This window comes from Hyalangium gracile (assembly GCF_020103725.1).
In the GTDB taxonomy this organism is placed as follows: domain Bacteria; phylum Myxococcota; class Myxococcia; order Myxococcales; family Myxococcaceae; genus Hyalangium; species Hyalangium gracile.
Genome location: NZ_JAHXBG010000028.1, coordinates 1 through 115,343 on the forward strand (window position 1 = coordinate 1; position 115,343 = coordinate 115,343).

Consider the following 115,343-nt stretch of genomic DNA (forward strand, 5'->3'; position numbering starts at 1 on the left):
GAGAACCAGCTGCGCTTCGCCGTCCGTGAGGGCGGTCGCACGGTGGGTTCTGGCGTCGTGGCCGAGGTCATCGAGTAGTCAGGCTTTCAGGTTCCACACAGGCACTTCGGTGCCGGGGGGAGGGTCGTTGGACGACCTTCCCCTCTTGCCGTATGAAGAGTCCAGGTCATGCCGAAGGGTAACCGCAGCATCATCTCGCTCGAGTGCACCACGTGCAAGGAGCGGAACTACACGACGACGAAGAACAAGCGGAAGAGCCAGGACAAGCTCGAGCTGAGCAAGTTCTGCCCTCGGTGCCGCAAGCACACGGACCACAAGGAAGGTAAGGTCTAGTCGCAGGGTTTTAGGCCAGTAGCTCCAACGGTAGAGCAGCGGTCTCCAAAACCGCGTGTTGGGGGTTCGAATCCCTCCTGGCCTGCCAGTTCATTCGAGAGCGGGGCCCCCGGTGCCGAGTGGTACCGGGGGTCCCTGCCTTTTCCGCAGTACCTCGTGAGGCATCATGGCAACCGCATCTGAGGCCAGCCAGCAGGCGAACCGCTCGGCGATGGACCCCAAGCGGCTGGTAGTCATCTTCCTGCTGCTGGCAGGTATCGTCACCGCCCTCTTCTTAGAGCACGTCCTCGGCCTGCTCTGGGCTCGCTTCGGTTGGGGCGACCCGAGCCTCGTCGAAGGTGTCGATTGGCAGGTCTCCTCGCTGGTGGGCTACCTGCTGGCCGTGGGGCTGGCCGCCTTCGTCTGGTTCAACCCGAAGGCCCATGCGGTCTCCATCGACATCGCCAGCGAGCTGATGAAGGTGACCTGGCCCTCCTGGCCGGAGACCCGGACTTCGACCGTGGCGGTGATCGTTGCCTCGGTGGTGGCCGCCGTCATCCTCTTCTGCATCGACAGCATCGCCTACAAGTTGATGGTCGAGTGGCTGCCGGCCGTGTGGGGGAAGCTGTAATGGCGATGAAATGGTACGTCGTCCACACCTACTCGAACTTCGAGAACCAGGCGAAGAAGAGCCTGGAGGAGAAGATCCGCCTCGAGGGCCTGCAGGACCAGTTCGGGGAGATCCTCATCCCGATGGAGCAGGTCGTCGAGATGGTGAAGGGCGAGAAGAAGACGTCCAAGCGCAAGTTCTTCCCGGGCTACATCTTCGTCCAGATGGAGCTCAATGACCGCACCTGGCACCTGGTGAAGAACACGCCCAAGATCACCGGGTTCCCGGGCGCCGCGCAGAACCAGCAGCCGACTCCCATCTCGGACGCCGAGGTGGCGCGTCTCACCTCGCAGATCTCCGAGGGCACCCTCAAGCCGAAGCCCAAGGTGCAGTTCGAGGATGGTGACACCGTCCGCGTCATCGACGGGCCGTTCGCCAACTTCAACGGCACGGTGGAAGAGGTCAACCCGGAGAAGGGCCGCGTGAAGGTGCTCGTGAGCATCTTCGGCCGCGCCACTCCCGTCGAGCTCGATTTCATGCAGGTGGAGAAGACCACCGGCTAAACCCCTTCCGCGGCTCCACGTCGCGGAACCCCAGGTGGGAGGGCCTTCGTCAAAAGGCCCGCTCGGACCACCGTCTCGAAAGGCAGCAGTCAGCCCATGAAGAAGGTCACAGGACAGGTCAAGCTGCAGATTCCCGCCGGCAAGGCGAACCCCGCTCCGCCGATCGGCCCCGCGCTCGGTCAGCAGGGCGTGAACATCATGGAGTTCTGCAAGCAGTTCAATGCCAAGACCCAGGCGGAGGCCAAGGAGGGCCTGATCATCCCGGTGATCATCACCGTGTACCAGGATCGCTCCTTCACCTTCATCCTCAAGACGCCGCCGGCCGCCATCCTCATCAAGAAGGCCGCCGGGCTGCACACCGAGAAGAAGAAGGGCTCGGGCGCCAAGAAGCCGGGCAAGGAGAAGGTGGGGCAGATCACCCGCAAGCAGCTCGAGGAGATCGCCAAGAAGAAGATTCAGGACACCACCGCGGCGTCGCTCGAGGCGGCGATGAACACCATCGCCGGCACCGCGCGCTCCATGGGCATCGACGTCGTCGGCTAGCCCTCCGCACTCTCTTCTAAAAGGATTTCTGCCATGCCGAAGATTGCCAAGAAGTTCGCTGCGGCCTCCGCTCTCGTGGACCGCAACAAGCGCTACGCCATTGCCGAGGGCTTCCAGCTCCTCAAGAAGACCGTCGACGCCCGCGCCACCAAGTTCGACCAGACGGTGGACGTCGCCATCAACCTGGGTGTGGACCCCAAGCACGCGGACCAGATGGTCCGTGGCGCCGTGGTGCTCCCGCACGGAACGGGCGCCACCGTGCGCGTCGCCGTGTTCGCCAAGGGCGAGAAGGCCACCGAGGCCGAGGGCGCCGGCGCGGACGTGGTGGGCGGCGATGATCTCGCCAAGCGCATCGAGGGCGGCTTCCTCGACTTCGACACCGTCATCGCCACCCCGGACATGATGGGCGTGGTCGGCCGGCTCGGTAAGGTGCTCGGTCCCCGCGGCCTCATGCCCAACCCCAAGGTCGGCACCGTCACCATGGACGTGAAGAAGGCCGTCTCCGACGCCAAGGGCGGTAAGGTGGAGTTCCGCGCCGAGAAGGCCGGCATCGTCCACGTGAAGATGGGCAAGTCCTCCTTCCCCGCCGAGAAGCTGGAGGCCAACTTCAACACCCTGGTGGACCTGGTCATGAAGCTCAAGCCGGCCACCGCCAAGGGCGTCTACCTGAAGGGCATCGCCGTCTCCACCACCATGGGGCCCGGCATCAAGCTCGACACCACCGAGATCCTCGCCCGGCACCGCTAGCCGGCGCTCTCTCGGCTTCCAGGCAGGCGGCCTCTCCAGGCCGTCTGTCTGGCGTCGGACATTTTTTCGTCAGAAAAGACTGGATCTTTGCAGAAGCCGGGGATATAGGCCCCCGGCTTTTGCAATTCGGACGCCACGTCGTTAGACGGGGCTTCCAACCCTGGTCCCAGACAGCAGGGACCGAGGAGATGGCGCACCACCCGTTGGGAACCGGGCGACCGGTCGGGTGGGGTGGCTCTCTCTCTCGGTTCAAACGACCGCGAGGTCAGCCCTGCCGAGACTTGGAGGTGCGGTGTGGTGCCTCTCGAAGGCTCCTCTCGCTCTGCCGCTTTGGCCCAGGCATCAAGCCCACCGAACAGGTGGGCACAGTGAGGAGGTGAGTCAAGGTGCAGAAGAGCGAGAAGGAAGAAATGATCAAGGAGCTCAGCGAGAAGTTCCAGCGAGCTCAGACTGCGATCGTCGCCGAGTTTTCCAAGCTGAACGTGGAGACCGTGACCAAGCTCCGTAAGAAGTTCCGCGAGGGCCAGGTCGAGTACAAGGTCATCAAGAACACGCTTGCAAGGCGCGCGGCCAAGGGTACGTCGCTGGAGGTCATCTCCGACGACTTCACCGGGCCGGTGGCTCTGGCCATCAGCTACGAGGACGTGGCTGCTCCCGCGAAGATCCTCACCGAGTTCATCAAGGACTTGGAGACGATCAAGATCCGGAGCGCCGTCGTCCAGGGCCGCAAGGTCGACGTCGAGGGCGTGAAGGCCCTGGCGAAGATGCCGGGTCTGCCGGAGCTGCGTGGTCAGCTGCTGGGGATGCTGACCCAGCCGGCGGGCAACCTGGTCCGGATGCTGGCGGCCCCCGGGCAGCAGCTGGCGCGAGTCCTCCAGGCCAACGCCGACAAGGGCGAGGCCAAGTAACCGTATCGAGAAGCATTTCCACTACCAACCCTCCGGCCTTTCGTCCCCTCGGGGCCCCTGGCCGGTTAGATGAAATCAGAAGGAAGAATCCACAATGGCTGCAGACATCAACGCGCTGATTGACCAGCTCTCCCAGCTCACCGTCATGGAGGCGGCGAACCTGGTGAAGGAGCTCGAGAAGAAGTGGGGCGTCTCCGCCGCCGCCGTCGCCGTGGCCCCTGGCCCCGGTGGTGGTGGTGCTACCACCGCGGCTCCCGCCGAGGAGAAGACGGAGTTCACGGTCGTTCTGGCCAACGCCGGCGCGAACAAGATCAACGTCATCAAGGAGATCCGCGCGATCACCGGCCTGGGCCTGAAGGAGGCCAAGGACCTGGTCGAGGGCGCGCCCAAGACGGTCAAGGAGGGCGTCAACAAGGACGACGCCAAGAAGATCAAGGACCAGCTCACCGCGGCTGGCGCCACCGTCGAAGTGAAGTAGTTCCCCTCAGGACAGGGGGCGCCTGGTTTGGGAAGTTTCCAGGCGCCTACCTGACCGGATGAGCAGGCCGGCGCTCCCCTGGAGGGGGTGCCGGCTTTGCCCATTTGAAGATTCCAAATTTCCCGACGCCACCGCGCGTTACTGAAGTTTGCCCGCCCGAGCAGTGCCCGTCCCCGGAGAACGAATGCCGACGCAGATCCAGAACAACTTCCGCGTGCGGAAGACCTTCGCGAAGATCGCGAAGATCATCGACATTCCCAATCTCATCAACATCCAGAAGCAGTCCTACGAAAAGTTCCTCCAGGCCGATATCGCCCCGGAGAAGCGCGAGGACATCGGACTTCAGGGTGTCTTCAAGTCGGTGTTTCCGATCCGTGACTTCAACGAGACGTCTTCGCTGGAGTTCGTCAGCTACCACCTGGAGAAGCCCAAGTACGACGTTGATGAGTGCCACCAGCGCGGCATGACGTACTCCGCGCCCATCAAGGTCGTCGTCCGCCTGGTTGTCTGGGACAAGGACGAGGAGACCGGTGCCCAGTCGATTCGCGACGTGAAGGAGCAGGAGGTCTACTTCGGCGAAATCCCGCTGATGACCCAGAACGGTACCTTCATCATCAACGGTACCGAGCGCGTGGTGGTCAGCCAGCTGCACCGCAGCCCGGGCGCCTTCTTCGACCACGACAAGGGCAAGAGCCACTCGTCTGGCAAGCTGCTCTACAACGCCCGCATCATCCCGTACCGCGGCTCGTGGATCGACTTCGAGTTCGACCACAAGGACCTGCTGTACGTGCGCATCGACCGGCGCCGCAAGCTGCCGGCCACGGTGCTCATCCGCGCGCTGGGCGCGGTGGCGGACACCGCCAAGAAGAACCCGCTCGAGTTCAAGGGCTCCACCGAGGAGATCCTGAACTACTACTACGCCACCGAGACGATCTACCTGCACAGCGGCACCGAGTTCGAGAAGTCCGTGGAGCTCGAGCTGCTGCCCGGTCAGCGCGCCACCCGCGACATCAAGACCAAGACGGGCGACCTCATCGTCAAGAAGAACCGCAAGTTCACCCGCGCCGCCATCAAGAAGCTCGAGGCGGCGAAGATGAAGACGCTGCCCATCGACGCGGACGAGCTCTTCACCAAGGTGTCCGCCTACGACGTGGTGGACGAGAACACCGGCGTGGTCGTCCTCGAGTGCAACGAGGAGGTCAGCCAGGAGAAGGTGGAGGATCTCCTCAAGGCCGGCATCAAGGAGTTCAAGGTCCTGTTCATCGACAACCTCAACGTGGGTCCGTACCTGCGTGAGACGCTGATGATGGACAAGATCGAGACCCCCGAGCAGGCGATCATGGAGATCTACCGCCGCCTGCGCCCGGGCGATCCTCCGACGCCCGAGACGGCCACCAACCTCTTCAGCAACCTGTTCTTCAACCCCGAGCGCTACGACCTGTCCAAGGTCGGCCGCCTCAAGCTGAACTTCAAGTTCGGCCTCGAGGAGCCGCTCGACGGTCAGATCCTCACCAAGCGCGACATCCTCGAGGTCATCCGCTACCTGGTGGACCTCAAGAACGGGAAGGGCGCGATCGACGACATCGATCACCTGGGCAACCGGCGCGTGCGCGCGGTGGGCGAGCTGCTCGAGAACCAGTACCGCATCGGTCTGGTCCGCATGGAGCGCGCGATCAAGGAGCGCATGAGCCTCCAGGAGATCGAGACGCTCATGCCCCATGACTTGATCAACGCCAAGCCCGTCACGGCGGTGATCAAGGAGTTCTTCGGGTCCAGCCAGCTGTCCCAGTTCATGGACCAGACGAACCCGCTGTCCGAGGTGACGCACAAGCGGCGCCTGTCCGCCCTCGGGCCCGGCGGCCTCACCCGCGAGCGCGCGGGCTTCGAGGTGCGCGACGTGCACCCGACGCACTACGGCCGCATCTGCCCCATCGAGACGCCGGAAGGTCCGAACATCGGCCTCATCGCGTCGCTGTCCACCTACGCCCGCGTCAACGAGTTCGGCTTCGTCGAGACGCCGTACCGCAAGGTCGAGGGTGGCTCCGTCACCGGTGAGGTGGCCTTCTACTCCGCGCTCGAGGAGGAGAAGCACACCATCGCCCAGGCCAACGCGGAGATGGACAAGAAGGGCAAGTTCGTCAACCCGACCGTGTCCTCCCGTCGCGCTGGTGACTTCATCCAGCCGAAGGCCGAGGACGTGGACCTGATGGACGTGTCGCCCAACCAGCTCGTGTCGGTGGCGGCCTCGCTCATCCCGTTCCTCGAGAACGACGACGCAAACCGCGCCCTCATGGGCTCGAACATGCAGCGCCAGGCCGTGCCGCTGCTGCGCACCGCCGCTCCGCTCGTGGGCACCGGCATCGAGGCCATCGTGGCCCGCGACTCCGGCGTCACCTGCGTGGCTCGCCGCGACGGCATCGTCGAGTCCGTGGACGCCAGCCGCATCGTCGTCAAGGCCGACAGCAACGCGGCCCTCAACGACGTGTCGTCCGAGGTCGACATCTACAACCTGCTCAAGTACCAGCGCTCCAACCAGAACACGTGCCTCAACCAGAAGCCCATCGTCCGCAAGGGCGACCGGGTGAAGAAGGGTGACGTGATCGCGGACGGCCCGGCGACGGAGACCGGTGAGCTGGCGCTCGGCCAGAACGTGGTCGTCGCGTTCATGCCGTGGCAGGGCTACAACTTCGAGGACTCCATCCTCATCAGCGAGCGCATCCTCAAGGACGACGTCTTCACGTCGATCCACATCGAGGAGTTCGAGTGCATCGCGCGCGACACCAAGCTGGGCAAGGAGGAGATCACCCGCGACATCCCGAACGTGGGTGAGGAGGCCCTCAAGGACCTGGACGAGAGCGGCATCATCCGCATCGGCGCCGAGGTGAAGCCCGGCGACGTGCTGGTCGGCAAGATCACTCCGAAGGGCGAGACGCAGCTGTCTCCGGAAGAGAAGCTGCTGCGCGCCATCTTCGGTGAGAAGGCCGGCGACGTGCGTGACAGCTCGCTGCGCGTGCCCCCCGGCGTGGTCGGCACCGTCATCAACGCCAAGGTGTTCAGCCGCAAGGGCGTGGAGAAGGACGAGCGCGCCAAGCAGATCGAGTCGGCCGAGGAGGCCAAGCTCCTCAAGGACCAGAACGACGAGATCAAGGTCCTCCAGGACAGCGCCTTCAACCGCATCCGCGCGCTGCTCCGCGGCAAGGAGGCCCAGGGCAAGCTCGTGGACGACAAGGGCAAGATCCTCCTGAAGAAGGGGGACATCCTCAACGACGAGCTCCTCGCCACGGTGCCGTACAAGTACTGGGCGGAGATCTCCGTCGGTGACCCGCTCGATGGCCGCATCCGCGACATCCTCAAGAACCTCGAGGAGACCAAGGAGGCCGTGAAGCTGGCCTTCGGCGAGAAGATCGCTCGCATCAAGAAGGGCGATGAGCTCCCGCCGGGCGTCATCAAGATGGTGAAGGTGTACGTCGCCATCAAGCGCAAGCTGGCCGTGGGCGACAAGATGGCCGGCCGCCACGGGAACAAGGGTGTGGTGTCCCGCATCCACCCCGAGGAGGACATGCCGTACCTGGACGACGGCCGTCCGGTGGACATCGTGCTCAACCCGCTGGGCGTGCCCAGCCGCATGAACATCGGGCAGATCCTCGAGACGCACCTGGGCTGGGCGGCCAAGGGCGTGGGCGAGCAGCTCCAGCGCTACATCGAGGAGAACTACTCCGGCGAGCAGCTCAAGAAGCAGCTGAAGGTCGTCTACGACGACAAGGCCTTCGGCGACTTCGTGGACACGCTGCCCGACGACGAGGTGAAGCTCCTCTGCCAGCGCCTGAAGAAGGGCATCCACGTCGCCACGCCGGTGTTCGACGGCGCGCGCGAGTCGGAGATCCACTCCCTGTTCGACGAGGCGCGCCTGCCTCGCACCGGCCAGATGGTGCTCTTCGACGGCCGCACCGGTGAGCCGTTCGACCAGAACGTCACCGTGGGCGTCATGTACATGCTCAAGCTGCACCACCTGGTGGACGAGAAGATCCACGCGCGGTCCATCGGGCCCTACTCGCTCGTCACGCAGCAGCCCCTGGGCGGCAAGGCCCAGTTCGGCGGCCAGCGTCTGGGAGAGATGGAAGTCTGGGCGATGGAGGCCTACGGCGCCGCGTACACGCTGCAGGAGTTCCTCACCGTCAAGTCGGACGACGTGGTGGGCCGCACGCGCATGTACGAGGCCATCGTCAAGGGCGACAACGTGCTGGAGTCCGGTCTGCCCGAGTCGTTCAACGTGCTCCTCAAGGAGCTCCAGTCGCTGGCCCTGGACGTGGAGCTGCTCGAGAGCGCGCCCCCCGAGCGGCAGCGCTCGTTCGGCGGGGACTTCGGTGGTGGTGACGGCGAGGACCGGAAGACCGGCACCGAGGCGTAACGGAGGGCCGCCCCACTGGATGCCCGCTCCCATGGAGGGCGGGCGTCCAGGTTGAGTGGCGGCACGGGCCCGCAACGCAAGGGCGCCTCAGGCGCTCTCAAAAAGAGATTTTCGGAGGCAACGTGAAGGACATTTTCAACTTCTTCGAGAAGCCGAAGGACCCGCTTTCGTTCAACGCCATTCGTATCGCGTTGGCGTCGCCGGACAAGATCCGGCAGTGGTCTCACGGTGAGGTGAAGAAGCCGGAGACCATCAACTACCGTACCTTCAAGCCGGAGCGGGACGGCCTGTTCTGCGCCCGCATCTTCGGGCCGGTGAAGGACTACGAGTGCAACTGCGGCAAGTACAAGCGCATGAAGCACCGTGGCGTGGTGTGCGAGAAGTGCGGCGTGGAGGTGATCCAGTCCAAGGTGCGCCGTGAGCGCCTGGGCCACATCACCCTGGCCACGCCCGTGGCCCACATCTGGTTCCTCAAGTCGCTGCCGAGCCGCATCGGCAACCTGCTCGACATCACCCTGAAGGAGCTGGAGAAGGTCCTCTACTGCGAGAGCTACATCGTCCTCGATCCGAAGGCGACGCCGCTGACCAAGGGCGAGCTCGTCAGCGAGGAGAAGATGCACCGGCTCTTCCAGGAGCACGGTGAGGACTCGTTCACCGCCGGCATGGGCGGCGAGGCCGTCCGCGAGCTGCTCAAGTCCATCGACGTGGACAAGCTCTCCGAGGACCTCCGCAAGGACATGCGGGAGACCAACAGCGAGGCCAAGCGGAAGAAGTACGCCAAGCGCCTCAAGGTCGCCGAGGCCTTCCGCGCCTCCGGCAACAAGCCCGAGTGGATGATGCTGGACGTGATCCCGGTCATCCCGCCGGATCTGCGCCCGCTGGTTCCCCTCGACGGTGGCCGCTTCGCCACGTCCGACCTGAACGACCTGTACCGCCGCGTCATCAACCGCAACAACCGCCTCAAGCGGCTGCAGGAGCTGAACGCGCCGGACATCATCATCCGTAACGAGAAGCGCATGCTCCAGGAGGCCGTCGACGCGCTGTTCGACAACGGCCGCCGCGGCAAGACGATCACCGGCCCCAACAAGCGGCCGCTGAAGTCCCTGTCCGACATGCTCAAGGGCAAGCAGGGCCGGTTCCGCCAGAACCTGCTCGGCAAGCGCGTGGACTACTCCGGCCGCTCCGTCATCGTGGTCGGCCCGGAGCTCAAGCTCCACCAGTGCGGCCTGCCCAAGATCATGGCGCTCGAGCTGTTCAAGCCGTTCATCTACAACAAGCTCGAGGAGAAGGGGTACGTCACCACCATCAAGAGCGCCAAGAAGATGGTGGAGAAGGAGCGCCCCGAGGTGTGGGACATCCTCGAGGACGTGATCCGCGAGCACCCGGTGCTCCTCAACCGCGCCCCCACGCTGCACCGTCTGGGCATGCAGGCCTTCGAGCCCGTCCTCATCGAGGGCAAGGCCATCCAGCTGCACCCGCTGGTGTGCGCCGCGTTCAACGCGGACTTCGACGGTGACCAGATGGCCGTCCACGTGCCGCTCTCCATCGAGGCTCAGATGGAGGCCCGCGTGCTGATGATGTCCACCAACAACATCCTCAGCCCCGCGCACGGCAAGCCCATCATCGTCCCGACGCAGGACATGGTGCTCGGCATCTACTACATGACGCGCGCCCGCGAGTTCGCCAACGGCGAGGGCCGCGTGTTCTCCTCGCCCGAGGAGGTCCGCGCCGCGTACGACCACGGCGAGGTCCACCTGCAGGCGAAGATCGTCTGCCGCATCAACGGCAAGCGCAAGGAGACCACGGTGGGCCGCGTCCTGCTGTGGGACATCGTCCCGCGCAAGGTCGGCTTCGACGCCATCAACAAGGTGCTCGACAAGAAGGCGCTCGGCTCGCTCATCGACCAGTGCTACCGCCTCACCGGTGAGAAGGAGACGGTGCTCCTGGCCGACCGCGTGCGCAGCCTCGGCTACACCAACGCGACCAGGGCCGGCATCTCCATCGCGCTCAAGGACATGGTCATCCCTGCCAAGAAGCAGGAGTTCCTGGACTTCGCGCGCAAGGAAGTGGCGGAGATCGAGAACCAGTACCTCGAGGGCCTCATCACCGACGGTGAGCGCTACAACAAGGTCATCGATATCTGGGCGGAGATCACCGAGAAGGTGGCCGCCGAGATGATGCAGCAGATCTCCCAGGAAGAGGCCACGGGAGAGGGCAAGGACGGCAAGCGCGAGACGCGCAAGCAGCCGTCGTTCAACCCCATCTACATCATGGCCGACTCCGGCGCCCGCGGCTCCGCCCAGCAGATCCGTCAGCTGGCCGGTATGCGTGGCCTCATGGCCAAGCCCTCCGGCGAGATCATCGAGACGCCCATCACGGCCAACTTCCGTGAAGGCCTCTCCGTGCTCCAGTACTTCATCTCGACGCACGGCGCTCGTAAGGGTCTGGCGGACACGGCGCTCAAGACGGCCAACTCCGGCTACCTCACCCGCCGTCTCGTGGACGTGGCGCAGGACGCCATCATCAACGAGTACGACTGCGGCACCATGGACGGCCTCTTCATCGGCGCCCTGGTGGAGGGCGGCGAGATCATCGAGCCGCTCGGCGAGCGCATCCTGGGCCGCGTGGCCCTGGACGACATCCTCGATCCCGTCACCGGCGAGGCGCTGGTCCGCGCCAACGAGGAGATCGACGAGGATCGCGTCCGCCGCATCGAGAACAGCGGCCTCGACCGCGTGAAGATCCGCTCGGTGCTCACCTGCCAGGCCAAGCGCGGCATCTGCGTGGAGTGCTACGGCCGTGATCTGGCCCGTGGCCGCAAGGTGTCCATCGGCGAGGCCGTGGGCGTCATCGCGGCGCAGTCCATCGGCGAGCCGGGTACCCAGCTCACGATGCGCACCTTCCACATCGGTGGCGCGGCGACCCGGCGCGCGGAGCAGTCCAGCCTCGAGAACCGGTACGCCGGTACGGTGAAGTTCTCCGGCCTCATCACGGTGCAGAAGAACGACGGCACCCTGGTGGCCATGAACCGCAACGGCGAGCTCGTCGTCGTCGACGACAGCGGCCGCGAGCGCGAGCGCTACCAGGTCATCTACGGCGCCCGCATCCTCGTGAAGGAGACCCAGCGCATCGAGGCTGGCACGCTCCTGGCCGAGTGGGATCCGTTCGCCATCCCGCTGCTCACCGAGGTGGGCGGTGTCGTGCGCTACGATGACATCATCGAAGGCGTCACGATGAGCGAGGCCCTGGACGAGGTGACGGGCCTGAGCCGCCGCACCGTCATCGAGTCCAAGGACCCCGAGGCCCGCCCGCGCATCACCATCCGCGACGCGCAGGGCAACGTGAAGGATCTGCCCAGCTCCAAGAACCCGGCGAGCTACTTCCTGCCGCAGGGCTCCATCATCACCGTGAACGACGGCGACGAGATCCACCCGGGCGAGGTCATCGCCAAGGTGCCTCGCGAGACCACGAAGACCAAGGACATCACGGGCGGTCTGCCCCGCGTGGCCGAGCTCTTCGAGGCGCGCAAGCCGAAGGACGCGGCGGCGATCGCGGAGATCGACGGCGTGGTGTCGTTCGGCAAGGACACCAAGGGCAAGCGCAAGCTCATCATCACCCCCGAGGTGAACAACGAGCAGCGCACCGACCTGGCCAAGGAGTACCTGATCTCCAAGGGCAAGAACATCAGCGTCCATTCCGGCGACCGCGTGAAGGCCGGCGAGGCGCTGATGGACGGCGCCGCCAACCCGCACGACATCCTCAAGGTGCTGGGCGAGAAGGAACTCGCGCGCTACCTGGTGGACGAGGTGCAGGAGGTCTACCGACTGCAGGGCGTGAAGATCAACGACAAGCACATCGAGACGATCGTCCGGCAGATGCTGCGCCGGGTGCGCGTCACCGAGGTGGGCGACACCAACTTCCTGGTCGACGAGCAGGTCGAGAAGTGGGTGTTCGAGGAGGAGAACGAGAAGGTCATGGCCGAGGGCAAGCGCCCGGCCGTGGGCGAGCCGCTGCTGCTCGGCATCACCAAGGCCTCGCTCTCCACCGAGTCGTTCATCTCGGCGTCCTCCTTCCAGGAGACCACCAAGGTGCTCACCGAGGCCGCCATCAACGGCAAGGTGGACTACCTGCGCGGCCTCAAGGAGAACGTCATCATGGGCCGCCTCATCCCCGCCGGTACGGGCCTGCCGAACTACCGCCACCTCGACATCGAGGTGGAGAGCCCCACCGACGAGGTCAACGAGATGGAGGCCGCCCTGGCCGCCACTCACGGAGACTCCGCTCCCATGCAGCCCCCGGCCGCTCGCGCCGAGGGCACCCAGACTTCGGGTGCCGCCTAGCGGCTCCCCGGGCCTGAGCCCCTGATGTTCCGCCGCCGCCCTGGCATGCTGCTGGGGCGGCGGTTGCTTTTTCGTCTGCCCTCCAACGTTCGTCGCTTGACGCTGATGATGCGTTGCGTTATTCGTGACGCGGCACGTCAACTTCGATGAACACCTTCACTGTCAATCCTGGAGAGAAGACGATGGCGACCAACGGCAAGGCGCGGAACCTGGAGACGTTCGTGAAGCAGCAGCTTGAGGGCGCGCAGAAGCGCTTCGAGGGTCTGGAGACCGAGGCTGGCAAGGTGCTCCGTACCCTGAAGGCCCGCAGCAAGGGCCCCGCGCGTGAGGTGGAGAAGATCCTGGGGCAGATCAACCCGGACACGCTGCTCGAGAACCCCAAGGTGAAGGAGCTGGGCCGCAAGGCGACGCAGGTCAGCTCGGATCTCCGCAAGCGCCTGGATGGCTTCCAGACGCGCGCCGTCGAGGCGGTAGGTGTGGCCAGCCAGGCGCAGGTGAAGGAGCTCAACAAGGAGCTGTCCCGCCTGTCCAAGAAGCTCGACCAGCTGATTCCTCCCTCTGTGAAGAAGGTCGCCTCCCGGGGCTCCTCGCGTCCGTCCGCTTCGTGACGCACTGAGTCTTCCGTCAGTCAACGAAGGGAAGGGTAGGCAGGAAACGTCCGTTCCCTTCGCAACCGGGGTGTGCTTACTTCAGGCCATGTTTTCCACAGTCCCGGGCTTTTCCAGCCTGGGCACACTCCCGGATCGACCGCATGGACAAGCCTGAGGCCCCCCGAGAGAAGCACACGGTGACCGAAGCTTTCGAGCGTATCTGGAGTCAGGCCCTGCTGGCCGTCTCCACCGCGGAGGAAGAGGTGAACCGCACCTTCCAGAAGGTGGCGGCCACCGCGGGTTGGAGCCAGGAAGAGGTGAAGCGCCACGCCCGGGAGTTCACCGAGCGGCTCGTGGGCCACCGCAAGGGCTTGGAGCACTCCGTCGAGGAGGCCGTCCGTGGGGCCGTCTCCCGGCTGAAGGTGCCCCGGCGAGAGGAGCTACAGGAGTTCGAGGCGCGGCTGGCGAAGCTGGCCGAGCGCATCGACTCGCTGGGGCAGCAGAAGTGACGGCCCCGCCTCCGGCGGGGCGGGGCGGCAAGTGGCTCGCCCGGCTCCACAGCCTGAGCTCCGGGTGCGCCAAGCTCCCGCTGCTGGCGGGCATGGCGCTCGTGCTGTCCGCGCGCATCATCCCCGTGCTCAGCGAGCCGGCGCCTCCGCTCGTGGCGCCGTCCCTGGCCGTGGCCGAGCCCACCTCGCATGACGCCACCCTGATCGACGCGGTGCTGGCCAAGCGGGCCCCGGATCTCGGCCTCACCCTGCGCCGCCAGCTCGGCCAGGCCATCGCCGAGGAGGCGGGCAAGTCGGGGTATGATCCGCTGCTGATCCTGGCCCTCATCGACGTGGAGTCCGACTTCGAGGAGGAGGCCATCTCCATGAAGGGGGCTCGCGGGCTGATGCAGATCAAGCCCAGCACGCTTCACTTCCTCGCCGAGAAGGAGGGCCTGCGGCTGTCCCGCGAGGAGGTGGCCGCTGATCCCGCGCTCTGTGTCCGCCTGGGTATCCGCTACCTGCGCAACCTGCAGGAGCGCTTCGGAGGGGACCTGGACTTCGCCCTCATGGCCTACAACGCCGGCCCCACCCGCATCCGCAAGGCCATCAAGGAGGGCGATCTGGAGGCCTTCCGCCGCTACCCTCGCCTGGTGAGGCGTGATTTCAAGCGCTTCCGAGAGGGACAGGGGCTGGGCGGGGACTGGGCCCTGGCTCAACGGGCGGGGGGCGAGGAAATCCCCAATCCCTGATCTCCTCGTGAATGACCGCCCGCCACGCGCGTTCACATTCGTGTACGCGCGCCTTGTCCGGTCCCTCTGGGTGCGCTAAGGGGATTGCAAGTTCCTGGGACCTTTGAGGATTTCCAGGAGTGACGTGCATGTATCGCTCGATTCTTTCCGCCGCCCTCGTCGCGCTCGCGGCCCTGATGGTGCCCGCCTCGGCCCTTGCTTCCTCGGTGTACCTCAACGGGGTCCGCATCAACGGGGTCACCAACCAGAAGTTCGAGAAGGCCACCGTCCGCATCGACGAGAAGGGCGACGTCTATATCGATGCGCCCGGCTACGCGGTCCGGGTGGAGACGGTTGCGGCTCCGGCTCCCGCTCCCGCTCTCGTGGCCACGGCTCCCGCCGCACCTCCCGCCGCGCCTCCTACGGCCGCGGCCCCGCCTCCCGCTCCAGCCCCTGCGGCCGCCGCTCCTGCCCAGGAGGGGCCTCCGACGCTCACCCGGCGCTACTGGCTGGTGACGGAACAGGCCGTGCCGGGCATGGCCGAGTACGAGTTCGACCTCTACATCAACTCCAAGTGGATCCGGAAACTCCGGAATAACGAGGAGCAGGTCATCACGGAGATCACCCGCCAGCTGCAGCCGGGGAAGAACTCCATCCTGTTCAGTGCTCGCAAGGTGGCTGTGGGAGACAGGAAGAGTTATTCGCCTCAGCACTACTTCAAGGTCATCATTGGTGAGGGCAATGTGGGTGGGGGCAACGTGATGATCGACAACCCGATCATTCGCTTCCAGCGCACGGCCGCGGACACGAAGGACGATTCCGAGGAGTTCTTCCTCACCACAAAATAGCGCCCGAGGAGGCGGCTGGTTCCTTGTTCAATATCGATGAGAGATATCGCGGGTTGCCCGCGAGCCGCGAACAGGTGATCGCGCTGCACACGTCGCTCAACTCGCCGCACCTGTTCATTCCAGGCAAGCCGGCGGGGCCGGCGCAGGCGTTCATCCTGGGCCTGCGCGGCTCGACGGGCTTCGCGACGTTCATCTACCTGTACCTGTCCGAGGCCGCCGAGTGCGCCGTCTATGTCTCCGGCAAGCGCAACACGAGCTTCGAGGAGTACCTGGGCGAGGAGGGCGAGGCGCTCGCCTTCGTCGAGTCCATGGGCTTCATGATGGACAACTCGAACTGGCGCTCGCTGCCGCAGCCGACCCAGGAGGAACTGCTGCGGACGCTGCCCGTCTTCTTCCGCGATCCCAAGCAGGTGCCGGCCGCCGCGAAGAAGGTCGAGGAGAAGCGCAGCGCCGCTGCTACCCTGGGCCGGTTCCTCGCCGCCTTCTGAACTCCCAGCCCCGAGTCTTCTCCATGCTCCGCGTCTCCCTCTCCTGGCCTCTGGCGCTCGCGCTCGTCCTCTCCGCTTGCAAGCACGTCCCCACGGAGAAGGAGCGGCAGAGCTCGGAAATCCACTACAACCTGGGCGTGCAGGCGCAGCAGAGCGGCAACATCCAGGAGGCGCTCAGCGAGTTCCAGCGCGCCGTGGAGCTGGATCCGGACAACGCCGACGCGCAGAACGCGCTGGGCATCCTGCTGCACCTGTCCTTCCGGCGGCACGCGGAGGCCATCGAGCACTACCGCAAGGCCATCGAGGTGCGCCCGAACTTCTCCGAGGCTCGCACCAACCTGGGCAACGTCCACCTGGATCAGGGCCAGTACGACGAGGCCATCAAGCTCTACGAGCAGGTGCTCAACGACATGCTGTACCCCACGCCGTACATCGCCCAGGGCAACCTGGGGTGGGCCTACTACAAGAAGGGCGACACGGCGAAGGCGCTGGAGAACATCAAGGCCGCCGTGACGCTCAACCCGAGCTTCTGCCTGGGCTTCAAGAACATGGGCCTCATCTACGAGCAGACGGGGAAGACCGAGGAGGCCTGCACCCAGTTCGGCCACTACCGCGAGCAGTGCCCCGACGTGGCCGATGCGTACCTGCGCGAGGGCGTGTGTCTGGCCAAGAAGGGTGAGTCGGACACCGCGAAGCAGCGCCTGGAGACGTGCGAGAGCAAGGCCACGCAGCCCGCGCTGAAGGAAGAGTGCCGCCGTCTGCGGGAGCAGCTGTAGGCCAGGAGCGGACGTGGACCACGTCGACTTCGGCAAATACCTCTCCCAGCAGCGCGAGCTCCGGGGCATGTCGCGCGATGACATCTCCCGGGCGACGAAGATCCCTCCGAGCCTCGTGGCGGCGCTCGAGGAGGGGCAGGTGGAGCGCCTGCCCGCTCGCATCTTCGTGCTGAACTACATCCGGGCCTACGCGCACGTCATCGGCATGGCGCCCGAGGATGCCGTGCTGCGCTACGAGGAGGTGGACAAGGCCACTCCGGCGCCCACCCCGGCGGCGCTCGAGAAGGAGCGGCGGCGGCGCGCGTGGATGGGGCTGGCGATGATGCTCGTCGTCCTGGCGCTCGGCGTGTACGCGTTCCTGGTGGCCACCGGGAAGCTTCCACGCCCCTTCGCGGGTTGAGAGAGACCATGGAGCGGTTCGTCGACGAGGCGCTCGTGCTGTCCACCATGGACTACGGTGAGGCGGATCGGCTCGTGACGCTCCTCACCCGCGAGCATGGAAAGCTCACCGCCTTCGCCGCGGGGGCTCGCAAGAGCAAGCGCCGCTTCGCGGGGGCGCTGGAGCCCTTCATGCGCCTGCGCGTCCAGATCGTGGAGACGCGCGGCAGCACCGTGCGGCTTGACTCGGCCGACATCGAGGCCGGCTACTACACGGCCCGGCAGGACCTGGCGCTGATTGCCCGCGCCCTGTACTCCGTGGAGCTGTGCCGGGAGCTGACGCGCGACCACGAGCCCCACCCGGAGCTGTTCGCCCTGCTCGAGGAGTACCTCGCCCGGCTGGATGCCAAGGAGGCGGGCCCCACCTCGCTGCTCGCCTTCGAGCTGTCCGCCCTGGCCCACGCGGGCCTCATGCCCCGCTTCGACTGCTGCGCGCTGTGCGGCGGAGTTCCTGGCGAGCGGCCGCGCTTCGATCAGTCCCACGGCGGCGCGGTGTGCGAGCCGTGCAGCGGACGGGCCCGGGACGCGGTGGCCATTCCGCCGGCGCTCCTGTCGGGCCTGCGCGCCCTGCAGGAGGGACAGCGCACGCCGCTGCCCGCCGAGCTGAGAGCCCGGGCGCGCGGCCTGCTCAACGTCTTCATCGCGCATCACCTGGGCCGGCGCCTCAAGAGCGTGGACTTCATGGCCCAGGTCGGACTGGACTGACCTGGCACTGGGAGGGGAGTCATGACCGACGCGGCGCCGCGGCTCGACGTGGTGTGCATGGGCGAGACGCTGGTGGACTTCCTCCCCGCCGAGTCCGGGCGCCGGGTGCGAGAGGTGTCTTCCTGGTCCCCAGGCATCGGGGGCTCGCTCGCCAATGTCTCCGTGGGGCTGGCCCGGCTGGGCGCGCGCTCGGGGCTGGTGTCCGTGCTGGGCTCGGACGAGTTCGGCCACTTCCTGCGCGACCACCTGGCCGCCGAGGGCGTGGACGTCAGCCACGTGCGCCAGACGAACGAGGCCCGCACGGGGCTCGTCTTCATCTCCCTGGATGCGCGCGGGGAGCGCAGCTTCACCTATTTCCGGACGCGCTCGGCGGAGTTCCTCCTCGGCGAGCAGGACGTGGATCCGGACTTCCTCGGGCGGACACGGGTGCTGCACTGGGGCTCCAACTCGCTGCACCTGTCCGAGGCGCGCGTCGCCATGCAGCGGGCCGTGGAGCAGGTGCGCGAGGCCGGGCGCATCGTGAGCTGTGATCCCAACCTGCGCCTCCACGCGTGGGCCGATCCTCGCGAGCCCAAGGGCATCCTCGCGCGCATGCTGCCCCTGTGCACCGTGGTGAAGCTGTCCGAGGAGGAGATGCCCGTCGTCACCGACACCGCGGATCCGCGCGGGGCCCTGGAGGCCTTGAGCCGCTTGGGAATCCTGCTGCCCGTGGTGACGCTGGGAGAGAAGGGCGCCGCGTTCCTCTGGCGCGGCGAGGTGGTGCACGTGCCGGCCCCCGCCGTCCGCGTCGTGGACACCACCGGCGCCGGAGACGGCTTCGTGGCGGGCCTCCTCTACGGGCTGACGCGCCGATATGCGGATGCACGAGCGCTGCGCGAGGCCACCCGTGAGTCGCTCACGGAGCTGGTGACCTTCGCCTGCGTGATGGGCTCTCGCGTCGTCGAGCGGCTGGGGGCGGTGGCCGGACTGTCTCGCGCGGCCGAAGTCACCCAGCACATGCCCGCGGATCTGCGTCCGCGTTGAGAGGGCAGGGGACTCAGCCTCGCAGCGCGGCTCTCCCGAGCAGCGTGAAGGGGTGCTCCGCCACCGCCGCCACGCGACGGGCCTCCTGCAGCGCGGCGCTGGCCTGGGCGGCCCGCTCCACGCGCGCCGTGTCCTGGCCAGCTCCGACCGCCTGGAACTCCGGCACCGTCAGCCCGCGGCCCTTCCACGCGGTCTCCGCGGGGGCCTCGTAGCGCGGCGGCTCGGGCACGGTCAGGGACGGACCCTTGCTCACCGAGAAGTCCTGCGAGTCCTTCCAGAAGGCCTTGTACGTGGACTCGACCTGCTTGGCCTGCTGGGCGCGCGAAGAGGTGCCCTCCACCGCTTCCTTGAAGCGCTCCTGGAACTCCTTGCTGGTCAGCAGCCTCTCGAGCGTGCCGAGCGACTCCGGGCTCTTCCGGCTCGGCGCGTCGAACCCGTCCTGGAACCGCTGGCCCAGCTCCTCGAACCGGTCCTGGAACCGGTTCTGGAGCTGGGGCAGCGGCTCGATCGGGAGGCGCTCCCTCGGCTGCCCGCGGACCCCGTCGATGCCCTGCGCGAGCTCACTGGCTCGTTGGAACTGCGGACCTCGATTCCAGCGCTGGATGGAGTTCACACAGGTATTTACGGAGAATGCGGGAGAAAGTTACGCGTTCCCCGCGTTTCGCTTCCCATGTTCCCAGATCCAGGGAATTGACGAATCGCGTCATCCACCGTCCCGGCATTAATCCAGGAGGATCAAGCGGCCGGCCAAGAGGCGCCGTTCTCCAGTCGAGGGCGTGACCGGAGCCAGTGGCGCCGCTAGCATGCACGGCCGTTCATGCCCAGACAGGCGGCTTCCCCCGGGGTTGATCCCTACCGCGGCCGGAGAATCGGAAAGTACGAGATCATCACCCGTCTGTCCGTCGGGGGCATGGCGGAGCTCTTCCTCGCGTTCACCTCGGGGCCGGGAGGCTTCCGCAAGTTCGTCGCGCTCAAGCAGATCCTCCCGGACGTCAAGACGGACGAGTTCGTGAAGATGTTCCTGGATGAGGCCCGCATCACCGCGGCCTTCTCCCATCCGAACATCGGTCAGGTGTTCGATCTCGGCCTGGAAGAGGACGAGCTGTACCTGGCCATGGAGTTCCTGCCCGGCCAGAACCTCGAGCAGGTCATGATGGCGGCCAGCTACGTGCGCCCGCTGCCCATCGGCTTCGCGGCTCGGGTGGCCCGCGACGTCTGCCTGGGCCTGCACTACGCCCACCACTTCACCGCGCCCTCCGGCCGCAAGGTCGCCGTCGTCCACCGCGACATGGCCCCGCGCAACGTCATGATCACCTACGACGGCGTGGTGAAGGTGATCGACTTCGGCATCGCCAAGGCCAAGGGCCGCATCGCCCGCACCCACGTGGGCATGGTGAAGGGCACCAGCGGCTACATGTCCCCCGAGCAGGTCCGAGGCCAGGAGCTCGACGGGCGCAGTGACTTGTTCACCGCCGGCGTGCTGCTGCACGAGATGCTGTGCGGCCAGCGGCTGTTCGACACCACCGACGAAGACGCGATGATGCGGCAGATCGCCAACGCGGACATCGCCCCGCCGCGCGCCAGCAACCCTGACGTGCCCGAGGCGCTCGATGCGGTGGTGATGAAGGCGCTCGCGAAGGAGCCGGCGAAGCGCTTCGCCACCGGGCGCGAGTTCGCCAAGGCCATCGAGACGGCGATGGGGCCCCAGGTCTTCGACGAGGAGTCCGTCGCCGAGCTCATGCAGGCGCTCTTCGCCGAAAAGCGCCTGAAGACGCTCGCGCTGCTGGACTACGCCAGCCACGACGACGAGCGCGTCAGCAAGGTCGTCGAGGCGCTCCGGGACGAGAAGACGCTCGACGGCACCAGCTCCGAGACCGACGAGATCAGCGACGTCGTCCCCACGGCGCCCATGAAGGCGTTTCCCTTCGCGGAGTCGCCTCGCCCCGCCGCCCCGCGCCCCGCGACGCCCGCCCCGCGTCCTCCGCCGCCTCGCAAGTCGGTCTCCGGAAGCGAGCCGTCCTCGGGCCCTCCCAAGGCCCGGCCGTTTCCAGCCCCGGCCCGGCCGCTCCCGGACTCCTCGGCCCGCAAGGCGGTCCTCTTCGAGGAGGACGCGCCCACCCAGATCGGCCCCGTCCCCGGGATGCAGGCCGAGCGCCCCTCCACCCCCGAGCCGGAGGTGCGCGAGAGCCGGCGCAATCCGAGGATGGGCGTGTTCACGCTCGGCCCCGCCGAGCCCCCGGTGCCCGCGGCCCCCAAACCTCGCGAGGAGGAGCCGGAGATCTCGGAGCTGTCGGAGGTCTCCCGCGTGTCGCGCGTCTCCCGCGCGCTGCAGGGCCTCAACCGCCCCTCGAGGCGTGGGCTCTGGCTCGTCGCCGCCATCGTGCTGGTGGGCCTCGCGGTGCTCTTCATGCCCGAGGCCTTGAGGAGCCGCATCGGCTCCTTGTTCTCGTCCGCGGGGCAGTGGGCCGCCGAGCGATCCTCGGAGCCCAAGGCGGTGCCCGGTCCCCCGGAGACCGCGCCCACGCCCACCCCCACGCCGCCGTCACCGGATGCCTATGAGCCGCCGCCTCCCGCGGAGGAGAGCGCACCGGCTGAGCCCGCGGAGAAGGCCGCGAATGCCGCCCCCGAGACGGTGACCCCCGAGAAGTCGGAGCCCTCCGCGGCGCCTTCCCGGACGGCCCCCCCCGGAAGGCGGCGGCGGCGAAGCCCAAGGTGACCGCGACGCAGGAGCCTTCGGAGACCGCTTCGGACGCCTCGGAGGAGGCGGGTACACCTCAGGACCCGCCGGCAGCCCAGCCCGGGAAGAGTCCCGCGATCCGGGGGAAACCCGAGGGGCGCGAAACGCCGGAGCCCGCCGAGGAGACAGCCGAGCCTTCGGACACCTCCGTTGGCCCGGCGGAGGTGGATCCGTCCATCCAGCCGCTGGAGATTTCTCCTCCGTCCACAACGGAGGAGCCGCGGTAGTCACCGGCTGGCGGGGACGGGACGACCAACCCCGTGACGCGATGCGGAGACGCGGTTAGCATGGGGGCCTCGCATGGCGATTCAGGGAGCCCCCGCGGACGATCCCGACCGTGGGCGTCGCATCAGCAAGTATCAGATCCTCACACGGCTCTCCGTGGGGGGCATGGCGGAGTTGTTCCTGGCCTTCACCTCGGGGCCGGGCGGCTTCCGCAAGTTCGTCGCGCTCAAGCAGATCCTGCCGGACGTCAAGACCGACGAGTTCGTGAAGATGTTCCTCGACGAGGCCCGCATCACCGCGGCCTTCTCGCACGCGAACATCGGCCAGGTGTTCGATCTCGGGGAAGAGGACGGCGAGCTGTACCTCGCCATGGAGTTCCTCGCCGGCCAGAACCTCGAGCAGCTCATGAAGGCCGCGGACAAGCGCGATCAGCCGGTGCCCCCCGGCTTCGCGGCCCGCGTGATCCGTGATGTCTGCCTGGGCCTGCACTACGCCCACCACTTCGTCGACCCCACGGGTCGCTCCGTCGCGGTGGTGCACCGCGACATGTCCCCGCGCAACGTCATGGTCACCTATGACGGCGGGGTGAAGGTGATCGACTTCGGCATCGCCAAGGCCAAGGGTCGCCTGGGCCGCACGGCGGTGGGCATGGTGAAGGGGACGGGCGGGTACATGTCCCCCGAGCAGGTGCGCGGCCACGAGCTCGACGGGCGCAGCGACTTGTTCTCCGCCGGCGTGCTGCTGCACGAGATGCTGTGCGGTCAGCGGCTGTTCAACGCCCCCGGCGACGCCGCGATGATGATGCAGATCGCCGAGGGGGAGATTCCGCCCCCGCGCTCGATCAACCCGGCGGTGCCCGCGGCGCTCGAGGCCGTGGTGATGAAGGCGCTCACTCGGGACAAGGCGAAGCGCTTCGCCACCGGGCGCGAGTTCGCCAAGGCCATCGAGGCCGCGATGGGCTCCGAGCTCTTCGACGAGGAGCGGATGGCCGGGCTCATGGAGGAGTACTTCGCGGAGAAGCGCCAGAAGACGCGCGCGCTCCTGGAGTACGCCAGCCGCGATGACGCCCGCATCAGCGAGGCCGCCGGCGCCCTCCAGGACGAGCCCAGCGACCACGTGCCCACCGCGCAGGTGAAGCGGACCCCCAAGCCTCGCTCGGTGCCCACTCCGGCGCCGATTCCCCGCCCCAGCGCGGCCGGCGCTCGTCCGCGCAAGCCCGCGAGCAACCCCTCGCAGTCCGTCGTGCCTTCCACGCCCCGAGGCTCCCGGCCGCGGATCTCCGCCCGCACGGAGACGCCGGAGCCGCCTCCTCAGGAAGTCGAGGCGGACGAGGGCGTGGACACCATCTCGACGCAGCCTTCGCACAAGGCGATGCGTCCACCTCCTCGCCCGGCACCGCGCGCGGGAGGCTCCCTGCCGGGCCGGCCCTCTCGGACCAGTACGCCCCGTGAGACTCCGGTCGCCACCCAGGACGAGGAGAGCGGCAAGTCGAGCTGGGGCAGCCGGCTCTTCCTCCTGGCCTTCTTCGGCGCCATCGGCGGGCTGCTCTACCTCGAGCCCGTCCGCGCCATGCTCAGGCCCGGCTATGAGTCCGCCGTGGCGTGGGTGAAGACCGAGCTGGAGCTCGAGCCGCCTCCGCCCCCGCCGGACACGCAGACGTGGCCGCCTCCGCAGAAGCCGCGACCGCCGAACCCGCTGGAGCAGCCTCCTCCTCAGGAGGCTCCCACCGAGACGGTCAAGGCCGAGCCCACGCCCACCGAGCCCACGCCCACCGAGCCCACGCCGCCGGAGCCCGCTCCGCCGGAGCCCGCTTCGGAGGACACCAAGGCCGCGGACTCCAAGGGCACCGCGAAGCAGGGGAGCGCGATCGCCAAGGCCGGGCAGACCCCGCCCAGGACGGGCACCTCCAAGACGAAGGCGACGCAGAAGCCCGAGGAGACGACGCCCACGGCGGCCGCGAACCCGGCGGGCACCTCGTCGCCGCACCCCCAGGATCTCCAGGCCCAGCTGGCGCAGGAGCCCAACACCACGCTGGAGGTGGATCCCGACGGCGAGGCCGTGGTGGTGGACACCAAGGATCCCCGCAAGATGAAGAAGGCCGGGATCGGTCTGCTCACCCTCTACACCGTGCCTCGGGCGGCGGTGTTCGACGGCAACACGCTGCTGGGCACCACCCCGCTGATGAAGGTCCCTCTCCAGGCTGGCACGTACCGGCTGCGCATCCTGGATTCAGATGGCAACAGTCGGCTCTTCTCCGCTCCTGTCGTCGTCGCCAAGGACAACAAGTACACGATTACGGTTTCGGACCTCCCGATGTACACCCAGTGACTGTCGTCCTTGACGGTCCTGGACCCCCTCACTAGGGTCCGCGCGTCTTTGCCTTCGCCTTCGCGAAGGCCTCGCAGGGCGCTCAGACCATGTACTTCCAGGACCTGATCCTCACGCTCCAGAACCACTGGGCCCGCCAAGGGTGCATCATCGCCCAGCCGTACGATCTCGAAGTAGGCGCCGGTACCATGGCCCCCACCACCTTTCTTCGCGCGCTCGGTCCCGAGCCCTGGAACGTGGCCTACGTCCAGCCGTCGCGTCGCCCGGCGGATGGTCGCTTCGGCGAGAACCCCAACCGCCTGTTCCAGCACCACCAGTTCCAGGTCATCCTCAAGCCCGCGCCCAAGAACGTGCAGGAGCTCTACCTGGAGTCCATCCGCGCCGTGGGCATCGATCCGCGCGAGCACGACATCCGCTTCGTCGAGGACGACTGGGAGTCTCCCACGCTGGGCGCCTGGGGCCTGGGCTGGGAGGTGTGGTGCGACGGGATGGAGGTGACGCAGTTCACCTACTTCCAGCAGTGCGGCGGCTTCGAGTGCCGCCCCGTCTCCGCGGAGCTCACCTACGGGCTCGAGCGGCTCTGCATGTACCTGCAGAACGTGGAGAACGTGTTCGATCTCGAGTGGGTCAAGGGCGTGAAGTACCGCGAGGTGTTCCACCCCAACGAGGTGGAGATGAGCAAGTACTCCCTCCACGAGTCGGATCCGCAGATGCTCTTCGCGCTCTTCGACTCGTACGAGAAGGAGTGCAAGCGCCTCATCGAGCGCCAGCTGCCGCTGCCCGCGTATGACTACGCGCTCAAGTGCTCGCACTCCTTCAACCTGCTGGACGCGCGCGGCGCCATCTCGGTGACCGAGCGCGCCAACTTCATCAAGCGCGTGCGCGACAACGCCCGCCTGTGCGCGGAAGGGTACCTCCAGATGCGCGAGCGCCTGGGCTTCCCGATGCTGAAGACGGCGTGGACGGTGGGCGAGCAGCCCCCGGTGCTCGAGGGCAAGCCCGCCAGCGACTACTGGAACCACGTGAAGCTCAACAAGCCGGTGGAGAAGGCGGAGAAGGCGGAGGTGGCCCGTGGCGCGTGATCTGCTGCTCGAGGTGGGCGCCGAGGAGATCCCCGCGTCCTTCATCATCCCCGCGCTGGAGGATCTGCAGCGCGTGCTCACCGAGCGCATGGCCGCAGCCCGCCTCAAGCACGGCGAGGTGCGCCTCTTCGGTACGCCGCGGCGCCTGGCCGTCCTGGTGAGGGACGTGGCGGACTCCGGCGAGGACATCACCACCGAGAAGCTGGGCCCCAGCGCCAAGGCCGCCTTCGACAAGGAGGGCAAGCCCACGGTGGCCGCGACGAAGTTCGCCGAGTCGCTGAAGCTGCCGGTGAGCGAGCTGGGCCGCACCCAGACGCCCAAGGGCGAGTACCTGTCCGCCAAGGTGCAGGAGAAGGGCCGCCCGGCCCCCGAGATCCTCGCGGAGGCGGCGCACGCGGCGGTCCACGGCATCAACTTCCGCAAGTCCATGCGCTGGGGTGACGTGGACATGGCGTTCGCCCGCCCGGTGCAGTGGATGGTGGTGCTGCTGGGCTCGGACGTGCTGCCCGTGGTGTTCGGCGACGTGAAGAGCGGCCGCACCACGCACGGCCACCGCTTCCTGGCTCCGGGCGCCATCGAGCTGACCCGCCCGGCGGACTACGAGGCGGCGCTGGAGAAGGCGCACGTGGTGGCGGACATCTCCAAGCGCAAGGCCCTGCTGGTGGAGAAGATCCGCGCGGCGGCCAGGGCCACCGGCGGCCAGCTCCTGGAGGACGAGTCCCTGGTGGATCAGGTGACCAACCTGGTGGAGCTGCCCAACCCCGTGGTGGGCACCTTCGAGGAGCGGCACCTGGACCTGCCGCCCGAGGTGCTCGTGCAGGAGATGAAGAGCCACCAGCGCTACTTCTCCCTCACGGACGCCAAGGGCAAGCTGCTGCCGAAGTTCATCGCCGTGTCCAACACCCCGGTGCGCGACGAGAAGCTGTCCCTGCGCGGCTACGAGCGCGTGCTGCGCTCCCGCCTGTCGGACGGTCGCTTCTTCTTCGACGAGGACCGCCGCACGCCCCTCATCGAGCGCGTGCCGAAGCTGGCCCGCGTGGTGTGGCAGGGGCAGCTCGGCAGCTACGCCGAGAAGGTGGACCGGTTCCGGGCGCTCGCCGTGTTCCTGGCGGAGCGGACGGGCAAGGCCGAGCACCGCTCCACCATCGAGCAGGCGGCCACGCTGGCCAAGGCGGACCTCGTCACCGGCATGGTGGGCGAGTTCCCCGAGCTGCAGGGGGTGATGGGCCGCGAGTACGCCCGCGCCGCCGGCGAGCCCGAGGCCGTGGCCCTGGCCATCTTCGAGCACTACCTGCCGCGCAACGCGAACGACTCGCTGCCCACGCAGGATCCGGGCGCGCTCATCGGCCTGGCGGACCGCCTGGACACGCTGTGCGGCATCTTCGCCATCGGCAAGGCGCCCACCGGCGCGGCGGACCCGTTCGGCCTGCGCCGCGCGTGCCTGGCCGTCATCAACCTGGTGCTCGGGCGCGGCTACCGCTTCTCGCTGTCCGCGGCCGTGGACGAGGCGCTCAAGCTGCTGGAGCCGAAGATCCGCGACCTCAAGCGCAAGGCCGGCGAGCCCGCTCCGCGCGAGCAGGTGCTGGAGTTCTTCCGCGGCCGCCTCAAGGCGCTCTGGTCGGAGGGCTACCGGACGGACGTGGTGGAGGCGGTGCTCGCGGTGGGCTTCGACGACCTGGTGGCCGCGCGCAAGCGGCTGGAGGCGCTCAGCGGGCTGGTGGGCCGCGCGGACTTCACCCCGCTGGCCGTGGCCTTCAAGCGCGTGGTCAACATCGTCGAGAAGCAGGGCAAGGACGTGGCCAAGGGCCAGGCCAACCCCGACAAGTTCCGCGACGATCCCGAGCGCAACCTGCACGCCGCCTTCACCCAGGCGCGCGGCAAGGTGGCCGACTACCTCAAGGTGGATGACTTCTCCGGCGCCCTCAAGGAGATCACCAGCCTGAAGCCCGCGGTGGACACCTTCTTCGACAAGGTGACGGTGATGGCGGACGACAAGGAATTGCGCGAGAACCGCGTCCGCTTCCTCGTCGAGATCGGCGCCCTGTTCAACCAGGTGGCCGACTTCTCGAAGATCCAGGCCGAGGCCGCCGCCTGAGGAGGGCGGGCGGGCTGACGGCTGCGGAATAGGGGGGTTGCTTTGTAGTTGCTCGGGGAAGGGGTGGTTCCTACACTCCGCCCCCCTCGAATGCGCCCCCTCATTCTCATCTCCGCACTGGTCTGGGCGGGGTGTGCCGCGGAAACCACGCCGCAGCCCCCGCCCATCGACCGTTTCGTCTACCCCAGCGGCATCGTCCACCGGCAGGTGGATGGCTCCCCGAACGGCGCGCTGTACGTGGCGAGCGCCAACTTCGACAAGTGCTTCGACACGGGCGCGGTGCTGGCGCTCGACCTGGATGACCTGGGGCTGCCCGAGATCGGCGCTCCCGTGGGCCAGGCCGGGCCGGTGGAGGTCACCGACCTCCAGGTGACGCCCGAGGACACCGTGCAGATCGAGAGCTTCGCGGGGCAGCTGGCCCTGTGGAACCCGCCCGGTGGCACGCCGCGTCTCTTCGTGCCCACACGCGCCGAGGAGAACTTCCTGCACGCCATCAACATCCAGGGCAAGACGACCCTGGAGTGCGTCAACGGCCTGGGGAAGAACTGCGTCATCGGAGCGCTGTCGCTGACGCGGAACATCCCCGGCTCGGTGGAGGACCTGCCGCGCGCCCCGGCGCCCATCGGGGTGACCGTGAACGAGACGGGCGGCCAGCCCGAGCTGTGGGTGACGCACATCGAGGCCGCGGACTCGCCCGCTCGCACGGCGCAGAACTTCGAGACCTATCTGGTCCGCGTCCCCAACGCCGGCGCGGAGGAGCTGAGCGTCACGTCGGAGGACTTCATCCCGCTGGGCGCGGGAGGGCTCGCGGTGGGCGGCGCGCACGCGACGGCCATCGGGGACCGCTACGTGTACGCCACGGGCCGCTCCTTCGTGGCGGGCCAGGCCACGCAGTTCGCCTCCTTCTTGCTGCGCCTGATCGACCGCACCGACACCAGCCGCATCCTGGATACGGGCCTGAGCGACGTCTACCGGACGCTCGAGGCGCGCGACCTGGTGCGCGTCCCGCTCGGCGGGGACCGGGATCGCCTCTACATCCTGGCCCGGGCGCCGGACACGCTGCTCATCGTGGACGTCGAGAACGCCAGCGCGGCCCGCCCGCGGTTCCTGGTGGTGAACGCCGTGCCGCTGCCGGACGGGGCCAGCGCCATCCAGGTGCTTCGCCGCGGCCCCCCGGGCGACGAGCTCATCGCCGTCACCTGCACCGCCACCACCCGGACGCAGGGCGTGCTGGTGCTCTACGACACGAAGCTGGGCCAGATCGTCCGGCAGGTGGGCGACGTCGGCCGCCAGCCCTACGGCCTCGCCCTGGATCAGCGCGCCACGGGCGCCGCCCGCCTCTATGTGACGAACTTCGGCGACGGGCGGGTCGCCGTGATCGACATCCCCAACATCACACGGCCGCAGGAGGCGCGCCTGGTGGCCTACCTCGGTAAGCGCCAGGGACGCGACGTGAAGCAGGGGACCTCCACGTGCCAGCAGGAGACCGAGCCTTGAAGCGTCTACTCCTCCGCCTCGCGCTCGGCGTGGGGCTCCTCAGCGGGTGCTCCGAGTCGCAGACGACCCAGACGGCCGCGGGCCTGTCCGGGACGTATGATCTCACCTCCGTCGGCAGCTACGTCTTCGTCACCTCGGCGGACCGCAACGAGCTGCGCGTCCTGGACCTCGCGGCCAGCCCGCGTGACTGGGTCCGGGCGCCCAACCCGCTGGAGCCGCTCTCCATCCCGGTGCTCCGTCGGCCGCTCTACCTGGCGCGAGACGTCCGCTACGACGCGGAGGGCAAGCTGGCCACCGGCCCCTATGTCTACGCGCGCAGCGCCGGCACCGAGGACCTCTCCGTCGTCGCGGCGGACCCGGCGTGGTTCAAGGAGGTGATGCGCCTGGATGGGCTCGGGTTCGTCACGGCCTTCGCGGCCCGCGGCCCGCGGCAGGAGGGTGGCAACAGCGTCCTCTACTACGCCACGCAGTCCGAGACGGGCTCCAGGCTCTTCCGGCTGGAGCTGCCGGGACCCGAGCTGCTCCAGGGCATGGACAGCGCGTCGCTCCGGGGCACGGAGATGCCGCTCGCGGCGGCGCTGACCGATGAGGCGGTGACCGCGCTGCTCGTGCTGCCGTCCACCGCCGCCGAGGAGCACATCGTCGTGGCCACGCGGAAGACGTCACCCACCGCGGCCCGGGGAGACCGGACGTTCCGGCTGGACGTGACGACCGGCGCGGAGATTGCCGAGTACCAGTTCGGCGGGCCCGTGCGCCTGCTGGCCACGCACCCGGTGGTGTCGGATCTGCGCCTCGACCTGCTGAATCCAGACAATCCGGAGGACGAGACGCGGTTCTGCGACCTCGACGACACGCTGCCTCCCCGGGCCCAGCCGGACTCGAGGCAGAAGAGTCCGCTCCTCGCCGGGACGTACGTCTTCGGTGCGCTGGACGAGAGCGTCTGCCAGCAGGCCGATCAGGAGGCCTGCTCGGGCATCCTCGCGGTGGATGCCGCCACGGGGGCGCGGGCCGTGGACTTCTCGGGCCAGCCCATGCTCCCCATCCGCGTGGGGCAGGCGCTGCCCACCGGCTTGACGCTCGCGGCCGATGCCGATGTGCGCATCCGCTGCGGCACCACGGTGCAGATCCAGCGCCGTCCGCTGGTTGGCATCGTCCCGGCCTCGGATGGGCGGATCAACATCTTCGATGGGGCGAAGCTGCGCTCGTTCGATCTCAACATCTACACCGAGTCCGGCGGCAACGTGCTGACCAACGGCGCCGCCGGGCAGTCCAACAACGCGGTCGTGGACATCACCGGGGCGAGCAAGGACGAGGCGCTCGCCGGGCGCTCCGCCTCGCTGTTCATCAACCTCACCGTGAAGGAGGGGGCCACCCGCGACGACACCTTCCGCGTCCTCTACGAGGGCGGCCTCCAGGGCCTCTCGGGGCGGATCTTCTCGGAGAGCACGGCGCAGTGCTCGGAGAGCGGCTGCTCCTTCTTCGTGGACCCCGAGGCCGTGCTGACCGGCAGTGGGGGAGAGCTGCCCATGGTGCGCCCGGGCGACATCCTCTCGCTGACCACCGGGGAGGAGGCCTGCGCCACCGAGCTCTCCGTGGCCGCCACCCGCGTCGATCCCCTGCCTGACGGCCGCCAGCGAGGCGTTCTCACGACGGGCCCCCTGCCGGCCGACTGTGCCAGCCCGACCCGGTTCACTGTTCGAGGAGGCGCACAATATCCGCTGGTGGTGTACAGCGACGCCAGGGGCTACCTGGGGCGCATGCCGCTGACGGATTCCTCCTTCCCCATTCCCGGCGGCTACTACTTCCGCCCGGCGGGCCAGACGGAGGACCCGGCCTTCAGCACCGTCAGCGCCTACCTGAACGTGGCCAATGCGGGCGAGCTCGCTCTGACGCGAGGGGATCAGCTCATCGTGTCGAGCGAGTCGGGGCTGCTGTCCTACTCCGCGGACGTGGACACCTCTTCGGTGACGTCCGGGCTGGCGGCCTACCGGCTCCCCGGGCCCGTGGTGCATACACGGGTAGGAGACGTGGATTTCGCCTATATTGCCTATCCCTCGGCGGATGGCATTCTCCAGGTCTCCCTTGAAGGCCTGGTAGACAACACTGCAAACATCAGAGGTCTGGTGCCCTTCGAGTAACTGGGCGGGACAGGGGGCCTCTGCTATCGTTTCCCACCTCTCAGACTTTCCGAGTCGACAACGATGATTGACCAGAACTCCCGCCCCGCTCGCAAGGTTGGAATCGCCGACCACCTGTGGGAGACGTTTGAAGAGATGGCCCAGCAGATGGGCTCGGACCGCGACGCGCTCATCAACCAGGCGCTCTTCATGTTCGCGCGGCTCAACGGGTTCATCGAGGTGGGCAAGCCCGCCCGCGCCGAGGCCCCGGCGCCGCTCAACGTGGTGCCCGCCGCCTCGCCGCCGGCGCCCGTGCGCCCCTCGTCGGCCTCGCCCTCGGTGGGCAAGTCCGGCCCGCCGGTGCTCTCGGCCGCTCCTGGTCCCTCCCGCCCCGCGCCGGTCCGCGACGAGCCGCCCTCGCGGCAGCCGCCGCGCCCGGTGGATGATCGCCCCTCCGCCAACGCCCTGGACAATGATCCGGTGCGCCGCGAGGTGGCCGAGCGCGTGCTGGAGACGGCCGCCGAGCTCGAGCGCCTCATCAAGGGCAAGAACGAGCCGCCCCAGCCGGTGGACGACGACTCCGTCGAGGACGACTCGGTGCCGCCCGACGTGCCCGAGGACTCCGGCCTGCAGGACATGCAGGACGAGGAGCCGCCTCCGGACGAGGACGAGCACATGGAGGACGAGGCCCCGCCCGAGGAGGAGGAGGGCACCTCGCTCTTCCTCATCACCGAGGGTGGCGATCAGCAGAAGATCGTCAACGAGCGCTTCGTCATCGGCCGCGGCAAGCACTGCGACTTCGTGATCAACTCCGGCAAGGTCTCCCGTGAGCACGCGGTGATCCTCCGCGAGGGCAACGAGTTCTTCATCGAGGACCTGGGCTCGTCCAACGGCACCTGGTTCAACAAGCAGCGCATCAAGCGCCGCAAGGTGGAGGACGGGGACGAGTACTTCATCTGCAGCGAGAAGATCCGCCTCGTCCTGCGCTGAACGGATCGGGGCCTTCCGGGCCCTCGGGATGTTCGCCAATTGACGGACTGAGGGGCTCCCTGCTTTATTCCGGGAGCCCGGTCGCGAGTCGGCCGGGCTTCGGATGACCCCTGTTCAGACCGTGCTGTGGACAGTCCTGGGAGTGGCCCTGGTGATCTCGGTGGTGACGGATGTCCTTCGCCAGCGGATCCTCGATGTCATCACATACCCCTTGATGGGTATCGCGCTCGGGGTGCGCCTGTGGAGTGATGGGGTGGGGGATCTGGAGAAGGGGCTGATCAGCGGGCTGGTGTCGGGGGTGGGGCTGGCGGCGCTGCTGTTGCCCGGGGCGCTGCGGGGGAAGATGGGGTGGGGTGACGTGAAGTTGATGGGCGGGGTGGGGGCGGTGCTCGGCTTCCCCGCGGTGATGGCGGCTGGGGCCTTCATCTCCCTGGCGGGCGCCTTCCAGGCCGTGGTGACGATCATCTGGAAGGGTGAAGTCTGGGACACGCTCGCCGCCGCGGGGAGACGGTGGGCGGTACGGGCCCGACTGCTGCGCGCGGACACCGCGCCCGTGACGCAGCGGCACATTCCCTATGGGGTGGCCATCGCCCTGGGGACGTTCTGGGCCATGTGGTGGCAGCAATCCAACTCGAGTTAGCTCGGCTTCGACGCGCAGAGGGGATCCGCACGATGTTCACACGCTTCACGCACCACGCCGCCGCGCTTGGCGTCTTCCTGGCGCTCTCCGTAGGCGGCTCCGCCCTGGCCCAGGAGGGCAGCACCATCGCCCTGGGCGTGGGCACCCAGAAGGTGATCACCGTCCCAGGCATCACCAAGATCGCCCTGGGCGATGCGAGCGTCGCCGAGGTGAAGAACCTCTCGAACAGCCAGATTCTGATCACCGGTCAGAACGAGGGCAAGACGACGCTCCTCATCTGGAAGAGCAACGGCCAGCGCGTCAGCTACCTGATCGCCGTGCGCCGCCAGGACCCCAGCGAGATCATCACCGAGATCAAGAAGCTGCTCGGCGAGATCGAAGGCGTGTCCGTGCGCATGGTGGGTGACCGCATCTACCTGGACGGTCAGGCCTACACCACGCAGGACGCGGACCGCATCGACCAGGTGGTGTCGCTCTACCCGAACGTGAAGAGCTTCGTGAAGATCGCGCCCAACGCCAAGAAGCTGGTGGCGCAGAACCTCAACGCGGCCTTCCAGAAGGCGGGCCTGCGCAACGTGCAGGCCAACGTGGTGGGCGCCACCATCTTCCTGGAGGGCTCTGTGGAGAGCCAGCAGGACCTGCAGAAGGCGGAGCTCATCACCAAGGCCATCGGCGAGAAGGTGGAGAACCTGCTGGTGGTGGGCATCAAGCGGATGATCCTCTCCGAGGTGCAGTTCGTGGAGATCCGCCGCAACAGCCGGGACCGGTACGGCATCCGCTACCCCACGGACATCTCCGGCAACGTGACGGCCGGCGCCAACTTCGCGCAGGACCTGTACCCGGGCACCTTCGGCTCGGCCTCGGGCAACGCGACGGTCAGCGCGAGCTCGGAGCTGTCCGTGGGCTTCCAGGCCAACGACGGCTACGGCCGACTGCTGGCCCAGCCGAAGCTGGTGTGCGCCAGCGGTGAGAAGGCGGAGTTCCTCGCCGGCGGCCAGGTGCCCATCCCGCTCATCACCAACAACCAGTTCTCGGTGGAGTTCAAGCCCTACGGCGTCATCCTCAACCTGCGCCCCACCGCGGACCGCAACGGCAACATCCAGACGGAGATCGAGGCGGAGGCCTCGGAGATCGACACCTCGGTGGCGGTGTCCTTCGGCGGTTCGGCCTCCATCCCCGGCTTCCGCACCCGCAAGGTGAAGACGAACGTCACCGTGCGCCACGGCGAGACGATCGTCCTGTCCGGCGTGTTCAGCCACGACGAGCAGAAGGCCGTGTCCAAGCTGCCCGGCCTGGGCCACATCCCCATCGTGGGCGAGCTCTTCAAGAACCGCGCGTTCGACTCGACCAAGCGCGAGCTGGTCATCTTCGTCACCCCGCGCATCGTCAACCCGGACTCGGACAAGATCCGGACGATCATCGAGGACGTGAAGAGCCGCTACAAGCAGGCACGCAGCGAGGTGAATTTCAACATCTTCGACTGAGCGCGCACGCGGCTGCCTGCTCGGCCTGGGGCCGGCCTCGTCTCCACTCGGAGGCGGGCGCCGGCCTCGCCATTTCCACCCCTTGCGAAACCCGAGCCACCCTCTTTGAGCCTGGGAGGGTGCTTGGTACCATCCGCCCCCATGTTTCTAGTCACGCTTGCCGAGAAGGGTGGCGGCACGGAGCAGATCGAGTTCGAGAAGAACGAGATCACCATCGGCCGCCTCGCCGGGAACGACATCGTCCTCGCCAAGGGCAACGTCTCCAAGTACCACTCGAAGATCGTTGAGAAGGACGGCAAGTTCATTGTCCTGGACATGAAGTCCACCAACGGCACCTTCGTGAACGGCAAGAAGATTGCCGGGCCGCAGGTGCTCAAGCCCACGGACAAGGTCTTCATCGGCGACTACATCATCAACGTGGAGCCGCTGGAGGACGCTGGCGGTGACGCGGGGGCCGAGGAGGAGCCGCCTCCCGAGGAGGGCTACGACGAGGGCTACGAGGGCGAGGAGCCCTACGAGGAGGAGCCCTACGAGGAGGAGCCGCCCCCGCCCGCGCCCATGCCGGTGCGCGCCCAGCAGGCGCCCGCGGAGGTGGAGAACTCCAAGAAGAACATGCCGGCGTCGCTCGCCGCCGCCCTGCGCCGCAACAAGCGCAAGGTGGATCCGCGCATCGAGCGCTACACCCGGCTGCAGAAGGAGATCCATGACCGGCTGATCGAGTACCTCGACCTGCGCCGCATGGACATGGACCGGCTCGGCGACGAGGAGCTGTGGCGCAGGACCGAGAAGGCCATCCGCGACATCATCGACCAGATGGACGCGGACCAGGAGCTCCCGGAGGACGTGGACCGGGAGGAGCTGCTCACCGACGTCATCAACGAGGCGCTGGGGCTGGGGCCCCTCGAGGCGTTCCTCGCGTCGGAGGAGATCAGCGAGATCATGGTGAACCACGCCAACCAGATCTACATCGAGCAGCGTGGCCAGCTGACGCTGTCGGAGAAGACGTTCTCCTCCAACCAGGCGGTGCTCGGCGTCATCGAGCGCATCGTGGCGCCCATCGGCCGGCGCATCGACGAGTCCAGCCCGCTGGTGGACGCGCGCCTCAAGGACGGCAGCCGCGTCAACGCCATCATCCCGCCGCTGGCGCTCAAGGGCCCGTGCATCACCATCCGCAAGTTCAAGAAGGACGCGCTGAAGATCCAGGACTTGATCAAGTTCAAGACCATCACCGCGCAGATGGCCGAGTTCCTGGAGATGTGCGTTCGGGCGCGCAAGAACATCGTCATCTCCGGCGGCACGGGCTCCGGGAAGACGACGACGCTGAACATCATCAGCTCGTTCATCCCCGAGGGTGAGCGCATCATCACCGTGGAGGACGCCGCCGAGCTGCAGCTGCCCCAGGAGCACTGGGTGCAGCTGGAGAGCCGCCCGCCCAACCTGGAGGGCAAGGGCGCCATCACCATCCGCGATCTGGTGAAGAACTGCCTGCGCATGCGGCCCGACCGCATCGTCGTGGGCGAGTGCCGCTCCGGCGAGACGCTGGACATGCTCCAGGCGATGAACACGGGCCACGACGGCTCGCTCACCACGCTGCACGCCAACACGCCGCGCGACGCCATCGCCCGGCTGGAGACGATGGTGCTCATGTCCGGCATGGAGCTGCCGGTGAAGGCCATCCGCGAGCAGATCGCCAGCGCCGTTCACATGATCGTGCAGCAGACGCGCTTCTCGGACGGCACGCGGAAGATCTGCTTCATCACCGAGGTGTCCGGCATGGAGGTCGACATCGTGACCCTGCAGGACATCTTCTATTACAAGCAGGACGGCTTCACGGAAGACAACAAGGTGCGCGGGCGCTTCGTGGCCTCCGGCTTCGTGCCCAAGTTCTACGATGACCTGCAGCGCAAGGGCATCCCCGTGAACATGAGCATCTTCCGCGAGGACTAGCGCCGCCATGCCTACCCTGGTCGTCCGTCATCCCGACGGCAGCGAAACCGAGCACGAGCTCACTGGCGAGCTGAAGATTGGCCGCCAGGATGGCAACGATCTGATCCTCAGCGAGGGCGGCGTCTCTCGCCAGCACGCCAGGCTCTACGTCGAGGGCGGCAAGGTGGTGCTGGAGGATCTCGGCAGCGCCAACGGCACCTACGTGGACGAGGAGCGCATCGAGGGGCCCACCGTCCTCACGCCCCAGTCCCAGGTGGTGCTGGGCGACTACGCGCTGAAGCTCAAGGGCAGCGCGCGTGCGAACACCTCCATGGCCGGGGCTCGCGGCAGGCCCCCGCGCTCCGGTGCCTCGGCGCCCGGGCTGGGCTCCGAGGAGGGGGCTCCCAGGGCCACCCGCGCGCTGCCCAGCGTCAAGCCGGCGCGGCCTCCGGGCTCGTCGCTGGCCAGGCGCGAGCGCCCGGCCCCGGCGGAGGCTCCGGCCGCGGGCGCGGGGCCGGTGCTCCGCGGCCTGACGGGCCCCTGGGCGAACAAGACATATCCCCTCAAGGGCAAGGTGATGGTGGGCCGCGCGCCGCCGGCCGCCGTGCTGCTGGAGGACGACTCGATCAGCCGCAAGCACGCGGAGCTGGAGCGCAACGCGCGCGGGACGGTGCTCCTGCGCGATCTGGGCAGCGCCAACGGCACGCTCCTCAACGGCGAGCGGCTCGGCCAGGAGCCGGTGGAGATCTCCCCGGGCGACATCATCCAGTTCGGCATGGTGGAGGTGGTGTTCGAGTCGGGTGACGAGGCCAGCAGCGCTCCGTCGCGCCGGGGCGAGAAGGGCGCGGCGCCGGCTCGGGGCAAGGGCGGCGATCCGAGCGACGCTCCGCCCGCCGACAAGCGCAAGAAGCTGCTCGTGGTGGCGGCCGCGGCGGTCGGCGTCCTGCTGGTGGCGGGCGTCGTCAAGCAGCTCACCGCCTCGCCGGCGCCACCGCCGGAGCTCGTCGGCGCGCAGGGGCCGCAGGTGGATCCCCAGGCGCAGCTCCAGGAGTTCCTCAACGAGTGCCGCTCCTTCGCATCCATGGAGCTGGGCAACGAGCCCCAGTGGGGCAAGGCCGAGGCCGCCTGCGACAAGGCGCTCAACATCGATCCCATCAACAGCGAGGCCAACACCCTCATCAAGCGCATCAAGCTGGAGAAGGAGGCCTCCGAGTACTTCACGCAGGGCTCCAAGCTGCTCCAGCGCCTCAAGGAGGATGAAGCGCTGGATCTGCTGCGGAAGATTCCCAAGGAGAGCCAGTACTTCCGCCGCGCCAAGATCAAGGTCGACGAGGCGATGGAGCAGGTGAAGAAGAAGGCGCTGGATGACTGCAAGCGCTACCTGAACGACAACCAGTGGGCCGCGGCGGTGCCACGCTGCGATCGCTACATGGGCTTCTGGTGCCAGGGCGTGGAGCGCGAGGAGCTGGAGCCGCCGCTGGGCTTCACCCTCTCGCTGGAAGGGCGGATCGGCAAGAAGCAGTGGCGCCCGAAGGACAAGCTCTTCGTCCAGTTCCTCCAGGCGCGCAAGCGGCTGGATCCGCAGATGGAGCCCTGGAAGTGCCCGGTGACGGACTTCGGCGCCAAGGAGGTGGTCGAGGGCCCCGAGGGGATGGTGAAGAAGATGTTCAAGGAGCGCTACCCCAACGCCTACATGGCCGCGGCCATGGTCGACTACTGGGCCGGGCGCGGCAACGAGGCCTTCGCCAAGCTGCAGAAGGTGCGCTCCAACTACGAGCTGGCCTCGCTGCACGGGCAGGTGGACCTGCTGCTCCAGGACGTGGGCGCCGTGGACAACCTCTTCAAGACGGGCTCCTCGCTGCTGGCGACGAACGACGTGGAGAAGGCCGCCGAGCCGTTCGACGAGGCGCTGGAGGTGGACAAGCGCGTCATGGGCGAGCTGTGGGAGCGCGCCCCGTCCTTCTACCGGCGCAGCATCCAGCAGGACATCGCCGACAAGGCCTACAACCACGGCCGCGACTGGGCCAAGCGCGAGGATCAGCGCCGGGCGTGCCGGATCTGGAAGGTCGGCTTCCGCTTCTACAAGGGCAACACGGACCTCATCCGCGTGCTGAGCAACGTGTGCTCCACGCAGGGCACCCGGCTGTTCTCCTCCGCGGGCCGCTGCGAGGATCTGGCCGAGGTGCTCGAGTGGGCGGTGCCGGGCGACGGGCTCGAGGAGAAGGTGGCCAAGAAGCGCGAGGAGGGCGGCTGCAAGTAGCTGCCCGGGCAGGGCCCCAGGCGCCCGCCGCGGCGCCTGTGAGGGGCGTGGACAGGGCCGGACAGGCGCGCTAAGGCCGGGGCATGGTCCCGAGCTCCACGGGCTCCGCGCCCCGTCTCACCCTGATCGACGCCTCGAGCTTCATCTTCCGCGCCTACCACGCCATTCCTCCGCTCTCCACGAGCAAGGGGGTGCCCACCAACGCCGTGCTGGGCTTCACGCGGATGCTGCTCAAGGCCATCAAGGATCTGCAGCCCACGCACCTGGCGCTGGCCTTCGACAAGGAGAGCCGCACCGAGCGCCAGAAGATCGATCCCAACTACAAGGCCAACCGCGAGGGCCCGCCCGAGGATCTGGTGCCCCAGTTCGAGCTCATCCGCAAGGTGGTGGAGGCGCTCAACGTGCCCGTGCTCGAGGTGGCCGGCTGGGAGGCGGATGACGTCATCGGCACCCTGGCCAGGCGCGCCAAGGAGGAGGGCTTCTGCGTCGAGGTGGTGACGGGCGACAAGGACTTCATCCAGATCGTCGACGAGGACGTGCGCCTCTTCGATCCGATGAAGGACGTGCACACCGGCCCGGCGGAGGTGAAGGCGAAGCTGGGCATCGAGCCCAGGCAGATGCGCGACTACCTGGCGCTGGTGGGCGACGCGGTGGACAACGTGCCCAAGGTGCCCGGCATCGGCCCCAAGACGGCCACCGAGCTCATCCAGCAGTTCGGCGACGTGGACACGCTGCTGGCCCGGCTGGACGAGGTGAAGAAGCCGAAGATCCGCGAGGCGCTGGCCTCGCACCGGGACTCGCTGCTGATGGCCCGGCAGCTCGTCACGTTCAAGACGGACCTGGATCTGAAGATCACCATCCCGGAGCTGGCCCGGCGCCCCATCCACACGGACAAGGCCAAGCAGCTCTTCACGGAGCTGGAGTTCTACCGGCTGGTGGCCGACCTGCCCACGGACACCGCCGCCGCGCCCAAGCCCGCCGAGGCGCCCGTGCCCGCGGCCTCCGCCACACCCGCCGCGCTCCTCACCACCGAGGAGGAGCTGAAGGCCTTCGCGGACGCCGCGCGCGCGGCGGGCTCGCTCTTCCTGGTGCCGGCCTACGAGGGGGCTCCCTTCACCGCGCCGCTGGTGGGCCTGGGGCTGGCGCTGCCGGACGGGCGCACGGCCTACGTGCCCCTGCGCCACCAGCAGCTCGGCGCCCGCCAGGTGCCTCCGGCCACCTTCACCACCGTGATGCGCTCGCTCATCGAGGACGCGGCGGTGAAGAAGGGCGGGCACGATCTCAAGGCGGCCGCGCTGGTGCTCGCCGGCGGCGGGATGACGCTGCGCGGGGCTCATGACGACGTGGAGCTGCTCAGCTACCTGCTCAACCCCTCGCGCCGGGAGCACGCGCTGGCGGACCTGTCCCGCGAGCGGCTGAGCACGGAGCTGCCCGAGCTGCCAGCCTCCACGGCGGGCAAGAAGGGCAGGGCGCTGGCGGACCATGTGCCGGAGGAGGTGGCGCAGGCGTACGCGTCCCGCGCGGACGCGGCCCGGCGGCTGGCCCCCACGCTCTGGAAGGAGCTGGAGGAGGCGGGCATGGCGAAGCTGGCGCGCGAGCTGGAGCTGCCGCTGCTGCCGGTGATCGCGCGGATGGAGCAGCGGGGCGTGAAGCTGGACACCTCCGTGTTCCAGACGATCTCCGCCAAGGTGGACGCCGAGTGCGAGTCCCGGGTGAAGAACATCCACCAGCTGGCCGGCGAGGAGTTCAACGTCGGCTCCAACCCGCAGCTGGCGCAGGTGCTCTACGAGAAGCTCAAGCTGCCCGTGCTCAAGAAGGGCAAGACGGGGCCCTCCACCGATCAGGAGGTGCTGGAGAAGCTGTCCGAGCAGCACCCGCTGCCCGGCGCCATCCTCGAGTACCGCTCGCTGTCCAAGCTCAAGAGCACGTACCTGGACACGCTGCCGGGCCTGGTGGCGAAGGACGGGCGCATCCACACCACCTACCACCAGGCGGCCACCGCCACCGGGCGGCTGTCCTCGTCGGATCCGAACCTGCAGAACATCCCCGTGCGCACGGACCTGGGCCGGGAGATCCGCCGCGCCTTCGTGGCCGAGCCGGGCCACCAGCTCGTCTCCGCGGACTACAGCCAGGTGGAGCTGCGGCTGCTGGCCCACATCGCCGAGGATCCCGTCCTCATCGACGCCTTCCAGCATGACGAGGACATCCACAGCCGCACCGCGGCGGAGATCTTCGGCACCACGCCGGACAAGGTGGATCGCGATCAGCGCCGGGTGGCGAAGACGGTGAACTTCGGCATCGCCTACGGCCTGTCGCCGCACGGCCTGTCCACGCGCCTGGGCATCCATGTGGAGGAGGCGCGTGACATCATCGAGCGCTACTTCACCCGCTACGCCGGCATCCGCCGCTACCTGGAGGACACCGTCGCCCAGGCGCGGCGCACCGGCTACGTGGAGACGATGTTCGGCCGGCGCCGGCTGATGGCGGATCTGCTCTCGCGCAACCGCCAGGTGGCCCAGGCCGCCGAGCGCGCCGCGATCAACATGCCCATCCAGGGCACCGCGGCGGACCTCATCAAGAAGGCCATGCTGGCGGTGGACGAGGCGCTCACGAAGGAGCAGCTGCGCACGGTGATGCTGCTCCAGGTGCACGACGAGTTGCTCTTCGAGGCGCCGGACGCCGAGGTGGAGCAGGTGAAGGAGCTGGCGCGCCGCTGCATGTCGCAGGTGGCCACGCTCAAGGTGCCGCTCAAGGTGGACGTGGGCGCGGGGAAGACGTGGGCGGACGCCCACTGAGCGACCAAAAAAATACGCGGGAGAAGCGCCGACCCCCGACGGCGCTCCCCCCGCGTCCCCCTCCCCAAAAACACGGCCGACCCGTCCGACCGACGAGGCGCGCGGACCCCCATCCACGCGTCCCAAGCGGCCCTCTGGCTAGCTCACCGGCCCCCATTGCCGGGAACACGCCCCCCGTTTCGTGTCACGAAGACCCCCAAGCCCCGTGACACGCCCCCATCCACCGCCGGCCCTCGGACGCTCCCTTTGGGGAAGCATCAAGCCGGACGGGTCGGCACTCCCTCAGTGAAGCGCGGCGCGAGCAGACTCGGTGCCGGGCTGTTGCACCCGGGGCTCCGAGGGACGCTCGAACCACTCCACCACCAACCCTCCGAACGGCACGCGAGGCTCCTCGGCCCCGGTGTCCTTGAGGCGCTGCAGCAGCGCCACCGCTGAATCCACGGCCTCGTCCAGGCTGCGGTTGATCACCGCGCGCTCCGGGTCTCCGCCGCCGAGCACCTCCACGGCGTCCACCAGGCAGCGCCGCAGGACGGCGAACTCGTCATAGAGGCCTCGGGCGCCGCGATCCGGCGACAGGCGCAGCACCGCGCGGGTGCGGCTCCAGGGGCTCGACTTCTCCCCGGCGAGGCTCAGGCCCAGCTCGCGGATGAAAGGCTCTACCAGTCCATCCAGCAGGCTCTGCGGCGGGTGGAGCTGATTGCCCCCGGTGCACCGAACCCGCCGCCACGCCGCGGCGAGCCTGTCCGGCTGGTGGGTGAAGACCCGAGCCACTCCGGCAGCTCGCTTCGCACGCTCTGTCATCTCTGGTGTCCTCCGCGTCACGCCGGGGGACAAAGCAAAGCGCTGGCCAGCGCTCGCAAACGGCTCGGGCTCAAGGAAATCAGCCCTTTGGACAGCACCCTCGCGCGGAGGGGAGGGGGTGGAGCCGTAATTTCTCCGGTTGGGGTTCCGAAAGGATGGGCGTGGGCACGCCCATTCCTACTGCCCGGCCCGTGTCATCTGAGGTAGGCACTGCCACTGTGGGGCTGTGAGCGGATCCGGGGCACATGGGTTGCTGCCCTGGGTGCCCTTCGTCCAGCGCCCCTCAGTGCAGCGTGGGCTTGGGCGGAGGCGTGCGGGGGCCGTGCTCGCCGTCATCCTCCACGAAGTCTCGCGGCTCCTCCGGCGGGGGCGGCTGCTCGGCCCACTCCGGGAGGGCGGGCTCGGCGGGAGGCGGGGGCAAGCCCTGCTGCGCGGCCTCGGCGGCCAGCACGCGAAGCGCGGCGTCCTCGGCGGCCTCCTCCGCGGACATGGCCTCCAGGCGTGCGGCCTGCTGCCGGCGGCGGCGGACATAGGCCACCACGCAGAGCGCCGGGGCCAGCAGCCACACCAGCTGCATGCTCGTGGTCAGCGGCAGCCAGCCGAAGCGCGTGGACAGCCCCTCGCGCCAGTGGGCCTCCTCCACGTCCAGCGAGGAGCGGAAGGCCTTGCCGAAGGCCATCTGGAACGGCTCGCCCCTGGCCATGCCGTCGATGAGCTGGTTCATCGCCCCCGGCCCGTGCCGGCCGGCCAGGTACGCCACGAAGTCCGCGCTCTGGGCATAGGCCACCTCCACGTCCGCGGGCATGTCCGGCCAGCTGTCGGACAGATCCTCGAAGTGGAGCACGTTCTGCTGCGTCACCGCGCGGAAGAGCGCGGCGTAGTGCGTGACGACGAGGCGCTCGCCCGCGAGGTGCTGGGCCAGGCCCTCCTGGAACCAGCGCGGCCAGCCCTTGGCGAACTGCCCCAGCGCCACGTGCGCCAGCTCGTGCCGCAGCGTGGTGGCGCCCTCGGGCTCGAACAGGGTCCGTGCGTCCAGGAGGATGATGTTGTGCGTGGGGTATGCCAGCGCCACCGCCCACCTGGGCGGCGCGCCACCCGGCAGTGCCAGGGCCTCGTACTCCTTGCGATCGCGGCCGATGCGGATCTCCGTCCGGCCCTGCCAGTCGCGGCCGAGCACCTTCACGAAGGAGTCCCGCACCGCCTCGATCCGCTCCGCCAGCGCCTGGGCCGAGCCCTTGGAGCCGTGCGTGTAGAGGATGCGGAAGCGCGGGGTGACGAGCTCGTCCTCGACGATGTCAGGGCGCGGGGTGGGGACCAGCGCGGGCTCCGCCAGTCCGTGGGCGCTCGGAGGAGGCTCCACGGCCTCCGCCAGGGGCGAGACCAGGAGCAGGAAGAGGAGCAGCAGCAGGCGCCGGAGGGGGTTCACGTTCCCCCAGAGATAACAGCCTCCACCACGGTGGCATCAACTCCGTGAATGACGATTCGCTTGCGACGCGACGCGTCACCCGCGAGGAGCTCCACCTGCCTCCGTGGAACCCCGAGGAGCTTGCCCAGGAACTCCACCAGGGCGGCATTGGCCTCGCCATCGACGGGAGGCGCCGCGAGCTGGACCTTGAGCAGGCCGTCGTGCTCGCCCACCACGCGGGTGCGCGAGGCGCGAGGCTGGACGAGCACCGCCAGCTCCACGCCATCCGGCACGGCCTTGAGCCAGGGAGGTGCCACGGACTACTCGCCGCTGTTGGCCTTCTTCTGGGACAGGTAGGCCACGTTGTCCTCGATGCGGGCGTAGTCGCGGTCGGCGAAGGAGGGGGCGGCGAACGTCTCGAGCAGCTTGCGGTGGGCCTCCACCACGGAGCGCACCTGGGACTCGAACTGGGTGCGCTGGCGCTTGAGCTCGTTGATGTCCTCGACGACCTGCACCAGCTTCTGGTGGGCGCCGTGGACGATCTTCTCGGCCTGGTGCTCGGCGTCCGCGATGATGATCTCGGCCTCCTTCTTGGCGGCGGCCTTGAGGTCCTCGCTGATCTTCTGGGCGGTGACCATCGTCTCCTGGAGGGTGCGCTCGCGCTCCTGGTACTGCTCGATCCGGAGCTGGGCGCGCTTGGACTCCTCCTTGAGGGCGATGTTCTCCTTCACCACCTCTTCGAACTCGCCGGCGAGCAACTCCAGGTAGGCCTCTACCTCGCGGCGGGAGAACCCGCGGAGGGCGGTGTCGAACCGCTTCTGCCGGATGTCGAGCGGGGTGATCTTCATGGCCCCGAGTATAGGTCAGCGCAGGGACTTCTCCAGGAAGTGCTCACCTGGTCGCCCGCCCGCGGATCCGCGCGCGGGCGTTCGAGCCTGGCTGGCTGCCTGGGTGGTTGTCACAGGTTACCGCCGAAGTGGAATTCCCAAGCCGGGAGCGCGACGACCTGGTGATGCCATCCTGTACGAACTGCGCATCGCTGAGGCCAGGCGCCCTGTGCGCGGACCGTTCGCGAACTGGTATGACAAGCAGACCAGTTCGGACAAAGTGCGCCCGGCGCGAGGGCGGACCGGACGCGGGGGATGTGGCCGTTCGTTGCCTCCCGAAAGGGATGAGCGCGGCTCACCGCTCCGACTTCTCGAGGAACTGCTCACCCAGTTCCTTGGCGCGGCGCGTGGCGGCCTCCACGGCGTTGATCAACGTCGTCCTCAGTCCGCCTGCCTCCAGGGTATGAAGACCCGCGATCGCCGTGCCGCCGGGGCTCGTCACCTGGTCCTTGAGCTGGCCGGGGTGGGCATTCGTCTCGATGAGGAGCTGGGCACTGCCGAGCACCGTCTGGGCGGCGAGCTTGAGCGCGGTGTAGCGCGGCAAGCCCACCTTCACGCCCGCGTCCGAGAGCGCCTCGATGACCAGGAACACATAGGCCGGGCCGCTGCCGGACAGGCCGGTGACGGCGTCCAGCAGGTTCTCCTCCACCACCGTGGTGGTGCCCACCGCCTGGAAGATGCGGCTGGCCACGGCCAGGTCCTCCTCGCTGGCGTGCTCGCCCCGAGCCAGGGCGCAGGCCCCCGCGCCCACCAGGGACGGCGTGTTGGGCATGGTGCGGATGATGCGCGCCCCGGCGCCCAGCCGCCGCTCCAGCGCCGCGATGGGCACGCCCGCGGCCACGGAGATGATGAGCTTGCGGTGGTCCAGCGCGGGCGCCACCTGGACGACCAGCTTGTCCATGGCCTGCGGCTTCACCGAGAGGATGATGATGTCCGCCTCGCGCGCGGCGGCCACGTTGTCCTGGGTGGTGCGCACGCCGTAGAGGCGCTTGAGCTCCTCCAGGCGCTCGGTCCGGCGGCCGGTGGCGATGATGCCCTCCGGACGCGCGGTGCCGGCGCGAAGCAGACCCTTGAGGATGGCCTCGGCCATGTTGCCGGTGCCGAGGAAGGCGATGGTGCGTTCGAGCATGTTCGGATTCCTGGACTCAGGGCTTCACTTCGCCGCGCCCCAGCGCGCCGCGACGTTCAGCGCGGCGGACTGGATGGCGTAGGGCAGGCGGGGATCGCGCGAGGCGCCCTCGATGGCGGCGCGGGCAGTGGGCGTGCGCTGGTAGAGCAGCCCATCCAGCGCCTGGAGCTTCACCGCATCCGGCAGGCGCGTGCTGCGCACCACGCCGATGAGGATCTCCTCGGCGCGAGGGTGCTGGAAGAGGGCCACGGCGCGCACGGCGGCCGACTGGATGCGCGGGTTGGGATCCCACAGCAGCGCGGACAGCGGGCCCAGGGCGCGCGGGTCTCCCAGCAGCGCCAGGTCCTCGATGGCGATGGCGCGGATCTCCTCGGGCGCCGGCTCCGTCGTCCACAGGATGCCGCGCAGCAGCGCCACGTCCGGGCTCACGGGGGCCGCGGCGGGCTCGGTCGAACCCGGCGCCGACGCCGCACCCTGGGCCAGGGCGGCGGGGGCGGTCAGCAGAAGGCCGGCGAGCAGCAGGGGACGCATGGCATGCCTCGGGGAAGGGGAGGCCCGGTTCTTACCGGAAAACCGCTGGATTGGGGCGCCGCCCGTGCAGAGTGGCGGCAGTTTTCTTGACGGGATCTCCGATCGTGGGACTGTGTCGGTGCTACAGGCATGTGGCGCCTACAGGAGCGACGAGCAGCCATGAGTTCGGTGGCAGTGAACTGGCAGACGCTGGACAACGTCGAGGTCGAGTGCACCCACTGCGGCGTGAGGATGACGCTGCACGAGGGGAGCGGCCGGCGGGTGAAGTACTTCCGCTGCGGCTCCTGCCACCGGTGGGTGTCGAGCACCTACACGGACATCTTCAAGTCGGACGCCAAGCTGCGCACGCACCCGGTGAAGGACACCTCCGCCGAGGACGCGAACTTCATCCAGGTGAAGGATCGGCTGGAGCGGTGGCTGGCGGCGCTGGAGGAGCAGGACCCGTACCACGTGCTGGGCGTGTCGCCGCTGGACTCCCCGGAGGTGGTGCGCACGCGCTACCGCGAGCTGGCGATGGAGCGGCACCCGGACCGGGGCGGCTCGGTGGAGAAGATGCGCGAGCTCAATGAGGCCTACGAGCGAATCCTGCGCCACCGTCAGCGCAAGCGCGAGGAGGCCATGGCCCAGCGCAAGCTGGTGGAGGACAGCGAGGCGTCCCTGCCGGCCCGCAGCAGGTAGGCCCAGAACAGCCCCCCCAGCGTCAGGCCCAGCAGGGCCTTGAGCGCGGTGGGGAAGAGGCTGCCCGGAGAGATGAAGCCCTCCACCATGGCGATGGCGGCCAGGAAGGGCGCGCAGCCCAGCACCAGCTTCACGGCCACCTTGCCGCGCAGCGCCAGCGCCTGAGCGCGCGGCAGCTCGCCCGGATCGATCAAGGCCTGACCGACGATGAGCCCCGCGCCCCCGGCGATGGTGATGATGGACAGCTCCACCGGGCCGTGCGCGGAGACGAAGTCCAGCAGCTTGAGCCCCAGGCCCTCGCGCGCGCACAGCGCGGAGATGGCGCCGATCTGCACCCCGTTGTTTACCAGGGTGAACACCGTGCCCAGGCCCAGGAGGATGCCCGAGGCGAAGGTGAAGATGACGACGGTGAGGTTGTTGGTGGCGATGCCCGAGGACACCGCGTTGGGCGGGGCCACGGAGAGGATGTCGTCGGTCCACATCCTCCCGGCCGCCACGTGGTCCCGCACGCCCTGAGGCACGAGCAGCTCCGCGCCGCGCGGCTCCAGCAGCACCACGAGCGCCCCCAGCAGCAGCCCCAGGATGAAGAGGCTGGCGCTCACGGCGACGAAGCGCCCCTCCGCGCGCAGGGTGGCGGGGAACTCGCGGCGGAAGAAGTCCCGCACGGCGAGCCAGCGATCTCGGGGGGGCTGGTAGATGGCGGCGTAGCCCTGGCCGCACAGCTGGTTGAGGAAGCGGTGCGCGTCCGTGCCCGGGTAGAACGTCTGCGCATGGGCCAGGTCCGCGGCGGCGCGGCGGTAGAGCGTGTCCAGCCGGCGCAGCTCCTCCAGGCGCACGGTGCCCGCGCGCTGACGGGCGAGCAGCTCCTGCAGCGCCTCCCAGTCCGGGCGCCGCCGGCCGACGAAGGCGGGGAGGGACTCGGCCATGTCAGCGCACCGCCTGGGCGCGGGCCCGGAGGAACTCCTCGGTGGCCTGGGTCGAGGCGAGCACGGCGGCGCGCTCCTCCTCGGCCAGCCCGCCCAGGCGCTCCACCATGCGGGTGCCCAGCTGCCGCCGCGCGTCCGGCTCCAGCCACTTCGCGCGCTCCAGGAAGGCGAGGATCAGCTCCACCTCCTCGGACGCCAGCGGCCCCGCGCCGGCGGGGAGCACCGTCGGGAGGGCCTGCGCCGAGGCCTGGGCGGCAGCCGTGTACTTGCCCAGATCGAAGCGCTCCTCTCGCACCAGCACCGTGCCGGCCAGCAGATCCCCCAGCCGGCGGTGCTGCCGGGTGAAGAGCATGCTCAGCGTGCCCACCGCATAGAACGCGGGGAGGAAGTCCACGGCGCGCAGCAGGTTGCGCACGGCGCTCTCGTAGACGCCGATGGGCGAGCCATCCACCCGCACCACGCGGATGCGCAGCAGCCGCTTGCCCGGTGTCTGCCCATGGAAGAAGACCTCGGCGAGCGTCCAGTACAGCCACTGCGTGGCGAAGAATCCCACCGCCAGCACTGTCTGCGCAAACCCAGACAGCCCCTGGAAGACGCCCAGCACGTCCGACACGAGCAGCGAGAAGATGAAGTAGGCGGTGACCCAGAAGAAGAAGAGCAGCGTGGCGTCGACGAGCCAGGCCAGGCAGCGGTAGCCAATTCCTGCCACCGGCAGGGTGAGGGCAACGCGCTCGGGGGTGGCGACATCCAGGCTGGGCGAGGAGGCGGAGGCCATGGGCTCCTCAGCATACGCTGGCCCGGACCGCTGTCCTTCGGACAGAAGGACCTGTCCCTCCCTGGACAAAAATCAAGCCCCAACGTCCGAAACCCCTGGACTCCGGTTGCAGACGTGCCCACTTGACACTCCGCCCCGGGGCGGTTCGCGAAGGAGGGGCGTTTGGTGGTAATTTTCCTTGCAAGCTGGTCGTAGTAGGGGCCAGTGAAGCAGCCGTACAAAAAACCAGGCAGCACGCCATGACAGCTGGGGGGCTTCGCATGGCAACCAATCAGATCGCTGTACGTGTGTCCGTTCTCGAGGGGCCGTGGTCCGCCTACAAGGGGCTGGCTGATGGACTTCGAGGAGAGGGTTTGCAAGTCATGTCCGTGGCGCGGGATGTCCGAGCGCTCCTGGACAGCTTGGGGACAGATCCACCGCAGGTGGCCATCCTGGACGTGGAGCCGGACGGAGATACCGCGGAAGGGTGCTCGGTGACAGAGGGGCTCGGCCTGTTGCGCGAGGCCCGGAAGCGCAGGCTGGAGGTCCGCATGTTGATGCTGTCCTCGGTCAACGCGCCGGAGATCATCTCCCAGTGCTTCGACGAGGGCGCCTCGGGGTATCTCTTCCGGGTCGGCCTGGGCGTGCCCTCGGTGGCCAATGCCATCCAGGGGCTCGTGAAGGGCGAGCGCCTGTTCCCCGTCCAGCTCCTGCGCAACGACTTCGAGCAGCCGCCCGCCGTGACGCAGCCCTCGAGCGTGCTGCACACGCTCACGCAGCGGGAGCGCGAGGTGCTCTCGTACGTGGCGGGAGGCGCGGACAACCTGAAGATCTCCGCGCACCTGCAGATCGCCGAGCGCACGGTGAAGTCCCACGTGACGCAGCTCTACCGGAAGCTGGGCGCGGAGAACCGGACGCAGCTGGCGCTGCGCGCCTGTCACCTGGGGGTACGCCCACCGGCGGACCTCTGAGGTACCGCCCCCTCCTGCCTGATGGAGGGGGCGCTGCCCAGGCCCGCCGCCACTTGAATCCCGGGTGGCGGCCTGGCTGGCGCGTGGGACGGGAGGAGTCCAGGCACATATGCTCGGGCTCTCTCCATGGAAAGGCGTCGCGTCTTGCTCCGCTCCCTCGTGCTCATCGGCTGCGTCCTCGGTATCGGCTGTGCCTCGGCGCCCAAGCGTGCTCCCACGGGCTCCACGGAGTCGGCCTCGGAGGCCCCGCGCCCGGGTTCCACCGGGCATCCCGACTTCCTCTCTCCCGCGGACGTGATGAAGCGGCTGGAGGAGTCGAAGGTGCAGTACCGCCTGGAGCCGAAGGACTCACCGCCGGGAGGCTGGGCGGACCAGCTCTGGCCCCAGCGCGTCGAGCCGGTGACGGCTCCCCGCGTGGTGGTCGAGGGCGGACAGCGCGTCATCCAGGAGTGGCCGGAGAACCCGAAGGCGCAGGAGCTGGTCAACCAGGGCGAGGTGCACTTCCGGGACCGCCGCTACGCGGAGGCGGCGAAGCTCTATGCGCAGGCGGTCGAGGCGTGCCCCGACTGCTACCTGGCGCGGGCCTACCTGGGGGACGCGAGGCTCTTTGGCGGCGACCCGGAGGCGGCGCTGGTCGACTATCGGAAGGCCACGGAGCTCAACCCGTATGACTATCGGCTCTACTACTTCCAGGGCAGCGCGCTCGCGAGGCTGGGACGGCTGGCGGAAGCCCGGGACGCCTTCGCCTCGTCGCTGGTGCTGAACCCTCGCAACCCGGTGCTCCGACAGTTCTTCCGGGAGAACCGGGGGCTGGGCATGGCGCTGCAGGGCGACATCCTGGTGCCGCGAGGCTTCGCGCACGAGGAGGGCAACGATGTGATGATCGAGTTCGATCCGGACTACGGCGCCGCGTGGCTGGCCTTCGCCAACTGCAAGGCGCTGTGGATCGGAGAGCCCTCGCACCGGGAGGAGATGACGGGGACCACCGAGCGCCACTTCTCCTCGATCGAGGAGACCGAGTGCCTGGTGTCGACGGCCATGGTCCACGTGACGCAGAGCGAGAACGCGGACGCGACGCAGAACATGGATCCCTCCCTGGATCGGCTGATGGCCGTCATCGAGGACGGGATGGTGACGGAGCTGGTCCTCTTCGAGCTGGCCACCCGCGTCCACCCCCAGTACACGCTCACGCTGGATGACGCCGATCGGGAGCGGCTGAAGGCCTACGTCCTCGAGCACGTGCTGCTGCCCGTGCGCTCGCTGAGCCTCTGAGGGCTGGGAGGGAGGCTACAGGCCCAGCTTCTGGCGCAGCACCGCATACGCCTGGCGCAGGCGCTGATCCACGGGCGACTCCAGGGCGATGCGCTGGAAGAACGAGCTCTCCGTGAGGACGATGGTGTCCGGCCGGGCCATCGGCCCTCCAGAAGGGGACGTGTGGACGGCAATGGAGGCGGGGCGTTCAGAGACGGGCGAGCAGGGCGCCGAGCACCGACTTGGAGACCTCGGGGGCCCGCGGCAGCAACTCCGTGGGCATCCAGTAGTGGAGGACCCGATTGTCCGTCTCGACCTTCGAGCGGATGAACTCCATGCCTCCCGCGCTGGCGCGCTCGGGAGCCTGAGGGAAGCAGCGCTTGCACAGGCACGGTAGCTTCGACTCGGGCTCGTGGGCGGTGAGGTTGACGGGGCCAGCCTGGGCCGGAGCCTGGGGGGCCGCGCCCGCCGCAGCGCCGCTGGCCTGGAGCAGCAGGGTGACGTCCTCGGCGGACAGGGCTCGGGGCGTCTGGAGCGACATGCCCAGGGCGCCCTTCGCCGCGCTGATGCCCTTGCCCGACTCGAAGCGGATGCGCGGGATGAGCGCGGTGATGTCGGTGATGGGGACGCGGTTGGCATTGGCGCGCCACTCGTCCTCCTGGAACTTCAACCCCTCGAGCACCGCCACCAGCCAGAGCGCCTCCTTGGGTGGACGCACGGTGACCAGGAAGAGGCGGCCCCCGGACTTGAGCGGATCGAGGTTGCGACTGGCGCTGCGGTACCGGTCGAGCGGAAGGACGTCGCCGGGCTTGCGGCCAGTCGCCTCCTTCTCGAAGACCGCCTTGCTGATGATGGCCAGCATGTCGGGCATGGGCGGAGTGTATCAGGGCCGGTAGAGTTTGCGTGTCATGACTCCCCTGGATCCGGCCGCCGTTCGGCTGTTCGACGAGGCCGCCGAGGTGCGGCGCGAGGCGGTGGACGCCGTGGACGCGGCGGCGCTCGCGGGCCGGTATGCGCTGCGACAGGCCCTGCTGGGTGATGAGGACGCCGAGGTTCGGGCCTCCGCGGCACGTCGGCTCGGGGATGCGCGGGACCGCCGCTTCACGCCGGCCCTGCTCGAGGCCCTGCGGGATCCTTTGCCCGCGGTTCGCGATCGCGCCTGGCGCGCGCTGGCCCGGCTCGGCGCTCGCGAGGTGCTGCGCGAGGCGGAGCGCGCCATCCGGGAGGAGCCGGTCTGGTGGGTGCGGCGGGCCGCGGTCCGGGCGGTGGCCTCGGTCGCCGGGGCCGAGGCGCTGCCCCTGCTCCTGCGAACCCTGGAGGATCCGTTCTGGCGGGTGCGGAACGCGGCGGTGCAGGCCCTGATCTGGTTGGGGGAGGGTGACGCCCAGGCGCGGCAACGCGTCCGCGCGGTGGGGGAGGAGGCCAGGCCTGGGCCCGTGAAGGCGGCGGTCGCGTATATCGAAGGGGTCTGGAGCGGTTCGCCCGTGTCTGGCGGAGGCCTGGTCTCGGCGGGGCCGGGCCCGGTGGCTCCGGCGGCCGGGTTGGACGATGAGGATCCGGCCGTGGTGACGGCGAGGCTGGAGCGAACGCCCGCGTCGGAGGTGACACCGGTCAAGCTGGTGGAGTGGCTGGGTGATCCGCACGAGCCGCTCCGGATGCTGGCGCGGCGGCGGTTGATCGAGCGGAGGGATCCGGAGGCGCTCCGGCTCGCGATGCGCTGGCTGGATGAGCCGCGCGTCCCTCATGCCGCGGAGGAGGTCCGCACCCTGCTCGAGCGGATCGACGTGGACGAGCTCTCCCTGGCATCGCGCATCCTGGGCGAGCCCCCGAGGCCCGGTGCCGTGGCCTGGGCGGCGCGGGTCGCGGTGCGGAGGGATGACTCCGGGCTGATGGAGCGTGTCCAGGCGCTGGCCCGGCACGAGGAGCCAGATGTTCGTCGCGCGGCGCTCTCGGGGCTGGTCTTCGATCCGGCGAGCCGGGAGACGGTGCTGGCGGCGCTGGGGGATCCGGACGCATCGGTGCGCGAGGAGGTCATCGCCGCGTGGGAGCGTCGGCCTCCGGCCCCCTCGGCCATCCAGGCCTTCGGTCGTGCGCTCGTGGCCTTCGCGCCTCGGGCCAGCACCGCGCGGGAGCGCCGTGCCGTGGCGGAGGGCGCCGGGTGCGTGGGAGACGAGGCCCTGCTCGCGCGGCTCTCGAAGGATGCCGACGCGTCGGTTCGAGCCGTGGCGCTGGGAGAGCGCGCGGTGCGAGGCAGCCTCACGGCGGAGGAGCGACGCGAGGCCCTCTCGCACGAGGACCCCTGGATTCGCACGGCGGTGCTGGATGTGGCCTCGGCGCCCGGTGTCTGCGAGGACGATCCGGACCTCTCCGCCCGACGCGCCGCCCTGTCACTGCTGGCCTCGCGGGACACGCCGCTCTCGCCCGAGGAGCGGCGGAGCATCGGCCTCGCCAGTGCGCGCTCTCAGGACCCTTGGATGCGAGCCCGCGCGACCGAGCTGCTCCGAGCGGAGGGAACCCGAGAGGAGCTGGAGGCTCTGCTGCGCCTGTCGCTCGATGCCTCGCCGATGGCCCGCTCCGCAGCCGCCTCGGTGCTGGAGGCGTGCGGGACGCTCGATGCGCACCTTACCGGCCTGCTGCGAGGCGCCGAGCGCACCCAGGATGCCGACGTTCGTGTCTCCGCCTACACCTGGCTGCTGCGCCGGGCGGACACTCCGGCCTTCGAGCAGCTCTGCACCGCGCTCCGGGACAGCTCCGAGCCGGCGCGCGTCGTAGCCCACCTGGAGGCGATGACGCTCGTCTTCCCGGACGAGGCCTTCACGGTGGCTCCGGACATCGAGAGGCGACGGCCCTCGCGGCCTCGCCGGGAGAAGACGGGCCTGAAGCGGACCGCTCCGGATGGCTCCCTGAGGGCCTCCTGGCGTCCGCTCGGCAGCACGGGCCTGAGCGTCTCTCCGCTGGTGCTCTCGGGCGCGAACGGCCTGTCGCCCGCGTCGCTGGCGGAGGCCCACGAGGCTGGCGTGAACGCCTTCTTCTGGGAGCCGGACTACACCCAGCTCACGCGCTTCCTGAAGATGACGCGGGGGCAGCGGGAGGAGCTCGTGCTGGTGGCGGGCACGTACCACTCGGGGCCCGCGGCGCTCCGGAGGGACGTGGAGTCCGCGCTGCGCCAGCTCCGCACCGACCGGTTGGACGTCTTCCTCCTGTTCTGGGTGCGCTCTCCCGAGCGACTGAACGCCGAGGACTTCGAGGCCCTGGAGAAGCTGCGCGCGGAAGGGAAGCTCCGCGCCTTCGGCTTCTCCACCCACCTGCGAGACCTGGCGGTGGAGGCGCTCCGGCGCAACCCGTGGCCCGTGGTGATGACCCGCCACAGCGCCGCGCACCCGGGGGCGGAGGCCGCCTTCTTCCCGGAGGCGCTCTCCCGGGGCACGGGCGTGCTCACCTTCACCGCTACGTGCTACGGCCGGCTCCTCCAGCCGATGCCGGGGATGCCCGCGGACGCGGCGCTCCCGAGCGCGGTGGACTGCTACCGCTACAGCCTCAGCCAGCCGGGTGTCAGCGCGTGCCTCTCCGCGCCGCGCAGCCACCGCGAGCTGCTGCAGAACCTGGAGGTGCTCTCCCGGCCGAGGATGATGCCCGAGGCCCTGGAGGCGATGCGCGCGCACGGCGCACGGGTCCGCGCGCGCAACCAGCAGTTCAACGCGCTCGTCCGCCAGGCGCCGGGCGGCACGCGCGATACGTTCCTCGCACTCCTGGAGGAGGACGAGCCTCCCCCGACCTGAGGAAGTCTTCACACCGCGTGCGGAATGTGCTGGAGTCGACAGTGCTCCTGGGGTCGCGTGCAGCCAGCCTTTCGTCCGCGATGTCACGTCGCGGCTGCTAGCGATACCCATTGAAGAATGACGCAGTACGGGGTCCGCCTTGCGGGCTTCCCTGACCCCGTCCGCATCTGCAGTGCAGGTGGCGGCGGCTCCAGGAGCACAGTTTCTTCCGCCGCATGGGGGGATGGACCCCAGGAGAACACGGGAATGGATCTGGTCGGGCTCCTGCTCGAGCTGAAGCCGCTGATGGCGGATCCGGAAGCGAACTTCGAGCGCATCACCGAGCTGCTCGAGCAGCACCAGGGGCTGGCCGAGTACGAGGTGGCTCGCTTCTACGTGAGCCGCCACTGGCTGGAGCCGGTGGGGCGCATGCTGCGCAGCGTCGATCCCCGGGAGCGGCTCCAGGGCACGAAGCAGGTGCCGCTGATCTTCTCGCGCGGCACGGCCTCGGGGCAGCTGCGCCGGCTGGTGAAGGATCCGGACGAGCGGGTGTCCCGCGCCGCGCGGGCGGCGGTGCACAAGCTGGGGCTGGCGGACGTCGCGCCGCCGGATCGCCGCTTCAAGCCGCCGCGCACGCCGCGCCCCATGGCGCTGGGCGGGTGGAACCCGACGGGTTGGAACTTCGGCATCCGCACCGGCCGGTGGGCCAGCCCCAAGAAGGCGCCTCCGCTCAAGGGCAAGCTGCCGAAGCTGGCCAGCCGCCAGGATGTAGCGAAGCTGGTGGGGCTCGAGGAGAAGGAGCTCGACGCGCTGATGCGTCCGGGCACGGAGGCGGGCTCGGGCTATGTGGAGTTCGAGATCGCCAAGCGCTCCGGAGGGGTGCGTCGCATCTCGGCGCCGCGAGCGCGGCTCAAGCAGGTCCAGCGCACGATCCTGGAGCAGATCCTGTCGCACATGCCCACGCACGAGGCGGCGCATGGCTTCGTGAAGGGGCGCTCCACGGTGAGCAACGCGGCGCCGCACACGGGCGCCACGGTGGTGGTGCGAGTGGACCTGGAGGACTTCTTCCCCACGGTGCACTACCGGCGCGTGAAGGGGCTGTTCCAGTCGCACGGCTACGGGGACGAGGTGGCCAGCACGCTGGCGGGGCTCACCACGCACCGCCCGAAGCTGGCGGACGGGACGGTGGTGTGGCCCGGCGCGCTGCCGCAGGGAGCGCCCACGTCGCCGGCCATCGCCAACCTGGTGTGCCGCCGGATGGACGCGCGCCTCACGGCGCTGGCGAAGAAGTACGGGGCCACCTACACGCGCTACGCGGATGACCTGTCCTTCTCCTTCCAGGCGCCGCCCGAGAAGATGGGGCGCTTCATGTGGTGGGTGAACGCGATCCTCCAGCAGGAGGGCTTCGCGGAGAACAACCCGAAGCGCCGGGTGATGCGCCGGGCCCACCGCCAGCGGGTGACGGGCCTGACAGTGAACCAGCAGGTGTCCATCCCGCGCGAGGATCGCCGCCGCTTCAAGGCCATCCTGGCCAACTGCCGCAAGCACGGAGTGGCGTCGCAGGCCCGAGGCCGCAAGGACTTCGAGAGCTGGCTGCGAGGCTACGCGGCGTATGTGCGGATGGTGCACCCGGAGCTGGGCGCGCGCTGGCAGCAAGAGGTGAAGGAGCTGCTCGGCGGATGAGGCCCGATCCTGCGCTGCTCGAGGCCGTCCTCGACAACCCGGGCGAGCCCGCGCCTCGCCTGGCCCTCGCCGACTGGTTCGAGCGGCACGGGGCGGGGCCTCGCGCCGAGCTCATCCGCTCGGAGATGGCGCTGCGCACGCGGCTGAATCCGGCGAAGCGGCGGGCGCTCACGAAGCGGGTGCGGACGTTGATGGCGGAGCTCTCGAAGTCGTGGGCGGCGGACTTCGTGGGGCTGAAGGACGCGGTGCCGACCATCCATCGAGGCGTCACCGAGAAGCTGGTGATCTCCGAGAAGGGCCTCGCCGAGCACGGAGAGGCGATCTTCTCCCGCGAGCCGGTGCTCCGGCTGCACCTCGATGTCCAGGACGGCAAGGCTCTGGCCCAGGCGGCCGCGCAGCCCTGGTTCGAGCGGGTCCGCTGGCTGAAGGTGAGACAGAAGGGGGACGCGGCGGCGCGAGCGCTGGCGGCGGCTCCCCATGCGCGACGTCTGCACTCGCTGATGCTTCGGGATGTGACCGTGAAGGCGCTCCCGGAGCTGCTGGTGAGCCAGAGTCTGGGAGGCCTGCGGGCGCTCAGCCTGACGGGCAATGGGACCCTGAGCACCGAGGACCTCGAGGTGTTCTCCCAGGGGCGGCTCCAGCTCGAGCGGCTCTTCATGCCTGGATTCCTGGAGCCCGATGAGAACATCGGTCCGCTGGTGGAGGCGGAGTGGTTGAGCTCGCTGAAGGTGCTCGCCCTGAACCGGAACATGCTGGTGGACGAGGACGCCCAGCTGCTGGCCAGGAGCAAGGTGCTGCAGGGGCTGGAGTGGCTCGAGCTGGCCGGCAATGAGATCTCGGCCGAGGGCGCGCTCGTGTTCAAGTCAGCGAAGGTGATGCCCCGGCTCGAGCGGCTCGATCTGCGCGACATGTGGTACGACCGGGAGGAGCTGGCGCCGCTGCGCAAGCGGTTCGGGCGGGGCCTGCTGGCCTGAGCCTCGGGGGGGCAGCCGCCTCGACTCCTGCCGTCGCCCATGCCCCGGGCCTCGGGGCCTACCGCCAGCAGCCTGAACCCAGAGGCGTTCTTCTCCCGCGTCGCCGTGCCTCCAGAGCCGTACTGAGCCATGTCGGAGTAGTAGACCACTCCCCCCAGGAGCCTGCTGCCGACCACGGCCACCAGGAGCTTCGTGTCAGGCCTGGCCGCCAGCCGGCCGATGTGGGCCAGCATGTCGTAGTACCGGGGCTGTTCGTCCTGCTTGGGGAACCCCTCGAGGCCCGAGTAGACAGACACCATCAGCTGGCCGAGCGCTTCGAACTCCTCCTCCTTGGCTTCGCGGACGATGAACGCTTCCTGCTGGGCAGATCGCATGACCCTTCTCCTGGGCAATCGGTTCGAGATGCCCGGGTTGTACTGGCCACGGCGCCGCTCCAGCAGAGGCGGATGTGCCAAAAGGGAGGGCCGTTCCTGCCAGGGCCTTGTCGCGCGGCACTACCCGGCGGCCGAGAACGTCTTCCGGTAATCGGAAGGGGTGACCTTGGCCAGACTCCGGAAGACCTTGCGGAAGGCCGTCACGTCCCCGTATCCGACCGTCAGGGCCACCTGCTCCACGGGCTCGGGGGTGGTGACCAGCAGCTCCTTGGCGCGCTCGATGCGTACGCGCTGCACGTAGCCGTGGACGGTGTCGCCGGTGGCTCGCTTGAAGCGGCGCGCGAGCGTCCTCGGGCTCATCGCGCAGGCCCTGGCCACGCCTTCGACATCGGGCGGATCCTGGAAGTTCTTCTCCAGCAGCTCCTGCACGGCCGCGATGGCCTTGTCCCCGTGGCGAGAGGTGGGCGTCAGGGCGGCGTACGGCATCTGCGAGCGCCGGCCCATGTCGAGCAGGAGCGAGCGCGCCGTCTCGGTCGCCACGGCGTGGCCCTGGAAGCGCTCCACCAGGAACGTGCAGAGATCGAAGTAGGAGTGGACGCCGCCGCCCGTGACGAGGCGCCCTTCATCCACGATCAGCTTCTCGACAGTGAGGTGGACGTGGGGATGGGCGGCGCGGAAGGCCTCGGCGAAGCCCCAGTGGGTGGTGGCTCGCAGGCCGTCGAGCAGGCCGCTCGCCGCGAGCGCGAAGGCACCGGTGCACACGCTCGCCAGGGTGGCGCCCGCCGCGTGGAGCCGCCGCAGCCACGGCGTGAGAACCGCCGCCGCCCGCGGCACGGTGGCCACATCGGCCGCCGAGAGCACGACGAGATCGGCGGCCGCCACCTCTGCCACGGCGCAGTCAGGCATGATCCGCGTGCCGTTGAGGCAGGTGACGGGCGCACCATCGAGGCTCGCGATGCGCACCCGGAACGCCGGGGCGGCCGGGCGGCCATGGATCATGGGCCACAAGACGCCCGACAGAGAGAAGATGTCCGCGGGCCCAGTCACGGTGGAGGCCACCGTTCGTGGCAGGGCGACGATGACCACCTCGGCCGGGGCTGGAACGCGCGCTTCCTTCTTCCTCGCCATGCTCTCCCTCGCCATGCGTGGCGATCGCCAGGGTATCCCAGCTCCCGCATGGGCCGAAAAACGTCGCAGGTTTGGCGGGCTCGCCGCGGCTACTGCCTGCTCGATGCGAATGATCCTTCTGATCGTCGGGGCTCTGCTGGCAAGCGATGCCGTTGCAGCACCGGTACGGCTGAGAACGCGGATCGAGTGATTGGCCGAGCAAGACGAGTGCAAGGCGGTCGAGGCCGCGATGGCTGTGGGGGTAAAGGCCGAGCACCTGGGTTCCGCCGCGGCGGATGCCAAGGTCGCTTTCACCCGTCATTGGAAGTGCACGGGAACGCGGCACTCGCGCGCACGCTACCGAGGTCGAGCAAGCTCGTTCCACCGCGCACTCGCGCCATCAGCCTACCCGGCGCCACACGCATCCTGGTGCCGGTGACGCTGCGCCGGCGGTGAGCGCATCACGGTCCGGTGGCGTGCTGCGCCGTGCCGCATTCGCTGGCGAACATGGCGAGGGCGGTGAGGATGCGAAGGCTCATGGCTCCCCCGAGGTGGGCTGGCGCGCAGTGGGGTACGAGGCCACGTAGCACTTGCCGTCATAGTCATACATCCGGTCTCCGCATGGGGGCTTCTCTTCGCCCACGAGGATCCAGCAGGCTCCGTGGATCTCCCGCTCCACCCGGGGTTCGCATGGAGGCTTGCGCTGGCCTCCTGGGGCTTCGTCGGCATCGGCCTCCCCAGCGCAAGGACTGGCGGCAGACCGGCCCGCGCCGCCTCCACGCTGGCGAGCGCCTCCTCCCCCACGCCACCGTCGGGCACCTCGCGTGAGGGCCCGCGGGACTCCACCAGTCCGCTCCAGTTACTGGCGCGGAGAGCCCGGCCTGCCACCACCAGCAGCACCACCAAGGTCCAGCCACCGAGCAGGCCCAGGCCCCAGGCGAGGGATGGGCGCCGCAGTGGTGGGCCCGGCCTGCTGGCCCTCTCTGTGTCCGCGGCGGACGGCGTCGGGTCGATGGGGGCGCTGGCCTCCGGCTGCTGCGCGGCATGCCCCAGAGCAGCAGCCAGCGACGAGGCGCGAGGCCGACGCAGCGGCTCCTCGGCCAGGCACGCGAGCAGCAGCGCGTCGAGGCCCGAGCTCACTGTCGCGAAGTCCTTGGGCGGCAAGAGCCTGCGCGACGGGCCGGACACCTCCTCCACAGGCGGTGGGTAGGTGCCCGTGACGAGCCGGTAAGCGGTGACGCCCAAGGCGTACACGTCATCCCCGCCCTGGGGCTCGTACCGCTCCCCGGTGCGCCGGTGAGCCCAGTGCCAGCGGAGGCTTTCCGGGGAGCGATAGGAGGGGGTGCCAGGCCCGAGCGAGCTCTCGGTGACAGGGCGTGCCTCGGGGTGGATGGCGCACCCCCAGTCAAGGAGGACGGCGCGCCCCTCCGAGGTGACGAGCACGTTGTCTCCCTTGACGTCCCGGTGCACGCCGCCCAGCGCGTGAGCGGCAGCCAGCGCGCTGGCGAGCTGCTCGAGCACCCGCAGCACCTGGCGGCTCGTCCTTCGTGCCTCCCTGGCCCACTCATACAGTGGCATGCCCTCCACCCGCTCCATGACGAGGTACGGGTACTGCGCGGCGCGCTCGACACGGAACACCATCCCAAAGCTCCCCCGGTCCCAGCGTTCGCGAATACGCCAGGGGCCCACCAGCACCTCGGGGACGAGGTCCGCATGAGGGTGCGCGTGGGTGACAGCTGAAGTCGTCATCGGGCCTCTCCAGGTGCTGGGCGAGCTTGCTCGCGAGCGCACCCTACCCGATAGGTTGGGAACTGGAAAAGAGACGTTCTCGGTAAGGAAGACTCACCGAGACCGCCAGTCCAAGGGATGGCCCGGGGATCCGACTGGGGTGACGCCTGGCCTGGCCTGTCAGGCCCTATGGGCGTGCACGCGCCAGGTGCTTCATCAGCGCCTGGAGTTCGGTATCCGTGCCGCGTGCGATGTCCTGAACCCGTGGGGTGATCTCGATGTCCGGGACCAGCCCCGCGTCCGGACGCTCCTCCAGGGGAAAGAAGCCAATCAGCGGCAGATCCACCTCGAGCTTCGACCTGGGCAGACGCAGGAAGAAGAAGGCACCTCCGTTGATGCCTCGCTGGTTTCCGCCCGTGGGCTGACCGACCAGCGTCGCCAGCTTGTTCTGCCGCAGCGCCAGCGCGAACTCGAAGGTCGCCGAGCTGTTGGAGGCATCGACCAGGACGTAGGTCAGACCCTTGAATGGTTGGGCGGAGGCCTTGATGACGTTACCGCCCTCGGGGTCGTCGTACCGCTTGAGGCGGTAGAAGCCGTTCACCGGGTCGACGGCGTCGTCGCCCCAGTCCTTGAACGACGGGTCCCAGGTGTCCAGGTGCGGAGCAAGATCCTCCGGCACCTTCCGGTAGCGTACCCTGCGCTCGAGGGGTTGCAGCCTCAGATCGCTGGCAGTGAGCTTGCCGAGGATGACGTCCCCGACGCTCATGCCTCCTTCATTGCCTCGGAGATCGATCACCAGGTGGGCCGCCTTCCGCTGCGCGAGCTGACGGAAGACCGTGTCGAGAAAGCCCTGCCAGTCCCACTGGCTCTTGTAGAGGGCCCAGGTCGGCATGCGCAGGTAGCCGGTACGCGAGTCCAGGAACTTGAACTCCCAGAGAGGTCCATCACCCCCTCGTCGGGTCTCCTCCTGCGCCTGGATGGGCGCCAGTCGCTGCTCATAGGTGAGCGGCTCGACGGTCGAGGTGAGCGACTTGCCCCCCGGCGTCTTCACCCGAAGCTCCATCCGGGGGCCGTTCTTGGGGAAGAACATCGGAAAGTAGATGTCGAACGCCTCGTAGTTGCTGTGTCCGCCGACCTCGAGATGGCTCACCCGCTTGGCGTCGTTCGAGCCGTCGGCGCGTGCCACGGTGAGCAGCCGCTCGAGGATCGTCGCCGCGGGCGTCCCATCGATGGAGAGCACCTCGGTGCCAGGCACCAGCCTCGCGTCCTTCGAGAAGTTCCGCGTCACGATCATCCGGCGATCGATCCACCGGAAGTAGAAGGGCACCCGGTTCTGCTGCTGGAACAGCGCGGTCGCGACAGCCTTGGGTTGATTGAAGAAGTTGAGGTAGCTGTGACCACACCGGATCTTCGCGAGGAAGCGCGAGAAGGCCAGGTAGGCCTCCTGCAAGGAGAGGTCTCGCTCCAGCTCGGTCCGGAGCGCGGCGAAGTGCGCGTCCATCGCCGCCTTGTCGTTGTAGCGATGGAGGCCGGGGTGCAGCTTCTCGTAGGCCCGCTTCAGCAGCGCGAAGTCCGCCTGGAGATCCTGAGCGGAGAGCCGCGGGGGCACTGCGCTGGCGGGCTCGGCTGCCGTGCTCGTGGTCGCGATGAGAAGACTTGCGACGAGGCAGCGGAAGGAGGGCCAGGGGGAAGCGCGCATCACGCCTTCATAACTCCCTCCCGAAGCGGCCGCTAATCGGTGGCCCGAGCTCTCAGCGGACGATGCCACCCCGACACTTGCATTTTCGGGCAGCTTCCGAGTCCTGGAGGATGTCGAACACGCAGCGGCCTCACCCGGCGCTCGACAACCAGACACCCTGGGCCCGCTACCGCAGCCTTGAGCCACTCCGGAACGTGGCCGCATGAACTCACGCGGTGAGGTGGCCTCCGCTCCACTCCGGCGAGCGACCGATTCACACGACGACTCAGAACATTGACGACGTGACGAGCTGAGCAACACTGCCGGCTCTGCCTGGGATGCAAAACTCCGGGGCCCCAATATGGTCCAGCCGATGGGGTCCACCTCCGGAGTCAGGGCCAGGAGGCTCCACATGTCGCGCTGGGTGGTCCTGCCGCTGTTCATGCTTCTCTCAGGGTGCAGCGCCTCAACCAGGGGCGTCGTCCGCTTGGACACAGGCAATGGGGAGCCCATCGTTCATACCTCGCGCCGAGACGTGGATCCGGTGGCGGTGAGCGAGAAGGAGTTCAGGAAGGCTGTCGCGCAACAAGCCCCCTCTGTGCCTCCAACTGAGCGGCCCCTAGAGCACGCCCGGCAGCTGTTCGGAGTACCCGAGCGAAGCGGCTGGTACAGGTACGAGGGCAGGAGCCAGCGCCTCATGGCCTCGGAGCCGGGGAGCACCAGGAACCTGCGCCTGTTGCCTGAGGATGAGGAACTGAAGCGCCGCTACCTGCTGTGGTGCGAGCAAGGCTGGGGAGGCGGAGATTGCCTGCGCCTGCTGGTGGACAAGCCCTTCCTGGATGGAGATGCCAGGTACGCGCTGGCCATGGCGATTGCTCACAGCAAGGTGCTGGGCGCCATGAAGGAGGAACTCGCCCGGATGGTGAGTCCTCAAGCGGTGGTGGCGACAGTGGTGGGCGGCCTGATCATGTACGCCATCTTGCTCGCACTGCCCGAACCAGTGAGCAAGGGCATCGCTGCGCTGATGACGCTGGGGGCCATGGCCTACCTGGGCTGGGACACCGTCTGGCGCCTGATTGATGGGTGGCTGGTGCTGATGAAGGAAGTAGATGAGGCCACCACCTTTGATGGCATCTCTGCGGCCGGAGAGAAGTTCGGGAACACGATGGGTGAGAAGGCGGCCCGAGCCTTCGTGATGCTGGGCACGGTGGCCCTGGGGAGCACGTCTTCGGGGATGGCGGCGACGCTGACCAGGTTGCCAGGCGCCGGGCAGGCCGCAGTGGTGGCCGAGACTCAGCTGGTGAGGGCGTCACCATCGCGCTGGCCCCCAATGCAGTCGCCATGGCGGCGCGCGACCTCTCCGAAGGCAACTCGGGCGCGAAGACACCGTCGCCCAAAGCTGGTGGCCCAGGGAAGTGGGACCAGGTGGACGAGTCCATGCCCGAACAAGCACGCCGCTATCAGGCTCAGGTGACGGGTGCATCCGAAGGCACCGCCTACCGCGTCAAGTGGGGCGAGAAGGACGTGGACTTCGACGGTTTCGACCAGGGAGTGCTGATCGAGGCCAAGGGCACCGGCTATGCGAAGTGGGTTGATGAGGATCTGAACTTTGTCGAGTTCTTCGAGGGGCGCAACCGGATGCTCGAGCAGGCGAAGCGCCAGTTCAGAGCCGCCAACGGAACGCCCATTCGGTGGATCGTCGCTGAAGAGCGACTCGCAGGTGCGCTCAGGAAGATGTTCAAGGAAGCGCGCCTTCCGATTGACGTCGTCCATGTTCCCCCAACTCCGTGAGAATTGGCCGAGCGATGAGAGAGACCTACTACGCTGGCTCCTACTGGCTCGCCCGGCCCGAATCCGCCGAGGTGTGCGCACGACGCGCGGAGCGCTTCTTCCACCTCCTTGGGTGCTGCGACCCGGCGTGGACCCGCTGGTGTGAGAAAGCAGGTTCCTTTGAGGCAGCGCGCAAACGCCAGTTCGCCCCAAGCGCTGAGAGCTTCCAGAAGCTGTTCGGAAATCAGGAGAAACGAGGCGCTGATGAGTTCTCGTTCCACTTATGGACAGGTGACAGCAAGGAAGAGACTTCCGGTGTTGACGGGACGTGTGGTTCAGCTGACGCCGCGCTTCCATCAAGCTGCGTGCTCAGGCCCTACAAGCAGGGTGCTTTAGGGGAGCGAGTGCTGAGCGCTCCCGTGATGACCGAGGTGCTGCGTGCCATGGCCCTGGCCTGGGAGCCGGAGTGGGGAGTGGTCACCTCACATCAATACGACGACCTTGTTTCAGAGCAGGTCATGCCCGCGGGCACCTCGGCGGGCTGGGTGATGTACTTCTCGCGGTTGCGCGGCACAGTGCCTCCACTGCCTGCGCCTGTACGCATCGAGCCTGTGGAGGACAAGGGCACCCTCGTCATCCTCACTCCCGAGCGCTTCACCGCGTCCAGCCCAGAGCACGTCGCGCTGGCCGCACGTGTCCATGAACTGCTGAACCGGGCCGGGCTGCTGCGGCCGTTGCTGCCTTGGCCTGCAAGTTGACGGCATGGCCGTAGGCGCGGGTTCGATTGCGGCCGCCAGGCATGTCCCAACTCGGTTGCCTCCGCTAAACCCCTTCAGGTAAGTCGGTGAATGCCCCCCCTGTCGGGCCGCCCCAGGACCGAACTGGTATGACAAGCAGACCAGTTCGGACAGGTCGCGCGCGGCAGCCCCGCTACACGGAGCGCCCGTCATGAAGCGACTGCACCGCCGAGACCTCTACTGCTGGTCCACCTTCGTCGAGAGGCTCGACATCGACTTCAACGGCTTCGCCTGGACCCGCGAAGGTGGCAACGTCCTCGTGGACCCGCTGCCGCTCTCGGACCACGACCGCAAGCACCTTCGAGAGCTCGGCGGAGCCGCCTGGATCGTGCTCACCAACTCGAGCCACGTTCGCGGCGCCAAGGAGATCGCGGCGGAGTTCGGCTGTCAGATTGCCGGGCCCGCCGCGGAGCGCGAGACGTTCCCCATCCCCTGTGATCGCTGGCTGAAGGAGGGAGACGACTTCCTCCCAGGGCTCCGGATCCACGAGCTCGAGGGCTCGAAGACGCCCGGAGAACTGGCCCTGGTGCTGGAGGAGACGACGCTCATCTCGGGCGACCTGCTGCGCTCGCACCGGGCCGGAGAGCTCATGCTGCTCAAGCCGGAGCAGGGGATGAAGGATGCGGCCCGAGCCGCCGCTTCCCTCCGGCGCATGCTCTCCTATCAGCGCCTGCAGGCCCTGCTCATGGGAGATGGCTGGTGCGTATTCCGCGACGGCCGGAAGGTGCTCGAGGAGTTCCTCTCCACCCTGAGCTGAGCCCTCAGCGCGGCACTTCCGAGGACAGGAAGCGCACGAGCCACTCCGCCGCATCCCGGGTCGCCACGTCCCAGTCCTGGGGCCGCATCATGTGCGCGGACTCGGGGAACTCTCGGTAGCACAGCCGCTCGTGCGCCCGGGCGTAGAATGGCTCCAGCCGCTCGTGGAACCTCCGGGTGTCGCTGGAGCGCACCACCTCATCCCGCCCCGCTGTCTGGCTGAAGAGCGCCACGGGGAAGAATCGCTCGAGGTGCTGGTGCGGGCTGGCGGGCAGGGGGAGGCTCCACTCCGGGGAGGCGATGAAAGGGACCGCCGCGCGCAACCGGCGCTCCTCGACCAGCGCGGCATAGGTGATGTAGCCGCCCAGCGAGGCTCCTCCGATGCCCAGCCGGTCCGGACTCGCTCCGTGCTCCTTCACCAGGGCGTCGAGCAGGGCAGGCACCTCGCGGGCGGTGGCCTGAACGACTCCCAGGAACGCCTCCTCGGGACTCCGCTCGAAGCGAGCCTCGAAGTCCGGGTAACGCCGCTCGCCGTGTCCGACGGCATCAACGCCCACCGCGAACAGGCCATGCTCAGCGAAGAGCCGCAGCTCGCGCTCGTGCACTTCCTTGGAGCCACTCAGCCCATGGAAGAACAGCACGGCGCCTCGGCGGAGTGCGTCCTCGCGAGAGTCGCGGTGGACGACCAGGACGGGAGCACCCGCGAGCGACAGTCGTGACGTGTGAAGACTCATGGGCTCACTCCTCGAGCAGGTGTTTCCAGAAGGAGATCAGGTTCCACACGTCGCCGAAGCGGGCGCTCCGGTCGACCTCCGCGTGGGTGATGAGCGGGGTCGCCAGGAGGCGCACTTGCGTGTGCGGCCGCAGCGCCTGAGCCAGCAGCGAGGCCTCGATGGCCGGGATGACCGTGTCATCCGCTCCGTGCAGCAGGTAGACAGGCGCGGATGGGGGAGGGGACAGCTCCGGCGAGACGGAGGGCTCCGCCGCGAAGGCCTTGACGTGAGGGAGCAGGAGCGGGCCGAGCGCCGCCACATCCCGCGTGTTCACGTACCCCATCAGCTTGGACGCCGGTTCCGGGAGCCGGCCTTGCATCCTCCGAGCCTCCTCGAACGTCTCCTCCGCCCGCTTCGTATCACTCAACGTGAGGTGAGAGGCCCGCAGGAACGTCCGGATGGCCGCGCGCAGCGGCTCCACCTGCTCCGCGGGAACGAGCCGGTCCGCCACGTTGAGGAGGATGACCACCACGCCATAGTCGTGGGGCTTCAGCTTGCTCCCATCCGGCAGCACCCCGGTGCACAGGAAGGCCAGCACCCGCGAGAGCTCTCCATGCCCTCCCAGCGACAGCGCCGCGGCCACCTTGTCCCTCAACCCAGGCCGCCCCGCCGCGACGATGGACAGGCCTCCCGAGAAGCTGATGCCGATGAGGCTGACCTTCCCGTCGGGAGCAAGCTGCGCCTGCCCGGCCAGCCAGCCCGCCGCATCCTCGATCATGTCCGGCAGGCGAGGGGTGATCTCATAGCGGAGCAGATCCGTGGGCTCGGGCGTGAGGACCACCTGGCCTCCGGTCGCGAGGTCCTTCGCCAGCTTCACCAGCCGAGGCTCATCGATGCCGTCCGCATGCACCCCGGAGGTCAGCACCACCGCGTGGCCCCGAGCCTCCCGAGGCCAGTAGAGCCGGGCGCGGAGCGGACCATGGCGCGAGGGAACCTGGAGCTCGGACACCTCGAACGGCCCCGTCTGGAACCGGGCCAGCGTCCGGGCCCAGCCCTCCTGCATCCCCGCGGCGCGGACCACCAGCGAGAGGCCCCTCAGCCAGGCCGGTCCCACGAGCAGGGCCACGAGCAGGCCCACCCCCAGGCACCCCAGCACCCAGATTCGAAGTTTCCGCCGCATGGAGAGGTTCTACGACGGAATGCGGCCATCGTATCCTCTCCGGCCATGAGCACGGTCCTCGAGCTGGTACTGGAAGCAGGAGACATCGCCGAGACGCACGCGGATGCGGCGATCTTCAAGTACGCGCAGCGCTTCTATGGAGTGGCCGGAGCGATGGCCAAGAAGCTGGAGGCGGCCGGCGTGTCCAAGTCCCAGCTCGAGGTGCCTGTCGGGCAGCACCGCTTCGTGGAGACCCGCGGCGCCCTCGGGGCTCCCCTGGCGCTGTTCCTGGGCACCGTGCGCCTGAGCGAGCTCGGCTACCACGAGCTCCGCCAGCTCGCCGTCCGCGCGCTCCAGGCCCTGGAGTCACGCCAGGGCCTGCGTCACGCCGTCACCACGGTCCACGGCCCCAACTACGGGCTGGACGAGGACGAGGCCGCGCTCGCGCTGGTGGGCGGGCTGGTGGAGGCCTTCCAGCGAGGCAGCGGCCCCCAGAGCCTGGAGCGCATCACCGTGGTGGAGCTGGACCCGGGGCGCGCGCAGCGGCTGCGCAAGGCGCTGGAGCGCGGCCTGGGAGGCACGCCCGGCATCCAGCCTCTGCCCGGTGGCACGGGCTTCCGCGTCCAACGGATGAACGCCTTCGTCCAGGCCCCGCCGCTGGCCACGGCCGGCACGGTGTCCATGCAGAAGCCGCACGCCTTCGTGGCCATGGCCTTCGCCCCGGAGCTGGAGGACACCTACCACTACGGCATCCAGGGGCCGGTCCGCGCCGCCGGCCTGCTCTGCGAGCGCGTGGACGAGGCCATCTTCGACGGCCCCATCATCCAGCGCATCAAGGAGCGCATCGAGACGGCCAAGGTGGTGATCGCCGACCTGTCCATGGCCAACCCCAACGTCTACCTGGAGGTGGGCTACGCCTGGGGCCGGGGGCGGCCCACCGTGCTGCTCGTCCGGGACGTGAAGGAGCTGCGCTTCGACGTGGCCTCGTACCGGTGCATCGTCTACCGGAGCATCCGCGAGCTGGAGTCGCTCCTGACGCGCGAGCTGGAGCGAATCGTCTGAGGCGCGGGCTCCGGCGGCCTCAGCCGAACTTGTAGCCCTTCGGCACGACGACGATGCCGTTCTCGGTGACGGTGAAGCCGCGCGCCTTGTCCTGCTCCAGATCGTGCCCGATCTTCGTGTTGGGCGGCACGCGCACTTCCTTGTCGATGATGGCGTTCTTGATCTGCGAGTGCCGACCGATGTCCACGCCCTCGAAGATCACCGAGCGCAGCACCTCCGAGTAGGAGTTCACTCGCACCCAGCGGAAGAGGATGCTCTCGCGCACCACGCCGCCGGAGATGATGCAGCCTCCGGCCACCAGCGAGTTGAGCGCCCGGCCCACCCGATCCCCGGACTCGTGGACGAACTTCGCCGGCGGGCTGTACTCGTTCGCCGTGCGCAGCGGCCAGTCCGGGTTGTACAGGTCGAACTCCGGGTTCACCGAGACCAGGTCCATCGAGGCCTCGTGGTACGCCTGCAGCGTCCCCACGTCCCGCCAGTACGTGTTGGGCGTGCTCCGCCCCGGGATGGGGTTGCGCGTGAAGTCATACGTCTGGATGTGGTAGCCGTCCTTCAGCGCCTTCGGGAGGATGTTCTTGCCGAAGTCGTGCTGCGAGTCCTTGTTCTGCGCGTCGATCTCCAAGAGGTCCTGCAGCACCTGGCGCCGGAAGATGTAGTTGCCCATGCTGGCCAGGGCCATGTCGGGCCGCTCCGGGATCGTCTTCGCGCCCTCCTTGGGCTTCTCCTGGAAGTCCGTGACGCGGCCCCGCCCGTCCACCTGCATGATGCCGAAGCGCGAGGCCTCGGCCACCGGCACCGGGTAGGCGGCGATGGTGATGTCCGCGCGCTGGCTCTCATGCATCTCCTGCATGTGGGCCACGTTCATCTTGTAGATGTGGTCCCCGGAGAAGATGGCCACGTGGTCCGCCTTGTGGTTCTCCACTAGGTGCAGGTTCTGGTAGATGGCGTCCGCCGTGCCGCGGTACCAGACGGGGCCCAGCTCCTCGAAGCGGTACATCTGCGCCGGCACCAGCGTGATGAAGTAGTCCGCCAGGAACGTGCCGAAGCGCCAGCCTCGCTGGATGTGCTCGGTGAGCGACTGCGCCTTGAACTGCGTGAGCACGTAGATGGAGTAGATGCCCGAGTTGATGAAGTTGTTGAGCGCGAAGTCGATGATGCGGAACTTCGAGCCGAAGGGGACCGCGGGCTTGGAGCGCCGCGACGTCAACGGTGCGAGCCGGGTTCCCTGACCGCCCGCCAGGATCATTCCAAGGATGCGCTGGGCCAAGATCGACCTCCGGGTGCCGTGTGGAGACGCTGCTGCTGAAGCAGGCCAGATGCAGGAGGATTGACGACTTGCGGTCGCGCTTCAACTAAACCGTTGGCAGCAGCGAGCTGAGCAGCCGCTCCAGCACCTCGGTCTTGAAGGGCTTGGTGAGGAGCGGATTGCTCATCTTCGCCACGAACTCCGCCGAGGCGGGGGTGTACGCACCTCCTGTCATGAAGATGACACGACGGGCCAGCTCGGGGGCCTGGAGGCAGAGTGCGTCATAAAATTGCTTCCCCGTGACTTCCGCCATCATGAGATCGCACAGGATGGCGTCGTAGCGCCGGCCCGCCTGGAGCCAGCCGAGGGCCTCACGCGCACTGGGGGTGTAGCTCACCTCGTGGGCCCGGCCCAGCAGCAGCTGGAGCGTCTGCCCGAAGCGGTGCTCGTCATCCACGATGAGGATGCGCCCCCGGGGGGCGACGATGTTGGGGCCCTGTGCGGCGGGGGCGGGCGCGGGCTCCTCCACGGGAGGGGCGGCCGGCAACCGGATGGAGAAGGTGCTGCCCACGCCCGGGTGGCTCTCCACGGTGATGGTGCCTCCCAGCTCGGAGACGAGGCTGTGGCTGATGGCCAGCCCCAGCCGCGGGCCCTGGCCCTCCTTCGTCGGGACGAAGAAGGGATCGAAGACGCGATCGCGCACCTGGGGGGACATGCCCTCGCCCGTGTCGCGCACCTGCACCAGCACCGACTGCTCCGAGGGCCGGATGCGGAGGCGGACCTCGTTGCGATCGGCGGCTCCCTCCGGGATGGAGGCGGCCGCGTTCACCAGCAGGTTGAGGAAGACCTGGCACAGGCGGCCCGCGTCGGCCACGACCTCGGGCACCTTCACGTAGTCCCGCACGAGCCGGGCCCGGTGGCGCAGCTCGCCCTGGGCCAGCTTCACGGACAGCTCCAGCACCTGCTGCACGTCCACCCGGCTCGTGCGCGTCGCGGACGGGAGCGAGAAGCTGGCCAGCCCCTTCATGATGTCCTGGATGCGCTCGGCGCCGTTCTGGGCGTTCGCCAGGGCCTTGAGGGCCGAGCCACTGGCCCGGGACTCCGGCGCGGTGGCGGCAGCGGGGGACGTGCCGGGCCGGAGCGCCTGGGACGCGATGTCGAGGCTGCTCATGAGGAAGGCCAGCGGGTTGTTGATCTCGTGCGCGATGCCCGCCGCGATCGTCCCCACGGCCGCCAGCCGCTCCGAGAGGCTGAGCCGGAACTGCACCTGCCGCAGCTCGGTGATGTCCATGATGGCGGTCCAGCACAGGCGCTGGGACTGCCACGGGTGGGGGCAGGGCGCGCTGTGCAGCCGGGCCTCGATCCGACTCTCGCCGATGCGCAGCCCCAGCTCCGTGCTCAGGGTCTCTCCCTCCGCGCAGCGGCGAAGGTGGGCCAGGAAGCGCTGCCGGTCCGCCGGATCCACGAAGGACGAGAAGGGCCGGCCTGGCAGGCTGGAGCGCTCCTGGCGCAGCATGGCCGCGCCGGTGAGGTTGATCTCGAGGATGAAGCCTCGCTCGTCCAGGCTCACGTAGGCCATGGGCGCGGAGTCGTAGAGCTCCAGGTAGCGGTTGCGGGCCCCCTCCAGCGCCTGGGTGGTCTCCTGAAGCTGGCGGTTGTGCTCCTCCAGCCCCAGCTGATGCCGCTGAAGCTCGCGGACCAGGTGTCGGAGCTGCTCCGAGGCCGTGGGATCGGTCTCCAGGGCCTGGAGGGCGCGCGCCAGTTCCGCCCGCGTCATGCCGGCTTCTTCGCTCACTCGCTTCCCCCACGCATGTCGAGGCCCCCTGATGGGCTGCCAGGAACCCCGACCCGCCCCCCACTCTCCCACGATCGCGCCGTGAGAGGGATAGCTCTCTTTGCAGGCACAGCCCGCCACCTGGGGGTCGGCAATGCCTCACCACTGCCGGCGGACTGCTCAGCCCGCCATGAGAAGCGAGCGCGCGGCCTCGGTGGAGAGGTAGCTCTTGCTCTTCACGGCCAGCCGGAGCGTGTCCAGCCGGGGCAGCCGCTCCTGCCGGAGCATGGCGAGCGTGAGCGCGTTGTGGCAGTAGACGCTCACGAGCCGGGGGAGCCCTCCGCTGCGCAGGTAGAGGATCTGCCGCGAGGCCGTGTCGAGCGCGAACCCCGCCACCCCACCGATGCAGCGCATCCGGAAGTCGATGTACTCGACCATCTCCTGCTGGCTCATGGGGCGCAGGGCCACGGCGGGCACGCCGCCGAGCAGGCTCTGCGGCGCGTTGTTCTGGACGAGCCCCTGGTGCAGGTTCTCCGTGCCGATCATCACCAGGGCGAACTTGCGCCGCGAGGTGGCCTGGACGATGCGATCCAGCTCGGCGAGCAGCTCCTGATCGGCCGGGTCGACGCCATCCACGACGATGACGGCGGTGGCGTCCGGCCGGTCCGGGAGCACGTGCGCCAGGAAGGCCTCGGTGAGGAAGCGCTGGCTGGAGTTCGCGTTGACCTGGACGCCCACCTGCCTGCAGAGCGCCAGGAAGAGCCGCGAGCCGAGCACGAGCTGGGGCTCGATGGAGAAGACGGAGGCGCCCGGCAGCTTGTGCTGCAGCATCTCGCAGAGGAACGTCCTGCCGCTGCCCTCCGGGCCCACGAGCATGCTGACGCGCTGGCCCTGCTCCACCCGGTTGGCGAGGGCGAACAGCGCGGGGCCATAGGGCCCCCCATCCCAGAAGGAGGCCGGCTGGCGGATGTCGCTGAAGGGGTAGCCCTTGAGCGCGTAGTACTGGTGGTAGCTCTGGTTGCCGAGCACCTCGATCTCCCGGCCCGAGGCCTCGAGCGCCGAGGAGGACGTGGGCCCGGACCAGTTCGAGCGCGAGGAGGCGGTGTGCCCTCCCGGCCAGTTCATGAGGGAGGCCGAGAGCGAGCGCGAGGAGGTGTGGCTTCGAGGCCCGGTGCCGGGACCCTCGGAGGCACCGATGGGCGCGGGGGTCACCGTCAGGGGCGCGCCGGCCCTCGCGCGCGAGTGCTCCCGCCACCGCTGGAGGACGTCATCGAGCCTGTCCACGAGCGCCGCGGCCGTGGGCCGCTCCTGGGGCTGCTTGGCCATGCAGCGCCAGAGCACCTCCGCGAGGGCCGGATCCAGGTCGGGCACGTGCGTGCGCGCGTCCGGGACCGGGCTGTTGCAGTGCGCCTGCATGGAGCCGTAGAAGTCCGTCGCCGCGAAGGGCCGGTTCCCGGTGACCAGGTGGAAGAAGGTGCAGCCCAGGCTGTAGACGTCCGCGGCCGGCGTGGGCGTGCTCCCGGTCCACTGCTCCGGCCCCATGTAGAAGGGCGTGCCTTCGATCTGCGCCATGGCCTGGCCGATGGTGCCGCTGGCATCCACCTGGGCCGCCAGGCCGAAGTCGGTGATCTTCAGCGCCCCGTTCGAGGTGAGCAGCAGGTTGGCCGGCTTGATGTCCCGGTGGCAGATGCCCATGGACGCCGCGAGGCGGAGCGCATCGGCCGCCTCGCGCATCTTCTCGAAGGCGAAGGGCACGGGCAGCCGGCCTCCGTACTGCTTGGCCACGTGCCGCGTCGAGGCGCCCTCGATGTACTCCATGGCGATGAAGCGGTGACGGGTCGTCTCTCCGATCTGGAAGATCTGGACGACGTTGGGGTGGATCAGCCGGGCCGCGGCGCGCGCCTCGCGCAGGAAGCGCTCGTGGAGCTCGTGATCGATCTCATCCGTGCCCTTGGTGAGCAGCTTGAGGGCGACCTCCCGGCGCAGGATGTTGTCGCGCGCCAGGTAGACCATGCCCATGGCGCCCGCGCCGAGCAGTCGGACGATCTCGAAGGCTCCAATGCGTTGTCCGGTCGGATCCATTCAACGACTTCCCAGGGGGCTCATCATCTCTGACGGTCCGACCCTCGACCACGACCCCAGAGGTAACCCACTGCCAGCGCGGCCAGGGTGAAGATGGGAGCGGCGAGTCTGGGCAGATCGCCCAGGTTCAGCGAGGACGCGGCCTGTCCGAGCGGCCCCAGGGCGAACACGGTGCTGACCGAGACCAGCACGCACAGGGCCACCAGCAGCACGGGAGACACCGTGGCCCCCTTGGGGGCCGAGACGGGCTCGGGGGGCGGCGTCCGGACAGGCGGCGCGGGCTTGGGCGCGGGGGGCTCGGGGGCCGTGGCACGCAGGGCGAGGGCGCTCAGGGCCGCATCCGCCTCGAGCTTCACGTTGAGGTGGAAGTTGACGTTCACCTCGCGCGGGACGTTCAGGGGAATGGAGACCGCGGCGGGGACGGCGGCGGCCGGGGCGGCCACCGGGACGCTGACGGTCCGGACCTCGGCGGTGAGCTCCTCGCGCGGAGCCGGGGGCTGGGCGTAGGGCTGAAGCCCCATCAGCCGGGTCTGCGACAGCATGTGGTAGGGAATCGTCTCGTCGCCCACGGTCGGCGGCTGCACGGGCGTCGCGGGGCGAGCCACCAGGATGTCCTCCGGCACGGGAGGCGCGGAGGGCGGCGGCGCGGCGGGGGTCTTCACGGTGGGCCGAGTGCCCGCGCTGGAGGCCGCCGCCTTCCTCATGACGCTGGCGACGAGGCCGTAGACTTCCTTCCAGGCCGACTCGGTCTCCAGGGTGAAGCCGTCGCCGAGGCCCTCGCGCAGCGTCCACAGCAGGGCCTCGCCCACCAGGTCATAGTGGTGATCCTGGACCATGTAGCCGGCATGGCGCGCCCCGAGCTGCTCGAGCACGGGGATGAGACGCTGGGGGTTGGTCAGCCCGTCGACGGCGACGCCCAGCGTCTGCATCAGCTTCTTCTTCTGCTGGGCCATGTCGTTCTTGAAGAGGGGCCGCACCGACGGGTCCATCTCGAAGAGCCGGTCGTAGAAGAGGCCCGCGGCCGCATCCGAGATGGGCAGCACCTGCGCCCACGACTGCTGGACGAGCTCGACGGTGCGTGCACTCAGGGGACCCTTGGCCGCCGGAGCGACAGGCTGGGCGACCGCGGCGCTGGGGGCCGCGACCGGCGGGGCGGAGGGAGCAGGCGGAGGCGCCGCGGGGCGCGGAGGCGCTACCGAGGCGGGGGCCGGCATGGGCACGGGCGGCGGCGCGGACTGCACCGGAGGGGCGGGCGCCGGCGGCGGGCGCGCGACGGCGGGCTGGGGAGGCGCCGGGGCCTTGGCGGCCGAGGCCGCGGCCTTCTTCATGACGCCGGCGACGAGGCCGTAGACTTCCTTCCAGGCCGACTCGGTCTCCGGGGTGAAGCCATCGCCGAGGCCCTCGCGCAACGTCCACAGCAGGGCCTCGCCCACCAGTCCGTAGTGGTGGTCCTGGACCATGTAGCCGGCGTGGCGGACCCCGAGCTGCTCGAGCACGGGGATGAGACGCTGGGGGTTGGTCAGCCCGTCGACGGCGACGCCCAGCGTCTGCATCAGCTTCTTCTTCTGCTGGGCCATGTCGTTCTTGAAGAGGGGCCGAACCGACGGGTCCATCTCGAAGAGCCGGTCATAGAAGAGGCCCGCGGCCGCATCCGAGATGGGCAGCACCTGGGACCAGGAGCGCTGGACGAGCTCGACGGTGCGCTGGCTCAGTGGCCCCTTGGCCGCGGCCATGTTGGGCGGGGCGAGCACCGTGTTGGTCGGCGGAGGCGGAGGCGGAGGCGCGCCCGGACGCTGGACCGCGGGCAAGGTCCCGGCTCCGTAGGACACGGTGCTGGAGGCATTGAAGGTGCCAGGGGCCGGCGCAGGCTGCTTGGGGTCGGACATGGGGAGATTCTCCCTCCAAGTCCTGCGTCTTTCGGAGGACCTGTAAAGTTGGTTGTGCAGTGGAGGACTAGAGAAAGGCCTGTCTGGCCTCGACTCTGTGAGAAGACGGGCGCTTCAGTCCTCTCGAAGCCATGCCGACAGCGGGCCCTCGCCCCCCTGGCCGCCATACTCGTGACGTGCGATCCCCCGCCGCGGGTGGCTTCAGGCGGCGGGGGGCGCCAGGCTCACTTCGCCGCGGGGGCGGAGAGCTTCTTCACTGGCTGGTACTTCATGCCCAGCTCATTGAAGACGAAGGAGAAGACGTCCACCTCCTCCTCGATCTTCTCGGACAGGGGCGTGCCGGCGCCGTGGCCGCCGCCGGAGGCGCGCAGGAAGATGCGGCCCTTGCCGCCCGTGGCCGCCTGCAGGCGCGCCACCATCTTGCGCGAGTGGAACGGATCCACGCGCGGATCGTTGGCTCCCGAGGTGAAGAGGGTGGGCGGGTACTTCGTCCCATCCTTCACGCGGTGGTAGGGCGAGTAGGCGTGAAGCGCCTTGAACTGCTCGGGATCCTTCACCGTGCCGTACTCGGTGACGTTGAACTGGCCATTGGGCGTGAGCTCCACCCGCAGCATGTCGTAGATGCCCACGCGGGCCACGACGGCGCCGTACATCTCCGGGTGCTGCGTCAGCGCCGCGCCCATGAGCAGGCCGCCGTTGCTGCCGCCCTGGATGGCCAGCTTCTTGGGCTGCGTGTACTTCTGGTCCACCAGCAGCCTGGCGCAGGCGTAGAAGTCATCGAACACGTTCTGCTTCTTCGTCAGCGAGCCGTTGGCGTGCCACTCCTCGCCGAACTCCGCGCCGCCGCGCAGGTTGGCGATCGCGATGATCCCGCCCTGCTCCAGCCAGGTGCGGCTGAGCTTGTTGAAGCCCGGGGTGATGGAGACGTTGAAGCCGCCGTACCCGGTGAGCAGGGTGGGGTTCTTGCCGTTCAGCTTGACGCCCTTGGGCTTGAGGATGCTGAGCGGCACCTTGGTGCCGTCCTTGGAGGTGGCCTCGGTGCGGATCACCTCGATGTCGCTGAAGTCCGCGGGCGACGTCTGGGCGAACGCCGTCTTCGTCACCTTGCCGTCCTTGGCCGAGTAGCGGTACCAGGCCGTCGGCTCCACGTAGCTGGAGTTGGCGAAGAGGATGTCATCGCCGCTCTGGTGCACCAGGCCCCCCACCGTGGACACCGGCAGCGTGGGCACCAGGCCCAGGTCCTGGCCCTTCAGGTCCACCATGCGCAGCTGCGACGGTCCGCCCAGCTGCTCGACGATGTAGAGCCGGCCCGGGGTGGGCAGGAAGCCGGAGATCGTGGCCTTGCCCTCGGGGACGATGACGGTGGCCTTGTCGAGCGTCGGCGTGGCCAGCGGCAGGCGCAGGATCTGTCCGCGCGGCGCGTTCTTGAGCGACTTGAGGTACAGCGCCCCGTCCTCGCCGAAGCGCGCGCCCACCACCTTGTCCTCGAACTTCGACACCTGCTGCCACTGGCCCGAGGGCCCGTACAGGTACAGCGCGTGCTCGCCGCCGTCGCCGTTGGCCATCAGGTTGATGATGTGCTTGCCATCCTCGGACGTCTCCAGGTCCGACATCGCGATGCGCGGGAAGTCCTTGCCCAGCGAGTAGGTGTCCTTGTCGTTCGGCGTGCCGAGCCGGTGGAAGTACACCTGCTGGTAGAAGTTCTTGTCCTCGGGGTTGGTGTCGCCCTTCGGGTAGCGCGTGTAGAAGTAGCCCTTGCCGTCGCCGGTCCAGGTCAGGCTGCCGCCCGCCGTGCCGGTGTTCACGTGGGGCATCATCTCGCCGGGCACTGGCTTCCCGGTGGCCACGTCGTAGACGTAGACGTCACCGCTCTCCGTGCCGTTCTTGGACAGCGACACGGCGACCCTCTTGCCGTCCGGAGCGGGGACGAACCAGTCGATGGTCGTCTTGCCGGACGGGTCCACCTCCACGGGATCGAGCAGGATGCGCTCGCTGGAGGTGTCGCTCAGCGAGCCGATCGTCACCAGCATGGGCTGCTGCTTGGGCGGCTGGGCCTTGATGGCGAAGAGCGTTCCGCCCTTCTCCTGCAGCCCGTAGTGGGCGGAGGACTGCCAGGTGATGAGCTCGGTGACGCGCTGGCGGATGGCGTCACGCGCGGGCAGCTTGTCCAGCATGGCGCGCGTATGGGCGTTCTGGCCCTGGGTCCACTGCTGCACGGCGGGCTCGGCGGAGGGCTCGAGCCACTGGTACGGGTCCTCCACCTTGGTGTCGTGGTAGGTGTCCACCACCACCTTCTTCTCGGCCACGGGCGGGCCAGCGGCGGGCTTGCCGGCGAGAGAGGTGAGAGGCAGCAGCAGCGAGAGCGCGGCGAGCGCGGACTTGGGCTTCAATCGGCACCTCGGAGAAAGGCTGGGCAGCCTGGCGTGACTTCCCATGTCCTATAGTCGGACCCGGCGCGCCTGAACATTTCTGAGGCGAGTCTCTTCCCGAGCAGCCGAACTTTCGTCCGGGCCTACTTCAGGGGCTGGGTGACGAGGGCCTCGGCGAAGCGCTCGAAGACGCCTGTCGCGGAGAGTGCGGGTTGCTCGTCCATGTTGCCGAGCATCAGGGCGAAGACGACGCGAGGATGCTCCGCGTCATCGGGGCGCTCGGCGACGCCCACGTAGGCCTTCTGGCTGGAGAGCGTGCCCGTCTTGGCGCGCAGGCGACCGACGGTCTGGGGGGAGGCTCCGCTGCCGGCCAGCGTCCCATCCACGCCGGAGATGGGCAGGCTGTCCACGAGGGCGGCGGCGTAGGGCTCCTGCAGGCTGGTGAACATCACCTGGGCGAGTCCGTGGGCAGTGGCGAGGTTGTAGCGCGACAGGCCGCTGCCATCGATGGGGCGTATGTCACGCGGGGAGATGCCGCGGCGTGTCAGCTCGTCCGAGAGGGCCTTGCGCAGATCGCTGTAACGTTCCCCCCGGGTGCGCTCGCGGGCGAAGCGCAGGGCCAGCCGCTCGGCGTAGAGGTTGAGGGACTCCTTGTTCGTCACCTTCACGAGCTCGGAGAGCGGCGGGCTGACGAGCTCCAGGAGCGGCTCGGTGGTGGGGCGAGCTGGGACGGGGGTGGGGGTCGACTCTCGGGCCACGGGGGGCGGCAGGTGGGTGAGGCCACGGCGAGTGAGGGCGTCCTCGACACAGGCAGTGAAGAGGGCCTGGGGATCGGCGGTGGAGAGGCGGGTGGAGTGGGTGCGAGGGCACTGCTTGGAGGAGGAGCGCCACACGCAGCGCACCTGCGAGGAGTTGTGCTCGCGCAGGCAGGCGAAGCCGGACCGGGAGCCGCTGGTGTCGAGCTGGACGAGGGCGGGGAACGGCGCGAAGCGGGGGGAGAGCAGGACGGTGGGTTGGGCAGAGCAGGCGGCGCCGTCGGCGCGGAGCAGGGTGACGTCGACCACGTTCTCGCGGAAGACGAACGGCATGGGCATGGCGCTCATGGAGTAGGCGGCGTCATCCCAGGCCCAGCCGGGGCCGAGTGGCCCATCCAGTCCGGTGTCGGGCGTCTTCAGCTGGAGCGAGCCCTTCCAGCGGCGGATGCCGCGGCCCCACAGCGCCTCGGCGATCTGGTCGCAGGCCTGAGAAGTCTCCGGGAAGCGCCACGAGCCCAGCGAGGGGTCTCCCGAGGACTCCACGACGAGATCGCCCTCGAAGAGGTCGCCCTTGTGGTTGCCCATGAGGGCCACGGGCGTGCGGAAGCGGAAGTCTGGCCCGAACGCGGAGAGCGCCGCGGAGGTGGAGACGATCTTCATCGTCGAGGCCGGGAGCGTGCGGACGTGCTCGCGGTGGGCGTAGAGCGGCGCGCCCGTCCGGGCATCCAGGACGATGACGCTCGTGAGGGCGCCCTCGTCCTCGACGGCGGTGAGGAGGGCATCGGCGGTCTGCGCGAACGTCGCCTGGGAAGCCGGCTGGGAGGGACGAACCGCGCGAGGACACCCCGAGAGCGCGAGGGCCGTGAGCAGGAGCGAGGCGAGCGGGAAGAGGGACCGGTCAGAAAGAACGAGGGTACAGCGCCGCAGTACCAGGTCAGGACCCAGGTAGTAGCGGGTGTTCCTGGCACCAAGCTCGAGCCGCTCGCCCTCCAAGGTCTTGTCCTTGAAGATGACGTTATCGGGATAGTCGGAGTGCATGCCCTCTGCCCCTCAGAAGCCGATCATCCGGAACAGTTCATCCGCCATGCGCCGACCATGTCTGGCCATGTTCGACTCTGTCTGGGTGAGGATCTCGTACTTGATTCCAGTGGTGGGATCGACCGCGTCGACCCCTCTGTGTTTCCACTGCAGGTGCGGGAACTCTTCCTTCAGTTGAGTGTGCACATAACGCCCCCGCGCCTCTGCCTCCAGGAGATTCGCCTTCCAGTACTCACCTTTGGCTCTGGCGGTCTCAGCCCAGAGCCGCGGAGAAGAGAGGGTACCCTGCCGCACCCTTGTTCTCAGGGATCAGGTCGTCGAGGTGCCCGGCTCGCGCAGCCCGGTCAGGAACCAGGTCTTCACCCGGCCGATGCTCTTCATCTCCGTCTCCCCGCGCGGCTCGAAGGTGAAGCGATCCTGCAGCGCCTGCCGGGTCGCCTCCCGCACGTGGATGCGACCCGCCACTCCGTGGGACTCCAGTCGACTGGCCATGTTCACCGTGTCGCCCCACAAGTCGTAGGCGAACTTGCGCGTGCCGATGATGCCCGCCACCACCGGTCCGCTGTGCATCCCGATCCGCAGGTCCAACGACGTGCCCAGCACCTGGTTCAGCCGCTGGATGGCCTCCATCATCTGGAGCGCCATCCGCGCCATCACCTCGAGGTGATCGCCGCGCGGCGCCGGGACTCCCGCCACCACCATGTACGCATCCCCGATCGTCTTGATCTTCTCCAGCCCGTAGCGCTCCGTCAGGGCGTCGAACTCCGTGAACACCTGCCCCAGGATCTCCACCACGTGCTCGGGCGGCAGCAGCATCGACCAGCGCGTGAAGTCCACCAGATCCGCGAACAGCACCGTCACGTCCTCGAACCGCTCGGCGATCGCCTGCTCCCCCTTCTTGAGCCGCTCGACGATGGAGTGGGGCAGGATGTTGAGCAGCAGCCGCTCGGAGCGCTGGGTGGCCTCGGACAGCTCCTGGGTCCGCTCGGTGATGCGCGCCTCCAGCAGCCGGTTCGCATCCCTCAGCTGCGTGTCCAGCAGGGCCTGCGTCACCCGCGCCGCCGTCATGGACGCCACCGTCGTGAGGATGTGCAGGTGCTCCTCCGTGAAGAACCCCTCCCTCGAGTGCTCCGAGTCCAGCACTCCGATCACCGCCCCCTGCGAGAAGATGGGCAGCGCCAGCTCCGACAGCCGCGCCTGATCGTCCTGGATGTAGCGCGGATCCTTCCGGGTGTCGGAGATGAGCTCCGCCCGCCCCGTCAGCGCCACCGTGCCGACGATCCCCGCCCCCGGCTTGATGAGGATGGGCGCCAGGATCTCCCGCTCCCGGGGATTCTTCGGCCCGAAGGCCGCTCGCTGCACGAGGTTCTCGCGCCGCTCGTCGAACAGGTAGATGACGCAGTCCTCCAGCCCCAGGTGGGCCACCGCCCCCTGCGCCACCTCCCACAGGATGTCGTCCACGTCCGTCTGCGACTGGAGCAGCGACGCGGCCAGGTGGTTGATGACATCCAGGCTGCGCGCCTTGGCCTCCAGCTCGCGGACACGCCGCTCCAGCGCCCGCTTCTCGTCCTGGAGCGGAGCCGTCTCGGAGGTGGGGCTGTCTGGCGAAACTGGAGGGCGAGACATACGGCTGACACATCGTCTCACTTCAACCCGGCTCTCCGCCATTCGGCACGGACCAGGGAAATCCCCACCCCCGACTCGCGCTCCCTACCGGGGGACGACGATGGGCAGGTCCTTCATCATCCAGATGTCGTGATCCACGTACGGCTGCGTGCTGTCCTGGTACGACCAGAACAGCGTGAGCTGCCCCGGAGTACCCTGAAGGACAGGGTGGGGCTCCACGTCGTAGCGCGTGGGGGTGGCGGTGATGCGCGTCGCCTGCGACCACTGCAGCCCGTCCGTGCTGGTGCGGTAGTACAGATCGAACGCATCCGAGCCGGACTGCTCGATGTACGTCACCACCACCGTGCTGTCCTCCAGCGTGATCGGCACGGAGTCGTGGCTGTTGGCGCCCGCCGACAGCACCGAGGCCGGGCCGCTCCAGTCGTACGGATCATGGGAGGCCTTGGAGTAGAGCTCGAGCCTCCCGCCTGAAGCAGTCACCTGGTAGGTGATCACGTAGAGCCCGTCATGGTCGCGCCGGGTGATGCGGGGCAGGGCCGCGTTGCCCTCGCTCACCTGCGTCCGCAGCGTGTCCCAGGTGGCTCCTCCATCCAGCGAGCGGGCGATGAAGCTGGGGCCGTTGAGGCGGTGGTACGCCATCGTCAGGGAGTTGCCGACGTCCCGGATGACCGTGGGGTTGATCTCCGCGTTGGCGCTCCAGCCCAGGTTGAGAGGGCCCCGCGGAATCCAGAGCCGGCCGTTCGTCGAGGTGGCGCGGTGGATGCGGTAGACGCCGCCGCCCTCCACCACCAGGTAGAACACCGCGAAGCTGCCATCCGCCAGCTGCACCAGCGCGGGGTGGCGCTCGTTGAGCGCGCTGCCCACGATCACCCGCGGCTCGGACCAGGTGGTGCCCCCATCCCGAGACGTCGTGAGGTAGAGATCGCCCGAGTTTCCTGCCCCCAGGCGCTCGATGACGACCATCAGATCTCCCGAGGGCAGGCGCAGCGGCGAGGGCTGATAGTCCAGGTGGGAGCCGTTGTAGATGGGCCCGCTCGTCTGCGCTCCCGCCGGGCCCCCCACCAGCCCCAGCCCCAGGAGCATCAGCCCCACTGCCTGCATCAGCCTCGTCATGATCGTGATTCCTCTGTGTTCATCCGGGTTCAGCAACTACCACGGATATTTTATGGTCCCGGTATGAGTCCTCCATCTCCACGGCGCGGGCTGGCCGCCGAGGCACGCAGGCTGGTCGAGGATGAGCGCCGCTCACACAACTGGAAGCGCTGGGGGCCCTACCTCTCCGAGCGCCAGTGGGGCACCGTTCGCGAGGACTATTCCGCCGACGGTACGAGCTGGACGGACTTTCCGCATGAGGCCGCCCGCAGCCGCGCCTACCGCTGGGGAGAGGACGGGCTGCTGGGCATCACGGATCGGCAGTGCCGGCTGTGCTTCTCGCTGGCGCTGTGGAACGAGAAGGATCCCTTCCTCAAGGAGCGCCTCTTCGGGCTCACCGGGCCCCAGGGCAACCATGGCGAGGACGTGAAGGAGGAGTACTTCTACCTCGACTCCACGCCGACCCACTCGTACCTCAAGGCGCTCTACAAGTATCCGCAGGCCGAGTTCCCCTACGCCCGCCTCATCGCGGAGAACCGGCGCCGGGGCCGCGAGGAGCCCGAGTTCGAGCTGGCCGACACGGGCATCTTCGACGACCGCCGCTACTTCGACGTCTTCGCCGAGTACGCCAAGGCGAGTCCCGAGGATCTCCTCATCCGCGTCACCGTGGCCAACCGGGGCCCCGAGCCGGCGCGCATCCACGTGCTGCCCACGTTCTGGTTCCGCAACACCTGGGCCTGGGGTCGGCAGGGCGAGGGCTACTGGTCCAAGCCCCACATGTCCACCGTGGGCGAGGACGGCATCCTCGCCGAGCAGGACTCGCTCGGGCGCTACCGGCTCCACGCCCAGGCGCCGACGGGCGGAGCACGCCCCGAGCGCCTCTTCACCGAGAACGAGACGAACCTCCAGCGGCTCTACAAGGTGCCCAACCGCGCGCCCTACGTGAAGGACGCCTTCCACGACGCCATCGTCCACGGGCGCAGGGACGCGGTGAACCCGGAGCGCGTGGGCACCAAGGCCGCCTTCCACTACACGCTCGAGGTGCCCGCGGGCGGCTCCGTGCTGCTCTCGCTGCGCCTGTTCTCCGAGGCCGAGGCGCCGCGCGAGCTGTTCGGCGCGTCCTTCGATCGCACCTTCGAGCAGCGCATCTCCGAGGCCGACGCGTTCTACGCCAGCCGCGTGCCGCACACGCTGCCGGAGGAGGAGCGGCGGGTGGCCCGGCAGGCCTACGCGGGCCTGCTCTGGGGCAAGCAGTTCTACCACTACGCCGTGCAGCCCTGGCTGGAGGGAGATCCCAGCGCGCCGCCTCCGCCCGCCTCGCGCCTGCAGGGCCGCAACCGGGAGTGGGGCCACCTCTACAACCGCGACATCATCTCCATGCCGGACAAGTGGGAGTACCCCTGGTACGCGGCGTGGGATGTCGCGTTCCACATGATCCCGTTCGCCCGTGTGGATCCGCTCTTCGCCAAGGAGCAGCTCGTGCTGTTCCTGCGCGAGTGGTACATGCACCCCAACGGCCAGCTGCCCGCGTACGAGTTCGAGTTCTCGGACGTCAACCCGCCCGTGCACGCCTGGGCCTGCTGGCGCGTCTACAAGATGACGGGCTCGCAGGGGAAGCGGGACAGCCTCTTCCTCAAGCGCGTCTTCCACAAGCTGCTGCTCAACTTCACCTGGTGGGTGAACCGCAAGGACCTGCACGGCCGCAACCTCTTCTCGGGAGGCTTCCTCGGCCTGGACAACATCGGCGTCTTCGATCGCTCCAAGCCGCTGCCCACCGGCGGCCACCTGCTCCAGGCCGACGGCACCGCGTGGATGGCCTTCTTCTGCACCACCATGCTCTCCATGGCCCTCGAGCTGGCCCAGGAGGACCCCGCCTACGAGGACATCGCCTCCAAGTTCTTCGAGCACTTCGTCGCCATCGTCGACGCGATGAACCACCTGGGCGGCTCCGGCCTCTGGGAGGAGGAGGACGGCTTCTACTATGACCACCTGTGGCTGAACGGCGGCGACGTCCCGCTCCGCGTGCGCTCCATGGTGGGGCTGGTGCCGCTCTTCGCCGCCGAGGTGCTGTCGGATCGGCTCATCGAGCGCCTGCCCGGCTTCGCTCGCCGCCTGCGCTGGTTCCTGGAGAACCGGGCGGACCTGGCGCAGAACACCTCCTATATGGCCGCCCCGGAGCGCGGCGGGGCAGGGGGGCACCGGCTGCTGGCCATCCCCTCCAAGGAGCGGCTGCTCCGGGTGCTCCGGCGCGTGCTGGATCCGCGCGAGTTCCTCTCGGACTACGGCGTCCGCTCGCTGTCCCGCGTCCACGCGGAGGAGCCCTTCGTCTTCCGGGTGGGCCACGAGGAGCACCGCGTGGCCTACGTGCCCGGCGAGTCCGACAGCGGGATGTTCGGAGGCAACTCCAACTGGCGCGGGCCCGTGTGGTTCCCCCTCAACTACCTGCTCATCGAGGCGCTGGAGCGCTACCACCACTTCCATGGAGACAGCCTCCAGGTGGAGTGTCCCACCGGCTCCGGGCGGATGATGACGCTGGCCGAGGTGGCGCGAGAGCTGTCCTCCCGGCTGTGCCGCATCTTCATGCCCGACGGCACGGGCCGCCGCCCCTGCCACGGTGATGACCGCCGCTTCGCGGAGGATCCGGACTGGCGCGAGCTGGTGCTCTTCTACGAGTACTTCCACGGAGACAGCGGCCGGGGGCTCGGCGCCTCGCACCAGACGGGGTGGACGGCGCTGGTCGTCCAGAGCCTCGCGGACGCCCACCGGTCGCTCGGCTGAGTCAGGCCGAGGTCCGGTGTGGCAGGGCCTTTGCTGCTCGCCTCAGAGGTTCTTGTCGGTCCCCGGCTGCTTGTCGGGAACAGGCATGCGCGCCGCCTCGAACTCCGCGGTGCGACGCCGGGCGGTGCGGAAGATCGTCGTGCAGCTGGCGCAGCGCAGGCGGACCATGCTCCCCGGAGTGATGGCGCTCCTGCTGGCGGGCTCGCGCAGATCCGCGTCCTCCAGCCGGCCGCGACACAGCGGGCAGGCATCTCCCGCGCTGGCTCGCACCGCCGGATCGCGCAGCCGGCGCCAGCGCTCCAGCGCGTCGGGCGTCCAGGCCAGCGCGCAGTACACGTGGTCATGCCACGAGGACTCGCCGTACTCGTTCTCGATGTGCAGCCCGAGCTCGCGGCGGAACAGCGAGACGATGTTGGCCTCCGGGCTCATGCCTCGCGCCGCCACCCGGTGGCCCTCGAGGAAGCAGGTGCCGTAGCCGTCCACTCCCAGGATGCAGCGCGCCAGGGCCCAGAAGGGGTGCAGCACCCGCTGCGCTGGCGGCGCCAGCGTGTCCAGCCCCGGCACGTCGTCGATCAGCTGCATGTCGCCGCCAAAGCCGATGCGCGCCTCGCTGTCGCCGCGCGACACGGAGAGCGTCCGACGCCCACGGCCGAAGCTGATCGCGGCGGCCTCGTCCTCGTCGTGGATCAGCGCCACGCCCGCGCAGAAGTCCCAGGCCTCCGGGAACTCGGGGTGGTGGTTGAGGCTGAACGGGACACAGACCAGTCTCCCCGACGACACCGGCGGGCGGGGCAGGGCGGCCACATCGTCCTCCCTCGCCCGTCCCCAGCTCAGATCGGGACCGCCGAAGTAGAGGGACTCGAAGCGCAGCGCCGCGCTCTGCAGCCTCCCGAGGATCTCCCGAGACTGCTTGCCCGTGTCGTCACGCTGCGCGGCGCCCAGTTGCGCGGCGCGCCGGACGAGCGCCTCGGTGAATGACTCCGTCCATTGCTGAATGGCCGAGCGTTTCATGGGGCGTCGATAGGGCTGAGCTTCACGGCTGTAGTAAAAAGCATGTCCTTCCTGAAAATCAAGTTTTGCCGCCCACAGGTGTTGTCCTGCTTTCCAAAGAAGGAAACGGTTGGCGAGACTGGACGTTCCCGAGCCTCGCTCGGCGGCCCGTGGCGACCGTCCATCGCCCGCCGGCGACCGTCCGGGAGGCCTGGAGCCTGGGCCCTTGGTGGATGCGGCAGCCTCGCTCCATGACCTGCCGCCCTGCCCTGGCAGCGGCGCTTCGTGGAGCCTCTCATGCGTTTGCCATCCCTGCTCTGGACGGGCCTGCTCGCTCTCGCGCTCGAAGCCAGCCGCCCGGAGCCCCGGGGGCCGGGCCTTCCGAAGGCTCCCTCGGAGCAGGGCTCGGGGACGGCCGCCTCCGTCTCCAGCGCGGCGCCCACGGGCTCGGGGCGCTTCCAGATCCCCGCCGAGCCCCAGCGCCCGGGCGATCCGAAGGCCGGCTACGACACCCTGGTGAATGGTGGGTACGTGAGCTGTGGCGTCCCCTGGTCCATCTTCCGCATGGCCATGGGGGATGCGCCCGCGAGCCTGCGGCTCAAGGGCCGGCGTGGCCACAACGCGCGGCTCTCCTATGAGGTGACGGCGCTGAAGACGCCCCGAGGCGTGGAGGTGGTGACGGCCAACTGCCTGGGCTGCCACGCCACGCCCACGGAGAAGGGCGTCCTCATCGGGCTGGGCAACTCCTCATTGGATCTCACCGAGGACTTCTCGACCTTCGCGATGGCCGCGGGCCTCCTGGTGAAGGATGCGGACGAGCTGGCCGAGTGGTGGCGCTGGTCCTCGCGCATCCGCGCCGTGAGCCCCTACACGCGGCCGGACACCATCGGGGCCAACCCTGCCGACAACCTGGCCGCGGTGCTCGCGGCCCACCGCGACCCCGAGACGCTCGAGTGGTCGAGCACGCCGCTGCTGGCGCTGCCTCCGCGCGAGCCGGTGCCCGCGGACGTGCCCGCCTGGTGGCTGCTGCGAAAGAAGAACGCCATGTTCCACACGGGCATCGGCCGGGGAGACCACGCCCGGCTGATGATGTCCGCGTCCATGCTCTGCACCGACAGCGTGGAGGAGGCCGAGCGAATCGACAGCCAGTTCGACGACGTGCGGGCCTATCTGACGACGCTGCGTCCTCCTCCGTATCCGCACCCCATCGATTCCAAGCTCGCCGCCGAGGGGCGCGATGTCTTCGAGGCCTTCTGCTCCGAGTGCCACGGCACCTACGGCGCCAAGGAGTCCTATCCCAACCTCATCATCCCGCTGGAGGAGGTGGGCACCGATCCGCTGCTGTGGCAGTCCACCGCGCGCGAGGGCGTGCCGATGGTGGAGTGGTTCAACCGCTCATTCTATGGACGCACGGCGCGGCTGGTGCCCGGGCCGGGCTACGTGGCGCCGCCGCTGGATGGCATCTGGGCCACCGCGCCCTATCTGCACAACGGCTCGGTGCCCACGCTGGAGGCCCTGCTCGACAGCCGCAAGCGCCCCGCCTGGTGGCGCCGCTCCTTCAGCCGCCGCGAGTTCGATCCCGTCGCGCTCGGGTGGAAGCACCAGGTCCTCTCACACGGCAAGGCCGCCGAGCCCAACCCCACCATCCGTAAGCGCATCTACGACACGACCCTCCCTGGGTACTCCAACCACGGTCACCGCTTTGGTGATGAACTGTCGGATTACCAACGCCATGTCTTGAAGGAGTATCTTAAGACGCTGTAAAATGGTAGTTAGGGCGGAACCAACGGCGGGCGATGTCAGCCCGCGATGTTGGCTCATTTAAGGTCGGGCAGGACATCTCCTCGCTGGGAACCATTTGGGCCGCCAGGGGGGCTCCTGCGCTTTCTACATTCCTTACTCTGCGCGTGACTGAGATCACCGTGGGTCAGATACCCGGGAGGGACGGGCATATGTTCAGGTTACAGTGTGGGCGTAATCTTCTATCAGTATTGTTTTCGGTCGTCATCACTTCCAGCATTTCGTGTGGTGGCTCGGAGGTGCGTTCGGCGGATGCGTCGGCGCCCCAGGCCTCGGCCATGTCCCCCGCGCCGGCGCCGTTCGATGTGGAGGCGGTGATCCGGCAGGTGCACTTCGCCTATCGGCCGGAGCAGAACGGCTGGCAGGGCGGCCACTCGAGCTATGAGGTCCACGCGGACCCCCGGGGAGGACTCACCCTCACACCGGTCCACACCCGGCTGGAGGAGTCCGAGAAGCCGGAGCTGCTCGAGTCCGGCGAGCCGGTGTCGCCCCCGACGGTGGAGCTCGAGACGGGTGCGCCGCTCTTCCTGGGCGCCGCGCAGGTGATGCGCGGGGACACGACCGTGAGCGCGGACGAGCCGCAGGGCCTGGTGGAGGGGGACGGGCACCTGAGCTTCAGCCACGGCTCGGTCGTCGAGCACCTGCGCAACGATGAGGAGGGCGTCGAGCAGTCCTGGCACTTCGCCTCGGCCCCGGATGGCCAGGGCGAGCTGCACGTGTCGCTTCCGGTGACGGGGCTCGTCTTCGCGCGCACGACCGAGCAGGGCCTGCACTTCACGGATGCCCGGACGGGTATGGGGTTCCGGTATGGCCACGGCACGTGGGTGGACGGGCAGGGGCGGCGCACCGCGGTCCCGGCCGAGTTCTCCCAGGGCCGGATTCGGATGAGCGTTCCCGAGCAGGTGCTGGCCTCGGCCGCGTTCCCCGCGAGGCTGGAGGCCAAGGTCACCTACGAGATGATCATCGACGGGCAGCTGGTGGCCGCGGACCTGGCCGTGAGGAGCTTCCCGGCGCTGGCCTTCAACGGGACGAACTACCTGCTCGCCTGGCGCAACACGCGCGGTGGCCTGTACAACATCTATGCGACGCGCGTCTCGAGCACCGGCACCATCCTGGACGAGCCGGGCCTCGTGGTGAGCACGGGGCCGGGGAACTCGGCGGATCCCCAGGTGGCCAGCAACGGGACGGACTTCTACGTGGTCTGGTCGCAGTTCCAGGGTGAGACGTGGTCGGTGCGGGGCACGGTCGTCTCCAGCGAGGGGGTCGTGGCGGAGCCGGGCGGCCGGCGCCTCTCCGCGGCCGTGGGCTCGGAGAACTGGCCGCACGTGGCGTCCGACGGGAGGAACTACCTGGCCACCTGGTACACGAGCGGCGCGGACGGCACGTCCAACGTCTACGCGCGGCGCGTCTCGAGCACGGGCCAGGTTCTGGACACCGCGGACATCCCCATCGCCACCGGCGAGGGCTACGACGAGACGTCTCCCGTGGTGGCCTCGAACCGCTCGGTCTATCTGGTCGCGTGGAGCGACGAGCGCGGCGGCTCCTCCCGCGCCTACGCCACCCGCGTGTCGAGCGATGGCGTGGTGCTGGACCCGCCGGGCGGCTTCGCCCTGTCGGGCAGCTCCCTCCAGTACGTGCAGGCGGTGGCCTCCAACGGGACGAACTTCCTGGCCGTGTGGCTGGACTACCGCAACACGGGCAGCCGGGATCTCTACGCCTCGCGCGTGACGGCCGATGGCGCGGTGGTGGATGGCGCGGGGCTCGTCGTGGCCACCACCCGCTCCATCTCCGAGTCGTATGCCTCCGTGGCCTCGAACGGGACGGACTACCTGGTGGCCTGGACGGCGTGGAACACCGCCAGCTCGACCTTCCAGAACCTGGGCTGCCGCATCCTGGCCTCGGCTGTTGGCACCAGCCCCGTGCTGGACACCACCAGCCTCGTCCTCTCTCCGAACGCGAGCCACAAGCACCCCGTCATTGCGCCGGCCGGCTCCGACTACCTGGTGGCCTGGGATGGCACCAGCACGGCGACGACCGACCTCTATAGCGCTCGGGTCTCCGCGTCGGGGACGGTGACCGCGGGCGGCGGCTTCCCGCTCAAGACCGTCTCCGCCCTGTACCAGGCCGAGCCGGTGGTGGCCTCCAACGGCACCAACTACCTCGTCGTCTGGACGGAGACGGGCGGGGGGACCATCAAGATCCAGGGCGCTCGGGTCTCTCGCGAGGGAGGCGTGCTGGACATGCACGGCCTGCGGCTGACGACGGCGGCCCGCGAGCGGCAGGCCCCGGCGGTGAGCTCCAACGGGACGGACTACCTCGTCACGTGGATGGACTACCGCGAGGGCAACTGGGACATCTACGGTGGGCGCGTGCTCGGCTCGGGGCCTGCCGCCAGCGCCGTGCTGGATCCGAACGGCTTCATCATTTCGGCGGACCCGGCCTTCCAGAACTTCCCGGCGGTGGGCTCCAACGGGAAGGACTACCTCGTGGTCTGGCGGCGGGACGCGACGGGCCGGGGGGATGTCCATGGCGCCCGGGTGGCGAACACGGGCGCGGTGCTGGATCCCGCCGGCATCGCCATCTCCACCAACCCGGTGGAGCACTACACGCCGCGGGTGGCCTTCAACGGGACCCACTACCTCACCGTGTGGGCCGAGTACCAGAGCGCCACGTCCTGGGACATCCACGGGGCCCGGCTGACGAGCGATGGCGTGGTGCTGGACACCAGCCCCCTCATCATCTCCGGCGGGCTGGCGGAGCAGTTCGAGCCGGACGTGGCCTCGAACGGGACGGACTTCTTCGTGGTCTGGACGGACTACCGCTCGCGGACCAACCAGGACATCTATGGAGCGCGGGTGTCCGGGGCCGGCGTGGTGCTGGACAACGCGGGCATCGCGCTGTGCACCGAGTCCGTGCAGCAGTCCTCGCCCCGGGTGGCGTTCGACGGCGCCAACTACGTGGCGGCCTGGGCGGACTTCCGCTGGGACTCGGCCTGGGACGTGTACGCCACCCAGGTGACGGCCGAGGGCACCGTGGGCGCCCCCGACGGCTTCTCGGTCGTGTACAACGCGCGGGAGACCGAGCCGTTCGTGTCCCTGGCCTCCGCCGGTGGCCAGCAGTCCTTCGTCGTGTTCTCGCGCTATGACACGGAGCCGAACCAGGGCAGCCGGCGGGCCCGCGGCAGCTTCTTCTCCTTCGAGACCCCATGATTATGTCGCTCCCCAGCACAGGGACGGCCGGCCGCTGGAGCTGAACTGGATCACCCGGCTGGGCAACGAGGACTTCTCCCGCCTGGTGGACTACCGAGACGAGTTCCAGCCCGGAGCGCGTCGGTTCGACGTGGGCGAGCGCAGCAACTTCCTCCTGGTGCCCATGGCGATCGCCGCCCTGCGCCAGCTGTACGAGTGGGGCGTCGGGTCCATCCAGGAGACGCTGCGGGAGCTGACGCGTCGGGCCGCCCGGGGAGCGGAGGCGCTGGGGCTGGAGGTGGCTCCGGAGGCCAACCGGTCCGGGCACCTCGTGGGCCTGCGCCGTCGCGGAGGCTATCGCTCCGATGTGCCCGCGCGGCTGGCCGCGCGTCAGGTCTACGTCAGTGGGCGGGGAGACAACCTGCGCGTCTCGCCGCACCTGTACAACACCGCCGAGGACGTGGATCGGCTGCTCGAGGCGCTCGCGTCGCTGCGGTGAGCGGCCTACCGGGCCATGTCGAGCTTGATGTGGAAGTTGTAGGACACGCTGACGGGCTTGCCCTGGTACTGCACCGGGCTGTAGCGGCGGGTCTCCAGCGCGGCGAGGACGGCCTCGTTCATGTGCGTCACGCCCTTGATGATGCGGCACTTCTCGACTTCGCCCTCGCGGGTGATGACGCACTTTGCGATGAGGGTGCCGCTGACGTGGGCCTCGCGCGCCTCGCGGGTGTACTCGATGTGAGCTCCGCTCAACAGCCTGGGCGGCGTCATGGTGCCGAAGGAGAAGGGCAGCGTCTCCTCGCCCGTGGGCTCCATGACCGTGGTCATCGCGCCCTTGAGGGCCTCGCAGGTGACGCAGGTGCCACCGGCCAGGCCATCCGGCTTGCCATTGGGATCGTAGGGGAGACCGGTGTCATCGGAAGGCTCGGCCGGCTCATCCTTCGTGGTGGTCGGCTCGACCTCGACCGGTGTTTTCTGGGGGATGACGGTGGGCTGCACCATCGGGTTGGGCCTGGGCTTGGGCTTGGGCTGCTCGGCCACCGCCTTCACGGCGGGAGGGTTGGGGGTGCCGCGCGGCGGGGCGGCGTGCTTGAAGACGACGACGGGGTCCTCGTCCTTCACCTTCTCGGCCACTCCCGCCGAGATGACCATCACCGCGGCGAAGAGTCCCGCGTGCACCAGCAGGGACACTCCCGCGCCCGTCCCGAGACGACGGGCTCTCCACTCTTGCTGATCGATGACCGACTGGAACATGACTGGCCTCCCACAGGCGGGCGCTCCCCACAGGGGCAGGCCGCACCATGCGGCCCTTCACCCGCGTGGGCTGAGGTCCGGAGCGCCCCTGTCCACGCACCCCTCAAGGTAGGGAGGCGAGGCGCTCCGATGGCCGTGGCAGGTCCATCTTTCCGTCATGGTTTCGTCATGGCGTCGATCACCATCCGGTAGCCCACCCCGCGGATGGTGTGGATGGTGAAGCCCGAGGTGCTCGTCCAGCCGAGCTTCTTCTTCAGGTTGGAGACGAAGTTGTCCACCGTGCGCGGGTCCACCACGACGTCCTGGCCCCACACCGTGTCGAGGATCTCCTGCCGGGTGAGGGCTCGGTCCCGGTTGCGGACCAGGTAGGCCAGCAGATCGAACTCGGTGCGCGTCAGCTCGATGGTGCCGCCGTCGCCGCGCGCGAGCGTGCGCTTGCCGAGATCCAGCGAGAAGCCGGCGAAGGCCATCACCTGGGGAGGCGGGGTGCCGGCCCGGCGCACGAGCGCTCGCACGCGCAGGAGCAGCTCCCGCAGCCGGTAGGGCTTGGTCAGGTAGTCCTGCGCGCCGGCCTCGAAGCCGCGGACGATGTCGTCCTCCAGCGTGCGCGCGGTGAGCATCATCACCATGCTCTGCACGCCCGCGGCGCGCAGCCTCCGGCACAGCGAGTAGCCGTCCTCGCCGGGGAGCATCACGTCCAGGATGAGCAGATCGAAGGTGCGGCCGTTCAGCAGCGCCTCGGCCTCGCGGGCGTTGGAGGTGGCGGCCACGTCGTAGCCCTCGTCCTGGAGGTTGTCCCGGAGGCCGACCCGGAGGTGGGCGTCGTCCTCGACGATGAGGATGGAGGGGCGGGTGGAGGGCGGCGGGCTCTGGGTCGTCATCGGTCCGGCTCGGGAAAGGTCAGCGCGAAGGTGGTTCCCTGGGGGGTGGAGGCGGCGATGCGGAGCTCGCCCCCGTGCACATGCATGATCCTGCGGCAGAGCGCGAGTCCCAGCCCGCTGCCGTGCACCTCGGGGCCGGGTTGTGTCAGCCGGTAGAAGTCCTGGAAGACGTTCTCCCACTCGCTCTCGGGGATGCCGATGCCGTTGTCCGTGAACAGCACCGTGCAGCCCAGGCCCGGAGGCGCGTGGACGCGCACGGAGATCTCCACGGGGTTGCGCTGGTTGTAGGCGCAGGCGTTGCGGCCCAGGTTGGACAGCAGCAGGCGCAGCAGGGAGGGATCGGCCCGCAGCTCCACGTCCCCCACCTCCGCCTCGAGCCGCACCGGGACGCTCGTGGCGCTGGAGAGATCCGCGCGAAGCGTGCCGATGAGCTCCTCCATCCTCACCTGGGAGAGCCTGGGCACCCAGCGGCCCTTGTCGATGCGGTTGAAGGACAGGATGTTCTCGACGAGGAAGTGCAGCCCGTCGGTGGCCTGGAGGATGCGGGCCGGGTAGTCCCGCACCTCGGGAGAGCCGCCCGCGCGCATCTCCAGCGTCTCGGCCAGCAGCCGGATGGAGGCCAGCGGGGTGCGCAGCTCGTGCGAGACGGTGGCCACGAAGTCGCTCTTGAGCTCCAGGAAGCGGTACTTGCGGTGCTGCGCCAGCCCGGCCAGCACCACGATGGCCACCGCGAGCGCCCCGCAGATGGCCACCAGCATCGTCTTCAGCCGGTAGCGCTGGACGATGGCCTCCTCCTCGGCGGCCCAGTGGGGGACGAGCGCGGTGACCTCGAGGGTGGAGAGGGGCTGCACCGCGTCCGTCTGGCCCAGGCGCACCCGGTCATCCTTGCCGAGCAGCTCCCGCTCGCGCATCTCCAGCGTCACCTCCTGGAGGAGCTCCTCCGGCTCGATGGCGATGCCCCGGACGAGCTCGCCGCTCGGCTCCAGGTACCAGCGCTCGCCGATGAGGGTGGGCTCGGAGAGGTTGCTCGGCAGCACGATGGCGCCCGTGCCCAGCTCCTGCACCCGTGAGGTGAAGTCCTCGACGGGCTCGCCGAGCCGGAGGCTGAGCTCGCGGATGCGCTCGTACAGGAAGTTGAAGTCGGCCTGGGTGAAGCGCTGGCACTCGCGCAGCAGATCCCGCTGCAGCCCGGCGGCATAGGCCGTACCGCCGAACTCATCCGCCAGCCCGCCCCGGAGCAGCCCGCGGATCAGCGGCTGGGTGGCTTCCTCATAGAGGAGCCGCTCCACCAGGGCCAGGGTGAAGGGGAGCTCCTCCGTCGCGGGCAGCGGGTGCTCGGCGCGGTAGCGCAGCAGCTCCTCCATGCGAGCCACCGCGCGCGCCTCCTTCCCCGCCGCGAAGTCGGCCTCCACCGAGCGCAGCAGCTCCAGCCGCCGCTGCCACGGCCCCGGTGTCGACAGGCCCGAAAGGCCGTTGACGATCTCGTCATGGAGCGTCGCGGCGGGGCCTCTCCAGCCGGGCCGGGGCCGGGGGAGCCGGGGCAGGAACTGGTACTCGCGGAACAGCAGGTAGAGCCCGTCGGCCTGGACGAGCGGATCCTCCACGGCCTGGTTGATGTGGAGGATGTTCGAGGCCAGCCGCTGCTTCAGCTTCTGCCGCAGGGACTCCGCGCCGTAGCGCTCGAGCTCGTCGTGGTGGGCGCGCAGCTGCGCGCGGGCATCGTCGGTCTCCTGGGCGAAGAGGCGCTGCAGGCTCACCAGGCCCCAGCCGAGCGCCAGGAGGCCGATTCCGAGTGCCACGAGCGTGGGAAGGAGCCGACGCAGCATCTGCCGCCACTATCGCACAAGCCGGGCGCTGGCTCAGCTCGCCAGGCCGTGCTCGTGCTGGGGCGGGCTGGCCACGGGGCTACCCGCCGCCGGCAGGACGATGGTGAAGAGGGTGCCCACGCCCGGCTGGCTCTCGGCGCGCAGCGAGCCTCCCAGGCTCGTGACGATGGCGTGGCTCACGGACAGCCCCATGCCGGTGCTGCTCATACGGGTGGTGAAGAAGGGCTCGAAGAGGCGCGAGAGCACCTCCGGCGTCATCCCGGCGCCGGTGTCCTGGACCTCGATGACCACCTCGCCGCTGGCGTTGGCGCGGGTGGTGACGCGCAGCACGTTGCGGGCGGCGTCCTGCTCGGACATGGCCTGCACGGCGTTGAGCAGCAGGTTGAGGAACACCTGCCCCAGCCGCGCCTCGTCCGCCTCCACCGGCGGCACGGGCTGGAAGTCCTTCTCCAGGCGGGCGCGGTGGCGCAGCTCGCCGCGGATGAGCTTCAGGCTGTCCTCCAGCACCGGGTGCACGTCCACCCGCGCGCGGTGGCGGGGGGCTCGCGCGTGAGCAGGCGCAGATCCTGGACGATGACCTTCAGCCGCTCGGCGCCCTCCTGGGACTCGCCCAGCGCATCCATCACCTCGTCGACGTCCGCCGCGTCCACTTCGCCGCGGCCTTGGCGCAGGGCCTCCCGGAGCCGGCCGATCTCCTCCCGGGCGAAGGAGAGGTTGGCCATGAGGAACGCCAGCGGGTTGTTCATCTCATGGCCCACGCGCGCGGCCAGCGAGCCCAGCGACGCCATGCGATCGGCGTGCATCAGGCTTGCCTCCATCTGCTTGCGCGCGGTGACGTCCTTGGCGAAGACGCGCAGGCTCTCGTTGTCCTGCAGGGGCGTGGCCACCACCTCCCAGTAGCGGCCGCCCAGCTGGACCAGCTCGGCCCCGTCCCGGGTGGCGTTGCGCCGCGCGTTCACCAGCGCCGCGCTGATGACGGGGTGGTGCACGCCCAGCTCCAGCAGATCCGGGAAGCAGACATGGGCGGGGGGGTTGGCGTAGCGCAGCTGGCCGTCGCGCCGCAGCTCCAGCATCGGATCGGGGTGGAGCAGGGGGAAGGAGGCCAGCCGGTACAGCTCCTGCTCCAGCGAGTCCCGATCGGTGATGTCGCGCAGCAGCAGGCCCAGGTCCGGCGCGGGCTCTCCCGGCTGGGCGGAGCGCAGCGTGGCCTCGGCGGCATACATGCGCGTCTGCCCCTGCGCCTCCATGCGGAACTGCATCCGGCCGCTCACCTGGTTGAGGCGGGTGGAGCGCACCAGCGACTCCAGCGGGATGGCGGCCTCCAGCGGCAGCAGCTCCATCAAGGGCTGCCCCTCGCAGGCGCGCACGTCCCGGCCGAAGACGGTGCCGCTGGAGGACCAGACGTGTCGGCAACGCTCCTCCGCGTCGAGATCCAGCGTGAGGTACTCCGAGTTCATGGCGGGCGGGAGCTCCGAGGCCGGGCCCGAGGAGCCCCGGACGAGGGTGAAGCCTTGGATGTCGAAGGGAGCCTGCGCTGGCTCCAGGCCGCCCTCGTCTCGGCTCATGGCGGTGATGGCGGCGACCACGGCGGCGGCCTCGGCCTCCGGCATCCGGTTGGAGATGATGATGCCGTCGGCGAGGGTGGGGCCCGTGAAGGAGAACGGGTAGAGCCGGCGCTCGTCGGGCCCCACTCGCTCGGCGAGCTGGGCCCGGACCATGTACTCCTCCATGTGCGTGGTGAAGTGGGCGGTGACGTCCGCTTCACCGGAGAGCACGGCCAGCAGCGCCTGGCGGTAGGTGCCATGGAAGCGCTGCTCGGCGAAGAGCTCCGAGGGGTTGAGGCCCAGGGACTCCAGGTGGCGCTTGGGCAGCAGGTAGCCCGCGGTGGACAGCGGGGCCACCCAGGCGGCGCGCTTGCCACGCAGCTGCTCCAGCGTGAGCGGCTCCTCGGCGCGGCAGATGAAGGCGGCGTGGTAGTACCAGCGGCCGGCCCGCACGGCGCGGAGCACGGCTCGCGACTGGGGCTCGAAGGCGTTGCACTGCTCCGCGGTGGCCAGCGCCATGTCCACCCGGCCCGCCATGAGCTCCTGCTCCACGCTCTCGTACGTCCGCGCCTGCTCCATGATCACCGGCCGGCCCAGCCGCTGGGCAAGCACGCGGCCGAAGAACTCGGTACGTACCTGCTCCTTCACCTGCCCCAGCAGGGGATAGGTCAGGAAGCGGATGGGGGCGCCAGGCAGGGCCAACCGAGATACTCCTTCACGCGTCTGTTGCCCCACTATCCCCATGGCTCATGAGCATGCCGGAGGCGGGGAGGGAATCCAGGGGAAAACGGCTTTCCGTGTCTCCCGTTGCTTCTCCAGGGGGACTCGGAGACCCCTGCGTATTCTCGCTTTGAGCGAGGATATTGAGAAGAACCGGAACACTCACCGCTGCGAGCAAGACTCTCCGTATGGATGGATGGCCACGCATGAATGATCGCTCTCTTCCAAAATTTTCGCCACGCCGGGAACTGGGGCGCACGGGGTTTCGAGCCACGGTGGTCGGGGTGGGAGATCTCGCGGATCGGTCGGTTCCAAGGGAGCAGTGCGTGGCCACGCTGCGCCGCGCCATGGATGCCGGGCTCAACCTGGTGGACACCGCGCCCGGGTACGAGGAGGGCTACAGCGAGGAGCTCGTCGGCGAGGCCGTGCGAGGCCGGCGCGAGGGCCTCTTCGTCATCGACAAGATCGATCTGCTCGACCAGCCGGTGACGCCGCAGGTGGAGGAGAGCCTGGGCCGGCTGAAGCTGGAGGCGGTGGACTTGTTCGTCTTCCACGGTGTCTCGCAGCTCGAGGTGTGGGAGCGGCTCGCCGCGCCGGGCGGGGCGATGGAAGAGCTGGGGCGCTGCATCCAGGCGGGCAAGGCGCGCTTCCGGGGAATCTCCAGCCACCACCCGGACGTGCTGCGCGCGGCGCTCGAGACGGGCCTGTGCGACGTGGTGATGTTCCCCATCGGGCCGTGGTGCCACCGGCGGTACGTGGAGGAGATCCTCCCGCTGGCGCGCGCCCGGGGCGTGGGGACGGTGTGCTTCAAGACCTTCGGGGCGGGCAAGCTGCTGGGTGACACGGAGGGCTACGGGCGGCCGCTGCAGGCCCGGCCTCGGGGCAAGGTGAGCTCGGGAGGGCAGGAGGCGCCCGCTCCCTCGCTGCCCCACCTGTCGGTGGAGGAGTGCGTCCGCTACACGCTCACCATGGATCCGGACGTGGCGCTGCTGGGGATGAGCTTTCCCAACGAGCAGGACGCCGCGCTGGCGGCGGCGGCGGCCTTCCAGCCCCTGACGCCCGAGCAGCTCGCGGACGTGCGCCGCCGGGCCGCGCTCGCCATCGAGGGCAAGGGGGCGGTGTGGTGGGATCCGAAGTGAGCGGGGCCGAGCGCCCTCACGGGGTGCCGGCCACCTCCACGGTCAGCTCGATGCGCGGCTCGGCCTTGAGGGAGCAGCTGATGAAGCAGCGCTTGGGCACGTCCTGGAAGAGGGCTCGCACGGCCTCGGCGTCCGCCTCGCTCTTCACCTGCACCACGGGGCGGATGGTGATCTCGGTGAAGCGGATGACGCCCTCCGCATCCGCGGCGAGGGTGCCGGCCGCGGTGCTGCGGTAGCCGGAGATCTGCACGCTCTTGCGGCGAGCCAGGGCCAGGAAGGTGAGCAGGGTGCAGGACTCGGTGGCGCCCAGCAGCAGGGTCTCCGGCCCCCACTGGCCCGCCTTCCCTCCGAACTCGGGAGGCGCGCCGAAGCCCATTCCCGGCAGGCCCGGAGAGGCGAGCTCTCCCTCCAGCTCCTGGCTCCAGCGCAGCTGCGTCTCGTAGTTCCAGCTCTTCGTGCGGGGCATCGTCGTCTCCTTCGTGGGCGGTGTGCGCCTCGGGTTCAGGTGCATCCACCGTACCCGAGGCGGGCCCGTGAGTGCCCGGTGACCGGGTGGGCGAGAGCTTTGCGCGCTTGGGGCGACCGTGCGCAGGTTTTACGTCCCTGGCGTGTTAAGGAGGGACCATGCCTGCTCGCCGTCCCGAAATCCTTGCTCCCGCGGGGGATCTCGACTCCCTCCAGGCCGCGCTCGCCAGCGGAGCGGATGCCGTCTACTTCGGGCTCGATGAGGGCTTCAACGCCCGGGCCCGAGCGGAGAACTTCTCGCTGGCACGGCTGCCGGAGACGGTGGCCCTCATCCACCGCGCGGGGGCGCGTGCGTACCTCACGCTGAACACGCTCGTGTTCGAGCCCGAGCTGGCGGTGGCCGAGCACCTGATCCGGGGAGCGGCCGCCGCGGGGGTGGATGCCCTCATCCTCCAGGATCCCGCCGTGGCCCTGCTGGCGCGGGCCGTGTGCCCCCAGCTCGAGCTGCACGCCTCCACGCAGATGACCATCTCCAGCGCGGAGGGTGTGCGCTTCGCCCAGGGGCTGGGCATCTGCCGCGTGGTCGTGCCCCGAGAGCTCTCGGTCGCGGAGATCCGCAAGCTGGCCGGGCAGACGGATGTGGAGCTGGAGGTCTTCATCCACGGCGCGCTCTGCATGTCCTGGAGCGGCCAGTGCCTCACGAGCGAGGCCTGGGGCGGGCGCTCCGCCAACCGGGGCCAGTGCGCCCAGTCGTGCCGCCTGCCGTACGAGCTCGTCGTCGACTCGCAGACGCGGGAGCTCGGCGAGGTGAAGTACCTGCTCAGCCCCAAGGATCTGGCCGGTGTGCACGCGGTGCCGGAGCTGGTCGGCATCGGCGTCCATGGCCTCAAGATCGAGGGGCGGCTCAAGGGCCCGGCCTATGTCTCGGCGACCGTGGGGGGCTATCGGCGCTGGGTGGAGGGCATCGTCGCCGGCGCGCCGGACGAGGCCCGGCTCAAGTGGGACCTGGCGGAGATGTCGCTCACGTACAGCCGAGGCTTCTCCAACGGCTTCCTCGCGGGCTCGGACCACCAGACGCTCGTGGAAGGACGCTTCCCCAAGCACCGGGGCGTGTACCTGGGGCGGGTGCGCTCCATCTCCGGCAAGGAGGTGCTCGTCGTCCCCGATGAGCGCCCGTGGACGGGAGCGCTGGGCCTGGGCTCGGACCGTCCGGAGAATCCCGCCGGGCAGGTGTCCTCGCCCTTGAAGGGAGAGCCCACGCCCGACGCCGTCGATCCGCGCCCGGGCATGGGCGTGGTTTTCGACGCGGGCCGGCCCGAGGACAAGAACGAGCCCGGTGGCCCCATCTTCCGCGTCGAGCGGCGCGGCGAGGGGTGGGTGCTGGGCTTCGGCAACCCGGGGCCGGATCTGGGCCGCGTGGCCGCCGGCCAGCGCGTGTGGCTCAACAGCGATCCCTCGCTGGCCCGCCGGGTGGAGGGCATGCTCGCGCAGGGCGAGCCGGAGGGGCGCATCCCGCTGGAGCTGAAGGTCTCCGGCGCGGAGGGGAGTGCGCTCCGCATCCAGGCCAGTGCCTGGGGCCATGAGTCCTCGGCGGTCAGCCCTGTTCCGCTCGCGCCTTCACGGGGCGGCGGGCTGGACCAGGCGCTGCTCCGGGACAAGCTGGGCGCCTTCGGAGGAACGCCGTTCCATCTGGCGGGGCTGGACTGCTCCGGCCTGGCTCCGGGCCTGCACCTGCCCGTCTCCGAGCTCAAGGCGCTCCGGCGCCACCTCGTGACGGAGCTCACGGTCGCGGTGGAGAAGGGCTACCGACGGACCGTCGTGGAGACGCCGGTGGTCGACGGGGTGCGCGCCTCGCATGTGGAGCGTGTGCCCGCCATGCCCGCCGTGGAGCGCGCGCGCCTGCTCCCGCTGTGCCGCAACGACGCGCAGCTCGAGGCCGTCATCGCCGCCGGGCTGCCCGAGGTGGAGCTGGACTGGATGGAGATGGTGGGCCTGCAGCGCGCGGTGGAGCGGGCCCGGGCCGCGGGGCTGCGCGTCACGATCGCCACCGTCCGGGTGCAGAAGCCGGGCGAGGAGGGCTATGACCAGCGCATCGACCGGCTGCGTCCGGACGCCGTGCTGGTGCGCCACTGGGGCGCGATGATGCACTTCCTCGAGCGCCCCTCCGGTCAGCCACGCCCGGTGCTGCACGGGGACTTCTCGCTCAACGTCACGAACTCGGTCACCGCCTCGTACCTGCTGGGGCTGGGGCTGGACACGCTGACGTTCTCGCACGATCTCGACGCGGACCAGCTCTTCGCGCTGCTGGAGCACGCGCCCGCGCATCGCTTCGCGGTGGCGCTGCACCACCACATCGCGACCTTCCACACCGAGCACTGCGTGTACTCGCACACGCTCTCCAACGGCCGGGACTTCCGCACCTGTGGCCGGCCCTGTGAGAAGCATCAGATCTCGCTGAGGGATCGGCTGGGCCTGGATCACCCCGTCATCGTCGACGTGGGCTGCCGCAACACGGTGTTCAACGCCCAGGCCCAGAGCGCCGCGTCGCTGGTGCCCCGGCTCCTGGAGCGAGGCGTGCGCCGCTTCCGCGTCGAGTTCGTCCGCGAGTCCCAGGAGGAGGCGGCCCGTGTGCTCTCCGCCTACCAGGAGCTGCTCGCGGGCCGGCTGGCTCCGGCCGAGGCTGTCCGCCGCGCGGCCGTGCACGAGCAGTTCGGTGTCACCAAGGGCACCATGAAGGTGCTCAGCCCGCCGGCCGCCGCTCCCCGTTGAAGCGCTCCGCCCGGCTCCCTGGGGCCGGCCTGGTGTAGAAGGATCCGATGATGCAGGTTGCTCTCCTGGGCTACGGGCGGTTCGGTCGGGCTCTCGGCTCGTTGCTGACGGAGTCGGGCATGGGCTTCCGGGCCCTGGATCCTCACGCGGACGTGCCCGCGTCCCACCGCGCCGCGTCGCTGCCGGAGCTCGTCGCGGGTGCCGACATCGTCGTGGTGGCCGTTCCCGTGCCGAGGCTCCACTCCGTCCTCGAGGATCTGCGCCCGCACCTGCGCCCCTCTCAGCTCGTGCTGGACGTGGGGAGCGTGAAGGTGAAGCCGGTGGAGGCGCTCGCCGAGGTGCTGGGCTTCCAGGTGCCGTGGGTGGGCACGCATCCGCTCTTCGGACCGCTGAGCCTGGCCATGGCCGAGCGCCCGCTGCGCGTCGTCATCTGTCCCAACCCCCTGCACCCGGAGGCCACCGGGAGGGCGCGCACCTTCTACGAGCGGCTCGGCTGCGAGATCGTCGAGCAGACGCCCGAGAGCCACGACCGCGTGATGGCCCATACCCACGCGCTCACGTTCTTCGTCGCCAAGGGGATGATCGACGCGGGCACGGGGCTCGACGTGCCGTTCGCTCCGGCCAGCTTCAAGGCGCTGGCCCGCACCATCGAGACCGTCCGCTCGGACGCGGGACACCTCTTCGCCGCCATCCAGCGCGAGAACCCCTTCGCGTCGGAGGCCCGGCGTCAGCTGCTCGAGGCGCTCGGGCAGATCCACGAGCAGCTCGAGCGGCTGCCTCCCGAGGCCAGCTCGCCCGAAGCGGGGCGCATGGCGATCCCAACCCCGGAAGCGCCTCCGACGGACCGGGGCGAGTACCAGGAGCACCTCGATCAGATCGATCGAGAGCTGATCGCCCTGCTGGATCGACGCATCCACCTGGCTCGGCGCGCGGCCCGCGCTGAACCGCGAGAGGGGCAGGGGAGCGAACCGGCGCAGGAGGAAGCCCTGCTCGCGGCTCGGCGGGCCTGGGCCTCCGAGCTGGGGCTGGAGCGGGAGGCGGAGGTCTTCTTTCGCACCGTTCTCCAGCTCTCCCGCACCAACGAGGGCACGGAAGGCTGAAGGCTGTTAGAGGGGGGCTCTCTATCGCACACGGAGGGAGAGCCAGATGAAGATCGGTTTCGTAGGCCTGGGGAACATGGGCCTGGCGATGGCGAAGAACCTGCTGAAGGCAGGCCATGAGCTCGCGGTCTACAACCGCACCCAGGCCAAGGGCGAGTCGCTTCGAGCCGAGGGTGCCAGGGTCGCGGAGACGCCCCGGGAGGCGGCGCGGGGCGCGGAGGTCGTCTTCACCATGCTCGCGGATGATCGCGCGGTGGAGGCGGTGGTCTTCGGCGAGACGGGAATCATCTCCGGGATGGAGAAGGGCGCGGTCCACATCTCGTCGAGCACCATCTCGGTGGCGCTCTCGGAGCGCATGGCCGAGGCGCACGCCCGCGCGAGCCAGGGCTACGTGTCCGCTCCCGTCTTCGGCCGGCCGGACGCCGCGGCGGCGAAGCAGCTCTGGGTGCTGGTGGCGGGCCCCGCCGCGGACGTGCAGCGCTGCCGGCCCCTGCTGGAGGCCGTGGGACGGGGCATGTCCCTGCTCGGAGAGAAGGCCTCCGCGGCCAACGTGGTGAAGCTCTCGGGCAACTTCCTGATCGCCTCGTTGATGGAGGCGCTCGGTGAGGCATTCGCCCTGACGCGCAAGGCCGGGGTCGAGCCGAAGACCTTCCTGGAGGTGTTCCAGTCCGTGTTCGCGAAGGGCCCCATCTTCGAGCGGTATGCCACGCTCATCGCCAACGCCCAGTATGAGCCCGCCGGGTTCGCGCTGCGGCTGGGGCTCAAGGACGTCGGGCTCGTCCTCCAGGCCGGGGGAGACGCCCAGGTGCCCATGCCGCTGGCCAGCCTCCTTCGAGACCACTACCTCGAGAGCGTGGCACGGGGGATGGGCGAGCAGGACTGGGCGGCGCTCGGGGCGCTGGCGGCGCAGCGGGCCGGCCTGGACAAGGATTGACCCGCGAGGGAGGCCTGCCGGGCTCTGTTTCTACGAACTGGTCTGCTTGTCATACCAGTTCGGCCGGACTCAGGCCGAGGTGCCCGGTGGCGGCAGGTGCCGGGCGTCCGCCGAGGTGAGGTTGCCGAGCTCGGGGCCCTCGACGACCCGGGCGGCAATCGCCGCGGCCGTGGAGGCCGCCTCGGGTGCCGAGGCCCCGCGAGCCAGTGCCAGCGTGATGGAGATGCCGAAGACGTCGCCGGCACCCGTCGGGTCCACCTCGTTGGCGGGGGCCGCGGGGATCTCCCAGCGCTGGGCGCCCCGGCGCACCGTGGAGCCTCGCCGGCCCCGGGTCAGGGCCACGGTGAGGCCCTGGCGGGCCAGCTGCTCGGCCAGGAACTCGGACTCGGGGTGGTCCTCCTCGGAGAAGACGGCCACGCCCAGCCCGCGCGGAGGCTGCGAGGCCTCACTGGCGATGGTCGGCTCGACCACTCCTCCCGGACCCGGCTTGCGGAGCCAGCCCTGCAGCCCCGCGCAGATCAGCCGTGAGCCCAGCCCGTCCACGAGCGCGCGGTCGCACTCGCCCGCCACCGGCGCCACATAGGCCACCGGGATGTTGCGCCACTCGGGGGGAATGTCCTCGATGCGGATGGGCCGGGCCACCGAGCGCAGGATGACGCGCCGACGCGGGCCGCTGTAGTCGAGCTCGAAGGTCGTCACCTCCGGGCTCGGCACGACGTGGATCGAGAGCCGGGGGAGCGAGCGCAGGGGCGCCATCAGCGAGAAGTCGGCGGGCGCCGCGGTGACGAGCGCCGTCTCGATGCCCAGCGTCGCGGCGACTCGCGCGGAGAAGGAGGCGGCGCCGCCCAGGCGGGTCTCGCCCCGGATGAAGTCCCGGGTGACATGGCCGACGACGAGCAGCTCGGGGATTGAAGTCATGACGCCCCTAGCTACGCGAAATCCCCCACCGACGTCGAGTGACCGGCGGCTGCCAGAGAGGATGTCCATCACCCGCAGTGTGGGGAGACCGGGCGAAATTCAGGGTTCCATGGAGGGGGTGTGTACGGGCTAGATTGCGCCGCGCTGACCAACCAGGTGGGCCCGGAGAGGGGAACCCAGACGGGTTCCGTGGCCCGAACCAAAGGGGACATTCATGCGTAACCACCCAAGACTGCGGGCGCTGCTCGGCTCGATGGCCATCCTGCTTGCCGCGGCCTGCTCCAAGCCCGAGGCGCCCAAGCCGGCCGCCCCGGCGGGCACGACCGAGGCTCCGGCGTCCGCCGCGCCGGCGGCTCCCAAGAAGGACGTGAAGATCGCCGTCGTGACCCACGGCCAGGCGTCCGACACCTTCTGGTCCGTGGTGAAGAACGGCGTGGACAACGCCGCCAGGGATCTGGGCGTCACCGTCACCTACAACGCACCGCAGACCTTCGACATGGTGGCCATGAGCCGCCTCATCGACGCGGAGGTCGCCAAGAAGCCGGACGGCCTGGTGGTCTCCATCCCCGACTCCAACGCCCTGTCCCAGTCCATCAAGGCCGCGGTGGCCGCGGGCATCCCCGTCATCTCCATCAACTCGGGCAGTGACGCCTACAAGCAGCTCGGCGTGCTGCTCCACGTCGGGCAGACCGAGTACGAGGCCGGCTTCGGCGGCGGCGAGAAGATGGGTGGCTCCGGCGTGAAGAATGCCCTGTGCATCAACCACGAGGTGGGCAACGCCTCGCTCGATCTGCGCTGCAAGGGCTTCCTGGACGCCATCACCAAGGCGGGCGGCACGGGCAAGGTGCTCGCGGTGAACGCGGCCGACCCCACCGACTCCCAGCAGAAGGTCACCGCCTCGCTGGCCGGTGGCGGCATCGACGGCATCATGACCCTGGGGCCCCTGGGCTCCAACGCGGCGCTGGCGGCGCTCAAGCAGGCAGACAGCCTGGGCAAGGTGAAGCTGGGCACCTTCGACCTGACGCCGGACGTGCTCTCCGGCATCCGCGACGGCCAGCTGGAGTTCGCCATCGATCAGCAGCAGTACCTGCAGGGCTACCTGCCGATCGTGCTCCTGTCCCAGTACAAGCAGTTTGGCGTGCTGCCGGCCGGTGGCATCCTGCCGACGGGCCCTGGGTTCGTGACCAAGGAGAACGCGGCTCGGGTCATCGAGCTGAGCAAGCAGGGCATCCGGTAGGCAGTCCATGCGCAGAATCCTCCACCGCCCCGAGTTTGGAGCAGCCTGCGGCGTCATCGCCGTGTGGGCCTTCTTCGCGCTCTACGCCGGCGGCTCCGGCTTCATGTCCCAGGCCGGATCCGCCACGTACCTCGAGATCGCCTCCGAGCTCGGCATCCTGGCCGCCGCCGTCTCGCTGCTGATGATCGCGGGCGAGTTCGATCTCTCGGTCGGCTCGATGATCGCCGCCAGCGGCATGACGATCTCGCTGCTCTGCGACCGGCTCGGCTGGTCCATCTGGGCCGCGATCGCGGTGGCCATGGTGCTGGCGCTCGCGGTGGGGTTCGCCAACGGCATCATCGTCGTCCGGACGGGGCTGCCCTCGTTCATCGTGACGCTCGGCTCGCTGTTCATGCTGAGCGGCTTCACCATCGGCATGACGCGCCTCATCACCGGGCGCACCCAGGTCGGCGGGCTGCATGAGACGCTCCACTACGAGTCGGCGCGGGCCATCTTCGCCAGCCGGATCGGCGGCTACTCCGTGTCCGTCCTCTGGTGGGTGGCCATCACCGCGCTGGCCACCTGGGTGCTGCTGCGCACCCGGTTCGGCAACTGGATCTTCGGTGCTGGAGGAGCCCCCGACGCCGCGCGCAACCTGGGCGTCCCGGTCCGCCGCGTGAAGATCACCCTCTTCATGACGACCGCGTTCTGCGCGTGCCTCATCGCCACGTTCCAGGCCGTGAAGTTCACCGGCGCCGACGTGCTGCGCGGCACGGGCAAGGAACTGGAGGCCATCCTCGCCGCGGTGCTGGGCGGCACCTTGCTCACGGGCGGCCACGGCTCGGTCATCGGCGCCGCGTTCGGGGCGCTCATCTTCGGAATGGTGCAGCAGGGCATCGTCTTCGCGGGCGTGGACTCCGACTGGTACAAGGTGTTCCTCGGGGTGATGTTGCTCAGCGCGGTGCTCGTCAACACCTACGTCCGCGGCCGGATGGTGGAGGCCCGGCGATGAGCCCCGAGAGCGTGGGCGTGCCTCCGCTGCTCGAGGTGGAGGGGCTCACCAAGTCCTTCGGCAAGGTGTCGGCCATCGAGGGCATCTCGATGAGCGTGCGCGCCGGCGAGGTGATGTGCGTGCTCGGCGACAACGGCGCCGGCAAGTCCACGCTCATCAAGACACTCTCCGGAGTGCACCCGCCGGACAGCGGGCGGATGGTCATCTCGGGCCGGGAGGTGCGCCTGAAGTCTCCGCGGGACGCGCGGGACCACGGCATCGCGACCGTCTACCAGGATCTCGCGATGGTCCCCATGCTCTCCATCGTGCGCAACTTCTTCATGGGCGCCGAGCCCATGAAGGGCTTCGGCCCCTTCCGGCGCTTCGATCTCGAGGCCGCGGACGCCGTGGTGCGGGCCGAGCTGGACAAGATGGGCATCCACGTGCGCGACACCTCCGAGCCCGTGGGGACGCTCTCCGGCGGAGAGCGCCAGTCCATCGCCATCGCGCGCGCCGTGTACTTCGGCGCCAAGGTGCTCATCCTCGACGAGCCGACCTCGGCGCTGGGCGTCAAGCAGGCCGGCATCGTGCTGCGCTATGTCGCCCAGGCCCGCGCCCGGGGCTGCGGGGTGATCCTCGTCACGCACAACCCGCACCACGCCTGGCTCATCGGCGACCGCTTCACGATCCTCAACCGCGGGCGGAGCCAGGGCACCTTCTCGAAGGATCAGATCTCCCGCGAGGAGCTCATCCAGCGCATGGCCGGCGGGCGAGAGCTGGAGGAGCTCACGCACGAGCTGGGCGGGCTCGTCCGCGAGGATCCGCGGCGGGCGGCCTCGCAGGAGTGAGGCCCAGGCCGCGGCGGCGCTACTTTCCGGGCTGGATCGCCGAGACGATGACGAAGACGATGGCCAGGTAGGCGCCGCAGGACACCACGGTGCCGAGCACGGGAACCAGGAGCGCTCCGGCCGCGGCCTTGCCGGCCGTCAGGCGGTGCATCCCCTTGTAGGCGTGGACCTTGGCCACCAGGCACCAGAACGGGGCCACGTACAGGCCGCAGAAGGGCAGCAGCCCGAGCACGAGCGGAGCCTGGGCGAACGCCGCGGCGCGCACGGTGGTCTCGAACGACCGGGGCTTGCCGATCATCCGCAGCACCACGTGATCCAGGGCGGCGATGAACACCGCCATGGCCATCCCGAACAGCGGGGCCAGCACCGTGAAGGTGCCGTAGGTGCCCACCATCATCGCCTTGAAGGGAACCGGCGTCTGCACGGCCGTATCGGGCGTGGGCATCACCCCCACGAAGATGGTGAAGAGCAGGAAGGTGGTGAAGTAGCCGAAGAAGTTCGCGATGCCCGCGAACAGGAACGCGCCCCCGAGATCGCCCTGCGTCCGGGTGCTCGCGAAGGTCATCCCGGGCCGGAGCATGATCGGGCCCACCGACTTGAACCACGCCCGGAAGATGCCCAGCTCCTTGCGGTTGTCCCAGGGCAGCCGGTGGAGCGCGTCACGCTCCACGCAGGCCGAGCAGAGGGGCTCGCCCGCGGCTGAGTCGCCGAGGCACTGCTCGCACGCGAAGGTCCCACAGCGCGCGCAGATCTGCAGCGCCTGGCGCTCGGGGTGCACCGCGCACGTGGCCTGGAGGCTGCCTTCCATCCCGTTCATCCCCTACACCCCGATCTTCGGGCAGAGATCGTTCAAGGGGCACTCCTCGCACTTCGGCTTGCGCGCCGTGCAGGTGTACCGGCCGTGGAGCACCGTCGCCGGACCGAAGAAGGTCCACTGGTCCTGGGGGACCAGCTTCATGAGATCCTTCTCGATCTCCTCGGGCTTCTCCTTCTTGGTGAGCCCCAGGCGCTGGCTGACCCGCGCCACGTGGGTGTCCACGATGACGCCCGAGGGCAGGTTGAAGGCGGTGTTGAGGACGACGTTGGCCGTCTTCCGAGCCACGCCCGGCAGCGTCACCAGCTCATCGATCGTGCGGGGCACCTCGCCGGAGAACTTCACCAGCAGCTCGCGGCTCATGCTCTGCACGGACTTCGCCTTCTGTTTGTAGAAGCCCGTGGGCTTGAGGTCCTCCTCGAGCTCCGGAGTGTTCGCCTCGGCGAAGGCCTGCGGGCCCGGGTACTTCTGGAAGAGCGTGGCGGTGACCCGGTTGACGCGCTCGTCCGTGCACTGCGCGGCCAGGATGGTGGCCACGAGCAGCTCGAAGGGCGTGGACCAGTTGAGCTCGTAGCGCGCATCCGGGTGGGCCTGACGCAGGCGCTCGAGCAGGGACGGGACGATCTTGGCGGGAGGCATGGCGTGTGACCGACAGGGTAGTCCATCGAGACGGAGGAATCGATCGCGGAGCGCTCCCTCCGTCCCGGTCTCCCGGTCGTCCTACGCCACGGCCTCATCTCCGGTAGACGTGACGGGGCCTTTGCGCATGGGCTGGGCCTTGCCGTAGGTCAGCGAGCGCCACACCCACTCGGTGGGGCCGAAGCGGAAGCGCGACAGCCACAGGTGGCTCAGGACGATCTGGACCGCGAAGATGCCCACGGGGATGGCGATGACCACCACGGGCCTGAGCTTGCCGATGAAGCCGAGCCCATATCCATAGAAGACGAGCAGGCTGATGACGGTCTGGCTCAGGTAGTTCGTCAGCGCCATGCGGCCCACGGGGGCGAGCACCGAGAGCACTCGCTGCCAGGTGGGGCGCTGGAAGAGGAGGGCGAAGCCCGTCGCGTAGAAGGCCGCGAGCCCCAGCTCACCCAGCTGCCGCACCACCGTCATCACGAACGGCAGCCACGGCAGGCTGTCCGGGTCGAGCACCTTGCGGAGGAAGAGCTGCTGCAGCACCAGGTTGGAGCCGTTGCCGATCACGCCCGCCACGAGGCCCCAGATGAGCACCTTGCGCAGCAGGGGCCGGTGCTGGGAGACGTCGTGGAAGAGCCGGCTGCGGCCCGCCAGCAGGCCCAGGAGGAAGCGGCCCAGGAGCGGGAACAGGATGTACACCAGGGGCTTGATGAAGTCCCCGAAGTAGAAGGCGGCGTTGGCACGCACCACGTCGAAGTAGCCGCCCTTCGAGAAGGCCGCCAGGGTCTGGGCCTTGATGGCCTCGGAGTGCTCCTGGGCTGCCTTGGCGACGGCCTTGGCGCTCTCGGCCGAGCCGAAGAGCTCAGGCCACTTCTGGATGAAGAGCGTGACCAGGGGCACGAGGAGGGTGAAGGCAGCGGCCCAGAGGAGCAGCGTCTTGTCCGTGCGCTTGCGGAACAGGAGCAGCCCGAAGCCCAGCACCGCGTAGGTGCTGAGGATGTCTCCGAACCAGAGCAGGAACAGGTGCACGAGGCCGATCGTCAGCAGCACCCCCAGCCGGCGGGAGTAGAGCGGGACGATGGAGGCCCCGCGCTTTTCGGCCCGATCCAGCTGCACCGCGAAGCCCAGCCCGAAGAGGAACGAGAAGAGGGTGATGAACTTCCCGAACACCAGGAACTGCACGGTGCGCATCATGACGACATCCACGAGCGCGGCGCTCTGCAACATGGCCTCGATCTGCGCGCGAGTCATGAAGACCCGTCCGCTGAACCACAGCGAGACGTTGGAGATGAAGACCCCGGCCAGCGCGAAGCCACGCAGCGCGTCGAGGAGTGCCAGGCGCTCGGTGCCTTCAACCGGGCGGGCCTCGGCGGACGGGAGCGTTGCAACGGGAGGGGAGGAGCTCATGTGACTCGAAGAAGCCGCCGAACCCACGCCTGGCTGCTCGTATTCCCGGAAGGGAAGCGACCCATGGCGAGCGCCTGCTCTGCTGCCTGCCCTTCCATCACCCGAGCCCCGCTAGCAGGCTCGAAGAGGGCCCCCAGGCTGCCTACCTTGGGGCGAGGAGCCGTAAGGCAGGGGGGACGCGATGAGGTGGCAAGGCGGGCGCCGCAGCACGAACATCGAGGATCGTCGAAGGATGGGCGTCGGCCGTCCCCTGGCGGTGGGAGGCGGGGCCGCCGGTGTGGTGATCGCGCTCATCGTGATGCTGCTGGGAGGAGACCCCTCCGACATCGTCTCGCAGAGCCCCTCGGGGGGCGTGGGTGTGGGCGGCTCGGGACGGACGGTGGACCCCGCGCAGGATCAGCTCAAGGAGTTCGTCTCCGTGGTCCTCGCGGACACCGAGGACACCTGGCCCGGGCTGCTCGCGCCTCACGGCGTGGAGTACACCGAGCCGCGCATGGTCCTCTTCTCGGACGCGGTGCAGTCGGCGTGCGGCGTGGAGCAGAGCGCGGTGGGGCCGTTCTACTGCCCGCTGGACCAGCGCGTGTACCTGGACCTCACCTTCTTCGACGAGCTGGAGAGCCGCTTCGGCGCGCCGGGCGACTTCGCCCGAGCCTATGTGGTGGCGCACGAGGTGGGACACCAGGTGCAGAACCTGCTCGGCATCTCCGAGCGCGTCCACTCGATGCGCAGCCGGATGAGGCCGGCGGAGGCCAACGCGCTGGCGGTGAAGCAGGAGCTCCAGGCGGACTGCTTCGCCGGCATCTGGGCCCACCACGCGCAGAAGCAGCGGGATGTGCTCGAGCTGGGAGACATCGAGGAAGGGCTGGGCGCGGCCTCGGCCGTGGGCGACGACACGCTGCAGCGGCAGGCGCGAGGCCGGGTCGTCCCCGAGTCCTTCACCCACGGCTCCGCCGCGCAGCGCGCCGCCTGGTTCCGCCGAGGCCTGGAGGAGGGCACCCTCCAGGCCTGTGACACCTTCAACGCGCCTGCCCTGGGACAGTAGGGGCGCTGCTCAGCGCAGGCTCTTCCAGACGTGCTTCCACAGCATCGCGACTCCGAGCACCGAGTCGTGGAGGATGGCGTAGGTGACGTCCTGGAGCCGCCTGGCTCCGCTCGGGCCGCTGAACACGGCCTTGAAGGCCACGCGCTCCGGGCCATCGAAGGGGAACTGCTCGGGAGGCACCAGCAGGCAGTTGAGGGCGAACGAGGCCCGGCAGATCTGGATGATCTCCTCCCAGACGTTCTTCTTCAGGGAGGGGATCTTCGACGGCAGCTCCAGCGGGAAGGCCTTCACCGCGGCGGTGAGGAGCTCCGCGGCAGGCACCTGCTCCACCTTGTCCGGGTTCGGGAAGGCGTCGAGCTGGTCATCGAAGTGCTTCTCCCAGGCGGCATGCAGGGGCGCGTCATACCTGGCGAGCACGCGGGCGTCGGCATGGCAGGGCATCTGCGCGTCCGCGGCGAAGTGGCTCATCATGAAGAAGTAGAGCGCCGCCTGGGTGACGGAGGTCTGCGCGTCCTTGGGGAAGGGGAGCTTCTCCGGGACGATGTCATCGAGCACGCTCTGGAGCTGGGCGTCTCCCAGCAGGAGCAGATCAGTGAGCGCCGTCGCGAGCCCCGCCGCGCAGTCCGCCGGGTGCCGGCCGGGATCGCAGTCCCCGCGATAGGGGCGCGTCCAGAAGTCCGCGGGCAGCTGCTCCATGAAGCCGGTGAGCTTGCGATGCGGCCCGAGCTTCCTGCACGTCTCCTCGCGGCTCTGGATGAAGCGGACGGCGTCGGCTCCGGCGTAGGGCTTCATCTTCAGCACGTGGTTCTGCGTGCTGCCAGAGCCGTTCTTGAAGTACTTCTCGTCCGGCAGCCAGGCGCCGATGGCGACGCGGGACACCAGCGGGCGCAGCAGGGCCGCGAGCGTGGCGGTCTCTTCATCTCGCGCGAGCAGGTCCACGGCGCGAACGGCGATCCAGATATGGCTCTTCTTCTTCATGGGAGCGCTCCGGGAGGTTTCAGGTAGGGAGGCGGGGCGTCAGTCACCGATGGCGAGCACGACGCGGCCGTTGATGGTCCCCTGGCGCATGCGCTGGAACACGTCGTTGATGGCCTGCAGCGGCTGGCGGTGGATGGTCGCCTTCACCCGTCCGATCGCGGCCAGATCGAGCGACTCCTGCAGGTCCATGCGAGTGCCGACGATGGAGCCGCGGATGGTGAGGCGCTTGAGGACGACCTCGAAGATGGGTGTGGCGAACTCGCCCGGCGGCAGGCCCACGAGCGCGCAGGTGCCGTGTGGGCGGAGCATGTCGATGGACTGGCGGAACGCCTCGGGAGAGACGGCGGTGACGAGCACTCCATGGGCGCCGCCGATGAGGCGCTGCAGCTCCGTGGCGGGATCCTTGCGGGCATCGAGGGCGATCTCGGCCCCGAGCGAGCGGGCCAGGGCCAGCTTCTCCTCGCCCAGATCCACGGCGGCCACGCGCATGCCCATGGCCTTGGCGTACTGCACCGCCATGTGGCCCAGGCCGCCGATGCCGGAGATGACGACCCACTGTCCGGGACGGACCTCCGTCTCCTTGAGTCCCTTGTAGGTGGTGACTCCGGCGCAGAGGATCGGCGCGGCGTCGGCGAAGCTCACGGAGGCGGGGATGCGCCCTACGTGTGACGCCTGCGCGAGTACGTACTCGGCGAAGCCTCCGTTGACGGAGTAGCCCGTGGTCGTCTGCGAGGCGCAGAGCGTCTCCCAGCCCGTGATGCAGTGCTCGCAGGCGCCACACGCGCCGTGGAGCCAGGGAACTCCGACGCGGTCTCCCTCCTTGAGCGAGGTGACGCCCGGGCCCAGCTCGGCCACGTAGCCGGCGCCCTCATGGCCCGGGATGAAGGGGAGCGTGGGCTTGACCGGCCAGTCGCCCTGCGCCGCGTGCAGATCGGTGTGACAGACGCCGCTGGCGACGACCTTGACCAGCACCTGACCGGGACCCGGCGTGGGCGTGGGGACCTCTTCGAGCGAGAGTGGCTGGCCAAAGCTCCGGACGACAGCGGCCTTCATCATGCGCTTCATGGCGGGACTCCCTGGTGGGTTCAGGGCGCCATGGAGCAAGGCCTGGGCCAGAGCGCGTGCCTGCGAGAGGCTCGGCGTGGGCGCACCGTGCGCCGCAGAATCTGCGTCACGGAACAGGGCGGGGGCGCACTCCGCAGAAACTGCACACAGAGCCGCTCAGATGCCCAGCAGCGTGCGGATCTCCATCAACATCCCGATCTCGTCGCTGTCGACGTGCTGATCGCTGGCCGCCATCATTCGCGCGGCCTGGATGACGTCCTGCGGCCGGCTGCGCAGCAGGCCCATGTCGGGCGCGGGCAGGGGCTTGCCCTCCTTCAGACAGGCCAGGAGCGCCGTCACCTGGTCGGGGGGCACGTTCCAGCCGCTGGCCACCGTGGAGAACTCCTGGAGCTCCTCGGGCTCGAGCTGGTCGTCACTCGTGATGACCTGCAGGAGCAGCTTGAGGACCTCGGTGTAGAAGCGGCTGTCGTCGCGGGGGGATTGCGTCATCGGTGAGGCTGCCTCCGGCCCGGGAGAGTGGCCTGCCTGCCTGCCTTCGTCCACTCCAGGGGGCCTCGGTGCGTCCGGGTTCTCGCCCGCTTCGGGCCTTGTGGAACAATGGCGGGACCTTGAAGACTCCCTGCCTGGTCCTGCTCGTCACTCTGCTGCTCGCCCCTCTGGTCCCTGGACGCGCGGCGGGCCCCGCGCAAGCCCCCGCCACCCCCGCCGAGCCGCTGGCCCCGGACTTTCCCGCCACCGAGACCACGGTCTCCCTGCTCGAGCCCGTCTCAGGCCAGTGCGAGTGGATCAAGTGGGATCCTTCCTCCTCGAAGCGCCGGGTGCTCGCGCGCCTCCCGGCGGACTGCCAGGGTGGCAGCACCGCCCTGAGCCGTGACGGCAAGCGCGGCGCGGTGCGCTTCTGGCGTGGCGCCGTCGCCATGCCCATCGTGGGCAGGCCCACCTTCCCCGAGCCCTTCCCGTCCCAGGCGTTCCGGGATCGGCTCTTCGTGGTGGAGCTCGTCACCGGCGCCGTGGAGGAGCTGCCGCTGCCTCCGGAGGGCGAGCTCATCGAGTACGGGTTCGATCCGGATGGTCGGCTGCTCGGGCTCACGCTGGAGGGCACCGCCCCCAGCCAGGAGCGTGCGCAGACGGTGGAGCTCGACGGGAAGGGGCGCCAGTCCACCCTCGGTCGGAAGGCTCCGCCGATGAAGGCCCACGGCTTCGCCTTCCTGGGCGGAAGGTGGCTCCGGATGGAGACGAAGGACTCCTCGGATGGGCTCGGCACCGCGGCCCTGCCCATGCGCAAGGAGCTGGGCGTGCGGTCGATCCGCGAGCTCGATCCGCGCTTCGAGGCGCGGGAGATCGAGGACGACGCGGTGCTCGATCCCCTCTACGAGCTGTCGCCCGAGCAGCCCGAGGGCCAGTGGGTCGAGTTCCGCGGCGGGCTGCACTCCCTGGCCGTCTGGGGCACGCCCTTCGGCAACGACACGCTGGCCACGGGGCTCCTCCGGCGGCTGGAGCCTGGCAATGTGGTGGCGCTCCCGTCGTACCCGTTCCGGCCGAACGACATGATGAGCCTGCGGGCCCGCGGGGCATACCTGCTCATCTCGCTGGCCGACTCCGGCGCGCATCCGCGGCTGTACCGGGGCCGCAAGCTCGTCTGGAGCTCCGAGACGGCGCGGGCCGTGACGCTGTGGCCGAAGTAGGGTCTGCGTCGAGCCTGCCCGGCCAGGGCGCCACGTTCGTGGTCGAGCTGCCGCTGCGTCGCTGACGGCTCACTCGAGGGGAGACAGCTCCTCGAGGAACGCCAGGATGCGCCGTCCGCACTCCTCGGGCTGCTCCAGTGGGAAGAGGTGGGTGGTGCCGGGGAGCTCCTCGGTGCGAACACCGGGGAGGGTGCGGCGGACGCGCTCCAGGGCCTCTGGGGTGAGCGTGTCGCTGTCACCGCCGCGTACCACCAGCGTCGGCACCCTCACCGAGCGCAGTCGCTGCCAGCTGGCGCGGGGGGAGGTCTCGAAGATGCGGGCCTCCCAGGCCGTGGGGATGGTGAGCCGGACACCACCGCCGGGCGCCTCGGTGAGCCCGTGGGTGAGGTAGTCCTGGAAGCAGGCGGGATCGAACCGCTGGAA

91 protein-coding genes, 1 tRNA gene and 3 pseudogenes (1 of these 95 running past the window's edge) are annotated in these 115,343 nt (G+C 69.1%); 55 read left to right on the forward strand and 40 right to left on the reverse strand.

Going from position 1 to position 115,343, the window contains the following annotated elements:
- From KY572_RS38215 to KY572_RS38310, 20 genes are all read left to right on the forward strand, one after another.
- A partial coding sequence (locus KY572_RS38215) for an EF-Tu C-terminal domain-related protein (protein ID WP_224248777.1) occupies positions 1-78 on the forward strand: 78 nt, incomplete at its 5' end.
- A 90-nt stretch (positions 79-168) separates the two neighbouring features.
- On the forward strand, positions 169-333 hold the full coding sequence (gene rpmG, locus KY572_RS38220) for a 50S ribosomal protein L33 (RefSeq protein WP_002617522.1): 165 nt from the start codon (positions 169-171) through the stop codon (positions 331-333).
- A 12-nt stretch (positions 334-345) separates the two neighbouring features.
- Positions 346-421: transfer RNA gene (locus KY572_RS38225), tRNA-Trp, on the forward strand.
- A 78-nt stretch (positions 422-499) separates the two neighbouring features.
- Positions 500-943 carry a preprotein translocase subunit SecE gene (secE, locus tag KY572_RS38230; protein WP_224248661.1) on the forward strand — a complete coding sequence of 148 codons (444 nt, stop codon included), beginning with the start codon at positions 500-502 and terminating at the stop codon, positions 941-943.
- Positions 943-1,485 (forward strand): transcription termination/antitermination protein NusG, encoded by a 543-nt coding sequence (gene nusG, locus KY572_RS38235; RefSeq protein ID WP_044186079.1) that lies wholly within the window; start codon positions 943-945, stop codon positions 1,483-1,485. The genes secE and nusG overlap by 1 nt, the downstream gene beginning before the upstream one ends.
- 96 nt (positions 1,486-1,581) lie before the next feature.
- A complete protein-coding gene (gene rplK / locus KY572_RS38240) occupies positions 1,582-2,028 on the forward strand; it encodes a 50S ribosomal protein L11 (RefSeq protein WP_224248662.1) in 447 nt (148 codons plus the stop codon).
- Between the two features lie 33 nt (positions 2,029-2,061).
- A complete protein-coding gene (gene rplA / locus KY572_RS38245) occupies positions 2,062-2,775 on the forward strand; it encodes a 50S ribosomal protein L1 (RefSeq protein WP_224248663.1) in 714 nt (237 codons plus the stop codon).
- 386 nt (positions 2,776-3,161) lie between these two features.
- Positions 3,162-3,683, forward strand: a complete 522-nt coding sequence (rplJ, locus tag KY572_RS38250; protein WP_224248664.1) for a 50S ribosomal protein L10 — start codon at positions 3,162-3,164, stop codon at positions 3,681-3,683.
- A 94-nt stretch (positions 3,684-3,777) separates the two neighbouring features.
- Positions 3,778-4,161 (forward strand): 50S ribosomal protein L7/L12, encoded by a 384-nt coding sequence (gene rplL, locus KY572_RS38255; protein WP_224248665.1) that lies wholly within the window; start codon positions 3,778-3,780, stop codon positions 4,159-4,161.
- A gap of 184 nt (positions 4,162-4,345) precedes the next feature.
- Complete coding sequence (gene rpoB, locus KY572_RS38260; RefSeq protein WP_224248666.1) at positions 4,346-8,569, forward strand: DNA-directed RNA polymerase subunit beta; 4,224 nt, start codon at positions 4,346-4,348, stop codon at positions 8,567-8,569.
- Positions 8,570-8,691: 122 nt separating this feature from the next.
- Positions 8,692-12,909, forward strand: coding sequence for a DNA-directed RNA polymerase subunit beta' (gene rpoC, locus KY572_RS38265; protein ID WP_224248667.1), 4,218 nt, complete (start codon positions 8,692-8,694; stop codon positions 12,907-12,909).
- Between the two features lie 146 nt (positions 12,910-13,055).
- Positions 13,056-13,517: a hypothetical protein gene (locus KY572_RS38270; protein WP_224248668.1), complete on the forward strand. Its 462-nt coding sequence runs from the start codon at positions 13,056-13,058 to the stop codon at positions 13,515-13,517.
- A 143-nt stretch (positions 13,518-13,660) separates the two neighbouring features.
- Positions 13,661-14,008, forward strand: a complete 348-nt coding sequence (locus tag KY572_RS38275) for a phasin family protein (protein ID WP_224248669.1) — start codon at positions 13,661-13,663, stop codon at positions 14,006-14,008.
- The gene (locus KY572_RS38280; protein ID WP_224248670.1) at positions 14,005-14,739 is read left to right on the forward strand and encodes a lytic transglycosylase domain-containing protein; all 735 of its coding nucleotides are present in this window, start codon (positions 14,005-14,007) and stop codon (positions 14,737-14,739) included. Before KY572_RS38275 ends, KY572_RS38280 begins: the two co-directional genes overlap by 4 nt.
- 128 nt (positions 14,740-14,867) lie before the next feature.
- Positions 14,868-15,566: a hypothetical protein gene (locus KY572_RS38285; RefSeq protein WP_224248671.1), complete on the forward strand. Its 699-nt coding sequence runs from the start codon at positions 14,868-14,870 to the stop codon at positions 15,564-15,566.
- A gap of 23 nt (positions 15,567-15,589) precedes the next feature.
- Entirely contained in the window at positions 15,590-16,054 is a 465-nt protein-coding gene (locus tag KY572_RS38290) for a social motility and stimulation tgl protein (RefSeq protein ID WP_224248672.1), read from the forward strand.
- A 23-nt stretch (positions 16,055-16,077) separates the two neighbouring features.
- Entirely contained in the window at positions 16,078-16,830 is a 753-nt protein-coding gene (gene tgl / locus KY572_RS38295) for a social motility TPR repeat lipoprotein Tgl (protein WP_224248673.1), read from the forward strand.
- 13 nt (positions 16,831-16,843) lie between these two features.
- Positions 16,844-17,230 (forward strand): helix-turn-helix domain-containing protein, encoded by a 387-nt coding sequence (locus tag KY572_RS38300; RefSeq protein ID WP_224248674.1) that lies wholly within the window; start codon positions 16,844-16,846, stop codon positions 17,228-17,230.
- 8 nt (positions 17,231-17,238) lie between these two features.
- Positions 17,239-17,973: a DNA repair protein RecO gene (gene recO, locus KY572_RS38305; protein WP_224248675.1), complete on the forward strand. Its 735-nt coding sequence runs from the start codon at positions 17,239-17,241 to the stop codon at positions 17,971-17,973.
- A 21-nt stretch (positions 17,974-17,994) separates the two neighbouring features.
- Positions 17,995-18,996: a carbohydrate kinase family protein gene (locus KY572_RS38310; RefSeq protein WP_224248676.1), complete on the forward strand. Its 1,002-nt coding sequence runs from the start codon at positions 17,995-17,997 to the stop codon at positions 18,994-18,996.
- A gap of 13 nt (positions 18,997-19,009) precedes the next feature.
- Here KY572_RS38310 and KY572_RS38315 read toward each other — a convergent pair whose 3' ends face one another.
- Positions 19,010-19,609 carry a hypothetical protein gene (locus KY572_RS38315; protein ID WP_224248677.1) on the reverse strand — a complete coding sequence of 200 codons (600 nt, stop codon included), beginning with the start codon at positions 19,607-19,609 and terminating at the stop codon, positions 19,010-19,012.
- Positions 19,610-19,813: 204 nt separating this feature from the next.
- Between KY572_RS38315 and KY572_RS38320 the strand changes: the two genes are divergently transcribed.
- The 12 genes from KY572_RS38320 (at position 19,814) to polA (ending at position 41,172) form a co-directional block, all read left to right on the forward strand.
- A complete protein-coding gene (locus KY572_RS38320) occupies positions 19,814-21,712 on the forward strand; it encodes a serine/threonine-protein kinase (protein WP_224248678.1) in 1,899 nt (632 codons plus the stop codon).
- Between the two features lie 321 nt (positions 21,713-22,033).
- Entirely contained in the window at positions 22,034-24,286 is a 2,253-nt protein-coding gene (locus KY572_RS38325) for a serine/threonine-protein kinase (protein ID WP_224248679.1), read from the forward strand.
- 89 nt (positions 24,287-24,375) lie between these two features.
- The gene (glyQ, locus tag KY572_RS38330; protein ID WP_224248680.1) at positions 24,376-25,368 is read left to right on the forward strand and encodes a glycine--tRNA ligase subunit alpha; all 993 of its coding nucleotides are present in this window, start codon (positions 24,376-24,378) and stop codon (positions 25,366-25,368) included.
- Positions 25,358-27,463: a glycine--tRNA ligase subunit beta gene (gene glyS / locus KY572_RS38335; protein WP_224248681.1), complete on the forward strand. Its 2,106-nt coding sequence runs from the start codon at positions 25,358-25,360 to the stop codon at positions 27,461-27,463. The genes glyQ and glyS overlap by 11 nt, the downstream gene beginning before the upstream one ends.
- Before the next feature lie 90 nt (positions 27,464-27,553).
- Complete coding sequence (locus tag KY572_RS38340) at positions 27,554-28,960, forward strand: YncE family protein (protein ID WP_224248682.1); 1,407 nt, start codon at positions 27,554-27,556, stop codon at positions 28,958-28,960.
- Positions 28,957-31,098: a hypothetical protein gene (locus tag KY572_RS38345; protein WP_224248683.1), complete on the forward strand. Its 2,142-nt coding sequence runs from the start codon at positions 28,957-28,959 to the stop codon at positions 31,096-31,098. The genes KY572_RS38340 and KY572_RS38345 overlap by 4 nt, the downstream gene beginning before the upstream one ends.
- A 63-nt stretch (positions 31,099-31,161) precedes the next feature.
- Entirely contained in the window at positions 31,162-32,067 is a 906-nt protein-coding gene (locus tag KY572_RS38350) for an FHA domain-containing protein (protein ID WP_224248684.1), read from the forward strand.
- A 103-nt stretch (positions 32,068-32,170) separates the two neighbouring features.
- Complete coding sequence (locus KY572_RS38355) at positions 32,171-32,707, forward strand: A24 family peptidase (RefSeq protein ID WP_224248685.1); 537 nt, start codon at positions 32,171-32,173, stop codon at positions 32,705-32,707.
- Between the two features lie 32 nt (positions 32,708-32,739).
- Positions 32,740-34,191, forward strand: a complete 1,452-nt coding sequence (locus KY572_RS38360) for a type II and III secretion system protein family protein (protein WP_224248686.1) — start codon at positions 32,740-32,742, stop codon at positions 34,189-34,191.
- Positions 34,192-34,332: 141 nt separating this feature from the next.
- On the forward strand, positions 34,333-36,138 hold the full coding sequence (locus KY572_RS38365) for an ATPase, T2SS/T4P/T4SS family (RefSeq protein WP_224248687.1): 1,806 nt from the start codon (positions 34,333-34,335) through the stop codon (positions 36,136-36,138).
- 7 nt (positions 36,139-36,145) lie between these two features.
- Positions 36,146-38,377: an FHA domain-containing protein gene (locus tag KY572_RS38370; RefSeq protein ID WP_224248688.1), complete on the forward strand. Its 2,232-nt coding sequence runs from the start codon at positions 36,146-36,148 to the stop codon at positions 38,375-38,377.
- Between the two features lie 83 nt (positions 38,378-38,460).
- Entirely contained in the window at positions 38,461-41,172 is a 2,712-nt protein-coding gene (gene polA / locus KY572_RS38375; RefSeq protein ID WP_224248689.1) for a DNA polymerase I, read from the forward strand.
- A gap of 282 nt (positions 41,173-41,454) precedes the next feature.
- Here the strand turns inward: polA and KY572_RS38380 are convergent, their stop codons facing one another.
- The 6 genes from KY572_RS38380 to KY572_RS38405 form a co-directional block, all read right to left on the reverse strand.
- On the reverse strand, positions 41,455-41,973 hold the full coding sequence (locus KY572_RS38380) for a hypothetical protein (RefSeq protein ID WP_224248690.1): 519 nt from the start codon (positions 41,971-41,973) through the stop codon (positions 41,455-41,457).
- Positions 41,974-42,256: 283 nt separating this feature from the next.
- On the reverse strand, positions 42,257-43,399 hold the full coding sequence (locus tag KY572_RS38385; protein ID WP_224248691.1) for a peptidase MA family metallohydrolase: 1,143 nt from the start codon (positions 43,397-43,399) through the stop codon (positions 42,257-42,259).
- Positions 43,396-43,695 carry a DUF167 domain-containing protein gene (locus KY572_RS38390; RefSeq protein ID WP_224248692.1) on the reverse strand — a complete coding sequence of 100 codons (300 nt, stop codon included), beginning with the start codon at positions 43,693-43,695 and terminating at the stop codon, positions 43,396-43,398. The genes KY572_RS38385 and KY572_RS38390 overlap by 4 nt, the downstream gene beginning before the upstream one ends.
- A gap of 3 nt (positions 43,696-43,698) precedes the next feature.
- Entirely contained in the window at positions 43,699-44,226 is a 528-nt protein-coding gene (locus KY572_RS38395) for a DivIVA domain-containing protein (protein ID WP_224248693.1), read from the reverse strand.
- A gap of 334 nt (positions 44,227-44,560) precedes the next feature.
- Entirely contained in the window at positions 44,561-45,394 is an 834-nt protein-coding gene (gene proC / locus KY572_RS38400; protein WP_224248694.1) for a pyrroline-5-carboxylate reductase, read from the reverse strand.
- Between the two features lie 24 nt (positions 45,395-45,418).
- Complete coding sequence (locus KY572_RS38405) at positions 45,419-45,925, reverse strand: HEAT repeat domain-containing protein (protein ID WP_224248695.1); 507 nt, start codon at positions 45,923-45,925, stop codon at positions 45,419-45,421.
- A 159-nt stretch (positions 45,926-46,084) separates the two neighbouring features.
- On the opposite strand from KY572_RS38405, the gene KY572_RS38410 reads away from it, so the two are divergent.
- Positions 46,085-46,603, forward strand: coding sequence for a J domain-containing protein (locus KY572_RS38410; RefSeq protein ID WP_224248696.1), 519 nt, complete (start codon positions 46,085-46,087; stop codon positions 46,601-46,603).
- On the opposite strand, the gene KY572_RS38415 is transcribed toward KY572_RS38410, so the two are convergent.
- Positions 46,522-47,529 carry a stage II sporulation protein M gene (locus KY572_RS38415; RefSeq protein ID WP_224248697.1) on the reverse strand — a complete coding sequence of 336 codons (1,008 nt, stop codon included), beginning with the start codon at positions 47,527-47,529 and terminating at the stop codon, positions 46,522-46,524. The genes KY572_RS38410 and KY572_RS38415 overlap by 82 nt on opposite strands.
- A gap of 1 nt (position 47,530) precedes the next feature.
- Entirely contained in the window at positions 47,531-48,304 is a 774-nt protein-coding gene (locus KY572_RS38420) for an RDD family protein (protein ID WP_224248698.1), read from the reverse strand.
- 260 nt (positions 48,305-48,564) lie between these two features.
- Here KY572_RS38420 and fruA point away from each other — a divergent pair, with 260 nt between their 5' ends.
- Entirely contained in the window at positions 48,565-49,254 is a 690-nt protein-coding gene (gene fruA / locus KY572_RS38425; RefSeq protein WP_224248699.1) for a response regulator transcription factor FruA, read from the forward strand.
- Between the two features lie 144 nt (positions 49,255-49,398).
- On the forward strand, positions 49,399-50,526 hold the full coding sequence (locus KY572_RS38430) for a tetratricopeptide repeat protein (protein WP_224248700.1): 1,128 nt from the start codon (positions 49,399-49,401) through the stop codon (positions 50,524-50,526).
- A 15-nt stretch (positions 50,527-50,541) separates the two neighbouring features.
- On the opposite strand, the gene KY572_RS38435 is transcribed toward KY572_RS38430, so the two are convergent.
- A complete protein-coding gene (locus KY572_RS38435; RefSeq protein ID WP_224248701.1) occupies positions 50,542-50,667 on the reverse strand; it encodes an SIR2 family protein in 126 nt (41 codons plus the stop codon).
- A 46-nt stretch (positions 50,668-50,713) separates the two neighbouring features.
- Positions 50,714-51,376, reverse strand: coding sequence for a hypothetical protein (locus KY572_RS38440; RefSeq protein WP_224248702.1), 663 nt, complete (start codon positions 51,374-51,376; stop codon positions 50,714-50,716).
- 37 nt (positions 51,377-51,413) lie between these two features.
- On the opposite strand from KY572_RS38440, the gene KY572_RS38445 reads away from it, so the two are divergent.
- From KY572_RS38445 to KY572_RS38455, 3 genes are all read left to right on the forward strand, one after another.
- Entirely contained in the window at positions 51,414-54,284 is a 2,871-nt protein-coding gene (locus tag KY572_RS38445) for an aldo/keto reductase (protein ID WP_224248703.1), read from the forward strand.
- 246 nt (positions 54,285-54,530) lie between these two features.
- Positions 54,531-55,946: a reverse transcriptase family protein gene (locus tag KY572_RS38450; RefSeq protein ID WP_224248704.1), complete on the forward strand. Its 1,416-nt coding sequence runs from the start codon at positions 54,531-54,533 to the stop codon at positions 55,944-55,946.
- Positions 55,943-56,920: a TIGR02996 domain-containing protein gene (locus KY572_RS38455; RefSeq protein WP_224248705.1), complete on the forward strand. Its 978-nt coding sequence runs from the start codon at positions 55,943-55,945 to the stop codon at positions 56,918-56,920. The genes KY572_RS38450 and KY572_RS38455 overlap by 4 nt, the downstream gene beginning before the upstream one ends.
- Positions 56,921-57,414: 494 nt before the next feature.
- On the opposite strand, the gene KY572_RS38460 is transcribed toward KY572_RS38455, so the two are convergent.
- From KY572_RS38460 to KY572_RS38470, 3 genes are all read right to left on the reverse strand, one after another.
- Positions 57,415-58,422, reverse strand: a complete 1,008-nt coding sequence (locus tag KY572_RS38460; protein WP_224248706.1) for a GlxA family transcriptional regulator — start codon at positions 58,420-58,422, stop codon at positions 57,415-57,417.
- Between the two features lie 384 nt (positions 58,423-58,806).
- A complete protein-coding gene (locus KY572_RS38465) occupies positions 58,807-60,150 on the reverse strand; it encodes a serine/threonine-protein kinase (RefSeq protein WP_224248707.1) in 1,344 nt (447 codons plus the stop codon).
- Between the two features lie 166 nt (positions 60,151-60,316).
- Positions 60,317-61,828, reverse strand: coding sequence for a S41 family peptidase (locus KY572_RS38470; RefSeq protein WP_224248708.1), 1,512 nt, complete (start codon positions 61,826-61,828; stop codon positions 60,317-60,319).
- Positions 61,829-62,219: 391 nt separating this feature from the next.
- Here KY572_RS38470 and KY572_RS38475 point away from each other — a divergent pair.
- The 3 genes and pseudogenes from KY572_RS38475 to KY572_RS38490 all read left to right on the forward strand — a co-directional run bounded on the left by KY572_RS38475 (position 62,220) and on the right by KY572_RS38490 (position 65,131).
- Positions 62,220-63,598 (forward strand): annotated as a pseudogene (locus KY572_RS38475) (restriction endonuclease fold toxin 5 domain-containing protein).
- Positions 63,599-63,612: 14 nt separating this feature from the next.
- Positions 63,613-64,335, forward strand: coding sequence for an immunity 52 family protein (locus KY572_RS38485; protein WP_224248711.1), 723 nt, complete (start codon positions 63,613-63,615; stop codon positions 64,333-64,335).
- A gap of 190 nt (positions 64,336-64,525) precedes the next feature.
- On the forward strand, positions 64,526-65,131 hold the full coding sequence (locus tag KY572_RS38490) for an MBL fold metallo-hydrolase (protein ID WP_224248712.1): 606 nt from the start codon (positions 64,526-64,528) through the stop codon (positions 65,129-65,131).
- A 4-nt stretch (positions 65,132-65,135) separates the two neighbouring features.
- Here KY572_RS38490 and KY572_RS38495 read toward each other — a convergent pair whose 3' ends face one another.
- Positions 65,136-65,864 (reverse strand): alpha/beta hydrolase family protein, encoded by a 729-nt coding sequence (locus tag KY572_RS38495; protein ID WP_224248713.1) that lies wholly within the window; start codon positions 65,862-65,864, stop codon positions 65,136-65,138.
- 4 nt (positions 65,865-65,868) lie between these two features.
- Positions 65,869-67,023 (reverse strand): dienelactone hydrolase family protein, encoded by a 1,155-nt coding sequence (locus KY572_RS38500; RefSeq protein WP_224248714.1) that lies wholly within the window; start codon positions 67,021-67,023, stop codon positions 65,869-65,871.
- Positions 67,024-67,068: 45 nt separating this feature from the next.
- On the opposite strand from KY572_RS38500, the gene KY572_RS38505 reads away from it, so the two are divergent.
- Complete coding sequence (locus KY572_RS38505) at positions 67,069-68,064, forward strand: nucleoside 2-deoxyribosyltransferase (RefSeq protein WP_224248715.1); 996 nt, start codon at positions 67,069-67,071, stop codon at positions 68,062-68,064.
- 19 nt (positions 68,065-68,083) lie between these two features.
- Here KY572_RS38505 and glgC read toward each other — a convergent pair whose 3' ends face one another.
- The 9 genes and pseudogenes from glgC to KY572_RS38550 form a co-directional block, all read right to left on the reverse strand.
- Positions 68,084-69,331, reverse strand: coding sequence for a glucose-1-phosphate adenylyltransferase (gene glgC, locus KY572_RS38510; protein WP_224248716.1), 1,248 nt, complete (start codon positions 69,329-69,331; stop codon positions 68,084-68,086).
- An 85-nt stretch (positions 69,332-69,416) separates the two neighbouring features.
- The gene (locus tag KY572_RS38515) at positions 69,417-71,087 is read right to left on the reverse strand and encodes a hybrid sensor histidine kinase/response regulator (RefSeq protein ID WP_224248717.1); all 1,671 of its coding nucleotides are present in this window, start codon (positions 71,085-71,087) and stop codon (positions 69,417-69,419) included.
- Between the two features lie 177 nt (positions 71,088-71,264).
- Positions 71,265-73,166, reverse strand: coding sequence for a serine/threonine-protein kinase (locus tag KY572_RS38520; protein WP_224248718.1), 1,902 nt, complete (start codon positions 73,164-73,166; stop codon positions 71,265-71,267).
- 23 nt (positions 73,167-73,189) lie between these two features.
- Positions 73,190-75,052, reverse strand: coding sequence for a globin family protein (locus KY572_RS38525; protein ID WP_224248719.1), 1,863 nt, complete (start codon positions 75,050-75,052; stop codon positions 73,190-73,192).
- 224 nt (positions 75,053-75,276) lie between these two features.
- Positions 75,277-77,442, reverse strand: a complete 2,166-nt coding sequence (locus KY572_RS38530) for a prolyl oligopeptidase family serine peptidase (protein WP_224248720.1) — start codon at positions 77,440-77,442, stop codon at positions 75,277-75,279.
- 122 nt (positions 77,443-77,564) lie between these two features.
- The gene (gene dacB / locus KY572_RS38535; RefSeq protein ID WP_224248721.1) at positions 77,565-79,214 is read right to left on the reverse strand and encodes a D-alanyl-D-alanine carboxypeptidase/D-alanyl-D-alanine endopeptidase; all 1,650 of its coding nucleotides are present in this window, start codon (positions 79,212-79,214) and stop codon (positions 77,565-77,567) included.
- 12 nt (positions 79,215-79,226) lie between these two features.
- A pseudogene (locus KY572_RS38540) lies at positions 79,227-79,463 on the reverse strand (AHH domain-containing protein); the annotation flags it as partial.
- A gap of 60 nt (positions 79,464-79,523) precedes the next feature.
- The gene (locus tag KY572_RS38545; protein WP_263452341.1) at positions 79,524-80,840 is read right to left on the reverse strand and encodes an adenylate/guanylate cyclase domain-containing protein; all 1,317 of its coding nucleotides are present in this window, start codon (positions 80,838-80,840) and stop codon (positions 79,524-79,526) included.
- Between the two features lie 84 nt (positions 80,841-80,924).
- Positions 80,925-81,953, reverse strand: a complete 1,029-nt coding sequence (locus KY572_RS38550) for an exo-alpha-sialidase (protein ID WP_224248723.1) — start codon at positions 81,951-81,953, stop codon at positions 80,925-80,927.
- A 63-nt stretch (positions 81,954-82,016) separates the two neighbouring features.
- Here KY572_RS38550 and KY572_RS38555 point away from each other — a divergent pair, with 63 nt between their 5' ends.
- Positions 82,017-84,710 carry an MGH1-like glycoside hydrolase domain-containing protein gene (locus tag KY572_RS38555; protein ID WP_224248724.1) on the forward strand — a complete coding sequence of 898 codons (2,694 nt, stop codon included), beginning with the start codon at positions 82,017-82,019 and terminating at the stop codon, positions 84,708-84,710.
- Between the two features lie 42 nt (positions 84,711-84,752).
- Here the strand turns inward: KY572_RS38555 and KY572_RS38560 are convergent, their stop codons facing one another.
- Entirely contained in the window at positions 84,753-85,721 is a 969-nt protein-coding gene (locus KY572_RS38560; RefSeq protein ID WP_224248725.1) for a hypothetical protein, read from the reverse strand.
- Between the two features lie 276 nt (positions 85,722-85,997).
- Between KY572_RS38560 and KY572_RS38565 the strand changes: the two genes are divergently transcribed.
- The 3 genes from KY572_RS38565 (at position 85,998) to KY572_RS38575 (ending at position 91,187) form a co-directional block, all read left to right on the forward strand.
- Entirely contained in the window at positions 85,998-87,464 is a 1,467-nt protein-coding gene (locus KY572_RS38565; RefSeq protein WP_224248726.1) for a c-type cytochrome, read from the forward strand.
- A gap of 275 nt (positions 87,465-87,739) precedes the next feature.
- Entirely contained in the window at positions 87,740-90,709 is a 2,970-nt protein-coding gene (locus KY572_RS38570) for a hypothetical protein (protein ID WP_224248727.1), read from the forward strand.
- A gap of 85 nt (positions 90,710-90,794) precedes the next feature.
- Complete coding sequence (locus KY572_RS38575; RefSeq protein WP_224248728.1) at positions 90,795-91,187, forward strand: aminotransferase class V-fold PLP-dependent enzyme; 393 nt, start codon at positions 90,795-90,797, stop codon at positions 91,185-91,187.
- Between the two features lie 5 nt (positions 91,188-91,192).
- On the opposite strand, the gene KY572_RS38580 is transcribed toward KY572_RS38575, so the two are convergent.
- The 5 genes from KY572_RS38580 to KY572_RS38600 form a co-directional block, all read right to left on the reverse strand.
- On the reverse strand, positions 91,193-91,942 hold the full coding sequence (locus KY572_RS38580) for an energy transducer TonB (RefSeq protein WP_224248729.1): 750 nt from the start codon (positions 91,940-91,942) through the stop codon (positions 91,193-91,195).
- Between the two features lie 155 nt (positions 91,943-92,097).
- Positions 92,098-92,823 carry a response regulator transcription factor gene (locus tag KY572_RS38585; protein ID WP_224248730.1) on the reverse strand — a complete coding sequence of 242 codons (726 nt, stop codon included), beginning with the start codon at positions 92,821-92,823 and terminating at the stop codon, positions 92,098-92,100.
- Positions 92,820-94,649: a sensor histidine kinase gene (locus KY572_RS38590; RefSeq protein ID WP_224248731.1), complete on the reverse strand. Its 1,830-nt coding sequence runs from the start codon at positions 94,647-94,649 to the stop codon at positions 92,820-92,822. Before KY572_RS38590 ends, KY572_RS38585 begins: the two co-directional genes overlap by 4 nt.
- A gap of 33 nt (positions 94,650-94,682) precedes the next feature.
- Complete coding sequence (locus KY572_RS38595) at positions 94,683-95,165, reverse strand: sensor histidine kinase (protein ID WP_224248732.1); 483 nt, start codon at positions 95,163-95,165, stop codon at positions 94,683-94,685.
- Entirely contained in the window at positions 95,138-96,895 is a 1,758-nt protein-coding gene (locus tag KY572_RS38600) for a PhnD/SsuA/transferrin family substrate-binding protein (RefSeq protein ID WP_224248733.1), read from the reverse strand. Before KY572_RS38600 ends, KY572_RS38595 begins: the two co-directional genes overlap by 28 nt.
- 224 nt (positions 96,896-97,119) lie before the next feature.
- On the opposite strand from KY572_RS38600, the gene KY572_RS38605 reads away from it, so the two are divergent.
- Positions 97,120-98,052 carry an aldo/keto reductase gene (locus KY572_RS38605; protein ID WP_224248734.1) on the forward strand — a complete coding sequence of 311 codons (933 nt, stop codon included), beginning with the start codon at positions 97,120-97,122 and terminating at the stop codon, positions 98,050-98,052.
- Positions 98,053-98,068: 16 nt separating this feature from the next.
- On the opposite strand, the gene KY572_RS38610 is transcribed toward KY572_RS38605, so the two are convergent.
- Entirely contained in the window at positions 98,069-98,518 is a 450-nt protein-coding gene (locus tag KY572_RS38610) for an OsmC family protein (protein ID WP_224248735.1), read from the reverse strand.
- Between the two features lie 158 nt (positions 98,519-98,676).
- Between KY572_RS38610 and KY572_RS38615 the strand changes: the two genes are divergently transcribed.
- From KY572_RS38615 to KY572_RS38625, 3 genes and pseudogenes are all read left to right on the forward strand, one after another.
- Complete coding sequence (locus tag KY572_RS38615; protein ID WP_224248736.1) at positions 98,677-101,286, forward strand: U32 family peptidase; 2,610 nt, start codon at positions 98,677-98,679, stop codon at positions 101,284-101,286.
- 47 nt (positions 101,287-101,333) lie between these two features.
- On the forward strand, positions 101,334-102,386 hold the full coding sequence (locus tag KY572_RS38620) for a prephenate dehydrogenase (RefSeq protein ID WP_224248737.1): 1,053 nt from the start codon (positions 101,334-101,336) through the stop codon (positions 102,384-102,386).
- Between the two features lie 43 nt (positions 102,387-102,429).
- Positions 102,430-103,320, forward strand: a pseudogene (locus KY572_RS38625) (NAD(P)-dependent oxidoreductase); the annotation flags it as partial.
- Positions 103,321-103,389: 69 nt separating this feature from the next.
- On the opposite strand, the gene KY572_RS38630 reads toward KY572_RS38625, so the two are convergent.
- Positions 103,390-104,238 (reverse strand): PfkB family carbohydrate kinase, encoded by an 849-nt coding sequence (locus tag KY572_RS38630; protein ID WP_224248739.1) that lies wholly within the window; start codon positions 104,236-104,238, stop codon positions 103,390-103,392.
- Positions 104,239-104,452: 214 nt separating this feature from the next.
- On the opposite strand from KY572_RS38630, the gene KY572_RS38635 reads away from it, so the two are divergent.
- Genes KY572_RS38635 through KY572_RS38645 form a run of 3 tightly spaced genes read left to right on the forward strand, consistent with a single transcriptional unit; the run spans position 104,453 to position 107,293 of the window.
- Positions 104,453-105,475, forward strand: coding sequence for a sugar ABC transporter substrate-binding protein (locus KY572_RS38635; protein ID WP_224248740.1), 1,023 nt, complete (start codon positions 104,453-104,455; stop codon positions 105,473-105,475).
- A 7-nt stretch (positions 105,476-105,482) separates the two neighbouring features.
- Positions 105,483-106,466, forward strand: coding sequence for an ABC transporter permease (locus KY572_RS38640; protein ID WP_224248741.1), 984 nt, complete (start codon positions 105,483-105,485; stop codon positions 106,464-106,466).
- Positions 106,463-107,293 carry an ATP-binding cassette domain-containing protein gene (locus KY572_RS38645; RefSeq protein WP_224248742.1) on the forward strand — a complete coding sequence of 277 codons (831 nt, stop codon included), beginning with the start codon at positions 106,463-106,465 and terminating at the stop codon, positions 107,291-107,293. The genes KY572_RS38640 and KY572_RS38645 overlap by 4 nt, the downstream gene beginning before the upstream one ends.
- Before the next feature lie 19 nt (positions 107,294-107,312).
- Here the strand turns inward: KY572_RS38645 and KY572_RS38650 are convergent, their stop codons facing one another.
- The 3 genes from KY572_RS38650 to KY572_RS38660 all read right to left on the reverse strand — a co-directional run bounded on the left by KY572_RS38650 (position 107,313) and on the right by KY572_RS38660 (position 110,150).
- Positions 107,313-108,101 (reverse strand): YIP1 family protein, encoded by a 789-nt coding sequence (locus KY572_RS38650; RefSeq protein WP_224248743.1) that lies wholly within the window; start codon positions 108,099-108,101, stop codon positions 107,313-107,315.
- A 12-nt stretch (positions 108,102-108,113) separates the two neighbouring features.
- On the reverse strand, positions 108,114-108,746 hold the full coding sequence (gene nth / locus KY572_RS38655) for an endonuclease III (RefSeq protein ID WP_224248744.1): 633 nt from the start codon (positions 108,744-108,746) through the stop codon (positions 108,114-108,116).
- A gap of 81 nt (positions 108,747-108,827) precedes the next feature.
- Positions 108,828-110,150, reverse strand: coding sequence for a DUF418 domain-containing protein (locus KY572_RS38660; RefSeq protein WP_224248745.1), 1,323 nt, complete (start codon positions 110,148-110,150; stop codon positions 108,828-108,830).
- A gap of 181 nt (positions 110,151-110,331) precedes the next feature.
- On the opposite strand from KY572_RS38660, the gene ypfJ reads away from it, so the two are divergent.
- Entirely contained in the window at positions 110,332-111,192 is an 861-nt protein-coding gene (gene ypfJ, locus KY572_RS38665; RefSeq protein ID WP_224248746.1) for a KPN_02809 family neutral zinc metallopeptidase, read from the forward strand.
- 9 nt (positions 111,193-111,201) lie between these two features.
- On the opposite strand, the gene KY572_RS38670 is transcribed toward ypfJ, so the two are convergent.
- The 3 genes from KY572_RS38670 to KY572_RS38680 all read right to left on the reverse strand — a co-directional run bounded on the left by KY572_RS38670 (position 111,202) and on the right by KY572_RS38680 (position 113,724).
- Positions 111,202-112,170 (reverse strand): hypothetical protein, encoded by a 969-nt coding sequence (locus KY572_RS38670; protein ID WP_224248747.1) that lies wholly within the window; start codon positions 112,168-112,170, stop codon positions 111,202-111,204.
- A 39-nt stretch (positions 112,171-112,209) separates the two neighbouring features.
- Positions 112,210-113,235 carry a zinc-dependent alcohol dehydrogenase gene (locus KY572_RS38675; RefSeq protein WP_224248748.1) on the reverse strand — a complete coding sequence of 342 codons (1,026 nt, stop codon included), beginning with the start codon at positions 113,233-113,235 and terminating at the stop codon, positions 112,210-112,212.
- Between the two features lie 156 nt (positions 113,236-113,391).
- Positions 113,392-113,724, reverse strand: a complete 333-nt coding sequence (locus KY572_RS38680) for a tellurite resistance TerB family protein (RefSeq protein ID WP_224248749.1) — start codon at positions 113,722-113,724, stop codon at positions 113,392-113,394.
- Positions 113,725-113,843: 119 nt separating this feature from the next.
- Here KY572_RS38680 and KY572_RS38685 point away from each other — a divergent pair, with 119 nt between their 5' ends.
- The gene (locus KY572_RS38685; RefSeq protein WP_224248750.1) at positions 113,844-114,920 is read left to right on the forward strand and encodes a hypothetical protein; all 1,077 of its coding nucleotides are present in this window, start codon (positions 113,844-113,846) and stop codon (positions 114,918-114,920) included.
- 69 nt (positions 114,921-114,989) lie between these two features.
- On the opposite strand, the gene KY572_RS38690 is transcribed toward KY572_RS38685, so the two are convergent.
- Positions 114,990-115,343, reverse strand: partial view of an alpha/beta fold hydrolase gene (locus KY572_RS38690; protein WP_224248751.1) — the 3' end only. It continues 492 nt past the right edge of the window; 354 of the gene's 846 nt are visible here — the last part of the coding sequence; the start codon falls outside the window, past its right edge; it ends in the stop codon at positions 114,990-114,992.

Coding starts and splice junctions, on each gene's coding strand:
- KY572_RS38455 (WP_224248705.1), top strand. CDS start 55,943: ATGAGGCCCGATCCTGCGCTGCTCGAGGCCGTCCTCGACAACCCGGGC.
- rplA (WP_224248663.1), top strand. CDS start 2,062: ATGCCGAAGATTGCCAAGAAGTTCGCTGCGGCCTCCGCTCTCGTGGAC.
- polA (WP_224248689.1), top strand. CDS start 38,461: ATGGTCCCGAGCTCCACGGGCTCCGCGCCCCGTCTCACCCTGATCGAC.
- KY572_RS38590 (WP_224248731.1), bottom strand. CDS start 94,649: ATGCTGCGTCGGCTCCTTCCCACGCTCGTGGCACTCGGAATCGGCCTC.
- nth (WP_224248744.1), bottom strand. CDS start 108,746: ATGCCTCCCGCCAAGATCGTCCCGTCCCTGCTCGAGCGCCTGCGTCAG.
- KY572_RS38340 (WP_224248682.1), top strand. CDS start 27,554: ATGCGCCCCCTCATTCTCATCTCCGCACTGGTCTGGGCGGGGTGTGCC.
- KY572_RS38320 (WP_224248678.1), top strand. CDS start 19,814: ATGCCCAGACAGGCGGCTTCCCCCGGGGTTGATCCCTACCGCGGCCGG.
- KY572_RS38610 (WP_224248735.1), bottom strand. CDS start 98,518: ATGCCCCGCACGAAGAGCTGGAACTACGAGACGCAGCTGCGCTGGAGC.
- nusG (WP_044186079.1), top strand. CDS start 943: ATGGCGATGAAATGGTACGTCGTCCACACCTACTCGAACTTCGAGAAC.
- KY572_RS38490 (WP_224248712.1), top strand. CDS start 64,526: ATGAAGCGACTGCACCGCCGAGACCTCTACTGCTGGTCCACCTTCGTC.
- KY572_RS38580 (WP_224248729.1), bottom strand. CDS start 91,942: ATGTTCCAGTCGGTCATCGATCAGCAAGAGTGGAGAGCCCGTCGTCTC.
- KY572_RS38485 (WP_224248711.1), top strand. CDS start 63,613: ATGAGAGAGACCTACTACGCTGGCTCCTACTGGCTCGCCCGGCCCGAA.
- KY572_RS38405 (WP_224248695.1), bottom strand. CDS start 45,925: ATGCGTCCCCTGCTGCTCGCCGGCCTTCTGCTGACCGCCCCCGCCGCC.
- recO (WP_224248675.1), top strand. CDS start 17,239: ATGGAGCGGTTCGTCGACGAGGCGCTCGTGCTGTCCACCATGGACTAC.
- proC (WP_224248694.1), bottom strand. CDS start 45,394: ATGCTCGAACGCACCATCGCCTTCCTCGGCACCGGCAACATGGCCGAG.
- KY572_RS38550 (WP_224248723.1), bottom strand. CDS start 81,953: ATGACGAGGCTGATGCAGGCAGTGGGGCTGATGCTCCTGGGGCTGGGG.
- KY572_RS38445 (WP_224248703.1), top strand. CDS start 51,414: ATGACTCCCCTGGATCCGGCCGCCGTTCGGCTGTTCGACGAGGCCGCC.
- KY572_RS38500 (WP_224248714.1), bottom strand. CDS start 67,023: ATGCGGCGGAAACTTCGAATCTGGGTGCTGGGGTGCCTGGGGGTGGGC.
- KY572_RS38365 (WP_224248687.1), top strand. CDS start 34,333: ATGTTTCTAGTCACGCTTGCCGAGAAGGGTGGCGGCACGGAGCAGATC.
- KY572_RS38435 (WP_224248701.1), bottom strand. CDS start 50,667: ATGGCCCGGCCGGACACCATCGTCCTCACGGAGAGCTCGTTCTTCCAG.
- ypfJ (WP_224248746.1), top strand. CDS start 110,332: ATGAGGTGGCAAGGCGGGCGCCGCAGCACGAACATCGAGGATCGTCGA.
- KY572_RS38450 (WP_224248704.1), top strand. CDS start 54,531: ATGGATCTGGTCGGGCTCCTGCTCGAGCTGAAGCCGCTGATGGCGGAT.
- KY572_RS38370 (WP_224248688.1), top strand. CDS start 36,146: ATGCCTACCCTGGTCGTCCGTCATCCCGACGGCAGCGAAACCGAGCAC.
- fruA (WP_224248699.1), top strand. CDS start 48,565: ATGGCAACCAATCAGATCGCTGTACGTGTGTCCGTTCTCGAGGGGCCG.
- KY572_RS38270 (WP_224248668.1), top strand. CDS start 13,056: ATGAACACCTTCACTGTCAATCCTGGAGAGAAGACGATGGCGACCAAC.
- KY572_RS38470 (WP_224248708.1), bottom strand. CDS start 61,828: ATGCGCGCTTCCCCCTGGCCCTCCTTCCGCTGCCTCGTCGCAAGTCTT.
- KY572_RS38650 (WP_224248743.1), bottom strand. CDS start 108,101: ATGGAAGGCAGCCTCCAGGCCACGTGCGCGGTGCACCCCGAGCGCCAG.
- rplL (WP_224248665.1), top strand. CDS start 3,778: ATGGCTGCAGACATCAACGCGCTGATTGACCAGCTCTCCCAGCTCACC.
- KY572_RS38460 (WP_224248706.1), bottom strand. CDS start 58,422: ATGGCGAGGAAGAAGGAAGCGCGCGTTCCAGCCCCGGCCGAGGTGGTC.
- KY572_RS38670 (WP_224248747.1), bottom strand. CDS start 112,170: ATGAAGAAGAAGAGCCATATCTGGATCGCCGTTCGCGCCGTGGACCTG.
- KY572_RS38515 (WP_224248717.1), bottom strand. CDS start 71,087: ATGACGCGGGCGGAACTGGCGCGCGCCCTCCAGGCCCTGGAGACCGAT.
- dacB (WP_224248721.1), bottom strand. CDS start 79,214: ATGCACTCCGACTATCCCGATAACGTCATCTTCAAGGACAAGACCTTG.
- KY572_RS38585 (WP_224248730.1), bottom strand. CDS start 92,823: ATGACGACCCAGAGCCCGCCGCCCTCCACCCGCCCCTCCATCCTCATC.
- rplK (WP_224248662.1), top strand. CDS start 1,582: ATGAAGAAGGTCACAGGACAGGTCAAGCTGCAGATTCCCGCCGGCAAG.
- KY572_RS38350 (WP_224248684.1), top strand. CDS start 31,162: ATGATTGACCAGAACTCCCGCCCCGCTCGCAAGGTTGGAATCGCCGAC.
- KY572_RS38525 (WP_224248719.1), bottom strand. CDS start 75,052: ATGTCCGACCCCAAGCAGCCTGCGCCGGCCCCTGGCACCTTCAATGCC.
- KY572_RS38310 (WP_224248676.1), top strand. CDS start 17,995: ATGACCGACGCGGCGCCGCGGCTCGACGTGGTGTGCATGGGCGAGACG.
- KY572_RS38325 (WP_224248679.1), top strand. CDS start 22,034: ATGGCGATTCAGGGAGCCCCCGCGGACGATCCCGACCGTGGGCGTCGC.
- rpoB (WP_224248666.1), top strand. CDS start 4,346: ATGCCGACGCAGATCCAGAACAACTTCCGCGTGCGGAAGACCTTCGCG.
- KY572_RS38440 (WP_224248702.1), bottom strand. CDS start 51,376: ATGCCCGACATGCTGGCCATCATCAGCAAGGCGGTCTTCGAGAAGGAG.
- KY572_RS38495 (WP_224248713.1), bottom strand. CDS start 65,864: ATGAGTCTTCACACGTCACGACTGTCGCTCGCGGGTGCTCCCGTCCTG.
- KY572_RS38605 (WP_224248734.1), top strand. CDS start 97,120: ATGAATGATCGCTCTCTTCCAAAATTTTCGCCACGCCGGGAACTGGGG.
- KY572_RS38630 (WP_224248739.1), bottom strand. CDS start 104,238: ATGACTTCAATCCCCGAGCTGCTCGTCGTCGGCCATGTCACCCGGGAC.
- KY572_RS38620 (WP_224248737.1), top strand. CDS start 101,334: ATGATGCAGGTTGCTCTCCTGGGCTACGGGCGGTTCGGTCGGGCTCTC.
- KY572_RS38565 (WP_224248726.1), top strand. CDS start 85,998: ATGCGTTTGCCATCCCTGCTCTGGACGGGCCTGCTCGCTCTCGCGCTC.
- KY572_RS38395 (WP_224248693.1), bottom strand. CDS start 44,226: ATGAAGATCACCCCGCTCGACATCCGGCAGAAGCGGTTCGACACCGCC.
- KY572_RS38680 (WP_224248749.1), bottom strand. CDS start 113,724: ATGACGCAATCCCCCCGCGACGACAGCCGCTTCTACACCGAGGTCCTC.
- KY572_RS38420 (WP_224248698.1), bottom strand. CDS start 48,304: ATGGCCTCCGCCTCCTCGCCCAGCCTGGATGTCGCCACCCCCGAGCGC.
- KY572_RS38520 (WP_224248718.1), bottom strand. CDS start 73,166: ATGGATCCGACCGGACAACGCATTGGAGCCTTCGAGATCGTCCGACTG.
- rpmG (WP_002617522.1), top strand. CDS start 169: ATGCCGAAGGGTAACCGCAGCATCATCTCGCTCGAGTGCACCACGTGC.
- KY572_RS38660 (WP_224248745.1), bottom strand. CDS start 110,150: ATGAGCTCCTCCCCTCCCGTTGCAACGCTCCCGTCCGCCGAGGCCCGC.
- KY572_RS38555 (WP_224248724.1), top strand. CDS start 82,017: ATGAGTCCTCCATCTCCACGGCGCGGGCTGGCCGCCGAGGCACGCAGG.
- KY572_RS38415 (WP_224248697.1), bottom strand. CDS start 47,529: ATGGCCGAGTCCCTCCCCGCCTTCGTCGGCCGGCGGCGCCCGGACTGG.
- KY572_RS38285 (WP_224248671.1), top strand. CDS start 14,868: ATGTATCGCTCGATTCTTTCCGCCGCCCTCGTCGCGCTCGCGGCCCTG.
- KY572_RS38560 (WP_224248725.1), bottom strand. CDS start 85,721: ATGAAACGCTCGGCCATTCAGCAATGGACGGAGTCATTCACCGAGGCG.
- KY572_RS38675 (WP_224248748.1), bottom strand. CDS start 113,235: ATGAAGCGCATGATGAAGGCCGCTGTCGTCCGGAGCTTTGGCCAGCCA.
- tgl (WP_224248673.1), top strand. CDS start 16,078: ATGCTCCGCGTCTCCCTCTCCTGGCCTCTGGCGCTCGCGCTCGTCCTC.
- KY572_RS38615 (WP_224248736.1), top strand. CDS start 98,677: ATGCCTGCTCGCCGTCCCGAAATCCTTGCTCCCGCGGGGGATCTCGAC.
- KY572_RS38645 (WP_224248742.1), top strand. CDS start 106,463: ATGAGCCCCGAGAGCGTGGGCGTGCCTCCGCTGCTCGAGGTGGAGGGG.
- secE (WP_224248661.1), top strand. CDS start 500: ATGGCAACCGCATCTGAGGCCAGCCAGCAGGCGAACCGCTCGGCGATG.
- KY572_RS38505 (WP_224248715.1), top strand. CDS start 67,069: ATGAGCACGGTCCTCGAGCTGGTACTGGAAGCAGGAGACATCGCCGAG.
- KY572_RS38635 (WP_224248740.1), top strand. CDS start 104,453: ATGCGTAACCACCCAAGACTGCGGGCGCTGCTCGGCTCGATGGCCATC.
- KY572_RS38360 (WP_224248686.1), top strand. CDS start 32,740: ATGTTCACACGCTTCACGCACCACGCCGCCGCGCTTGGCGTCTTCCTG.
- KY572_RS38640 (WP_224248741.1), top strand. CDS start 105,483: ATGCGCAGAATCCTCCACCGCCCCGAGTTTGGAGCAGCCTGCGGCGTC.
- glyQ (WP_224248680.1), top strand. CDS start 24,376: ATGTACTTCCAGGACCTGATCCTCACGCTCCAGAACCACTGGGCCCGC.
- KY572_RS38275 (WP_224248669.1), top strand. CDS start 13,661: ATGGACAAGCCTGAGGCCCCCCGAGAGAAGCACACGGTGACCGAAGCT.
- KY572_RS38545 (WP_263452341.1), bottom strand. CDS start 80,840: ATGTCTCGCCCTCCAGTTTCGCCAGACAGCCCCACCTCCGAGACGGCT.
- KY572_RS38410 (WP_224248696.1), top strand. CDS start 46,085: ATGAGTTCGGTGGCAGTGAACTGGCAGACGCTGGACAACGTCGAGGTC.
- KY572_RS38380 (WP_224248690.1), bottom strand. CDS start 41,973: ATGACAGAGCGTGCGAAGCGAGCTGCCGGAGTGGCTCGGGTCTTCACC.
- KY572_RS38465 (WP_224248707.1), bottom strand. CDS start 60,150: ATGACGACTTCAGCTGTCACCCACGCGCACCCTCATGCGGACCTCGTC.
- KY572_RS38355 (WP_224248685.1), top strand. CDS start 32,171: ATGACCCCTGTTCAGACCGTGCTGTGGACAGTCCTGGGAGTGGCCCTG.